General features: G+C 31.6%; 110 protein-coding genes, 4 tRNA genes, 2 pseudogenes, 1 CRISPR repeat array and 1 riboswitch (2 of these 118 only partly in view). Of the genes and pseudogenes, 55 read left to right on the forward strand and 61 right to left on the reverse strand.

Going from position 1 to position 115,343, the window contains the following annotated elements; translation table 11 throughout:
• The 4 genes and pseudogenes from N508_RS05860 to N508_RS05875 all read left to right on the forward strand — a co-directional run.
• Window positions 1-1,171 carry the 3' portion of an SLC13 family permease gene (locus N508_RS05860; RefSeq protein WP_023275472.1) on the forward strand. The gene continues 365 nt to the left of window position 1, outside the view, so 1,171 of the gene's 1,536 nt are visible here — the last part of the coding sequence; its start codon lies off the left edge, out of view; the stop codon is at window positions 1,169-1,171.
• A gap of 165 nt (window positions 1,172-1,336) precedes the next feature.
• Window positions 1,337-2,404 (forward strand): carboxymuconolactone decarboxylase family protein, encoded by a 1,068-nt coding sequence (locus N508_RS05865; RefSeq protein WP_023275473.1) that lies wholly within the window; start codon window positions 1,337-1,339, stop codon window positions 2,402-2,404.
• An 8-nt stretch (window positions 2,405-2,412) separates the two neighbouring features.
• Window positions 2,413-2,952, forward strand: a complete 540-nt coding sequence (locus N508_RS05870) for a flavodoxin family protein (RefSeq protein WP_023275474.1) — start codon at window positions 2,413-2,415, stop codon at window positions 2,950-2,952.
• Between the two features lie 62 nt (window positions 2,953-3,014).
• A pseudogene (locus tag N508_RS05875) lies at window positions 3,015-3,380 on the forward strand (cyclophilin-like fold protein).
• Between the two features lie 255 nt (window positions 3,381-3,635).
• Here the strand turns inward: N508_RS05875 and tsf are convergent.
• Both tsf and rpsB read right to left on the reverse strand, forming a co-directional pair.
• Entirely contained in the window at window positions 3,636-4,517 is an 882-nt protein-coding gene (tsf, locus tag N508_RS05880) for a translation elongation factor Ts (RefSeq protein WP_023275476.1), read from the reverse strand.
• Window positions 4,517-5,320, reverse strand: coding sequence for a 30S ribosomal protein S2 (gene rpsB / locus N508_RS05885; protein ID WP_023275477.1), 804 nt, complete (start codon window positions 5,318-5,320; stop codon window positions 4,517-4,519). Before rpsB ends, tsf begins: the two co-directional genes overlap by 1 nt.
• Before the next feature lie 353 nt (window positions 5,321-5,673).
• Between rpsB and lgt the strand changes: the two genes are divergently transcribed.
• The 6 genes from lgt to N508_RS05915 are packed head-to-tail and all read left to right on the forward strand — an operon-like array spanning window position 5,674 to window position 10,770.
• Window positions 5,674-6,624 (forward strand): prolipoprotein diacylglyceryl transferase, encoded by a 951-nt coding sequence (gene lgt, locus N508_RS05890; protein ID WP_023275478.1) that lies wholly within the window; start codon window positions 5,674-5,676, stop codon window positions 6,622-6,624.
• 51 nt (window positions 6,625-6,675) lie between these two features.
• Window positions 6,676-7,455 carry a type II restriction endonuclease gene (locus tag N508_RS05895; protein WP_023275479.1) on the forward strand — a complete coding sequence of 260 codons (780 nt, stop codon included), beginning with the start codon at window positions 6,676-6,678 and terminating at the stop codon, window positions 7,453-7,455.
• The gene (locus N508_RS05900) at window positions 7,455-8,276 is read left to right on the forward strand and encodes a DNA adenine methylase (RefSeq protein ID WP_023275480.1); all 822 of its coding nucleotides are present in this window, start codon (window positions 7,455-7,457) and stop codon (window positions 8,274-8,276) included. Before N508_RS05895 ends, N508_RS05900 begins: the two co-directional genes overlap by 1 nt.
• Window positions 8,277-8,327: 51 nt before the next feature.
• Window positions 8,328-8,876: a DJ-1 family glyoxalase III gene (locus N508_RS05905; protein WP_023275481.1), complete on the forward strand. Its 549-nt coding sequence runs from the start codon at window positions 8,328-8,330 to the stop codon at window positions 8,874-8,876.
• A 20-nt stretch (window positions 8,877-8,896) separates the two neighbouring features.
• Window positions 8,897-9,880 carry an MBL fold metallo-hydrolase gene (locus N508_RS05910; protein ID WP_023275482.1) on the forward strand — a complete coding sequence of 328 codons (984 nt, stop codon included), beginning with the start codon at window positions 8,897-8,899 and terminating at the stop codon, window positions 9,878-9,880.
• Entirely contained in the window at window positions 9,877-10,770 is an 894-nt protein-coding gene (locus tag N508_RS05915; RefSeq protein ID WP_023275483.1) for a patatin-like phospholipase family protein, read from the forward strand. Before N508_RS05910 ends, N508_RS05915 begins: the two co-directional genes overlap by 4 nt.
• Window positions 10,771-11,043: 273 nt before the next feature.
• Here the strand turns inward: N508_RS05915 and N508_RS05920 are convergent, their stop codons facing one another.
• The 3 genes from N508_RS05920 to rpmB form a co-directional block, all read right to left on the reverse strand.
• The gene (locus N508_RS05920) at window positions 11,044-11,505 is read right to left on the reverse strand and encodes a bacteriohemerythrin (RefSeq protein WP_023275484.1); all 462 of its coding nucleotides are present in this window, start codon (window positions 11,503-11,505) and stop codon (window positions 11,044-11,046) included.
• Complete coding sequence (locus N508_RS05925) at window positions 11,502-13,244, reverse strand: hypothetical protein (protein WP_023275485.1); 1,743 nt, start codon at window positions 13,242-13,244, stop codon at window positions 11,502-11,504. The genes N508_RS05920 and N508_RS05925 overlap by 4 nt, the downstream gene beginning before the upstream one ends.
• Window positions 13,245-13,562: 318 nt before the next feature.
• A complete protein-coding gene (gene rpmB / locus N508_RS05930) occupies window positions 13,563-13,754 on the reverse strand; it encodes a 50S ribosomal protein L28 (RefSeq protein WP_023275486.1) in 192 nt (63 codons plus the stop codon).
• 81 nt (window positions 13,755-13,835) lie between these two features.
• Between rpmB and N508_RS05935 the strand changes: the two genes are divergently transcribed.
• Genes N508_RS05935 through N508_RS05965 form a run of 7 tightly spaced genes read left to right on the forward strand, consistent with a single transcriptional unit; the run spans window position 13,836 to window position 18,081 of the window.
• Window positions 13,836-14,033, forward strand: coding sequence for a DUF1858 domain-containing protein (locus N508_RS05935; RefSeq protein ID WP_023275487.1), 198 nt, complete (start codon window positions 13,836-13,838; stop codon window positions 14,031-14,033).
• A 14-nt stretch (window positions 14,034-14,047) separates the two neighbouring features.
• Window positions 14,048-14,785, forward strand: a complete 738-nt coding sequence (gene trmB, locus N508_RS05940) for a tRNA (guanosine(46)-N7)-methyltransferase TrmB (protein WP_023275488.1) — start codon at window positions 14,048-14,050, stop codon at window positions 14,783-14,785.
• Between the two features lies 1 nt (window position 14,786).
• Window positions 14,787-15,011 carry a Clp protease/crotonase-like domain-containing protein gene (locus N508_RS05945; RefSeq protein WP_251930590.1) on the forward strand — a complete coding sequence of 75 codons (225 nt, stop codon included), beginning with the start codon at window positions 14,787-14,789 and terminating at the stop codon, window positions 15,009-15,011.
• Window positions 15,012-15,034: 23 nt separating this feature from the next.
• Window positions 15,035-16,036 (forward strand): NfeD family protein, encoded by a 1,002-nt coding sequence (locus tag N508_RS05950; protein ID WP_251930591.1) that lies wholly within the window; start codon window positions 15,035-15,037, stop codon window positions 16,034-16,036.
• On the forward strand, window positions 16,037-17,197 hold the full coding sequence (locus N508_RS05955) for a TIGR04013 family B12-binding domain/radical SAM domain-containing protein (protein ID WP_023275490.1): 1,161 nt from the start codon (window positions 16,037-16,039) through the stop codon (window positions 17,195-17,197).
• On the forward strand, window positions 17,185-17,460 hold the full coding sequence (locus N508_RS05960) for a DUF493 domain-containing protein (protein WP_023275491.1): 276 nt from the start codon (window positions 17,185-17,187) through the stop codon (window positions 17,458-17,460). The genes N508_RS05955 and N508_RS05960 overlap by 13 nt, the downstream gene beginning before the upstream one ends.
• A 9-nt stretch (window positions 17,461-17,469) precedes the next feature.
• Complete coding sequence (locus N508_RS05965; RefSeq protein WP_023275492.1) at window positions 17,470-18,081, forward strand: ankyrin repeat domain-containing protein; 612 nt, start codon at window positions 17,470-17,472, stop codon at window positions 18,079-18,081.
• A gap of 125 nt (window positions 18,082-18,206) precedes the next feature.
• Here the strand turns inward: N508_RS05965 and dxr are convergent, their stop codons facing one another.
• The 13 genes from dxr to N508_RS06030 all read right to left on the reverse strand — a co-directional run bounded on the left by dxr (window position 18,207) and on the right by N508_RS06030 (window position 30,785).
• On the reverse strand, window positions 18,207-19,319 hold the full coding sequence (gene dxr, locus N508_RS05970) for a 1-deoxy-D-xylulose-5-phosphate reductoisomerase (protein WP_023275493.1): 1,113 nt from the start codon (window positions 19,317-19,319) through the stop codon (window positions 18,207-18,209).
• Window positions 19,320-19,321: 2 nt separating this feature from the next.
• The gene (locus N508_RS05975; protein WP_023275494.1) at window positions 19,322-20,137 is read right to left on the reverse strand and encodes a phosphatidate cytidylyltransferase; all 816 of its coding nucleotides are present in this window, start codon (window positions 20,135-20,137) and stop codon (window positions 19,322-19,324) included.
• A gap of 8 nt (window positions 20,138-20,145) precedes the next feature.
• A complete protein-coding gene (gene uppS / locus N508_RS05980; RefSeq protein ID WP_023275495.1) occupies window positions 20,146-20,877 on the reverse strand; it encodes an undecaprenyl pyrophosphate synthase in 732 nt (243 codons plus the stop codon).
• 9 nt (window positions 20,878-20,886) lie between these two features.
• Window positions 20,887-21,696 carry a DNA-methyltransferase gene (locus N508_RS05985; RefSeq protein ID WP_023275496.1) on the reverse strand — a complete coding sequence of 270 codons (810 nt, stop codon included), beginning with the start codon at window positions 21,694-21,696 and terminating at the stop codon, window positions 20,887-20,889.
• On the reverse strand, window positions 21,696-22,490 hold the full coding sequence (locus N508_RS05990; RefSeq protein WP_023275497.1) for a type II restriction enzyme: 795 nt from the start codon (window positions 22,488-22,490) through the stop codon (window positions 21,696-21,698). The genes N508_RS05985 and N508_RS05990 overlap by 1 nt, the downstream gene beginning before the upstream one ends.
• Window positions 22,491-22,495: 5 nt before the next feature.
• Window positions 22,496-23,050, reverse strand: a complete 555-nt coding sequence (gene frr / locus N508_RS05995) for a ribosome recycling factor (RefSeq protein WP_023275498.1) — start codon at window positions 23,048-23,050, stop codon at window positions 22,496-22,498.
• 30 nt (window positions 23,051-23,080) lie between these two features.
• Entirely contained in the window at window positions 23,081-23,791 is a 711-nt protein-coding gene (pyrH, locus tag N508_RS06000; RefSeq protein ID WP_023275499.1) for a UMP kinase, read from the reverse strand.
• An 820-nt stretch (window positions 23,792-24,611) separates the two neighbouring features.
• Window positions 24,612-25,199, reverse strand: coding sequence for a signal peptidase I (lepB, locus tag N508_RS06005; protein ID WP_023275501.1), 588 nt, complete (start codon window positions 25,197-25,199; stop codon window positions 24,612-24,614).
• Between the two features lies 1 nt (window position 25,200).
• The gene (gene lepA, locus N508_RS06010; RefSeq protein WP_023275502.1) at window positions 25,201-27,006 is read right to left on the reverse strand and encodes a translation elongation factor 4; all 1,806 of its coding nucleotides are present in this window, start codon (window positions 27,004-27,006) and stop codon (window positions 25,201-25,203) included.
• A 149-nt stretch (window positions 27,007-27,155) separates the two neighbouring features.
• The gene (locus N508_RS06015; RefSeq protein WP_023275503.1) at window positions 27,156-28,007 is read right to left on the reverse strand and encodes a type II restriction endonuclease; all 852 of its coding nucleotides are present in this window, start codon (window positions 28,005-28,007) and stop codon (window positions 27,156-27,158) included.
• Window positions 28,008-28,017: 10 nt separating this feature from the next.
• The gene (locus N508_RS06020; protein WP_023275504.1) at window positions 28,018-28,899 is read right to left on the reverse strand and encodes a DNA adenine methylase; all 882 of its coding nucleotides are present in this window, start codon (window positions 28,897-28,899) and stop codon (window positions 28,018-28,020) included.
• Window positions 28,900-29,008: 109 nt separating this feature from the next.
• The gene (gene ybgF, locus N508_RS06025; RefSeq protein WP_023275505.1) at window positions 29,009-29,830 is read right to left on the reverse strand and encodes a tol-pal system protein YbgF; all 822 of its coding nucleotides are present in this window, start codon (window positions 29,828-29,830) and stop codon (window positions 29,009-29,011) included.
• 16 nt (window positions 29,831-29,846) lie between these two features.
• Window positions 29,847-30,785, reverse strand: a complete 939-nt coding sequence (locus N508_RS06030) for a chemotaxis protein CheV (RefSeq protein ID WP_023275506.1) — start codon at window positions 30,783-30,785, stop codon at window positions 29,847-29,849.
• Window positions 30,786-31,062: 277 nt separating this feature from the next.
• On the opposite strand from N508_RS06030, the pseudogene N508_RS10975 reads away from it, so the two are divergent.
• From N508_RS10975 to N508_RS06050, 5 genes and pseudogenes are all read left to right on the forward strand, one after another.
• A pseudogene (locus N508_RS10975) lies at window positions 31,063-31,170 on the forward strand (hypothetical protein); the annotation flags it as partial.
• Between the two features lie 12 nt (window positions 31,171-31,182).
• Complete coding sequence (locus N508_RS06035; protein WP_231380091.1) at window positions 31,183-31,416, forward strand: hypothetical protein; 234 nt, start codon at window positions 31,183-31,185, stop codon at window positions 31,414-31,416.
• A gap of 98 nt (window positions 31,417-31,514) precedes the next feature.
• A complete protein-coding gene (locus tag N508_RS06040; RefSeq protein ID WP_143815561.1) occupies window positions 31,515-31,871 on the forward strand; it encodes an IS30 family transposase in 357 nt (118 codons plus the stop codon).
• Between the two features lie 290 nt (window positions 31,872-32,161).
• Complete coding sequence (locus N508_RS06045) at window positions 32,162-32,935, forward strand: tRNA (adenine-N1)-methyltransferase (RefSeq protein WP_023275509.1); 774 nt, start codon at window positions 32,162-32,164, stop codon at window positions 32,933-32,935.
• Between the two features lie 20 nt (window positions 32,936-32,955).
• Complete coding sequence (locus N508_RS06050; protein WP_023275510.1) at window positions 32,956-34,461, forward strand: methyl-accepting chemotaxis protein; 1,506 nt, start codon at window positions 32,956-32,958, stop codon at window positions 34,459-34,461.
• 591 nt (window positions 34,462-35,052) lie between these two features.
• Here N508_RS06050 and coaE read toward each other — a convergent pair.
• The 4 genes from coaE to N508_RS06070 are packed head-to-tail and all read right to left on the reverse strand — an operon-like array spanning window position 35,053 to window position 37,768.
• Window positions 35,053-35,676 carry a dephospho-CoA kinase gene (gene coaE / locus N508_RS06055; protein WP_051350761.1) on the reverse strand — a complete coding sequence of 208 codons (624 nt, stop codon included), beginning with the start codon at window positions 35,674-35,676 and terminating at the stop codon, window positions 35,053-35,055.
• Window positions 35,666-35,905: a YkgJ family cysteine cluster protein gene (locus N508_RS06060; RefSeq protein WP_023275512.1), complete on the reverse strand. Its 240-nt coding sequence runs from the start codon at window positions 35,903-35,905 to the stop codon at window positions 35,666-35,668. Before N508_RS06060 ends, coaE begins: the two co-directional genes overlap by 11 nt.
• Window positions 35,902-36,645, reverse strand: a complete 744-nt coding sequence (locus N508_RS06065; RefSeq protein WP_023275513.1) for a fumarylacetoacetate hydrolase family protein — start codon at window positions 36,643-36,645, stop codon at window positions 35,902-35,904. The genes N508_RS06060 and N508_RS06065 overlap by 4 nt, the downstream gene beginning before the upstream one ends.
• Window position 36,646: 1 nt before the next feature.
• The gene (locus N508_RS06070; RefSeq protein ID WP_023275514.1) at window positions 36,647-37,768 is read right to left on the reverse strand and encodes a tRNA nucleotidyltransferase/poly(A) polymerase-related protein; all 1,122 of its coding nucleotides are present in this window, start codon (window positions 37,766-37,768) and stop codon (window positions 36,647-36,649) included.
• A gap of 29 nt (window positions 37,769-37,797) precedes the next feature.
• On the opposite strand from N508_RS06070, the gene N508_RS06075 reads away from it, so the two are divergent.
• From N508_RS06075 to N508_RS06160, 17 genes are all read left to right on the forward strand, one after another.
• Window positions 37,798-38,280, forward strand: a complete 483-nt coding sequence (locus N508_RS06075) for a metallophosphoesterase family protein (protein WP_023275515.1) — start codon at window positions 37,798-37,800, stop codon at window positions 38,278-38,280.
• A gap of 36 nt (window positions 38,281-38,316) precedes the next feature.
• Window positions 38,317-39,243, forward strand: a complete 927-nt coding sequence (locus N508_RS10935) for a septal ring lytic transglycosylase RlpA family protein (protein WP_023275516.1) — start codon at window positions 38,317-38,319, stop codon at window positions 39,241-39,243.
• A 27-nt stretch (window positions 39,244-39,270) separates the two neighbouring features.
• Window positions 39,271-40,146 carry an acetylglutamate kinase gene (argB, locus tag N508_RS06090; protein ID WP_023275517.1) on the forward strand — a complete coding sequence of 292 codons (876 nt, stop codon included), beginning with the start codon at window positions 39,271-39,273 and terminating at the stop codon, window positions 40,144-40,146.
• Window positions 40,143-40,754, forward strand: coding sequence for a protein-L-isoaspartate(D-aspartate) O-methyltransferase (locus N508_RS06095; protein WP_023275518.1), 612 nt, complete (start codon window positions 40,143-40,145; stop codon window positions 40,752-40,754). Before argB ends, N508_RS06095 begins: the two co-directional genes overlap by 4 nt.
• Before the next feature lie 307 nt (window positions 40,755-41,061).
• Window positions 41,062-42,153 (forward strand): flagellar basal body P-ring protein FlgI, encoded by a 1,092-nt coding sequence (locus N508_RS06100; protein ID WP_023275519.1) that lies wholly within the window; start codon window positions 41,062-41,064, stop codon window positions 42,151-42,153.
• Window positions 42,153-42,551, forward strand: a complete 399-nt coding sequence (locus N508_RS06105) for a rod-binding protein (RefSeq protein ID WP_023275520.1) — start codon at window positions 42,153-42,155, stop codon at window positions 42,549-42,551. The genes N508_RS06100 and N508_RS06105 overlap by 1 nt, the downstream gene beginning before the upstream one ends.
• A gap of 268 nt (window positions 42,552-42,819) precedes the next feature.
• The gene (flgM, locus tag N508_RS06110) at window positions 42,820-43,125 is read left to right on the forward strand and encodes a flagellar biosynthesis anti-sigma factor FlgM (protein ID WP_023275521.1); all 306 of its coding nucleotides are present in this window, start codon (window positions 42,820-42,822) and stop codon (window positions 43,123-43,125) included.
• 73 nt (window positions 43,126-43,198) lie between these two features.
• The gene (gene flgN, locus N508_RS06115; protein ID WP_023275522.1) at window positions 43,199-43,687 is read left to right on the forward strand and encodes a flagellar export chaperone FlgN; all 489 of its coding nucleotides are present in this window, start codon (window positions 43,199-43,201) and stop codon (window positions 43,685-43,687) included.
• Window positions 43,688-43,700: 13 nt separating this feature from the next.
• Entirely contained in the window at window positions 43,701-45,470 is a 1,770-nt protein-coding gene (gene flgK, locus N508_RS06120) for a flagellar hook-associated protein FlgK (protein WP_023275523.1), read from the forward strand.
• A 363-nt stretch (window positions 45,471-45,833) separates the two neighbouring features.
• The gene (locus N508_RS06125; RefSeq protein ID WP_023275524.1) at window positions 45,834-50,378 is read left to right on the forward strand and encodes a flagellin N-terminal helical domain-containing protein; all 4,545 of its coding nucleotides are present in this window, start codon (window positions 45,834-45,836) and stop codon (window positions 50,376-50,378) included.
• 22 nt (window positions 50,379-50,400) lie between these two features.
• The gene (fliW, locus tag N508_RS06130; protein ID WP_023275525.1) at window positions 50,401-50,880 is read left to right on the forward strand and encodes a flagellar assembly protein FliW; all 480 of its coding nucleotides are present in this window, start codon (window positions 50,401-50,403) and stop codon (window positions 50,878-50,880) included.
• Between the two features lies 1 nt (window position 50,881).
• Window positions 50,882-51,121 carry a carbon storage regulator CsrA gene (gene csrA / locus N508_RS06135; RefSeq protein ID WP_023275526.1) on the forward strand — a complete coding sequence of 80 codons (240 nt, stop codon included), beginning with the start codon at window positions 50,882-50,884 and terminating at the stop codon, window positions 51,119-51,121.
• A gap of 82 nt (window positions 51,122-51,203) precedes the next feature.
• Window positions 51,204-51,818, forward strand: coding sequence for a 3'-5' exonuclease (locus N508_RS06140; protein WP_023275527.1), 615 nt, complete (start codon window positions 51,204-51,206; stop codon window positions 51,816-51,818).
• 291 nt (window positions 51,819-52,109) lie between these two features.
• Window positions 52,110-55,244, forward strand: a complete 3,135-nt coding sequence (gene cas9 / locus N508_RS06145; RefSeq protein ID WP_023275528.1) for a type II CRISPR RNA-guided endonuclease Cas9 — start codon at window positions 52,110-52,112, stop codon at window positions 55,242-55,244.
• Window positions 55,241-56,149, forward strand: a complete 909-nt coding sequence (cas1, locus tag N508_RS06150) for a type II CRISPR-associated endonuclease Cas1 (RefSeq protein ID WP_023275529.1) — start codon at window positions 55,241-55,243, stop codon at window positions 56,147-56,149. Before cas9 ends, cas1 begins: the two co-directional genes overlap by 4 nt.
• Before the next feature lie 12 nt (window positions 56,150-56,161).
• Window positions 56,162-56,533, forward strand: coding sequence for a CRISPR-associated endonuclease Cas2 (gene cas2 / locus N508_RS06155; RefSeq protein ID WP_023275530.1), 372 nt, complete (start codon window positions 56,162-56,164; stop codon window positions 56,531-56,533).
• A 72-nt stretch (window positions 56,534-56,605) separates the two neighbouring features.
• A CRISPR array of direct repeats spans window positions 56,606-57,300; the repeat unit is 36 nt; unit sequence ATTATAACATATTAAATATTGTGGTCAATACAGAAC.
• A gap of 235 nt (window positions 57,301-57,535) precedes the next feature.
• The gene (locus N508_RS06160; RefSeq protein ID WP_023275531.1) at window positions 57,536-58,108 is read left to right on the forward strand and encodes a hypothetical protein; all 573 of its coding nucleotides are present in this window, start codon (window positions 57,536-57,538) and stop codon (window positions 58,106-58,108) included.
• Between the two features lie 24 nt (window positions 58,109-58,132).
• Here the strand turns inward: N508_RS06160 and N508_RS06165 are convergent, their stop codons facing one another.
• Window positions 58,133-60,262, reverse strand: coding sequence for a coiled-coil domain-containing protein (locus tag N508_RS06165; protein ID WP_023275532.1), 2,130 nt, complete (start codon window positions 60,260-60,262; stop codon window positions 58,133-58,135).
• Window positions 60,263-60,417: 155 nt separating this feature from the next.
• A riboswitch (cobalamin riboswitch) is annotated at window positions 60,418-60,590 on the forward strand.
• A 565-nt stretch (window positions 60,591-61,155) separates the two neighbouring features.
• Here N508_RS06165 and N508_RS06170 point away from each other — a divergent pair.
• Window positions 61,156-62,811, forward strand: a complete 1,656-nt coding sequence (locus tag N508_RS06170) for a phospholipase D-like domain-containing protein (protein ID WP_023275533.1) — start codon at window positions 61,156-61,158, stop codon at window positions 62,809-62,811.
• Window positions 62,812-62,825: 14 nt separating this feature from the next.
• Window positions 62,826-63,320 (forward strand): DUF4136 domain-containing protein, encoded by a 495-nt coding sequence (locus N508_RS06175; protein ID WP_023275534.1) that lies wholly within the window; start codon window positions 62,826-62,828, stop codon window positions 63,318-63,320.
• Between the two features lie 8 nt (window positions 63,321-63,328).
• Here the strand turns inward: N508_RS06175 and N508_RS06180 are convergent, their stop codons facing one another.
• The 17 genes from N508_RS06180 to N508_RS06260 all read right to left on the reverse strand — a co-directional run bounded on the left by N508_RS06180 (window position 63,329) and on the right by N508_RS06260 (window position 80,339).
• Window positions 63,329-64,057, reverse strand: a complete 729-nt coding sequence (locus N508_RS06180; RefSeq protein ID WP_370737620.1) for a Fic family protein — start codon at window positions 64,055-64,057, stop codon at window positions 63,329-63,331.
• A gap of 21 nt (window positions 64,058-64,078) precedes the next feature.
• Entirely contained in the window at window positions 64,079-64,621 is a 543-nt protein-coding gene (locus N508_RS06185; RefSeq protein WP_023275536.1) for a L,D-transpeptidase family protein, read from the reverse strand.
• Between the two features lie 79 nt (window positions 64,622-64,700).
• Window positions 64,701-64,964 carry a YraN family protein gene (locus tag N508_RS06190; RefSeq protein ID WP_251930592.1) on the reverse strand — a complete coding sequence of 88 codons (264 nt, stop codon included), beginning with the start codon at window positions 64,962-64,964 and terminating at the stop codon, window positions 64,701-64,703.
• 2 nt (window positions 64,965-64,966) lie between these two features.
• A complete protein-coding gene (gene rnhB / locus N508_RS06195) occupies window positions 64,967-65,524 on the reverse strand; it encodes a ribonuclease HII (RefSeq protein WP_023275538.1) in 558 nt (185 codons plus the stop codon).
• Window positions 65,515-66,180 carry a hydrogenase nickel incorporation protein HypB gene (hypB, locus tag N508_RS06200; protein WP_023275539.1) on the reverse strand — a complete coding sequence of 222 codons (666 nt, stop codon included), beginning with the start codon at window positions 66,178-66,180 and terminating at the stop codon, window positions 65,515-65,517. The genes rnhB and hypB overlap by 10 nt, the downstream gene beginning before the upstream one ends.
• A 14-nt stretch (window positions 66,181-66,194) precedes the next feature.
• Entirely contained in the window at window positions 66,195-66,536 is a 342-nt protein-coding gene (hypA, locus tag N508_RS06205; protein WP_023275540.1) for a hydrogenase maturation nickel metallochaperone HypA, read from the reverse strand.
• A 38-nt stretch (window positions 66,537-66,574) separates the two neighbouring features.
• Complete coding sequence (locus tag N508_RS06210; protein WP_023275541.1) at window positions 66,575-68,578, reverse strand: ATP-dependent helicase; 2,004 nt, start codon at window positions 68,576-68,578, stop codon at window positions 66,575-66,577.
• A gap of 86 nt (window positions 68,579-68,664) precedes the next feature.
• Complete coding sequence (locus N508_RS06215) at window positions 68,665-71,586, reverse strand: type III restriction-modification system endonuclease (protein WP_023275542.1); 2,922 nt, start codon at window positions 71,584-71,586, stop codon at window positions 68,665-68,667.
• A gap of 9 nt (window positions 71,587-71,595) precedes the next feature.
• Window positions 71,596-73,602 carry a site-specific DNA-methyltransferase gene (locus N508_RS06220; protein WP_023275543.1) on the reverse strand — a complete coding sequence of 669 codons (2,007 nt, stop codon included), beginning with the start codon at window positions 73,600-73,602 and terminating at the stop codon, window positions 71,596-71,598.
• A 185-nt stretch (window positions 73,603-73,787) separates the two neighbouring features.
• Window positions 73,788-74,006 (reverse strand): 30S ribosomal protein S21, encoded by a 219-nt coding sequence (gene rpsU / locus N508_RS06225; protein ID WP_023275544.1) that lies wholly within the window; start codon window positions 74,004-74,006, stop codon window positions 73,788-73,790.
• Between the two features lie 22 nt (window positions 74,007-74,028).
• On the reverse strand, window positions 74,029-76,338 hold the full coding sequence (lon, locus tag N508_RS06230; RefSeq protein ID WP_023275545.1) for an endopeptidase La: 2,310 nt from the start codon (window positions 76,336-76,338) through the stop codon (window positions 74,029-74,031).
• A 22-nt stretch (window positions 76,339-76,360) separates the two neighbouring features.
• Window positions 76,361-77,704 (reverse strand): ATP-dependent Clp protease ATP-binding subunit ClpX, encoded by a 1,344-nt coding sequence (gene clpX / locus N508_RS06235; protein ID WP_023275546.1) that lies wholly within the window; start codon window positions 77,702-77,704, stop codon window positions 76,361-76,363.
• A gap of 235 nt (window positions 77,705-77,939) precedes the next feature.
• The gene (gene clpP, locus N508_RS06240; protein ID WP_023275547.1) at window positions 77,940-78,530 is read right to left on the reverse strand and encodes an ATP-dependent Clp endopeptidase proteolytic subunit ClpP; all 591 of its coding nucleotides are present in this window, start codon (window positions 78,528-78,530) and stop codon (window positions 77,940-77,942) included.
• Between the two features lie 20 nt (window positions 78,531-78,550).
• Window positions 78,551-80,011, reverse strand: coding sequence for a trigger factor (tig, locus tag N508_RS06245; protein WP_023275548.1), 1,461 nt, complete (start codon window positions 80,009-80,011; stop codon window positions 78,551-78,553).
• 58 nt (window positions 80,012-80,069) lie between these two features.
• Window positions 80,070-80,142, reverse strand: a tRNA-Gly gene (locus tag N508_RS06250).
• Between the two features lie 29 nt (window positions 80,143-80,171).
• Window positions 80,172-80,252 (reverse strand) — tRNA-Leu (locus tag N508_RS06255).
• A 14-nt stretch (window positions 80,253-80,266) separates the two neighbouring features.
• A tRNA-His gene (locus N508_RS06260) sits at window positions 80,267-80,339 on the reverse strand.
• A gap of 227 nt (window positions 80,340-80,566) precedes the next feature.
• Here N508_RS06260 and N508_RS06265 point away from each other — a divergent pair.
• The 6 genes from N508_RS06265 to truA all read left to right on the forward strand — a co-directional run bounded on the left by N508_RS06265 (window position 80,567) and on the right by truA (window position 85,170).
• The gene (locus tag N508_RS06265; protein WP_023275549.1) at window positions 80,567-81,418 is read left to right on the forward strand and encodes a hypothetical protein; all 852 of its coding nucleotides are present in this window, start codon (window positions 80,567-80,569) and stop codon (window positions 81,416-81,418) included.
• Between the two features lie 147 nt (window positions 81,419-81,565).
• Window positions 81,566-83,074, forward strand: coding sequence for an apolipoprotein N-acyltransferase (gene lnt / locus N508_RS06270; RefSeq protein ID WP_023275550.1), 1,509 nt, complete (start codon window positions 81,566-81,568; stop codon window positions 83,072-83,074).
• Window positions 83,075-83,287, forward strand: coding sequence for a hypothetical protein (locus tag N508_RS06275; protein ID WP_023275551.1), 213 nt, complete (start codon window positions 83,075-83,077; stop codon window positions 83,285-83,287).
• Window positions 83,287-83,517: a twin-arginine translocase TatA/TatE family subunit gene (locus tag N508_RS06280; protein ID WP_023275552.1), complete on the forward strand. Its 231-nt coding sequence runs from the start codon at window positions 83,287-83,289 to the stop codon at window positions 83,515-83,517. The genes N508_RS06275 and N508_RS06280 overlap by 1 nt, the downstream gene beginning before the upstream one ends.
• Before the next feature lie 83 nt (window positions 83,518-83,600).
• Window positions 83,601-84,395, forward strand: a complete 795-nt coding sequence (locus tag N508_RS06285) for an energy-coupling factor transporter transmembrane component T family protein (protein WP_040636526.1) — start codon at window positions 83,601-83,603, stop codon at window positions 84,393-84,395.
• Window positions 84,370-85,170 carry a tRNA pseudouridine(38-40) synthase TruA gene (gene truA, locus N508_RS06290; RefSeq protein ID WP_023275554.1) on the forward strand — a complete coding sequence of 267 codons (801 nt, stop codon included), beginning with the start codon at window positions 84,370-84,372 and terminating at the stop codon, window positions 85,168-85,170. The genes N508_RS06285 and truA overlap by 26 nt, the downstream gene beginning before the upstream one ends.
• Here the strand turns inward: truA and N508_RS06295 are convergent.
• Window positions 85,167-86,048, reverse strand: coding sequence for an ROK family protein (locus N508_RS06295; RefSeq protein WP_023275555.1), 882 nt, complete (start codon window positions 86,046-86,048; stop codon window positions 85,167-85,169). The two genes, truA and N508_RS06295, sit on opposite strands and share 4 nt — an antisense overlap.
• A gap of 85 nt (window positions 86,049-86,133) precedes the next feature.
• On the opposite strand from N508_RS06295, the gene N508_RS06300 reads away from it, so the two are divergent.
• Window positions 86,134-86,898 carry a DNA alkylation repair protein gene (locus tag N508_RS06300; protein ID WP_023275556.1) on the forward strand — a complete coding sequence of 255 codons (765 nt, stop codon included), beginning with the start codon at window positions 86,134-86,136 and terminating at the stop codon, window positions 86,896-86,898.
• Window positions 86,899-87,427: 529 nt separating this feature from the next.
• On the opposite strand, the gene N508_RS06305 is transcribed toward N508_RS06300, so the two are convergent.
• Window positions 87,428-88,822, reverse strand: a complete 1,395-nt coding sequence (locus N508_RS06305; RefSeq protein ID WP_023275557.1) for a PAS domain S-box protein — start codon at window positions 88,820-88,822, stop codon at window positions 87,428-87,430.
• A gap of 64 nt (window positions 88,823-88,886) precedes the next feature.
• Window positions 88,887-89,405, reverse strand: a complete 519-nt coding sequence (locus N508_RS06310) for a flagellar basal body-associated FliL family protein (protein WP_023275558.1) — start codon at window positions 89,403-89,405, stop codon at window positions 88,887-88,889.
• A gap of 58 nt (window positions 89,406-89,463) precedes the next feature.
• Here N508_RS06310 and mtaB point away from each other — a divergent pair, with 58 nt between their 5' ends.
• The 4 genes from mtaB to N508_RS06330 all read left to right on the forward strand — a co-directional run bounded on the left by mtaB (window position 89,464) and on the right by N508_RS06330 (window position 93,535).
• Window positions 89,464-90,729: a tRNA (N(6)-L-threonylcarbamoyladenosine(37)-C(2))-methylthiotransferase MtaB gene (gene mtaB / locus N508_RS06315; protein WP_023275559.1), complete on the forward strand. Its 1,266-nt coding sequence runs from the start codon at window positions 89,464-89,466 to the stop codon at window positions 90,727-90,729.
• A 94-nt stretch (window positions 90,730-90,823) separates the two neighbouring features.
• Entirely contained in the window at window positions 90,824-92,206 is a 1,383-nt protein-coding gene (gene leuC / locus N508_RS06320; protein WP_023275560.1) for a 3-isopropylmalate dehydratase large subunit, read from the forward strand.
• A gap of 11 nt (window positions 92,207-92,217) precedes the next feature.
• A complete protein-coding gene (gene leuD / locus N508_RS06325) occupies window positions 92,218-92,823 on the forward strand; it encodes a 3-isopropylmalate dehydratase small subunit (RefSeq protein WP_023275561.1) in 606 nt (201 codons plus the stop codon).
• Between the two features lie 22 nt (window positions 92,824-92,845).
• Entirely contained in the window at window positions 92,846-93,535 is a 690-nt protein-coding gene (locus N508_RS06330; protein ID WP_023275562.1) for a toxin-antitoxin system YwqK family antitoxin, read from the forward strand.
• A 330-nt stretch (window positions 93,536-93,865) separates the two neighbouring features.
• Here the strand turns inward: N508_RS06330 and N508_RS06335 are convergent, their stop codons facing one another.
• From N508_RS06335 to N508_RS06350, 4 genes are all read right to left on the reverse strand, one after another.
• Window positions 93,866-95,029: a hypothetical protein gene (locus N508_RS06335; RefSeq protein ID WP_023275563.1), complete on the reverse strand. Its 1,164-nt coding sequence runs from the start codon at window positions 95,027-95,029 to the stop codon at window positions 93,866-93,868.
• 64 nt (window positions 95,030-95,093) lie between these two features.
• A complete protein-coding gene (locus N508_RS06340; RefSeq protein ID WP_023275564.1) occupies window positions 95,094-95,876 on the reverse strand; it encodes an EFR1 family ferrodoxin in 783 nt (260 codons plus the stop codon).
• A gap of 19 nt (window positions 95,877-95,895) precedes the next feature.
• A complete protein-coding gene (locus N508_RS06345) occupies window positions 95,896-97,173 on the reverse strand; it encodes a cytidylate kinase family protein (RefSeq protein ID WP_023275565.1) in 1,278 nt (425 codons plus the stop codon).
• A gap of 248 nt (window positions 97,174-97,421) precedes the next feature.
• A complete protein-coding gene (locus N508_RS06350; protein ID WP_023275566.1) occupies window positions 97,422-98,300 on the reverse strand; it encodes a carbohydrate kinase family protein in 879 nt (292 codons plus the stop codon).
• A 448-nt stretch (window positions 98,301-98,748) separates the two neighbouring features.
• Between N508_RS06350 and N508_RS06355 the strand changes: the two genes are divergently transcribed.
• Window positions 98,749-99,150: a hypothetical protein gene (locus tag N508_RS06355; RefSeq protein WP_023275567.1), complete on the forward strand. Its 402-nt coding sequence runs from the start codon at window positions 98,749-98,751 to the stop codon at window positions 99,148-99,150.
• Here the strand turns inward: N508_RS06355 and N508_RS06360 are convergent.
• The 3 genes from N508_RS06360 to N508_RS06370 all read right to left on the reverse strand — a co-directional run bounded on the left by N508_RS06360 (window position 99,147) and on the right by N508_RS06370 (window position 102,521).
• Window positions 99,147-99,644 carry a hypothetical protein gene (locus N508_RS06360; protein ID WP_023275568.1) on the reverse strand — a complete coding sequence of 166 codons (498 nt, stop codon included), beginning with the start codon at window positions 99,642-99,644 and terminating at the stop codon, window positions 99,147-99,149. The two genes, N508_RS06355 and N508_RS06360, sit on opposite strands and share 4 nt — an antisense overlap.
• A 268-nt stretch (window positions 99,645-99,912) precedes the next feature.
• A complete protein-coding gene (locus N508_RS06365; RefSeq protein WP_023275569.1) occupies window positions 99,913-100,089 on the reverse strand; it encodes a hypothetical protein in 177 nt (58 codons plus the stop codon).
• Window positions 100,090-100,160: 71 nt separating this feature from the next.
• Entirely contained in the window at window positions 100,161-102,521 is a 2,361-nt protein-coding gene (locus N508_RS06370) for a flagellin N-terminal helical domain-containing protein (RefSeq protein WP_023275570.1), read from the reverse strand.
• A 222-nt stretch (window positions 102,522-102,743) separates the two neighbouring features.
• On the opposite strand from N508_RS06370, the gene N508_RS06375 reads away from it, so the two are divergent.
• The gene (locus tag N508_RS06375; protein ID WP_023275571.1) at window positions 102,744-104,396 is read left to right on the forward strand and encodes a hypothetical protein; all 1,653 of its coding nucleotides are present in this window, start codon (window positions 102,744-102,746) and stop codon (window positions 104,394-104,396) included.
• Between the two features lie 68 nt (window positions 104,397-104,464).
• Here the strand turns inward: N508_RS06375 and N508_RS06380 are convergent, their stop codons facing one another.
• The 6 genes from N508_RS06380 to N508_RS06405 form a co-directional block, all read right to left on the reverse strand.
• Window positions 104,465-105,661, reverse strand: a complete 1,197-nt coding sequence (locus N508_RS06380; RefSeq protein WP_023275572.1) for an ATP-binding protein — start codon at window positions 105,659-105,661, stop codon at window positions 104,465-104,467.
• A gap of 244 nt (window positions 105,662-105,905) precedes the next feature.
• Window positions 105,906-107,261 carry a glycerol-3-phosphate transporter gene (gene glpT / locus N508_RS06385; RefSeq protein ID WP_023275573.1) on the reverse strand — a complete coding sequence of 452 codons (1,356 nt, stop codon included), beginning with the start codon at window positions 107,259-107,261 and terminating at the stop codon, window positions 105,906-105,908.
• A gap of 154 nt (window positions 107,262-107,415) precedes the next feature.
• On the reverse strand, window positions 107,416-108,942 hold the full coding sequence (locus N508_RS06390) for a YifB family Mg chelatase-like AAA ATPase (protein WP_023275574.1): 1,527 nt from the start codon (window positions 108,940-108,942) through the stop codon (window positions 107,416-107,418).
• Window positions 108,942-109,799: a signal peptide peptidase SppA gene (gene sppA / locus N508_RS06395; RefSeq protein ID WP_023275575.1), complete on the reverse strand. Its 858-nt coding sequence runs from the start codon at window positions 109,797-109,799 to the stop codon at window positions 108,942-108,944. Before sppA ends, N508_RS06390 begins: the two co-directional genes overlap by 1 nt.
• A 13-nt stretch (window positions 109,800-109,812) precedes the next feature.
• Window positions 109,813-110,067 carry an EscU/YscU/HrcU family type III secretion system export apparatus switch protein gene (locus N508_RS06400; RefSeq protein WP_023275576.1) on the reverse strand — a complete coding sequence of 85 codons (255 nt, stop codon included), beginning with the start codon at window positions 110,065-110,067 and terminating at the stop codon, window positions 109,813-109,815.
• Window positions 110,067-110,846, reverse strand: coding sequence for a DUF72 domain-containing protein (locus N508_RS06405; protein ID WP_023275577.1), 780 nt, complete (start codon window positions 110,844-110,846; stop codon window positions 110,067-110,069). Before N508_RS06405 ends, N508_RS06400 begins: the two co-directional genes overlap by 1 nt.
• Window positions 110,847-111,029: 183 nt before the next feature.
• Here N508_RS06405 and N508_RS06410 point away from each other — a divergent pair.
• Window positions 111,030-111,103 (forward strand) — tRNA-Arg (locus N508_RS06410).
• Window positions 111,104-111,456: 353 nt separating this feature from the next.
• On the opposite strand, the gene dnaB is transcribed toward N508_RS06410, so the two are convergent.
• The 5 genes from dnaB to N508_RS06435 all read right to left on the reverse strand — a co-directional run.
• Window positions 111,457-112,902: a replicative DNA helicase gene (dnaB, locus tag N508_RS06415; RefSeq protein WP_023275578.1), complete on the reverse strand. Its 1,446-nt coding sequence runs from the start codon at window positions 112,900-112,902 to the stop codon at window positions 111,457-111,459.
• Window positions 112,903-112,952: 50 nt separating this feature from the next.
• The gene (gene rplI / locus N508_RS06420; protein WP_023275579.1) at window positions 112,953-113,399 is read right to left on the reverse strand and encodes a 50S ribosomal protein L9; all 447 of its coding nucleotides are present in this window, start codon (window positions 113,397-113,399) and stop codon (window positions 112,953-112,955) included.
• A complete protein-coding gene (locus N508_RS06425) occupies window positions 113,399-113,848 on the reverse strand; it encodes a regulatory protein RecX (RefSeq protein ID WP_023275580.1) in 450 nt (149 codons plus the stop codon). The genes rplI and N508_RS06425 overlap by 1 nt, the downstream gene beginning before the upstream one ends.
• Window positions 113,848-114,903, reverse strand: a complete 1,056-nt coding sequence (gene recA / locus N508_RS06430; RefSeq protein ID WP_023275581.1) for a recombinase RecA — start codon at window positions 114,901-114,903, stop codon at window positions 113,848-113,850. The genes N508_RS06425 and recA overlap by 1 nt, the downstream gene beginning before the upstream one ends.
• A gap of 74 nt (window positions 114,904-114,977) precedes the next feature.
• Window positions 114,978-115,343, reverse strand: partial view of a 2-isopropylmalate synthase gene (locus tag N508_RS06435; protein ID WP_023275582.1) — the end only. It continues 1,158 nt past the right edge of the window; 366 of the gene's 1,524 nt are visible here — the last part of the coding sequence; the start codon falls outside the window, past its right edge; the stop codon is at window positions 114,978-114,980.

Below are 115,343 nucleotides of genomic sequence, written 5' to 3' on the forward strand. Positions count from 1 at the left end.
TAAAATGACTCTTGGTTTTATGATAGCTACTGGTTTTATATCTATGTGGGTTTCTAATACTGCTACTGCTATGATGATGGTGCCTATTGGTTTAGCGGTTATTGCGCAGGTTACAGGTATTTCTTCTAAACAGCTTTTAGATGGCTCTGTTGGTATTAAAGAGCAGAATTTTGGCAAAGGTTTAATGCTTGCTATTGCTTATTCTGCTTCTATTGGCGGTGTTGCAACCATTATAGGAACTCCACCAAATACAATTATGGTAGGTATGCTTAATACTACTTATGGTCAAACTATTTCTTTTTCTCAATGGATGATGTTTGGCTTGCCGCTTGTTATTATAGTTATGGCAGGCACATGGCTGCTTCTTGTTAAAATTCTATTTCCAACAGGTGATTTAAAACTTGCAAAAGGAAAAGATGTTATAGAATATGAAATTAAAAAAATGGGTCCTATCAGTAAACAAGAACTTGTTGTTTTAATAGTATTTTTACTTGTGGGTTTTTTATGGGTATTTTCTCCAAAGCTGAAATCAATATTTCCTAGTTTAAAAAATGTAAATGATACTGTTATTGCTATGCTTGGCACAATCCTTCTTTTTACCATTCCTGCTGATTGGAAAAAAGGTATATTTATCCTTGACTGGAAAACAGCTGTCAAAATTCCATGGGACATAGTGCTCCTTTTTGGAGGTGGTTTTGCCGTTGCTGCAGGTTTCCAGAAAACAGGTTTGGCATCTTTTATAGCTAAACAGCTTGAAAGCCTGAATGGTATGCATATGCTGATTTTTATTGCTCTTGTTACTCTTTTAGTAGTATTTTTAACAGAGATTACATCAAATACTGCAACAGCTACTCTGCTTGTTCCTATTATGGGTGCTTCTGCTGTTGCTCTTGGTATACACCCTTATGCAACTATTGTTCCAGCCTGTGTTGCTGCATCATTTGCATTTATGCTGCCAGTTGCTACACCACCTAATGCGGTTGTCTTTGGAAGTGGAGCCATACGCATAAAAGATATGGCAAAAGCAGGATTGGGTTTAAATATATTTGGCACAATTGTTGTTGTTTTATTTGTTATGTATTTAATGCCAGTGCTTTGGGGTATAGACTTAAATGTAACACCTGAATGGGCTTTACAAGCTGCTGAGGCATCTGCAGGGGCAGCAAAATAATTATAATTTAAATGTGTTAATTATAATAAATATATCATTAAAGGCTGTGTATAAAAACACAGCCTTTTTTTATGTTCAAATGATAGTATTATGCAAAAAATAGAATGTATCATATATTGTAAAAAGAGATATTTAATGTATTATATCTAAAACGAGGTGGTATGTATGAAAAAAACTGTTTTATTTATAATATGTTTTATAATGATTTATATGGAGACTAATGCTATGCAGCCAACACTATCAGAAAAAGAAGAACGGATAGTAGAAATATCATCTTTTACATCTGCTGGAAATCAGGAACAGCTTGCAGTATCATTAAATAAAGCTCTTAATAATAAAATGACTATTAATGAGATTAATGAAATTTTAATCCAGAGTTATGCTTACTGCGGTTTTCCAAAAAGTTTAAATGCAATTACAACCTTTATTAATGTTATAAAAGAAAGAAAGTCTAAGGGTATCAAAGATATACAAGGGGAAATGCCAAAAGAGCTTACTTCAAAAGATGACAGAGATAAAATAGGCGAGAAAACAAGAGAAAAACTATCAGGCAGAAAAACTGTGGCAGAATGGCAGACATTTGCTCCGGGTATTGAGCAGTATTTAAAAGAGCATTTATTTGCAGATATTTTTGCAAGAGGAATACTTAATCATCAGGAAAGAGAGCTTGCAACAGTTTCATTTCTAGCAGTATCAGCTGGTGCAGAGCCGCAGCTTAAAGCTCATATTAATATGGCAAAAAATACTGGGTTAAGTGATGAAAAATTAAATTATGCTGTCCGTTATGCTCAATTTATAACAAGTTATAATATGGGAGTATTTAATCGTGGTGCAGAAAATACAGTTTATGCAAAATATTTTACAGGCAAAAGCTATCTTGAACCTTTAGCTAAAAGCTGGTATGGGGTATCTGCAAGTAATGTGGTATTTGAGCCGAGCTGCAGGAACAACTGGCATATTCACCATAAAGGCGGTCAGATTTTGCTTGTTACTGGTGGTAATGGCTGGTATCAGGAATGGAATAAGCCTGCAAGAAAATTAAAGGCTGGTGATGTTGTAGAGATACCTGCAGGTATAAAACACTGGCATGGGGCATCAAAAGACAGTTTTTTTGCTCATATTGCAATAGCTGTTCCACCAAAAATGGTATCAAAATTTGATGCAGCTCCTGTTAAAAATACTACTGAATGGCTTGAACCTGTAAGCGACAGTGAATATAGTAAATTGAAATAGGTGGAGTTATGGGAAAAAGAGTGCTTATAATATCCAGCAGCCCAAGAAAAAACGGCAATTCTGATACTTTGTGCCACAGCTTTGCAAAAGGTGCAAAAGAAAATGGCAGTGAAGTAACAGAGATTTTTATAAATGATAAAAAAATAAACTACTGTAAAGCATGTGGATACTGCGAAACACATAATGGCGCTTGTTCGCAAAAGGATGATATGGATGAAATAATAGATGAAGTTCTTAAAAGCGATGTAATAGTTTTTTCAAGCCCTGTATATTTTTATTCAATAAGCGGTCAATTAAAAACACTCATAGACAGGCTTGTAGCAGTTTATACTAAAATTACTGGTAAAGAAATATATTATTTATTAACTGCAGCAGAAAATGGAAAATCTACTTTTGACAGGGCTGATGCATGTCTTGATGGACTTTGCGACTGTTTATCAGATATAAAAATAAAAGGCATGATTTATGCTGGTGGAGTATGGAAAAAAGGGGAGATAAACTCTACTAGATATATTCAGCAGGCTTATGATATGGGAGCGGCTGTATGAAAAAGTTTTGCATTTTATTATATATCACATTTGTTTTTGTTTATTATGCAGGAGCGGAAGAAATGAAAAGTAATGATGTAATAGTTGAAATACTCATAGGCAGTGAAAAAGCAGAAGGCATCATATATGATAATAATGCAGGTAGAAGTTTTTTATCACTTCTGCCACTTACACTAAAAATGTCAGATTATAATAATACAGAGAAAATTGGTAAAATTTGAAAAAGAATTGATACAAATGGACTTCCATTATCTTATGACCCAAATGTTTCAGATATTGCATATTATGAACCTTTTGGTAACTTGTGCTTCTTTTACAGAGATTTTGGGCTTTCAAATTCTCTTTATTCTATTGGCAGGCTTACAAAAGGCATAGATATATTTGCAGACCAAAAGCAGGATTTTGAAATAACGATTAAAAGAAAATAAGTTATAGTAGAGAGTTAAAGCAAAATGGGTCATACTGAGAGTAATAAGGCGAAGTATCTACAAAACTGGATAGTTTTGAATATATTATGCACTGCTGTAAATATATATTTTTTAGATTTTTAGCCTTTAAAATCAGGCTCAAAATGATTTATATGATAAAATTTTTGGATAAGTCCACATCTTTATCTATTAATCCTAAACTTAAAAAGGGGAGCATAAGCTCCCCCCCCCCTGAAATTTTATATGAGAAATTTCTTATAAACCTGCCTGTTTTCTAACTTCTTCAGCAAAGTCTTCTTTTTTCTTTTCAATACCTTCGCCAAGCTGATATCTAGTAAAGCGAATAACTTTTTTATCGCCTAAAAGTTTAGCTATGCTTTCATCAGGATTTTTAACAAATTTTTGACTAATAAGGCATGATTCCTGTTTAAATTTATTTACCTGACCTTCAACTATTTTTTCAATAATATTGTCAGGTTTACCGCTTTCTTTTGCTTTTTGGATATAGATAGCTTTTTCATGCTCAATAACAGCAGGGTCTAAATCTTTATCACTTATGCAAAGTGGGTTAGCAGCACAGATATGCAGAGCAACATCTCTGATAACTTCTTTATCAGTATCACATACATTATCAAACTCAACTAATACGCCTATTTTACCACCTGCATGAATATATGCTTCTAATCTGCCAGCAGCATCATATTGAGCAAAACGGCGGATTTTTATATTTTCACCAATTTTTGCAACTTTTTCTGCAATAGTTTTTTCAACTGATAAGCCTTCATAGTCAAGAGCCATTAAAGCATCCATATCAGCTGGTTTTTTATCAGCAATAAGTTTGCATATATCATTAGAAAATTTTATAAAATCATCAGTTTTTGCAACAAAATCTGTTTCGCAGTTTATTTCAACGATAGCACCATTTTTTAAATCATCAGACATATAAGTTACAACTAAACCTTCAGCAGCAACTCTGCTTGATTTTTTAGCAGCATCAGCTAAACCTTTAGTGCGGAGAAAGTCAACAGCTTTTTCTAAATCGCCGCCTGTTTCTGCCAATGCTTTTTTGCAGTCCATCATACCTGCGCCAGTTTTTTCACGAAGTTCTTTTACAAGTGATGCAGTAATTTCAGCCATTATTTCACCTCATCTTCTGGTATATCATTAAGTTCAGCTTCAGCCATAGAAACTATTTCATTTTCTTCCACATCTTCTTCTTTAGATGCATCTCTAACTTCGCCAACAAGTTCATCTTCTCTAGATTGTCTGCCCTCATTAATAGCATCAGCAAGTCTGCCTGCAATAAGCTGGCATGCTCTGATAGCATCGTCGTTCCCGGGAATAGGGAAGTCAACCATTTCCGGGTCGCAGTTAGTGTCAACTATTGCAACTATTGGTATACCTAATTTATGAGCTTCTAAAACTGCATTCTGCTCCATATTAATATCAACTATAAACATAACATCAGGGATATTTTTCATATCCTTGATACCGCCTAAGTTTTTCTCTAATTTATCATATTCTTTTTTAAGAAGAGAAGCTTCTTTTTTAGTAAAGCGTTTGATAAAATCAGTAGCAAACATTTCTTCTAATTCTTTAAGTCTTGCAACTCTGCCTTTAATAGTATTAAAGTTAGTAAGAGTGCCGCCTAACCAGCGGTTATTAATATAGTATGCACCGCACTGCTCAGCAGCTGCTTTAATAGCATCTTGAGCTTGTTTTTTAGTGCCTACAAATAAGAAATTACAGCCTTGTTTAGCCATATCTCTTGTAAATTCAAATGCATTATTAAAGCATTGAACAGTTTTTTGAAGGTCAAGAATGTAGATACCATTTCTTGCACCAAACACATATTTTGACATTTTAGGGTTCCAGCGATTAGTTCTGTGACCAAAATGAACACCTGCTTCTAACAGGCTTTTCATAGAAATATACGACATATTAATCTCCTTTAGTTTTTTTCTTCCACTGATAAGATTAAGCACCTTATATTATTATATAAGGAACACGCCGAGCTCTTATTTTGCCAGTGTGATAAGTCGTAGGCTATATTTTTAATGAAATACCTTGAAATTGTCAAGTATTTTTTTGTAAAATCTAAAAACGATTGCAGCAATTTTAAATGTTATATTATGGGTCAGAGTTTGGCAATCTAGATACTTCGCTATTCAGGCTCTGTATAATATAATATATATATAATTACATACTTAAATATGGTATACTGCTATCTAAATTATTGACATCTTCATTTTTTATATTAATATGATACAATTAAATTTTGGAGTTTTTTATAATGATGCCATATCTTTTTAAAATAGGTAATTTTGAGCTGCGTATATACAGCCTTATGATAATTACAGGTCTTCTTATCTGCATATTTATGGCAGGCAGGAAGATGGTAAAAATGGGTTATAAAAAAGAATATCTTGAAAATATGATAATAGTAGTATTTATTGCAGCATTAATTGGTGCAAGGATATATTATGTTATTTTTCAGTGGGAATTTTATAAAGATACTCCGCTTGAAATATTTGCAGTATGGCATGGGGGGCTTGCAATTCATGGAGGTATTATAATGGGTTTTATTGCAGCCCTTATATATTCTCACTATTTGAAAATAAAAGTTATGTTTTTTGGTGACTTAATTGCACCATGGCTTATATTAGGGCAGGGGCTTGGAAGATTAGGCAACTTTGCAAACGGGGAAGCTCATGGGGTGCCTGTAATTACTCCACCAGAAATAATATTCAGATTAAAGCCAGTGTTTACAGATTTCTGGACATCTGTATTATATACATTTAATTTAAACAGCATGCCAGAAAATGTATCAAAATTAAATGAAATAGCTAAAAACGGGGCAGAAGTAACATTTCAAGGCAAAGTATATGAATTAAAAGAATATGTGCCGTGGGGTATCAGCTTTACAGATAAACATATGCCTGCAGCATACAGAGATTTTGGCACACTGGCAGTGCACCCTACATTTTTTTATGAAATGATTTTAAATTTTACAGCTGCTGCAATTATGTATTATTTTTGGCGTAACAGTAAAAATATTTCAACAGGTTTAATTTTTGGTATATACTTAATATCATATGGATTAATTCGTGGTTTTGTTACAATGTTTAGGGCTGATGATTTAATGCTTGGTTTTATCCGTGCCCCACATGCAGCAAGCCTTGCTTTTATATGTATTGGTATATTTTTAGTAGTTAGAGCAATGAAATTGAAGGATAATATTTAATAAAATGTAATGTCTAACATTATTTTTTTTGTATGACTTTGTGGAGTTTATATGGATAAAAAGAAGTTTGAAACAGAATTCTCTGCTTTTTTAAGTATATTAAATCAGTATGTTTCTGATGAATCAAAAAACTGGACAATTAAGGGTTTTATAGATGTATATAAGAATATTTTTACAATATCTACCGATACAAAGATTATTTCTAAAATACTTGAAATACATATATTTCCAATTATTAGTCGTTTTGCATTTGAAAAAGGATTCAATTTGGTTTTAGCTGATCATCAAAATTATTATCCTGATATGTCTTTTGTATTTATAGAAAATCCCTCTATTAAGTATGCTGTTGATATTAAAACAACTTATAGAAAAAGTGATAACAAATGCAATGGGTTTACATTGGGTTCACACGGTGAATATTTTATTAATAGAGCATCAAGTAAAAATATTCAGTATCCATATAATGAATATAAAGCCCACTATTGTTTAGGCATAATTTATTCTCGTAATTATATTGTTGACGAAATAAATATGTTTAATATAAATGAATTGTATACAATAGAATCAGTAATTAAAAATATAGAATTCTTCTTTATTGAAAAATGGAAAATAGCAAGTGATAAAAGCGGTAGTGGTAATACCGCTAATATAGGAAGTATTACTAAAATACAAGATATAATTAATGGTAATGGAGTATTTAAAGATTATGGGGAAGAAATGTTTGATGCCTATTGGATGAACTATAATAAAATAACTATTACTACAAATGATGGACGAACAAAGAAAATATCAACATTAAAAGAATATTTGAAGTATATAGGAAGAGAGTAATGATAATTCCACCAATTAAATGTCAAGGAATAAAAACAAAATTAACAGAATGGATAAAGAATAAATTACCTGAAAATTATAATATTTGGTATGAGCCTTTTATGGGTTCAGGCGTAGTTGGATTTAATATTAAGCCAAATAAAGCTATTTTTTGCGATACTAATCCTTATATAATCAACTTTTATAATGATATAAAAACAGGGGTAATAACATCTGATAAGATGAAACTATTTTTATTAAGTGAAAGTATCAAACTCAATAAATATTCTAATGATTATTACATGGAAGTTAGAGAGAGATTTAATAAAAATCCTAATTCTTATGATTTTATATTTCTTAATCGTAGCTGTTTTAATGGTATGATGCGATTTAATAGTAAAGGTAACTTTAATGTTCCATTTTGTAAAAAGAATAATAGATTTTCAAGAAGTTATATTACAAAGATTGTGAATCAAATAAAAAATATTGAAATGTTACTGGAAACTTATGATTATCAATTTACAACTCAATCATTTAATAATACAATTAATTATGCAACCAAAAATGATATTATTTATTGTGATCCACCGTATATTGATAGGTATTCAGATTATTTTAATGCTTGGAGGCATGATGATGAGGTATCGTTATTTAATATGTTGTTAAACACAAAATCAAAATTTATACTATCAACATGGCATCATAATAAATATCGTAAGAATTCTTACATAGATATATATTGGAATAGTTTTAATATAGATTTAAAAGAGCATTTTTATTATATTGGAGGAAAAGAGCATAATAGAAATACAGTGATTGAAGCTCTTGTAACAAATTTTTAATATTTTAATAAGTCTATTATGAGATTCATTAAATAATAATTGGAGGAAAATATGAAAAAAGCGGTTGTATTTTTAGCAGACGGGTTTGAAGATATAGAAGCTCTTGCACCTGTGGATATTTTACGCAGAGGTGGAGTTGATTTAACTATTGCTGGCGTGACTGGCATGCAGGTGGTAAGCTCCCATAATGTAAAAATAATGGCTGATAAAGATGTAAAAGACATTAAAACAGATGACTATGATGCTTTTATATGTCCCGGTGGTATGCCCGGTGCATCTAATTTAAGAGACAGCAGTATAGTTATAGATATAATAAAAGAAGCTTATGGCAAAGGCAAAATAGTTTCTGCAATATGTGCAGCACCTATGGTTCTTGATAAGGCTGGAATATTAGCTGATAAAGATTTTACAATGTATCCTGGCATGGAAAATAATGCACCAAGTGGCAGCTATAAAAATGATAAATTTGTTGTAAAAGATGGCAAAGTTATTACTGGAGCAGGTCCTGCAGCTGCATTTGAATATGCTTTTGAACTGCTTGCAGAGCTGCAGGGTAAAGAAATTGCATCGCAGGTTGCAAAAGGAATGCTTTTTAAATAGCATTTGATGACAGGTTAAGTATGTCAAACCATATCAAATATGAATTAAATAATAATCTGCCTTTATTAAAGGCAGATTATTCAGGCAATATTTTAGTTAATGGCAGGTTTTCAAAAGATTTAGTCAAAAAGAAAACTCATTTATTTAAAACTATCAGATGGCTTGTTAAAAGAAACCCACAGAAAGAAGAGCTTGCAAAAGAAAAATCTATTATAAAAGTTAATAAAATCAATAGTTTTGAAGATAATAAAATATACTGGCTTGGTCATTCCTGTTTTTATATAAACATTGCAGGTATATCATTTATAACAGACCCTGTTTTTTTTGATTTAATTACAAATAAAAGAGATACAGCACTTCCATTTAATATTAAAGATTTGAAAAATATTTCATATATTCTTATAAGCCATGACCATTATGACCATTTAAGTATAAAAAGTATATCATCTCTTTTAGAAAATAATCCAGATATGGAAGCACTGCTTCCGCTTAAAACATCAGAGCTTTTTAACAGCTGCCCGTTAAAATGGATAAGCAGACAGGAAGCTGGCTGGTATCAGTCATATATTTATTTAAAAGATAATGTTCGTGTTACATTTCTGCCTTCTGACCACTGGTGCAGACGGGGTTTATTTGACCAGAATAAAAGGCTCTGGGGCAGTTTCATGATAGAGCATAAAGGTCATAAAATATTTTTTGCAGGTGATACTGCATATAATGAAGAAATGTATAAGGATATAAAAAACACCATGGGAAGCCCTGATATATGCCTTATGCCGATAGGCAGCTACAGCCCTTATTATATGATGCGAGACCATCATATAAACCCTGAAGAAGCAGCGGCTCTTTTTGAAATATTAGGCGGCAAAAAGTTTATCCCTATGCATTACGGCACTTATACAATGAGCAGTGAGCCAGCAGGAGAGCCAGTTCGCAGGATAAAAAAAGTAATAGATAAAGATAAATTAGTTCTTTTAGAAATAGGTGGAGAATATAATTTATGAGTATAATAAAAGATATAATTTATAATAAAAAAATATCACTTGCACTGGACAGCGGCTCTGCAAAGGGTATGGCACATATTGGAGTAATAGAAACACTTGAAAAAGAAGGTTATCAGATTACAGCAGTGGCAGGCACATCTATGGGTGCAATAGTTGCAGCTTACTACTGTTTGGGAAAGCTTGATATATTAAAATCATGGCTTACTGGGTTAAACAAAAAATCTACATTTATGACATTTGATGTTTCATTTTCTGGCGGCTTTATTGGCGGCAAAAAATTAATGCAGGCTTTTGAAGAACATTTGGGATACGCAAAGTTTTCAGATGCTAAAATACCTTTATATATTACAGCTACTAATCTTGATACTGGTAAAGAATGTATTTTTTCAGAAGGTCCTATAATACATGCAATAAGGGCAAGTATTTCTGTGCCCGGAGTTATGAGGCCTTATCTATATGAAGGCAGCTATTATGTAGATGGGGCAGTTACTAACCCGCTGCCTGTTGATGTGCTGCATAATAATAAACACAAAAATATTGTGGCAGTTCATCTTCATGAATATATAGAAGAAAGAGATAATTCATCAGCCCCCGGTCTGCTTGAAACTATGAGCAGGTCTATGGGGATAGTTTCCCGCTGTCTTGCAAAAGCAAAAATGCAGGAAGCAGTGGCAGTTATTGAGCCAAAGTTATCAGGTATTGATATGTTTCACTTTTATCAGGCTCAGGAAGTAATTAACTGCGGTGCAAATGCTGCAAAAATAGCAGTAGAGCAGGGAGCATTAGACAGCATAACACTTAAAATATTAAACAATTTTAAAGAAAAAATAAGTAACAGGATAATACATATTATGAAAAAAAAGCTGGGAAAGGAACAGTCAGGTGAATAGATTTTAAATTTAACTAACGAAAAAAGTTTAAATTATACCTTGCTTTAATATGTATAATATAGATTTTTCGCCTTTAAAATCATGCTCAAAATGACTTATATTGCGAAGGGTGCAGGTCATACTGAGCCTGAAAGGCGAAGTATCTAAAAGATAAGATAATTCAAAAGATGTATTTATAACACTATATAGTGTAAATGGTGCTGTATTGTTATAAAAATATGAAAAAAATAATTTATGAATAAAAAAGGGGCAAATTTTGCCCCACACATTTTATCATTCTTTATATTCGTAGTTATAATAATCAGAAAGTCTTTTATCAGCACCAAGCATATGGCTGTGATACCAGTCTGTAATAAAATCGGCAATATCCGTTAGAACGCCGTCAACTCCCCTTTCGTCATATTCATCAGCAGGCACATTTGCTCTTTTAAGCAGTAATCTTTTTTTCAGAAGTTTTGCCACACCTAAATTAAATTTTTTATGGTCTGTTTTATGCTCATCAAGTGATGGATACTTAATACGCTCCATTAAATCTTCCTGAGGTGGAAAATGCTTGTGCGAATATTCTGTAAGGTGATTTAATACATTATCAAGCTGTTCTTCGCCGTTGCCAACATTTTTTGCATCTATAAATACATTTGCAAACCGTAAAAATTCTTTTGTGTGGTTATCAAGAGAATAATCACCTAATCTTAAATCATCTACCCATTCTAATGGTTGTATAGTTTTACTCAAGGCAGCACCTCTTTTCTAGTATTTTTATCAGGCACTAAGGCTGATGAAATATATAAAACTGCAAAAAGCAGTAATAATGGATATATATAAACTATAAAATGAACTGCAGAAGCAGTTAAAGAAATATCAGGCATATTAAAGCTGTGCTGAATAAGCATACTTTGAGAATATGTAACAACAGGCAGCATAAAATAAGAAATCACTGAAAAAATAGTAATAGTTTTTCCTATAAAACGAAATGCTGGAAATATCATTATAACAGCACCAAATCCCAGTGAATACTGTAAAAGATAGCCATTATTCATAAGGATTTCAACACCTTTTAATGAACCGTAAAATGCTATTGCACTGCTTTTCATCATAGCAATAGACATTTCAGCAATATCACTTACTGCTTGACCGTCAGGCATATCAATTTTATAATTTTGTATCATATTAACAGCATTATTAGCTTCTTTTAAAAATACATCACTTAAAGGCTGCGGCAAAAGTGAGAAAACGAACTGATAGCCGCCATAAATTGCAATAATAGCAGTGAGCCAGTATATTACAAAAGGAGGAAGAAACCTGCCCACAATTTTATTTAATATATATGCTGGTAGAAAAAAGATTATACCAATAATATTTGCAGCTATTTTTCCGGGAATATCAAGCCATGGTTTATTTCTATTTTCATAAGTATATTTTTCGGCTTCTTTTGCTCGTTTTTTAGCAAGTTTTGCCTGTCGTTTTTCTTCTTTATTTTTTAATTTTGCATTTTTTTTATCATTAGAAGAAGTATTATTAGATTTGCCGCTTTCATCAGAAGCCATATCTTTTATTTCTTCTTCACTTATAATACCCGCAGGTATTTCATCAAATGTTTTTTCAACAGGTCCGCTTGTAGAAACTTCAATTTTATCTGTCTGTTCATTTAAAAGCTTTCCATATAAAAGCTCAGCTTCTACCTCATCTTTTGGAGTGTCATCTTCCTGCACAGGTTTTAAAAGGTCTGATAAATCAATACTATCTAACAGCTCATCTTCTGCGGTATATTCTGAACTTTCTTCTGCATTTTCTGTGCTGTTACTTTCAACCTTAGCAGATTTTGTTTCTGTATCATTTTCAGGTTTTGGCTCAACAAGTGGTGTTTCAGCATCAAAATTACTATTCTTTGGGGCAGATAAATCAATATCTTCTATACTGCTGTCTTCTTTTGGAGCAAAAACTGGAGCAATATCATCTTCTTCTAAAATATTATTTGTATCATTACTATATTTTTTATAAAGTTCTGCTAAATTATCTTCCATTCCTTTATCAAAAAATATAACTAAAAACTCTCCCTTTAAAGGCACAGTTTGGAATTTATATGAATTACTGTTTAAATATTCTTTAATTTCAGCACTGTTTTCTTCGCTGATTATAAGTGCAGATTTGCACTCAAAGGCAGATATATCATCATCAGCAAGTTCAAACTTGTTATTATTTGCACTTATATCCTGACCTATTTTATATAAAGCATTTGCATTATTTTCTGAAAGTGAATTGTCCGCAGCGAGTTTGGAAACAGATTGTGCAGTATCGTTATTTATAGTTTGAATATCTGTTTCTGCAAAATAATATGATTTGCGTTTTGTATCTAGCAAAAGATAGGCAGGAAATGTAATTTTATCATCATATCCTTCACCTTTTTTTATAAGGCGGACACCTGCTTTTTCAAAAAATTTAGATATAGATTTTTCAAACTCCTGCTGCTGCATTTACTGCTCCATATATATAATTATAAATTACTTATACATTATACTACTAAAAGAATAATACTTCAACAAAAGATTTGCATAAATTTCTTAAATATTTTTGAAAGTAATAGATATGATTTGATATGCAGCAAAAAAACAATACAAAAACACTGTTATGAAAATAGTGTATTTTCATTGGTAAGGCTGTGCCGCTGGGTAGTATAACCGAAGCGGCAGTAATATGTAAAAAAATAAAGCTGTCATCCTGCCTAAAAACTATCTGATTATATATAATCAGCAGCATTCAGGCGGGAATAATTGTATATAAAAGCTTTTTTCTTATGCTTTTTTAACTTTGCCGGCTTTAAGGCATTTTGCACAAACTTTTTTTCTTACAACAGTTCCATCTGCCTCAACAGTTTTTACACTGTGAAGGTTAGGGTAGAACTTTCTTCTTGAAACATTGTGTGCATGGCTTATTAAGTTTCCACTTAAAGGACCTTTGCCACAAACATCGCAGCGTCTTGCCATATCATTCCTCCTTGCTTTTTAGGGAGTAAAATGATAACCTATTTTTTATGAAAATAGCAAGTGTTTTTTTAAGGAGGAGCTATGATTATTACAAAAGATACTTTGACAGCTGATATTTTAAAAAATATTAATGGAGCAAAAGAGTTTTTTGAAAGCCTTAATATGGGCTGTCTTAGCTGCATGGGTATACAAAATGAAACATTAGAAAAAAGCTGCCTTATGCATGGATTAAATCTTGAAGAAATTATGGAGAAGTTAAATAATTTATCAAATCAGTAGTAAATGAGAATAGAATGGAAGAAAATAATTTAAGTAAAAATGAAAGGCAGCTTCCAGCATTTTTTTCATGGTGGCAGGGAGGTATCCGTTATGCAGAAAATATTGATAAAAATGGTGAAACATTGAAACTGCCTTTTGAAAACAATGCTCTTTATGGTGATGCAGTCTGGAGCCAGCTTTATCCTGATATTAAGCTAAGACCTTTAACATGTATGGAAATATTTGGCAATAATAAGCCTTTGAATTTAGAAATAGGTATAGGAAATGGAGAGTTTATTGCAAAATATGCAGCTGACAGGACAGAAGAAAACTGGCTTGGAGTGGAAGTATTTAAAAAAATATTTAAACTGGCAGAAAAAAGGGTAAATAAAATAGATGCTGATAATATACGCATTATCCAGTTTGATGCAGCTCTTATTTTGAGGCTTATGGAAGATGAAGCTTTAAGTAATATTTATGTAAACTTTCCAGACCCATGGCCTAAAAAAAAGCATAAAAGAAGAAGGCTTTTAAAGCCTGAATTTATGCAGCTTATGGTTTCAAAGTTGAAAAAAGGCGGGCTTATGCAGATAGCAACAGACCATGATGATTATGCGGAAGAAATAAATGAAAATTTAAAAGAAGTAAAAGGAATAAAATCTATATATGAAACAAGTTTTGTCCGCCATGTAGATAATTATTTTCCTACAAAATATTTTAGAAAATTTGTAAGCAGTGATGGTGCTTATTTTTTTAGATATGAGAGAATATAATATGAAAAAAATAATTTTATTAGTAATGATTACACTATGCTTTTCACAAATATCCTATGGTGAAAATAGTTATGATAAAATATACTCTTTTACTATTGATGGAGTGATTACAGATGCAGCGGCATCATTTATTGAGGCTAATATATCAAAAGCTGAAAAAGATAATGTGCCAGTATTGATGTATATTGATACACCGGGGGTGTTCTTGAATCTACAAGAAAAATAGTTCAGATACTGCTTTCTGCAAAAGTGCCTGTTATATCTTATGTTTATCCAAATGGTGCAAGGGCAGCTTCAGCTGGTATTTTTATTACCATGGCTGCAGAATTTTCTGCAATGAGTGAAAGCTCAAATATAGGGGCAGCCCATCCTGTTTCATCAAATGGAGAAGATATAAAAGGTGATATGGCAGAAAAAGTTTTAAATGACACTACTGCATTAATTAAAACTATTGCAGAAAAGCGTGGTAAAAATATTGAAGTGGCTGTTGGTATGGTTACACAATCTAAAAGCTATACATCATCAGAGGCATTGAAGCTGAATATTGTTGATGCAGTTGTAAACCACGATGAGCTTATAAAAATAATTTCTGAAAAATATAATATATCAGAAAATGCAGATATAATCAATTTATACCCTGATTTTAAGCAGGAAATATATAATATTATAGCTAACCCTGATTTTTTAGCAGCTGTTCTTTTCCTTGGCATTATCCTTATTATGCTTGAAATTAAAATGCCCGGCACATTTGTTTTTGCAGGGCTTGGCATTGTATGCTTAATAGTATTTGCTTTTGGTGCAAATATTATACCTATAAACTTTTTAGGAATAATGCTTATACTTTTAGGCTTTGGGCTTTTTATTGCAGAAATATTTATTACAAGTTTTGGGGCATTAACAGTGGCAGGTCTTGTGAGCCTTATTTTTGGACTTCGTATGCTTTTTGACAGCGAGCATTCTGCGGGAATATCTGTATCTTTATGGGTTATAATATTAATTACAGGCACAACTTTATTGATAGCTTTATTAATAGGCAGGCTTATAATAAAAGATTTTACAAAAAGACCATCATCAGGTCCAGAAACTATGCTTGATAAGGAAGCTCGTGTAATAGATTGGGAAAACGGCATTGGAAGAGTTAAAATATATGAAGAAATATGGAATGCTTACAGTGACGAAAGTTTATTAGTAAATGATATAGTTATTATTACAAATATAGAAGGTTTAAAACTTAAGGTTAAGAAAAAATAAATGAAAAGAGTAGTATTTGTAAGGGATAAGACTAATAAACACTCTATAAGAGCACTTTTAGCAGCTTATGAAAAATGGTTTCCTGAAAAGGATTATTATGTATTAACACCACAGGATGCTTTTGAATTTTTAAAAGAAGATGATTTAGCTTTATTTTCATTTTTAACAGGCACAAGCAGTGCATATATTGATTATGTTACAAAACTTAAAGAAAAACTGCCTAAAATAAATACTGTATGCGGTGGAGCTCATCCCAGTGCAAGAAGTGAAGATATGCTTGAATATTTTGACGGAGTATGTGCAGGCGAAGGCGAAGAAAGTATTAAAGATATTATAGAAATGGCACATTCTGGCAGAGTGGAAGGAATAATTACTGGCAAAAAAGTATTAAACCTTGATGAATACAGAGTATTTCCAAGAAAAATGGTTTCACTTGGACCAATAGAGATAGTCAGGGGCTGCCCAAGTGGATGTGCTTACTGCCAGACACCCCAGCTTTTCCGTGGCAGACTAAGGCACAGAAGTATAGATTTTATTGTGGAAGAAATAAAATTTGCTTTAAGCAGAAAAGGTTTTGCAGATGTGCGGTTTATTGCACCTGATGCTTCATCATACCAGTATAACAAGGGAATAAATTTAGAAGCAATAGAAGGTCTTTTATATAATGTCCGCAGCACAATAGGGACAAAAGGCAAACTTTTTTATGGCACATTTCCATCAGAATTAGACCCGTCAGGTGTTTCAAAAGAGCTTGTAGATTTGCTTGTTAAATACTGTGATAATAAGCAGATAGTTTTAGGACTGCAGTCTGCATCTTATTATATGCAGAAGATTATGCACAGGCGTTCAGGGCTTGCAGAAACAGAAAAAGCTATTGAACTTTTATTAAATAAAAATTTTGAAATAGTTGTAGATTTGATATTTGGACTGCCCTATGAAACAGAAGAAACTTATGAAGAAACATATAAGTTTATAGAAAAATGGAAAGGCAGAGTAACTATACATTCCCATCCATTTGACCCGCTTCCCGGAAGCCGCTGGCAGTATGAGAAATCTACCGAAGTGCCTGCAAAGTTAGTAAAAGCTGTAAAAAGTCTGGAAGGCATAGGAAGAGTTTTTGGCAGAGTAATAAAAGATAAGGAGAAAGTATGCAGAATATAGAAAATAACGGCAAAACATTAAAAGACTTGCAAAAATTTCCAGATGTTTTTACATTTAAAATTATGGGAGAAAACACAAACAATTTTTTAGCTGATGCAAGAAAGGTTTTTGATGGAAGAAGTGATGTTAATTTTGCAGAAAATATAAGCAGGACAGGAAAATATATAAGCATATCAGCAACAACAGAAGTATGGACATATGAAGAACTAGAAAGCCTTTATACAGCTATCAGTAAACTTGAAGGCTTAAAATTTTATGTATAGGAGCAGTCTATGAACCAGCTGGAAACAAAACTTTATGATGCAGTAACTGAAAATAATACGGCTTTATTATCAGAGCTTTTAAAAGAGCAGGGTGTTAATATTAATTTTAAAACACAAAATGGCGGCACTTTACTTCACTATGTAAAATCACCTGAAACTGTAGAAATATTAATGAATGCTGGCATAGACTGGACTGTGCAGGATAATGATGGTATGACGGCTTTTGCTAAAAATTTTGAGAGAGTATATATAAAAAGTTATGAATTAGTTCTGCTTGCTATGCTTAAAAAAGGTGTTAATATTAATGCACCTGCTTATTTTGATGAAGCACCTGTCATAAAAATATCAAACCATGCAGCAACTTTAAGTGCAAATATAGAGCAGCTGCAGTTTTTAGAAAAAAACGGAGCTGATTTAAATATAAAAAACAGTCAGGGTTATACTCCACTAATGCTTGCAGTAATAAAAAATAATATAGATATGGTGCATGCTTTGTTAAATGCAGGGGCAGATACTGCAATAACAGATAGTAAAGGAAGAACAGCAAAAGAGATTGGTCTATCATTAATTGATTCAGGATATTTTATTCCTGCATTAAAAACTATTATTAATGATATGTAGCATAATCTTACTACTGCAAATATCTTATAAAGCAACCTTTTGTTATCTGCTTTAAGCAGAACATTATTAAAACAAATAAGCCTGAATTTATGCTGTTACACATAAACTCAGATTTTGAAAATATATTATAATCTTCCTGTGATTTCTTCGGCAGCTTTTTGGTATTTTATAATATTTGCTTCTGCTTCATCAATAGTTTCAGCATCCTGTATCTCTACTTTCCCTAAAACTTCTTCTATAACATCAGGAATATCTTTAAATACTATCTTTTCTTTCAAAAATGCATAAACTGCCTGTTCATTTGCTGCATTCATTGCAGTCATTAAAGCATTAGAATCTGTTTTTAATACATCCACAGCAATTTTTAAGCATTTAAATTTCTGTAAATCAGGTTTAAAAAATGTAAGTGATTTCTGTTCCCACATATTTAAAGGCTGGACTGTTGAGTTAATTCTATCAGGATAGCCTAATGCAACTGCAATAGGTGTTTTCATATCAGGCATTCCAAGCTGAGCTATTGTAGAGCCATCTGTAAAAGTAATATATGAGTGAATAATACTTTCTGGATGGATTATAACATCAAGTTTTTCTGATTTCATATCAAATAAAAATCTTGCTTCTATTAATTCCAGCCCTTTATTCATCATAGTTGCAGAGTCAACTGTAATTTTTGAGCCCATAGACCAGTTAGGGTGTTTCAATGCTTCTTTCTTATTAATATAGTTAAATGCTTCTTTTGGTCTGTGTCTAAATGGACCGCCGCTTGCTGTCAGTGTAATTTTTGAAACATATTGTTTTTGCTGTCCTAAAAGGCACTGAAATATTGCAGAATGTTCACTATCAACAGGCAGTATCTTTGCACCGCTGTTTTTTGCTTCATTCATTATAAGGCTTCCTGCTGTAACGATAGATTCTTTATTAGCAAGGGCAATATGTGTGCCATTTTTTACAATATCATATACAAGTCGGACAACAGATACACCAGCTGCTGCAAAAAGAACAATATCTACCATTTCGTTATTAATAATGTCTAATATCTGTCTGCTGCTTTCAGGGCTGCTTGTAAGGACCGCATATTTTGCATTAAGCAGATTTTTTGCTTTTTCAAGCCCCTGCATATTCTGGTGAGCTGTAACAAATACTGTATCAAATAAATCACTATTTGCAGCAACTACTTCCACACTTGATGAGCCAACTGAGCCAGTAACACCTATAATACCTATTTTCTTTTTATTCATAACTATTTGCCTGCAATATATATAAGATAAAAGTAAAGAACAGGACCTGCAATCATTAAAGAATCAAACCTGTCTAAAATACCGCCATGCCCCGGAAGCAGTGTGCCGCTGTCTTTTACATTTGCACTGCGTTTTATCATAGACTCAATTAAATCTCCAATTACACCAGCCACTATTACATCTACAATAATAATCGCCATAATTATCCAGTTTTCATTTAAAAGATAATAGTTAAAAAGAGCACCAATTATTAATGCACCAATTGTGCCGCCAATTAGACCTTCTATAGATTTGCCGGGACTTACTTTTGGAATAAGTTTGTGCTTGCCGCAGGTAACACCTGTAAAATATGCAAAAGAATCACTTGCCCATACAATAAAACATAAAAATAATACCCATTCATAGCCTATATTTTTTAAAAGAGCAAGGAAAGTAAACATAAATGGCACAAACATTACAGCAAAAAAGTTATATGATACTTCTTCCATAACTTTTTCTGTTGGGGTTGCAGAAAACATTTTTAAAAGGAATAATATAAAAATAATAACGAATGAGTAGGCAGTAAAAGCAGCAAACCCTAAAAAGTATATTAAAAATGGCACAGCAGCTGATGACACCCACATTAATGGAGTATATAAGCGGATATTATCATTTTTCATAATTTTTATAAATTCATGTGTTCCTAATATAGATAGCAAAGCAACAATAGTCAAAAATATATGGGAATGTGCTTTTATAATTAATAATAGTGCAAGTGGTATAAGTATTAATGCCACAACTATCCGCATAAACATTTCTTTTGATTTTTTGCTGTCCATAAATTCCCTCAATTATTGTTTAACTGTTCATCAGTTTTACCAAACCTGCGAACTCTTTTATTAAATTCATCTATTGCTTTGTCAAAATCTTTTTCATTAAAATCAGGCCACAGTTTATCTGTAAAATAAAGCTCTGCATAAGATATTCGCCATAACATAAAGTTACTTATACGCTGCTCACCGCTTGTGCGTATAAGTAAATCCACATCTGGAAGTTCGCTGTTATAAAGATTATCTCTAATAGTATCTTTTGATATATCATCAATATTTATACTGCCTTTCTGCACTTTTTTTGCAATCTGTTTCATACAGTCTACAAGTTCATCCTGCGCACTGTAACTTAATGCCATATTTAAAAGCAGACCAGTATTATTTTTTGTTTCTTCTTTAAGCTTTAAAAGAGACTGCCTTGTTTTTTCTGGTATAAGCTCTGCTTTGCCAGACATTACAAAACGAATATTATTTTTAGTAATAGTATCCCATTCTGAAACAACATACTCATCAAGCAGGTTCATTAAAAAAGAAACTTCTTCTTTTGGACGGAGCCAGTTTTCAGCAGAAAATGCAAATATGCTTAATGCTTTTAAATGGTTTTTAGCAGTATGAGTGATAATTTTTTTAACAGTCTTAACACCCTCTTTATGACCTAAAAAGCGGGGAAGTCCCCTTTTTTTAGCCCATCTGCCGTTGCCGTCCATAATTACAGCAATATGAAGATTTTCTAAACCTTTATTATTCATAATAACACATTATTGATTGATATAGTCTAAACTTGTATATTTATTTCTTTTATTCTGCAATTTATATTCTATTTTTATATCTCCATTATTTTCTAGTCTATCTAAAATCATTTGATAGTATTCCTGATTAAGTTCACAGCTAATCCATTTTCTTGATAATTGTTCGCACTGTATAATTTCTCCGCCGCTGCCCCCAAACAATATAAATACAGTATCATTTTTTTGAGTACAAGATAAAATAAGCATCTCTACTAATTTTTGTGGTATTTGGCAGGCATGGAATGTTTTATCTTTACTAACATTTTTTACTAGGTCATAATAAAACCATGAATATGGCATTCGCCCAGTGGATCCATTTTGAATTCTCTGCATAATCCTTTTATCTGTTGGATTCTGATATGGAACGGCAATATTTTCTTTATAAAAGTTATTATTTTTTGTTTTTGTTGCATGTAAAATTGATCTATGTGCTGTAGTTAAATGGCTTGGGCTATGACCTACATTGGAATTATATATCCACACATAATCATATACCTTATAACATATATTATCAAGACATTTAACTCGTAAATATGCATTTTGCTTTGGATAATTTATTAAAAAAAGATTACCCGTTGGTTTTAATACTCTTATAGATTCACTTGCAAGTTCACAATACCATTCAATATATTTATCCCAGCTTTTTGTGTATTTATTGCCATTGTAATTTATTCCAACATTATAATCAGGATCCCCATATACCATATCAAGAGAGTTGTCTGGAATTTGTTTAAGTATTTTTAAAGTGTCTTCTAAATATAATGTATTAAAGTTTATCATTATGCACCTTGTAATGTATTTAGAATATATCTTTTTGATTTAATATATTTTATAGAGTCTAACTTTTTGTCTTCAAATTCATATTCCCAAAGTGTGATTTCTGATGTATTATTTTGTTTTGTTCTTACTAAATAAACACATTTAATTTGTTTATACTCTAAATCTGATAGTGCATAATATAAGTATGGATAAAAAAGCTGATATATATTAAAATTAGTGGGTTTACCATTCTTTGCTTCAAATAATCCAATAATACCATTATATTCTATAGTTAGATCAATTTCTATTTGCTGATTTTTTGCTTTAATTTGTGTATTATTAAAGGAATATTCCAATGTTTTTTTTGTCCTATGTGGAAAATAAGTTTTAGGGCATTTTTCTATTGATAAAGAATAGTATTCATTATCACTGCCAAATAAAAAGTCATGTAGTATTCTTTGATTATTTGCAACAGATAAAATATTACTTTCACTATCATTATATTGATTCAAAAGGCTTTTTTTATAATCCCACTTAATAATATCATCCTGTTTTATGTCTTCAAATTCATGATAAACTGTATTAACACCTTTTATAAACTTATGTTTCCCTTCTCCTAAATGAATAATACAATAATCTTTTTCTAAAAGTGACATTGGCAATTTTTCTTTAATGTCTATTTTTGTAACATCAAATGGATTGCCAAAGCCAATTTTTTTAGATATTTCTTTCACTAAATTGTTGTTAAATATATAGTTATTTCTTTTACTGCATTCTTTAAAAAGTTCTTCAATGACTAGTTTTTTATTATCCATTAAAATTATATTTCCATAACTTCTTTTTCTTTTAATGCTGTAATCTCATCTATTTTTTTAACAGCATTATCAGTTCCTTTTTGAACATCATCTTGAAGTTTTTTTGCATCATCTTCACTTATTTCTTTATCTTTTTCCTGTTTTTTTATTTTATCATTAGCATCTCTTCTTTCATTACGGATTGCAACTTTTGCATCTTCACCCATTTTTTTAACTATTTTAACAAGCTCTTTTCTTCTTTCTTCTGTAAGCTGTGGGAAAGGAACGCGGATAATTTTGCCATCATTTGATGGATTAAAGCCCATCTGGCTGTTTTGTATAGCTTTTTCAATGGCTGGTATCTGGCTTGCATCCCATGGTGAAATAGTAACAAGTCTAGGCTCTGGTGCAGAAAGAGAAGCAACTCCAGTTAATGGAGTAGGTGTGCCGTAATAGTCAACTTTAATATTTTCAAACATAGCTACACTTGCTCTGCCTGTTCTAACACCTTTTAATTCTTCTTTATAAAAGCTGATAGATTTTTCAACTGAATTTTTAAATTCCTTAACAACTTCGCTCATAAGTTCTCCTAACAATATTTCATTTATCTTTTATTTTACAAGAGTGCCTATAGGCTCTCCTTTAACTATTTTCATTAAATTGTCTTTGCCAAACATATCAAATACTATTAAAGGTATCTGGTTATCCATACACATGCTTATTGCTGTGGCATCCATTACTTTTAAACCTTTTGTAAGCACATCAATATAGTTTATTTCAGTATATTTTGATGCAGAAGCATCTTTTTTAGGGTCAGCAGTGTATACGCCGTCCACTTTTGTAGCTTTCAGCACTACATCTGCATTGATTTCTGAAGCTCTGAGTGTTGCAGTAGTGTCAGTAGTAAAGTAAGGGTTGCCTGTGCCGCCTGCAAAAATAACTACTCTGCCTTTTTCTAAATGACGCATAGCACGGCGTCTAATATAAGGCTCTGCAATTTGTCTCATTTCAATAGCAGACTGCACTCTTGTTTCTATGCCATTCATTTCAAGTGCATTCTGCACAGAAAGGCAGTTAATTACTGTTGCAAGCATACCCATGTGGTCTGCTGTAACTCTATCCATCCCTTTTGCAGCAGGGGATACTCCGCGGAAAATATTACCGCCTCCAATAACAATGCCTATTTTCACACCTAAGTCATAAATAGGTTTGATTTCTGATGCAATAAATTTAACTGTTTCAGCATCAATTCCATACTGAGCATTGCCCATTAAGGCTTCACCGCTTAATTTTAATAATATTCTGTTATATTTTAAGTCCATATATTCCTCCGCTGCATTTAAACATTTTAGAATACTATAATAATTGAATATAATCAAGGGGAATAATTTTCTACTTTACCCCCATTTTTTAAACTATGATTAAAAAAGCTGTTATTAATAAAATATATGTAATTATTATTTTACTAATTAATATGTATATGCAAAATATCTTAAACTATCCTGCCGCCGCCCATCTCAAAAATCAAAGTTTTCGTTATTTCATTTCTTATACTCCAATTCCTTAAACATTCGCTGGTTTTTCTCCATAGCTGCAGCAACTCGCTATTGCTCAAAACTTTCTAACAGCTAAACATTCCAAAAAAACAGCTCATAAGAAATTAAGTCGCAAAGAGAATGAAATAACATGGAAGCATCCTTTAAAAGAGGATATTAAGACATATTAATTTTAAAAGTCTATTTTTAAAATCAGTATATATTTTATCTTTATTATGATGTAGTTAGAAATATTCTTTCAAAAAAATGAGGGTAAAGCAGGAATAATTTTTATACAGGTATTGTTTATTCCTAAAATTTTTCTTGACATAATGTATCAGGGGGGAGGTATGATAATACATGAAATATATTTCAAATAAAAACAATATGGAGATTTTTTATGAGCAAAAGTAGCGGTAGTAATCCAAATTATCCAAGCACAACTGGCAAGCCATCTGGCGGTGGCAGAGGTAACACACCAAAAGAATAATTTAAAATTATTATTCTTTCTCTTGCTGACAGTGGAAATCACTGTTTTTATAAACACACTATATATAGTATAAATTACATTCTTATCTCAAGCGGGTTTTACACCCGCTTCTATATATTAATGTATCAAATTTAACAGTCTTGAAAATCTAGGACCATTTTCTCCCCATGACCAATATATAATAAATGCTTTGCCTACGATTGCATCTTCTTTTACATATCCCCAAAATCGGCTGTCTGCACTGTTATCTCTATTATCACCCATCATAAAATAAAAGCCTTCTGGCACAGTAAACTTTTCCACATTATCAGATATTGCAAGGTGGTATCCTTCTTCAAAGCGGACATAATCAGGCTCTAATTTTTCGCCATTTCTATATACTGTTTTATCTTTTATCTCAATAACATCACCCGGCACCCCAATAACCCTTTTTATGTAATCTACTTTTGGATTAAGCGGATATTCAAATACAACTATGTCATCATGCTCTGGTTTAGAGAATTTATAAGAAAGTTTATTCACAAGTATAAAATCACCTATTTGCAGAGTATCAAGCATTGAGCCTGTTGGTATAGTATATACTCCTAAAAAGAAAGTTCTTATAAATACAGCGATAACAAAAGCAACTACAATGCTGTCTATAATCTCTTTTGAAGAATTTTTAGGTTTTTCTCCAGTCTGTTTATCTTTTTCTTTTTTACTCATACTATTTATCTTCTCCTATACGCAGCACTGCTAAAAATGCTTCCTGCGGCAGTTCAACAGAGCCTATTTGTTTCATTCGCTTTTTACCTTCTTTCTGCTTTTCTAACAGTTTTCTTTTTCGTGTTATATCGCCGCCGTAACATTTTGCAATAACATCTTTTCTAAATGCTTTTACAGTGCTTCTAGCTATTACTTTATTACCTATTGCAGCTTGAATTGCTACTTCAAACATCTGCCTAGGGATAACTTCTTTCATTTTTTCAACTAATTCTCTTCCCTTATAATCTGCCTGATCTTTATGCACTATAATAGATAAAGCGTCAACAGGCTCTTTATTTATAAGAATATCAAGTTTAACCAGCTTGCTTTCCCTGTATTCTGCAAATTCATAATCAAAAGATGCATAACCCCTTGAGCATGATTTTAATTTATCATAGAAATCCATTACCACTTCCATTAATGGCAGCATATATTCTAATATAACACGGCTTTGTGACAAAAATTTCATATTAGTCTGCCAGCCCCGTCTTTGCTGTAGAAGCTGTATTACTGCACCAACATATTCTGAAGGCAGAATTAATGTTGCAGAAATATACGGCTCTTCTATTTTTATATAGTTATTTGGGTCTGGCAAATCGGCAGGATTATCCACTTCTATACATGTGCCGTCAGTTTTATATATCTTATAAATAACAGTAGGGGCTGTTGATATAAGGTTTAAATTAAACTCTCTTTCAAGTCTTTCCTGAACTATTTCCATGTGTAACAGCCCTAAAAAGCCGCATCTGAAACCAAATCCTAATGCACATGAGCTTTCTGGCTCAAATGTTATTGCGCTGTCATTTAATATAAGTTTTTCTATTGCATCTCTCAAATCTTGATACTGGTTAGGGTCAATTGGGTATAATCCGCAGAAAACAACGGGTTTAACATTTTTAAAGCCGGGAAAAGGGTCTTGTGTAGGATTTTTAGCGTGTGTTACAGTATCGCCTATTTTTACTTCATGCACATCTTTAATGCTGGCAGAAATAAAACCAACTTCTCCAGGTCCTAATTCTTCCATTTGAGCAGCCTGTGGCAGAAACTTACCTATTTCTATAACTTCATATTCCCTGCCTGTAGCCATAAACTGCACTTTATCACCTTTTCTGATAATGCCATCCATAACACGGATAAGAATAATGATACCACGGTAAGAATCGTACCATGAGTCAAAAATCATAGCTTTTAAATTTTTATTTACACTGCCTTTTGGTGCTGGCACTTGTTTAACAATAGCTTCAAGTATTTCTTTTGTGCCGATATTTTCTTTTGCACTGGCAGGTATCGCCCCACTGGCATCTATTCCAATAGAGTCTTCTATTTCTGCCTTAACTCTTTCCACATCAGCCGAAGGCAGGTCTATTTTATTAATAACTGGGATAAGCTCTAAATTTTGGTCAACTGCCATAAATGTATTTGCAATAGTTTGAGCTTCTACTCCTTGAGAAGCATCTACAACAACTAATGCACCTTCGCATGCAGCAAGACTTCTTGAAACTTCATAAGTAAAGTCTACATGTCCGGGAGTATCAATTAAGTTAATTGTATAATTATTTCCGTCATCAGCTTTATAGTTTAAACATACTGTCTGAGCCTTAATAGTAATTCCTCTTTCTCTTTCTATATCCATAGAGTCAAGTATTTGTGCTTTCATCTGCCTTTTTTCAAGAGCACCTGTATATTCTATAAGCCTGTCTGCAATAGTAGATTTACCATGGTCAATGTGGGCAATAATACTAAAATTGCGGATAAATTTAGTTTTCATTAAATATTCCTGTCCTTAAAGTCTTTATAACTTTATTTATTCTTAAAATATGTAGCAGAAAATAGAAAATATAGCAATAAAAAAAGCCCATGCAGTGATGGGCAGTGATATTTACTAAAATAATTTTTATATAATTGCACACTTAACTATTACAATTTTTTAAACAGCCCATTTTCAACATCTTTTAAATTATATAGATGATTTATACTATTAAATGTATCTTGAAGATTATTTTTAGAAGATAACCAGCCTTTACCGTCTGTAATCCAAATAAATGAAAAATTTTTCATATCCTTTGTTTCAATTGCAATTTCTTTATAACTTCTTGCTGTTTCATTAAGTTTTGAACCTTGACTATTATAAAAATTGACTTCTATTGCAAAGATTTTATCATCTTTTTTTATTACAAAATCAAACTTTTTATTTGCAGCTGCTTTTGTATATAATGATAAATTGATACCAAATTCAGCATTAAAATCAGTAGTATTTATCTGTGTAAAATATGTATCATTTTTTTTATAACCTGCACTTTGTATATAGTTTTCAATTATATTTTCCATGACTGTTCCAGTTCTATTTTTACGGGCATTAGAATCCAATCCTACTTCAATACCTGTTACATAGTCTTGCAGAGACTTAATTTTAGATTTTGATAATAAATCAAAAAGTCCAGTTTCCTGCATAAATTTAATATATAATTTAATATCTGTATTTTTAGATATTGTAAAATTAATTAAATGTCTATCTGTATTATCATTTACTATTATTTCCTTCTGTCTTATGGCAAGTAAGATAGGAATACATTTTGTAGTTTCTGGATATTTTTTTATAATATTTTGAAAATCTTTTTCAATGTCTTGGCTGCCTATTAAAGAATTTAATATATTTAACTCAACTTTAATATTACTTAGATTTTTATATATTTTTTTAAAATCTGTAAAATAAGAATATGTGTAAATACTGTCAGTGAAAGTGCTAAACCAATTATTAAAATCTCTCATAAAATATACCTTAATAGTTACTAATAAGCAGCTCGCTTATATAATCTCTGTTATTTCCTTTGCTATTAATCATTCGTGGGGCATAAATTCTATTTATTTTCTTTTTACAATATAGGTTATCAAAAAACATATCGCTGTTGTCAATATTATGTGGGTCAGAATTGCTTAATAAAATATATGTTCCTTTTTTCTCTATTTTTTCAATAAATTCTGCCAGAGAAATTTGCTCTTTATCACCAAAATTATTATCTGTATAGGCTGTAAAAGACGAAGTATTAGTTAATGGTCTGTATGGCGGGTCAAAATATATAAATGTTTTTTCATCTGCAAATTCATATACATTTGTATAGCTTTCAGCAATAATATCAATATATTTAAGTGCTTCTGATATTGCTGATATATTTTCTATGCTGTATATTTTAGGGTTTTTATATTTACCCGCAGGAACATTAAACATATTATTTTTATTGACCCTGTATAACCCATTAAAACAAGTTTTGTTTAAAAAAATAAGTAAAGCAGCTTTTTGTATATTACATGTATTATACATATTGTTATATTCATCTCTTTTGAGATAGTAGAATTTCTTTTGCATATCAGCATTAAGAGATAAATACTGGGTTTCAATATATGAAAGTATCTCTATTAATTCTTTATGATTATTTTTAACTGTATTGTATGTATTTATAAGGTTTTTATTAATATCACTTATATATATCTGCTCTAAACGATATGTAGATATAATATCAAATAAAACAGCACCTCCTCCGACAAATGGCTCTGCATATTTGGTTATTGTTTTACCAAGTCCCTGCGGATACATTTGGCGAATTTGTGGGAGCAGTTTCCCCTTACCACCAGCCCATTTTATAAAAGGTTTAAGTTTTACCATAAGCTCTCATAATTTTTTTTGTAATTACTTTATAATATATTATTTTATTTAGCAATAAAAAAAGCCCATACAGTGTATGTATGGGCTTTAAAAATATATAATAAATATTTTATGCACCTAATGTTTGCAGTTTCTGCCTTGCAAGAGTTGCAGGTTTAGATTTTGGATATTTTTTTAATAAATCTTGAAATGTGGCAACAGCATCCTGTTTTTTGCCCTGTTTTTCCTGCACATAGCCAATTTTCAGCATAGCATCAGGAATTTTATTAGATTTAGGAAATTTACTTATAACATCTTGAAATGCTTTTAAAGCATTATTCATATCATTAACAGAGTAATAAGTTTCCCCTATCCAGTATTGAGCATTGCCAGCAAGCTGGTCTTTAGGATATTTTTTTATAAATTCTTGAAATTTAGCTCGTGCTTCATTATATTTTTTCTGCCTGTTTAATTCTATAGCATAAGAATAAAGGCTGTTTTTTGCAGCACCAGAATCTTCTATTACTACTATCTGTGGAGTTTCTTCTTTTGGTGCAGCAGGTGCTTTTTCATCAAGAATAATAATGTTATTTAATGGTGCAGAGCTGCCTTTTGATGTAGTTGTTGAGCTTACATTTTTGCTGTTTGTATCCTGCATTGGAGCTGCTGTTGCACCTTTATTGCCTTTTAAAACTAATATTTCATTATTAAGATATGCTATTTCTGAACGAAGTTCTGCAATAGCATCAGCATTTGTAGTAACATCTGTTTGCAGGTTGCCGCTTGCAGACTGCACATCTTCCATATTCATTTGAGTATCTGTTAAAGATTTTTGGATAACAACAAGTTCTTCATTAATGTTAGTTAAGCTTTTTTTAACAGCATCATTGCCAGTAGAAGCACAAGATACTGCAAGCAAAGCAGTTAATGTAGAAAATAATACTTTTTTCATTAATATACCTCATATATTATTGCACTATTTCTTTATGTATAATAATACCTTTCTTGTCAAGAACAAACTCATCAACAGCCTTTATTAAGTCACTTAAATCTGGCTTGCCAATAAATCTTGATGCTCCAATGTTTAAAAGTTTTCTTTCATTTTCTACACTTACCATAGATGAAAAAACTAATATAGGCACATCATTAAATATTTCTTTTTCTCTAGTTTTTCTAACAACATAGTCACCACTGCCGCCAGGCATTTCAAGGTCTGTAATTATAAGAGCAGGTTTTTCTCTTCTAAGCCTTGTAAGCAAATCAATACCGTTTTCAAATGACATAGTATTATAGCCTGCACGAGTAAAACTGCTTTGTAAAAGTTTTCTAATAGTAGGAGAGTCTTCTGCTAAAAAGATTGTTTTGCCGTTTCTGTCATAGTAGCGAGACATATCTATTTCAGTTGTTTCTCTAACCATAGTTATAGGGTTAATTTCAGCAACTATTTTTTCAAAGTCAAGCATTTGGATAAGTCTGTCGTCAATAGTAACAACACCTAAAACAGAATCTACTATCTTTAAATCACTTATAGCAGAATAATCTTTAATATCGCTCCATGTGATACGGTGAATGCGAATAACTTCATCAACTAAAAAGCCATTATATGCACCATTAAAATAAGTAACGATTACTTTAGATTTGCTGAAATCAGGATCCTGCTGACGAACACCTATCCATTGACCAAGATTAATAATAGGGACAAGGTTTTGACGAATATTTGCTGTGCCTATAATTGAAGGGTGTGCATCTGGAACTTGAACAGTAGTTTCTGGAAATATTATTACTTCACGCACTTTTGCAACATTTATGCAAAAATGGTATGGCATATTTCCATTATTAATAATAAACTCCACGATTTCAAATTCATTTGTTCCTGTTTCTAATAATATACCATGATTTAGAGCCATAAATTATCTCCGATTGTGAATACTATTATTTTTATCACATGTTTAAATCTTTTGCAATAAGGAAAATTAAAATATTATACCATATATGATAAAAATCAATATTTTTATGTATAAAAATATAAAAAGGTAAAATCTAAAAACGATTGCAAAACAATTGAGTCAAAAAAAGTGGTTGTTAAAACTCTTTAAATAAAATATTATTTTTCAGCCAAAAAAATAGAAAGGAGTTAAGAACCACTAATGTATACTACACTAAAACGACAAAAAAAATAAACACTTAAGTTCATTAGAATGCTGCAAACTAGAAATATTATTAAAATCAAAAATGAATGTAAGTGAGATATCGGAGTTATTAGAAAGAGACAAAAGCACAATATACCGAGAAATCAAACGGGGCATGGTAGAGTTTCGCAACAGTGACTGGAGTGTAAGAAAAGAATACAGTGCCTATTATTCATTAAACATAAGGGGACAGTTAATGAGTAAAACAGGGCGAAAGTTGTTCTATGAAAAAGACAGTTTGTTATTAAGTTATATACAAAGTAAGTTAGACGAGAAGTATTCCCCCGATGCCATATCTGGTGAATTAAGGCATCAGGGTATATCAACAATAAGCACTCAAACGATATAATATCATTAGGACTATTAGAAAGTATAGAATATAGAAAATATACTAAGCAGTGTAAAAGTAAGGTAAGAACAGCCTGTAATAATATATGAGGCAGAAGCATAGAAGAACGCCCATTTAAATTAAAAGAGCGCATATATGGCAATTGGGAGATGGATACAGCAGCAGGCAAACAGGGCAGTAAATCAGCATTACTTGTGCTTACAGAACGAGTATCCCGTTTTGAAATAATAATCAAATTAAGAGATAAAACCCAGAAAAGTATAACAGCAGCATTAGATAAATTAGAAAGAGAGTATAAAGATAAATTCAGCTTAATATTTAAAAGTATAACAGTAGATAATGGTGTAGAATTTTTAGATATGGAAAGTTTAGAAAAATCAGTGTATAATAAACTATCTAAGAGAACTATAATATATTATGCTCACCCTTATTGTTCCCCAAGAAAGTGGAAGTAATGAGAATAATAATAAACTTATAGATGAGTTTATTAAAAAGAAAACTGATATTAAACATTTTTCAGCTGCTTATATTAAAAAAATTCGGGGACTGGATGAATAATTATCCTAGAAAATTATTTAACTATAAATCGGCTAATGATATTTTTTATGAGAACTTGAAACAATGCTTAAACTCTTGCAATCGTTTTTAGATTTTACAATATTAAATTCATATTATATAAACTATTGCAATATGATTTATTAATTGCTATGATGTTATAAGTTATATTTTTGGAGTTTTTAAATCAATGTTTGAATTTAATTCCATTGTTGTGCTTTCTGATAAAAAAGATAAGCAGTATATGATAACATTAAAAGAAGGGGCAAGGTTTTCAACCCAGTATGGCTATATTGAGCATAATGATATTGCAGCTCTTGATGAAGGCGATATTATTAAAAGCACATTAGGTCATCCTTATCTTGTATATAAGCCAACATATATGGATTTTGTAATGAATATAAAAAGGCAGGCACAGATTATCTATCCAAAAGATGCTGCAGCTATGCTTATGTGGTGTGATGTGGCACCTAACCAAAAGATTTTAGAATCAGGTATAGGTCAAGGTGCATTATCTCTTGCGATATTAAGAGCTCTTGCAGGTACAGGAAGCCTTACAAGTTATGAAATCAGGGCAGATTTTGCAGAGCAGTCAGCAAAATTTATCAAACAGTTTATGGGGGAGACACCTGCAAATCATGTAATAGAAGTTAGAAGTATATATGATGGTATAGACGGCACTTATGACAGAGTGCTGCTTGATTTACCAGAACCATGGCATGTGGTGCCGCATTTAAAAACTGGTTTAAAAAACGGCGGGCTTATAGTTGCATATCTGCCAACTATTCTGCAGGTAAAAACCTATGTAGATGCATTAAAAGAATGCGGGTATTTTTCTGATATAGAAACTGCAGAGTTTACACGCCGTCCTTGGAAAGTGGATGGTATGTCTGTGAGACCTGAAATGTGGATATATAACCATAGTGCTTTTTTAATAAGTGCAAGAAAACTTAAAAATATTTAATATACATGAGGTAAAATAACATGAACAAAATAAGTTTCAAATGGGCATTTTTCTTTATCCTTTTTTATCTTTTAGTTATCATAATTTTATCGGAATTAAATATTCTGCCTACATGGCTTTCTCTTGTATGCTATGGTTTATTTTTCCCTGCCATATTCTTTGCTGTAAGGAAGATTTTAAATAACATTTTAAACATCGCCAAAGTTATGGCGACTGAATATGATGAAATAGTTGATTTAAGAAAGCGTTTAGATACAAATGTAAAATGTGAACATTGCAGAAACATTGCTAAATCACTTAATCATATGATGATAAATACAGATAAAGCAATACTTGAATTTTATAAATATACAGTCAGTGCAGAGGGCAGGTCATTAAGAGTTTCTTCATCTATTGCAACAGTTGATGAAAGTATTACTAAAAATGCACAAAGTGCAAAAAATATATATCAATCTATCACTGAACTTGTTAAATATATCAGCAGAATAACACAGACTTCATCAGAAATTAATTCTGATATAAATAAATCGCTTGATTTAACAAAAAACGGCTCAGATGCTATGGAGCAGGCAAAAATATTGATGGAAAATATTTCAAATGCTGCTTCTAGTCTGGAAGAAAAAATATCAGAATTAAATACAGGGGCAGAAAAAATTGGTGTAATTGTTTCTGTTATTGATGATATTTCTGAGCAGACTGCACTGCTTTCATTAAATGCTGCTATTGAAGCGGCAAGGGCTGGCGAAGCAGGCAGAGGGTTTGCTGTTGTTGCTGATGAAGTTAGAAAACTTGCAGATAAAACAACTAAATCTACTAATGAAATTAAAGATATGGTGTCAGATATTCAAAGCCATATTGGTGATGTTTCTAACCAGACAAGCAGTATATTTCAGCAAATTATGATGCAGAAAGAGCAGACAGAAGTTGTATATAAAAACTTTAATGAAATTCTTAATTTTTCAGAAAGGGTAAGTGTTACAAGTGATGAAATTACAAAAACTATAGCACTGCATTCAGGTGTTAATGAACAGATAGCAAATGATTCTCAAAACATTATAGATGTTTCAGAATCAACAGATAAATTAATGCAGGAACTTGTTGCAAACTATAATAGAATGATAGAAACAATAAGTGAGCTGTCTGTCAAATTTTCCACTATTAAATATTCTAACTATGCCGTCCATTTTCTTAGAGCAAAAAGTGCTCATATAAAATTTATGCATAATGTATATACCCATTATACAAGCAATAAATCAACAACATTAGCCACTCATAAAACATGTGCATTTGGTCAGTTTTATTATAGTCTGGGGCAGGAAATATTCCAGCATGATAAACTTTTTAAAGATATAGAGCCACTTCACATAAAAGTTCACGAACTGGGTAATAAAGTTATGGAAGAAATACAGGCAGAAAATAGAATTAAAGCAAATGAATATTTGCAGGAGCTGCAAAATACTGTTGACGAAATGATTGCTATGCTGGACCAGCTTATTAAACAGTATTTTGAAGGCGAATGGAAATAATAAAAACAGTTTAGTTTTAAATATATAAAAAGCGGTAAATTTTTACCGCTTTTAAAAAAACTCTGAAATTTAATTTTTATACAGCTTTAATTATATTATAACGATATTATTGCCTAACTACATATTTATTCTCTACCGCATTCAATTTTTACTGTTTCTATAAATATATTCTTTCTCAGCAATGAGAGAAAAAAAACATAAATAATAAAGAAATACTTAATAACAATAATGTTTTTTTCATAATTTAGTGTATCATTATGAAGTAAAAATTTGCACTTATCAAAAAATTTTATACAGTAGTCATTTTGAGCCTGATTTTACAGGCGAAAAATCTAAATGATATATATTACAGCAGTGTATAATATGTTTAAATTATCCAGCTTTTTAGATGCTTCGCTTAAAAGCTCAGTATGACCTTTACTGCATTATCATCATTATTTAAATTATATAAAAATTGGAGACACAGAAGTTTTAGTATTAATGATATATCTAATATTTTATATAACTTCAAGTTTTTATAAACAGTAAAAATTTATAAAAAACATAATAGAGATTATGCACAGCTAAGTTACTTTATTCTACAATGCAATATTAATTATGCTTTTCTCCATAATTTATCTGAGTGATTAAGTTATGAATTCTTTTTACTTCTTTATATAAATCATCAAGATTTGATGAATTATCTATTATAAAATCAGCATATTTAAGCCTTTCCACATTTGGCATTTGGTGTGATATTATATTTTTTGCTTTTTCTTCTGAAATATTATCCCGCTGCATAACCCTTGCAATCTGTATATCATAGCTGCATGTTACAACAATTAATGCATCATATTGGTTACAGCTTCCATTTTCAATGATTAATGCTGCATGTGTAACTACCACAGCTTTATCATTTTTACCATAGATTTTTGAGCGTTCTTTTTTTTCATATTGCATTATGGCAGGATGCACTATACTTTCTAATTTTTTTAGTTTTTCTTTATTACTAAAAACTATTTCTCCCAGCTTTTTTCTTAATATACTGCCATTTTCATCTAATATATCTTTTCCAAAAAAAGAGACTATTTTTTCATAAGCAGGCTCCCCTTTTTCCATAACTTTTCTACATGAAACATCAGAATCTATTGTATAAAACCCAAGCTGATTAAATATTTCTGCCACTTGATTTTTGCCGCTGCTTATGCCGCCAGTCATACCAATATTACGCATCATAAAGCTCTTTAATAATTTCTATTTGCTCTTGCTTTGATAATGAAGATAAAAAGTAACAGAAAAAATCAGCTTGAAAATCTCTGCAAACCTGCGGCCTGTTTTGATAATCTCCACATCTGCCATCAGCAAGCAAATGCTTACATGGTTCGCCTGCTTTTTTATTAAGTGAAGATATACTGTAAGCTGTGCAGCATGTGCCGCACATATCACATTCTATTTTGTTATTCATAACTTCCCGCTTATACATTGATTAGTAAGTGTGCCTATATTATCAATAGTAATGTCTATTTTATCATTATGATGCACTTCTACTGCTGCACTTGGTGTGCCTGTTAAAATAATATCTCCCGGAAGCAATGTCATTATACTAGAAAGATAAGATATTTGATACGCAATATCAAAAATCATATCTTTTGTAGAGCCAGACTGCACAAGTTCACCATTTTTATATGTATTAATCATTACATCAGATACATCTATATCTGTAACTATGCAGGGACCAAGTGGAGCAAAAGTATCAAAAAATTTACCAATTGTAACTGTTAAGTCCTGCTCTTTTTGTGGTGCTGTAATATCATTTGCAATAGTATATCCTAAAATATGCTGCATTGCATGGCATTCAGCAACATTTTTTGCTTTTTTTCCAATAATAACTGCCAGCTCACCTTCTATTTTTACAGTTTGATTTTCTGGAAGTATAATATTTTCACCATGGGCAATAATAGAGCTTTGCGGTTTCATAAATATTTTTGGCATGCCAATATCTTCTCTTTTGCCATTATAATTTTTACGAAACCCTACTATTTTTGATGGCAGCACTGGTGGAAGAATTACTACATCGTTTATATTTTCAGTTTCAGCAGAAAGAGAGTAATCATGAAAAATTGTGCCGTTAATTCGCTTAATAATAGAGCCGTCTAATATTCCACGGTATTGAGCCTGACCTTTTGCATATCTTATAAATTTCATATCAGCACCACCTGTTTTTTATGTATTCTTCTATATTATCTTGATTTAATTCATTTATTGCAAGTAAAAAAGCAGTTTCGTTTATTATTTCTGAAAATAAAGGCGATGGCTTAAAGCCAAGTGATAAAAGCATGCTTCCATTTACTGCTTTTGCTTTATTAAAATCCATTGAGCTGTATAAACTATTTAATTTTTCAGCTAAATTTTCATCCTGAAAGTTGATTTTAATATATATTATAATGTTTTTTATTAAAGTAATATTCTTGAATATAAAATATTTGAGAGCTTTATCATCACTTTGCTTTAAATCTTCATAACCTATATTAAAATAAGCAGATATATTTTTCTGCTCTTTTAAAGTTAATCCAAGATATTCTATAAATTTTTTATCTTTGCACCATATACTCAATAATAAATCAAAATTATCAGTTAAATTTACAGCACGAAATAATTTTTCATTATCTAATTTTGATTTATCTACTAATGGCGATAAAATATTATATTCAGTAATAATATTTACTGCTTTATTTAAAAACCTGCCTTGAAACATTTTTCTAAACTCTTCTAAAACTCTTTCTTTGGCAGTATTTTTTAAAAGGTTTTTTTTAGATAAAGCAAGCTGTAAAGTATCTTTTTCTATATTAAAGCCAAGCATGGCAGTAAAACGGACTGCTCTTATAATCCTTAAAGGGTCATCATCAAAAGCATTATTATATACTGCTTTAATAATACCATTTTTAATATCATCTAACCTGCCAATAATTTCTCCATTAGTTGAGCAGGCAAGGTTATTAATAGTAAAATCCCGCATTAAAACATCTTCATAAATTGTGCTGCTTCTTAGCTTTGAAACATCTATTATAATATTATTTTTCATAATCCGCATATTGTCCTTAAAAGCAACAGCATAAGATTTTAAATATTTTCCTAAAATTTTAGCTAGCTTTGTATATTCAATATTTTCTGCGGTAATATCAATATCATGCACAGGAATATTAAGGCATATATCTCTTAAACAGCCACCTACAATATATATTTTTGCATTATATTCTTTTTCAATATTTTTAAGAGTATCAAAAAATGGAATATTTTTCTTTAAAATTTCTACTGAAATCATTGACATTTTTATCTTCCCCGTTATATATTAATTCAATGAAGCGTATAATTATTATATCAGACACACATATTGGCACAATAGAAAAACTTCCACCAAAGGTATTAAATGCTTTAAAAGAAGCAGATATTGTTATACATGCAGGTGATGCTGATACACTTAACTTTATAGATGAGTTAGAAGATATCTGCAAGTGTTTATATGCAGTAAAAGGAAATTGTGATTTAGGCTCAAAGCTGCCTGTAAAACTTGTTGAAGAAATAGAAGGTGTTAAAATAGGAGTTAGTCACGGCACTGGCAACTATAATAATGTGGTGGATAGAATGTATTATATGTTTAGTGAAGATGACCCGCAGATAATTATTTTTGGTCATATTCATGAACCTTTAAATGAGGAAATAGAAGGAGTATGGTTTATAAATCCGGGCTCCACATCATTAAATAGAACATTAAGTAATGGCACTTATGCAGAGCTGACTATTGATAATGGCAGCTTTCAAGTAAAAATAGAATGTGCATAATAATCAATTTCTTAGTAATTAAAAGGTAAAATTTATATGAAATTATTTAAATTAACTATTATTTTTATGCTTATTTTTTTAGGTTTAAGCTGTGCTGCACAGAATGAAGTGCAGATAAAAAGTTATGAAGATTATTTCCCATCAAATACTGGTTATTCAGAACGAGAAAAGGACGGATATGATACATATATTTATGATGAACCAGCAGGCAGTGCACAGGCAGCAGAAGATGGCAAAGCCTATTCTGATGATGGATATTTTCAAGAAGCACCAGTAGAGATAGATATGGCTGCTAAATCAACAGGCAAATGCAGGGCAGTAGCAGCTCCCGGTCCTAAAAAAATAGGCAAACCGTATAAAATCAATGGTGTTACATATTATCCAATGGAAAGTGCAGATGGTTACAGCGAAGTAGGTATGGCTTCATGGTATGGTCCTGGCTTTCATGGGAAATTAACTGCTAATGGAGAAACATATAACCAGAAAGCAATGACAGCAGCTCATAAAACTCTGCCACTTCCTACACTTGTAAAAGTGGAAAATCTAGAAAACGGTAAAAGTATAGTCGTCAGAGTAAATGACAGAGGACCATACTCTAAAGGTAGAATAATAGATTTAACAGAGGTGGCTGCAAAAAGACTGGGAATGATAGATAAAGGCACTGCAAGGGTAAGAGTATCAGTATTATCAGAAGACCCAGACTGTTATGTTACAAAAGGGCATGAAGTAAATATTGATAAAGGCAATTTTGCTGTGCAGATAGGTGCATTTACTGATGCAGATAATGCAAAAAAACTTGCAGGTAAATTTGGCAGCCGTGCAGTAATATCAAAAGGCTATGCAAAAGGCACAGAATGGAGCAGGGTGTGGATTACTGGCTACCCTGCAAAAGAGCAGGCATTACAGGCAGCAGCTGGCGAGCTGGCAGAATACAGTGGTGCATTTGTTGTCAGGTATAAATAAAATTTATAATATGAAAGAGATAATAAAATGAAAGATGTTATTGAAAAAGCTTCTATTTTAATTGAATCACTACCTTATATTAAAAAATTTTCAGGCAAAACTTTTGTTATTAAATATGGCGGTCATGCTATGGAAAATGATGAGCTGAAATACAGTTTTGCAGAAGATATTACACTTTTGAAATATGTAGGCATTAACCCTGTAATAGTCCATGGCGGTGGTCCGCAGATAGGTGCATTTTTAAAAAAGCTTGATATAAGCAGCCAGTTCGTAGGCGGTATGCGTGTAACAGATGCTGCTTCTATGGAAGTTGTGGAAATGACTTTATGCGGCAAAATAAATAAAGAGATAGTCAGCCTTATCAATAAAGCAGGTGGTGCTGCAATAGGTTTTTCCGGCAGGGACGGCAACTTAATAAAAGCTAAAAAACTATATGTAGATGCACCAGATGAAAAAGGTGTGCTGCAGCATTTAGATATAGGTCTGGTTGGAGAAGTGGAAGAAATAAATACCAGTTTGATAGAAAATGTATCTAATAGATTTATTCCAGTAATTGCACCTGTTGGAATAGGTGAAAATTATGAGCCGTATAATATTAATGCAGATTTAGTTGCAGGCAGTGTGGCTGCTGCTTTAAACGCAGAAAAACTTATGCTTTTAACTGATGTAGATGGGGTAAAAGATAAGGATGGTAAAAGGATTTCTACTATCCACCCAGAATATGCAGACGGTATGAAAAAAGACGGCACACTAACAGGCGGTATGATACCAAAAATAGACTGTGCAGTGCAGGCTGTAAAAAACGGTGTAAGTAAAGCCCATATAATAGATGGCAGAATAAAACATTCTATATTATTAGAGATTTTTACAGATTCAGGTATAGGAACACAGATAATCCAATGATATTAAAAGCACCAAGATACTTTTTAGAAGAAATAGTAGCTCCTGCCTGCAATAATGATAAAAATATTATTCAGGCTTTTGCTGATATTCCAAGAGCATTATTTGTAGATGAAGGTATGAAAGTAAAAGCCTATGAAGATAAAGCTCTTCCTATTGGTATGGGACAGACTATATCGCAGGTTACAACAGTTGCTAATATGCTTTATATGCTGGAACTTGAAAAAAATAATAATGTATTAGAAATAGGCTCAGGCAGCGGCTTTGTAACAGCACTTCTTTCCCGCCTTGTAACCCATGTGTATGCAGTGGAACTTCTGCCACAGTTAATGGAAAAAGCAAGAACTGCTATTAAATCTCTGCGGATAATAAATGTAAGTATGAAATCAGATGACGGCGGTAAAGGCTGGAAAGAGTATGCACCTTATGATAAAATCATTGCATCAGCTGGAGCAACAAGACTGCCTCAAAGTTTAGCAGAGCAGTTAAAAGAAGGTGGTATATTAGTGCTGCCGCTGAATAATAATTTGATGAAATATAAAAAAGTGAATGGCAGTTTGATAGAAGAAAAAGGAATGGCATGCTCATTTGTAGATTTTGTAGGCAGTTAGAATATTATAATTACTAAGATATTTATCATAACATAAATATATTTTTATTTCCTAAACTTCCAATTACTGTCTAACAATATATCCCCTGTTAACCTTTCTTTATATGTAAAATTATCAGAAATTATACTATCATTATCTATATATTTATGGTGGTTAAGTATGGAAATATCTAAAATAATATGTATTACTCTTATAACCCCAAAGATTTTTTAACATTTTACACTAATAATAGCAGTTTGCAATATTATTTTTTGGCATAAATCTTGCTTATATCAGGTTGTGAATAATAATTGTGGAGCGTAAAGCTATGAAAAAATTAATTTTAACTATTATTTTAGTTACTGTTTTAACAATTCCAAGTTTTGCAGCTGTTAAAATTCGTGATTTAGTAAATGTTCAAGGCATAAGAGATAACCAGCTTTTTGGTTATGGATTAGTTGTTGGTCTTAATGGCTCAGGCGATAAACAGCAGACAGAGTTTACTGTCCAGTCCCTTGTAAATATGCTTGATAGAATGGGGATAACTGTTCCGCAGGGTGATGTAAAAGTTAAAAATGTGGCAGCAGTAATGGTTACAGCAAAACTTCCAGCCTTTGCAAAAGCAGGCAATAAAATAGATGTAACAGTATCTTCTGTAGGTGATGCTAAAAGTTTAGAGGGCGGCACACTTTTATTAACCCCATTAACAGGTGCTAATGGTCAGGTTTATGCAGTTGCACAGGGTCCTTTATCAGTTGGTGGCATGAATGTTTCAGCAGGTGGTGCTCAGGTTACAAAAAACCATCCAACAGTTGGCATGATACCAAACGGAGCAATAGTTGAAAAAGAAATACCTTTTCATTTAGAATCAGATTATTTTGATTTATCTTTTGGCTCATTAGGAGTTGCAGATATAGTGCAGGCAAAATCAGCAATAAATAGTTTTCTTGGCACACCAATTGCTACTATAACTTCACCTACTAGTATTAGAGTAGATATTCCCGGTGAATTTAAAAATAATTATTATGATTTTTTAAGCAGTCTTTTAAATATTGAAATTCAGCCGGAAACATTTGCAAGAGTAATAGTAGATGAAAGAACTGGAACAATAGTTATGGGCTCAGATGTAAGAATAAGCACAGTAGCAGTTGCACATGGCAATTTAACTATAACTATTACAAATCAGGTAGATGTTAGCCAGCCAACTCCATTTAGTGATGGTGAAACAGTTGTAACAAACAATCCTGAAATCACAGTGGCAGAAGAACAGACTAACTTAATGGTAGTGCCTGAAGGTGTTACAATTTCAGATTTAGTGAAAGCATTAAATGCAATAGGTGTAACTCCAAGAGATTTAATATCTATCTTACAGGCAATTAAAGCAGCAGGTGCACTGCATGCAGAACTGGAGTTAATGTAATGGTTGAAGCAGCAAAACTTAACACAAATGTAGAGCTTACAAAAGAACAGGCTCGTGAAAAAAGAGATAAAGAATTAAGACAGGCTTGTGCAGCATTTGAAGGTATGTTTATGGATATGATGATGAAAACAATGCGTAAAGCTACTATGGAGTCATCACTGATTAAAAAAAGTAATGGCGAAAAAATATTTACAGAAATGCTTGACCAGCAGTATGTAGATATTTTAGCAAAAACACCAGATTCTGGTTTGGGAGTGTCACTTTATCAGCATTTAAAACAGACTATGCCACAGTATAGAGATGAAGGAAAAATTTTCCACAAAGAATTAAACCCTTATGCAGTGCAGCAGAAAAGACAGGAAGCATTTTCTCAAGAGGGTTTAGATTTAGTTCAATAATATCTATCACTTCACAATAAATTCACACACTTATAGGAAAGGGAAGCGAAAGTTTCCCTTTTCTATTTATCAAAATGGCACAATAATTGCTAAAATATTTATGAAAAATTTGTTTATGGATAGCTTAGGCAAAATTTACCGTATTTGCAGGAATTATCAGCAATGGATATGTAAAAAACAGGCACAAAAAAATATTTAAAAATTTTAAAAAAAGTGCTAAAGTTTTTTAAGCAGCATCCGATAGGGAAGAAGAGCATTGGAGGATATTATGAGAATTGATAACAATATGATGTCTGGAATGGACACACTTGAACAAACTTCCCGCAAAAAAAATGTAGAAAAAGTTTCTGCAAATGACAAACAAAATTCTTCTGTAGTAGAAAGTGATGAAGTATCTATTTCTGAAAAAGGCAAAGATGTTTCAGAAATGACACGCACTTTAAAAGAGATGCCTGATGTTCGTGCTGATAAAGTAGCTGACTTAAAAGAAAGAATAGCTAACGGCACATACAATATATCTGGTAAAGATATAGCATCTAAAATAATCAATACTGCATTAGAGGATGTTTTTTAATTATTTTCAATAGGTAAATTTTTCCATAAGTTATCCTTAAAGTATGGTGATAAGCCTTTTAAGGAGGGCATATATGGAGCATAATTCTATTAAAAACTTAGTGGAGATATTAAAATCACAGGTTAGTCATTACAGCCTTATCCGTGATACTCTGCAGGAAGAAAAAACAGCCGTTACAAGCTGGGACAATGATAAAATAAAAGAGCTTAGTAAAATAAAGGAACAGCTTTCTAAAAAAGAAAAGCTGTTAGAAGAAGCCCGCAAAACAATATCTTTGCGTATAAAAGAAGAATATAATCTTGATGATGATACTGTGCTTGCTATTATTGATGGTATTGATGATAGTGAATGCAGAAATACACTTACTCAGTTAAGAGATGAGCTTTTAGTATTAGTATCAGAAATATCTCAGCTTACAGTTTCCTTAAAAGTCATATATAATACTAATCTGAAAATAATCAGCGATGTAAAATTAAAAATGGGTTTTGTACCTGCTGCAAATAAATATGGTATGGATAAATCTACTGTATCTATGCCTTCAGCTTTACAGATAACAGGTTAAAGGGAGGTGTGATATGAGTAATTTATTTGGTATGATATGGACTGGTGTTTCAGGTGTTAATGCTGCTCAGATTGGTATTTCTGTTACTGGTAATAATATGTCAAATATGAAAACAGAAAACTATTCCAGACAGACTGTTGAGCTTGTTACAAAAAAACCGCAGTATACATATAATGGTGCTATAGGTAAAGGTGTAGATGTAGCAGCTGTCAGGCGGGAATATGATGACCTGCTTGCAGCAAATGTTCGCAACTCTAACTCTAATTATTTATATTATAATTCTATGAGTACAACTTTAAAGAGTGCTATGCTTTATTTTAATGAGCTGGAATCAGGTTCAGGGTTAGGCGATGCTTTAAAAAATTATTTTAATGCATGGCAGGATTTAAGCAACTCAGCACCAGATGACACATCAGAATCTCTTACAAAAAGAACAGTGCTTGTGAAAGCAGCAGATACACTTGCAATGAAAATTAGAGATGGATATAAATATTTAGAAGATACAAGAACTCAGTGTGATATAACTATACAAAATGAAGTTAATGCAATTAATGAAATCACAACTCAGATTGCAAAATTAAATAAAGAAATAGTTTCTGCTGAAGCTATGGGACAGCCTGCTAATGAATTACGAGATATGCGGGATGGTCTGCTTGATGATTTAGCAGAAAAAACTCAAATATCTACTTATTTAAGGGAAGATGGCTCAGTATCTGTATATATGAATGGTCAGACTCTTGTTGATAACGGCACAGCACACAAGTTATTAACAGAAAAAGACCCAAATAATGATAACCACTTAAAAGTAATGTGGAAAACAGACAACCCAAACTCTAAGCCAATAGATATGACATCTCTTATGAAAGGCGGCACAATAGCTGCACAGCTGCAGGTAAGAGATAATGAGCTGAAACAGTATCAGTCAGATTTAGATGCACTGGCTAAAAAAATGATAGAAGAAACAAATAGAATTCATGCAACAGGTATGGGGCTTGATAAAGCTTCTGAATATACTGGCAAAACTCAGGTGATAAACCCAGAATATCCTTTAAATTCACCAGAAGGCATGCTGCCTTATCCTGTAAAAAATGGTTCTTTTGAAATAAATATTTCAACACCTACTGGTAAAACTGATGATGAAGGCAATGATATATATGATACAAGAAAAATAACTATTCAGGTAAGTGAAAGTGACACTTTAAAAACAGTTTTAGAAAAAATTAACCAGCAGGGTGGAAACTATGTAAGTGCATCTTTAAATATAGACAATACAGTTACAATAAAAGCTGCAGCAGGCAGTTATATCGCTTTTGGAGAAGATACAACAGATTTCTTAATGGCAACTGGCATGAATTCATTCTTTTCAGGCAGCAGTGCAAAAGATATAAACCTTGATGCATCTATAAAAGAAAATCCAAGATTAATTGCAGCATCAGAGTTTGGTGCAGAAGGCGATAATACTAATGCATTAAAAATATCAAAGCTGCAGACAACATCTTTTTCAACAGTGAAAGGTAATGTAACATTCAGTGCATTTTATGGATACTTTATAGGTGAGATGAGTAGTGCAAAATCTCAGTCTGATACATTTAAGGCTACAACAGAGATGGCATATAAAGAGTTAAATACTCAGCTTATGTCTATCCGTGGTGTATCAGAAGGAGATGAACAGGTAAACTTATCACTTTATCAAAAAATGTTTGAAATTAATTCAAGATATATAAATGTAGTTGATGAAATGCTTAATACATTAATCAATGGTTTAGGCTCTGCAGGCAGGTAACAGCTGCCTGCAATAAATGCAGCAATAGAATTTTAAAGTAAATGTTTCCGTCGCTTTCAGCCTGTGCGATTTCTTATTTTTCGCTATTCACTCAGGAAATCGGCAGCCCTTACAAAAACAATTCACACTAAGCGACGGGACTTCCCTGTCCCTGTATTATCATAATGAGCCTGCTTTCTTTGCTCGCTGATAATCACTCAAAAAGACATATTTTAGTATTTCAAAAATATATGCAGTATAAAAATATTACTTCATTTAATAAAATCATTTAAGGAAAATATATACATTTTAAAACTTGTTTATTTGGCATAAAATTTGCTAAAAAGCTATATACAGTAGTGATTATATAAACGGAGCATAATTATGAGAGTAACATTTAATATGCAGGGTATGCAGATGAAAGATATGCTTTCAACAAGTCTTTCAAATTATACAGAGGCTGTTAAAAAAGCAAATGCAAAGCAAAGCCTGCTTAATCCATGGGAAGATTCAAGCAAGTATGTGGGAGCTTACAATGTTCAAAACATGATTGATGAGCTTACTCAGTTTAGTGAAAATGCAGGCAGTGCATCTAACTGGCTTAATAATACTAATGCAGAACTTCAAGAATTAGTAGAAGCATTAAAGCAGGCAAGAGATGATTATGCAATTGCAGGTGCATCTGATTCTTATGATGAAGAAAGCAGAAAGGCTTTAGCTCAAGATGTGTTAAGTTTATATAATCAAATTATGGATATAGCAAATGCCAGCTATAATGGAAGATATATTTTTGGCGGCTATCAAACAGGAACTCCACCTTTTACAGGCGGCACAAATTCAGTTACAAATGTAATCACTAAAAATGTAAATGGTGAACATTTAGCAGGAGATGCTGTAACAAAAGATGTTTTCAGTGATATGACAGAGCTGAAATCAGGAAAATATACTGCAAAAGTAACTGTTAAAGATGGTATTGCAAAATTACAGCTTTATGATGAAAAAGGTAATGTTGTAATATTAGATTCAAACGGTTCAGATGAATCAGGCGGTTTAGGTAATAAATCAGCAGTTTCTATGTCTTTTGAATATGAGGCAGGTAAAGTTATAAATACAGGCAGGGGTATATCATTTAAAATGCCTGAAGACTTAAATAACCCAACATCTATTGTGATGGAATTTGATTATAAATCAGGCTCAGAAATCACATATCAGGGTGATAACGGCTATATTTATACTCAAATTGGATACAGTCAGGATATTGCAGTGAATATGCCCGGAAGTAATATTTTTACTCAGTCAGGTATGGTATTGCAGGGCTCAGCATTTAATACTGTAAATGGTATGTCAGCCACATTAAATACTCTGTTTTCTAATTTAGATAATACAAATATCAGCATAGGCGATTCTATAAAAATATCAGGGACAGACCATAATGGCAATAAAGTAGGTATTGCAAGCCTTGTGTCTAACACTAACCCAAGTTTAGATTTAGCTGATGCTTCAGAAAAAGAAAGGACAATAACTGTTACTTATGGCGATAAACTTTATAAAATAGTAGTGCCGCAAAAAGCATATTCTTCCACAAAAGAACTTGCAAGTGCTGTTGATAACGAGCTGAAAAATGCAGAATATATAGGCTCAATAAGTGGTTTATCCGGAGTTAATGCAGATATTGAAGATTATGAATCACTAATAAATAGTCAGGTAAATTCAGGTAAATATCAGGGCGAAATAAGTGCTGCTGGTAAAAATAAATATAAAGTAGATTTATCAAGTGAGTTAAGAATAGCTGCAGATGGTGACAGGCTTAACTTTATGAGCCAGAAAGCAGGAGATAATGTGCGTATCGCAGTTACTGGAACAGACCAAAGTTTATTAGGTTTTAAAGGTTCAACAGTAGCAGCAGAAGGCAAAGATACTACTTTTGAGATAGGATATGATTTTCATACTAATACAATAGACCCTGTTGAAACAACTCATAAAAATTTTGACCTTACAGGAACTGCCTATACATTTTTTGTAAATGGTAAAGAGATTACTGTAAATAAACCTGCTACTCAAATAACGAATACACCAACAGCAGGTATTCCTTTTGGCGTGCAGAATGTGGAGCTTAATATTAATGGTAAAACAGTTACTATACCTGCATCAGACTTTAATAATGCACCTGCAAAAGCGGTTTATTTAAATGAAAAACTGCGTGAAGCAGGGCTTGGTGGTGAAGCAGTTATTCAAAATCTTACTTTTAACGGCAATACATACGACTTTGACTTAACAACTACAACTCCGTCAAAAAAAGAATTGGAATTTGCTTTTGATGAAGCATTAAGAAAAGCAGGTTTTGATTTTGAAGTGGGAGTAAGCCTTGATTTAAATCCAAATGACCCTGCAAATTTTGGCAATTATGATGTAACATTTTATCTGCAAAACTATAATATGGATAGAGACACTACTCTTACTACAACAGCTTATGACAGAACGACAATTCCACCAACTTCTGATATGCAGACAGCAAAAATTGACAGAAGCCGTTTAAATAGTGCAGTAGAAAAAACTCTTGGCGATTATGTTAAATTTATTAAAGAATTATATGGACAGTCTGTTGATGTATCAATAGTAGATGGCAAGCTTACTATTGCAGATTTAAGAAGCGGTAACAGTAAACTTACATTCAGGACTAATGCACAAAATCAAGGCATAAGTCATGCAAATGATCAGGTGACTATTGCAGGCGGTGCATATACTGGCAAAAAAGATGACACTTGGAATGTTTCTGTTACTACACAGCTTGGGCAGAATGACCAAAGAAATATAACCATTACAGTTATGGATAAAAATGGCAATATGCTATACAATAAAGTTACTAATGATTATAAAGGTGGTCCGATAGCACTGCCAAATGGTGTAACTATAACTCCAGATGATATGCAGATACCAAACCCATTAAATCCAGCAAAAAGAACATCTACCACAACATTTCAGCTTGATTTAAAAGCAAAGCCGGGTTTGAATTTTGGTGATGTAAATATTAAAGAAACAGGTAAAAATGTAAATGTATTCAGAGCATTAGAAAACTTAATGCATGCACTTGAACATAATATTACTAAAAATGGTTTTGGGGAGCCTTCTGCTTGGAAAGCAACAGATTTAAGCTCTACTGCAAAACCTTTTCTAGATGGAGTATTTCAAGGCAATTTTAATGATAATTGGAAATATGAAATATTATCAGATAAGCAGAAAACTGATTTTTATCTACAGAATGAATATAAAACTACATCAGGGCAAATCCAGTATGATAATGATGCTTATACAAATAATTCAGTTTTAAATTTCAGTGTAGATATATTTGATAATAAAACAGGCAGACAACAGCGTGTGCCAGTAAGTATTGATTTAACAAAAGCAAACCCTGCAATAACAAATGCAGAATCAGCAAGAGATTATATTTTAGAACAGTTAAATAACAACCCTGATTTTGTAAGTGCTGGCATAAGGTTTGCAGATAAAGACGGCTCAATAGAAATACAATCTGGAAGTGGAACAAAAATAGCAAACTTTGCAAATTCATCTACTAACCCAGCAGACAGGGCATTTGCAAGTTTTGTAATGGGCTTTGAAACAGTGGCAAATGGTGCTGTATCAGATGTTTTCACGGCAGCTTTTACATTTAATGTGGCAGACCCACTTGACCCGGCAGGAGCAGGTTTTAAAACAATCAATATTAATCCTGTTATTAATGCAGTAAATAATAATGTTGTTGTAACTGCAGGAGCAACTTTTGCACTTAACATTGGGGGCAAAACTATAGATATTCCGTCAGATGAATTTAATAATGCTGCAAACAAAAACACTTTTATCAATAATAAGCTTAAAGAAGCAGGGATTAGTGTAGATGAAGGAGTTACAACAGTTACAGCAAACCCAGATGGCTCATATAGTTTTCAAATAACTGCATTTACTAATAAAGATGATTTATTAACAGAAATTAATAACCAGCTTGCAGTAAATACAAGCAGTAGAATTAAAGCAAATTTAGCTGCAGACGGCTCTATTCAGTTTGTAACAGCTGCAACAGATTTGCCTGTGGAAGCATCGGTGCTGTCAGGAGCTGATAATCCCCTTAATTTAGGTCTTGTAAATGATGCAGCAGGCAATCTGGCAGAATTAACAGTATCAGGTGTTCAGACACCTAAAACTGACCTTAGTGAGATGGCAGAAGATGCAAGAACATTAACAATTACATATATGGAAAATGGACAGCAGAAACAAGCAAAAGTTATCCTTGAAAAAAAGGAATATAAATCAGCTGCTGAAATGGCAGAGCATATTAATGAACAGCTTACATCACTTGGGATACCTGCTAGTAATTTAAGTGCTGTTGTAAATAATAAAGGTGAAATATCATTTGCAAAAGCAAGTAATAATTTTAGCTCAATAGTTGTAGAGGGTGATTATGCAGGCACACTTGGCTTTCCAAAAGCGGGAAGTAGTGTTTCCATAAAAGTAACAAATGCAGATGGTGGATTAGTGCAGAATGTATCACTTGATACTGCAAATAAAAGTGTATTTGTATCAGATGGGCTCTATTTAGGCTTTGATGCAGGCTCTCTTAGTGCAACAGACAGCTTTACTGCAGCAGTAGGCAGTGGAGTTGAAAATGAAATAGATTCATTAGATGCCGCTGTAAATCAAGTTTTACAGGCTGGCACATTGATAGGAACAAGAGGTCAAAGAGTAGAATCAGTTATGAAATTTCAAGAAACAGTCATTAAAAATAATGAAGAAATAAAAGCTGGTTATCTAGGTGCTACATCTACAGATATTATTAAACTTACCACTGATTTAGAGCTTTCAAAAACAGCTTATCAGTCAGCTATGAGTATAGTAAGCACTATGATGAGCATTTCTATACTAGATTTTCTTGGATAATTAGTGTATAATAGGTTTATATATGACAAATATTGTATCAAAACAGGACATTAAAAAGGACGGCAGTAGTAGAATGAAGATTAATTCAGCTAAGCTTGGGGAGATTGAATATTCAGAAGATGATGTTATAACTTTAAGTTCTCCCCTTTTAGGTTTCCCTGATTTGCAGGATTTTTTAATAATCTCTGATGATAATTCATACCCATTTTTATGGTTTCAGTCAGTAGAGGATGCAGATATTTGTTTTATCCTTATTGAAACAAATACTTTTTTTAAGGATTATAACCCAGATATTCCAAAAAGGGAGTTGAAAGTTATTGCAATAAGTGATAAAAAAGAAATGAAACTATTTTCTATTGTTGTAGTTCCTACTGACCCAAAGTTATCTACAGCCAATCTCCGAGCACCGCTTGTAGTTAATTTTGAAAAAAAACTGGCAAAGCAGATTATTCTTGATGATGATGCTTATAAAATAAAAATGCCTTTATTTGAGAGTGAGTGATATGTTAGTTCTCTCTAGAAAAAGCAATGAAAGCATCATGATAGGCGATGACATTGAAGTCAGGGTAGTGGAGATTACTGGCAAAGCTGTCAAGCTGGGTATAGAAGCACCTAAAAATATAGTAGTTCATAGAAAAGAAGTCTATGAAGCTATTAAAAATGAAAATCTGCAGGCTGTGCCTAAGGAAACACCAAAAGAAAATATTATTTCATTAGCAGAGTATTTTAAAAAACATAAATAATATATATACAGGTGCTACCATAGTAGACATTAATCATCTTCCTATTAAAGATTTAAAAATCTCTGTAGAAGATATCAATACAATGGAGCCTATATCTTTTAAAGGCTCTATTGCAGTAGTAGATAATTTATCAAAAGCAGAGGCAGCATTAGACAAACTTTTTGCAGCAAAATATATAGGGTTTGATACGGAATCTCGTCCAGCATTTTTTAAGGGGCAAAAATTTCCTGTTTCAATTATTCAGCTTGCAACTAATGAAGAAGCATTTATTTTTCAGTTAAAATATGTGCATTTTTCAGGCAGGCTTGTAGAGCTTTTATCAGATGAAAATATAATAAAAGTTGGCGTTGGAGTGCAGGATGATATAAGACGCTTAAACGAGCTTTGCAAATTTAAGCAGGGCGGTTTTTATGACCTTTCTAGTGCAGCGAAAAAGAAAGGGCTTGTGCAGTCTGGAGCAAGAGCCTTAACTGCAAGATATTTAGGCAGAAAACTTGTTAAAAGCTCACAAAAAACTAACTGGGCTTTAAGTAAACTCAGCCCTAGGCAGCTTGAATATGCAGCAACAGACGCATGGATTTGCCTGCAGCTTTTAGAACATGTTAAGCATGACACAACAGATTATCGTAAACTTGCAGCTTTAGAAAGAGAAGCAGGAAACCTTAGCGATAATGAAGAATATCATATAGATGAATAGCATATAAATTTATATTTTCATCTTTTCACATATCATTGTATAATTTATTCTTATTAATTTGTATTATATTTATCTTCTTATAAAATTGATTATAAAGAAATAAAAAAGCCTTCCATATAGAAAGGCTAAATTTGGTGTGAGTGAATACTCACTTATTACTGTATTCACCACAATATTTAATATGTTATATGCTAAATATATTTTATTTTAATATTCTTGTCAAGATAATTCATATTGCTTATTTAAAAAATATCAAGTAACATAAATCATATAAATAATATGGAGCGAATTATGGCGGAAAAGAAATTTAAATACCGTTTAGGTCTTGATTTAGGAACAAACTCTATAGGCTGGTGTATGCTTAGGTTAAATAAGGATAACGAACCAGCTGCAGTTATTAAATCAGGTGTTAGAATATTCCATGATGGAAGAAATGAAAAAACAAAAGAGCCTTTGGCAGTTGTCCGCAGAAATGCCCGCAGTATTAGAAGAAATCTTGATAGAAAAATATCCCGCAGAAATCATCTGTTAAATACATTAGTAAAATATTTCCTATTGCCATCAAATGAAATTGAGAGAAAAGCATTAGCAGTTTTAAACCCTTATGAACTAAGAAGCAGGGCAGTAAATGAAAGATTAGAATTATTTGAGCTTGGAAGATTATTAATGCACCTTTCAAAACGCAGAGGATTTAAAAGCAACAGGAAAGTAGATAAAGAAGACAGCAGTGGTAAAATTAAGCCAGCTATAGAAAGATTAAAAAATAAAATGCAGGAAACTAATAAAAAAACAGCTGGTGAGTATTTATATTCTCTAATGCAGAATGGTAAACCAGTCAGAGCCCGCCTTGGAAGAATAGACGGAAGTAATGGATATGAGATATATTTAGACAGGGCTTTAATAGAAGAAGAATATAATCTTATAATGAATGAACAGAAAAAACATCATAAAGAATTAACTGATGATATTATTAATGAGATATTTAATATAATTTTTTATCAGCGACCATTAAAAAAGCAAATAATAGGGAAATGCAGTTTAACTGGTGAAGATACTAAACTGAAAAAAGCACATGTATTGGCACAAGATTTTATTTTGCTGCAAAAAGTGCAGGATTTACGAGTATTTGATGATAATCAGTTAGAATTTAGACCATTAAGCAATGATGAAAAAGACATTATTAAAAGAGAATTGCGAAAGAAAAAAGAAGTATCTTATGAAAATATACGGAAATTGTTAAAGAAATATTATGAAAATGTTAAATATGGTATGTTCTCACATGAAACATTATATAAAAAATTACAAGGTAATAAAACAAATGCTTTAATGTCAGATAAAGAGATTATAGGTGACAGCTGGTATAGTTTATCGCCAGAAGTTCAGTATGACATAATAGAAGAATTATATTCTGATAAAGATAATGATGAATTAAGTAAATTATATTCTGAAAAATTTAACTTAAATGAAAGCCAGATAAATGGCTTATTAAATAAAGCCATTTATAGACTTGACAGTGGATATATCAGGTATGGAAAAACAGCAGTTACAAACTTAAACAGCATAATGGATAAAGATAATTTAAATTTACACGATGCTAGAGAAGAAGCAGGCTATGAAAAGGAAAATAAACAAGATGCATCTGAATATCTGGAATATTATGGTAAAGTGCTTCCAGACAGTGTAGTAGACCCACAAATTGAAAATCCTAAAAATGATGAAGAAAGATATGGTAAAATTGCAAACCCAACAGTGCATGCAGCTTTAAATCAATTAAGAAAGTTAGTTAATGAATTAATCAAGTTATATGGCAAACCAGAGCAGATAGTTATAGAGCTTGCCAGAGATTTAAAAAACAGTAGAAAGGCAAAAGATGTTATTAATAAAAAAATAGCAGAAAATAGAAAACTTAATGAAGAAGTTGATAAAACACTGCAGGAGTATTCAGAAAAATATAACACACATATTGTAAAAAATAAATTAAACAGAGATAAAGTTAAATTATGGCGGGAATTAGGGAAAGACCCATTAGAAAGGAAATGTATATATACTGGAGAGCAAATAAATATAGCAAAATTATTCAGCGACGAAGTGCAGATTGAGCATATTGTGCCATATTCTAAAACATTAGATGATAGTTTTAATAATAAAACTCTTTCAATGAAACAAGCAAATTATTATAAAGGCAATAAAACACCTTATGAAGCATTTAAAGACAGTAAAGACGGATATAATTATGACGACATAATTGCAAGGGCAAAGCTGCTTAATAATGACAATAAATTTAAAAGATTTACAAAAGATGCAATGGATATATATAATAGAGATGGTAAAGATTTTATTGCAAGGCAGCTTTCAGATACTCAGTATTTATCTACACGGGCACTTATCTATTTACAGTCATTATATGAAAAAGCACATCACAGCTCTATTTGGACTATACCGGGTCAGTTGACTGCACTTATTCGCAACTATTTAGGCTTAAACACATTAATTTCTAATGATAAAAATAAAAACAGAAATGACCACAGGCACCATGCAGTAGATGCATTTGTTGTGGCAGTAACAAGCCGTTCTTTACTGCAGAAAATATCTTATGCAGCTTCATTACAGGAAGATTTAGATAATAGAAATGTATCATCATATAGAAATAAATTACTTGAAAAAATGCCAGAGCCTTTTCCAAATTATAGAAAAAGTCTGGAGCTTGCTATTGATAATATAAAAACTTCCCATAAAGCAGATAGAAGTATATCTGGTAAATTACATGAAGATACTGCTTACGGGATAGTTGAAAATGATGACAAATATAATGTTGTTACAAGATGGACAGTAGATAAATTTAAAGAGCAAAAACATTTTGAAACCATAAGGGATAATGAATTAAAGGAAATTGCATGTAGTGATAAAGAATTATTTGCTAAGATAGTAGAAACAAGAAAAATAAAAAGCATTAGAAAGCTGGCAAAAGAAAACCCTGTAATTAAAATAAAAGATAAATCAGGCAGGGACTATAAAGCCTTTGCAGGTGGTAATAATATTTGTGTAGAGATATATGAAGTAGATGGTGTAAGAAAATCAGAAGTTATACAGTTATTTGATGCAGCACAAAAAGGATTTATGCCAGAATGGATGAAAAAATATCCTAATGGAAAATTACTTATGCGGTTATTTAAAGGCGATGTAATAGGATTTATAGAGAATAGAAAATATAATTATTATACAATTAAAGGTATTAGTATTGCAGACCAAAATCTTAAATTACTTGCAATTAATAAAGCTGAAGGTATATTTAAAAAAGGCTTAAATATATTGTTTGATAGTAATAATAAAAACTCTTTAAATGCTAAACAGTTTAATATAAGTGTAACGGGCATTGTCACTAAAAAGAAAACAGCAGATGTTAATTTTTGGAAAAATAGAAAGTGAATCAGCGGATTATAGAAATAACAGATATGCAGGCTCATTTAAGCCTGCATAGAGGTTTTTTAAAAGTAAGTATAAAAGATAGTAAAAACTATGAAATACCATTATATGATATTGGCGGCATAATTAGCAATTCATACAGTATAACATACAGCAGCAGTCTGCTTGTTAAGTTAGCAGAGTTAAATATTCCCTTTATTATATGCGGAGTAAATCATTCTCCTGCTGCTTTTTTATGGCCAGTGGAAACTCACTCTTTAATGTCTGCAAAAATAGATAATCAAATAAATACCCGCAAAAGTTTTTATGAAAAGATATGGCAGGATATTATACAAATTAAAATTTATAATCAGTCTATATGTTTAAACAGTTTAGAAAAAGATGATAGAGCATTAAAAGCACTTGTTAAAAAAGTAACTACTGGTGATAGAGAAAATATAGAAGCACAGGCAGCAAAAATATACTGGAATAAATTATTTGGTGATAATTTTATAAGAGATAAAAATGCAGAAGGAATTAATACTTTGCTAAATTATGGCTATACCATTTTACGCTCTGGCACAGCAAGGTCTATCATGGGGGCAGGACTTCACCCTGCAATTGGCATATTTCATAAAAATAAATATAATTCTATGCGTCTAGCAGATGACTTAATGGAGCCATTTAGACCAATAGTAGATTATTTTGTATATAAATTCAGTGAAAAAGAAAAGTATGAACTAACCCCTGATGTAAAAGAAAATCTTGTAAATATTTTATATTTAGATTTAGACGGACCCCGTGGCAGAAGTCCTGTAATAAACAGAATGCAGTCATTAGCATATACTTATGCATATTCATTAGAAACATTAAAGAAAAATTTAGATTTACCGATACTTAAAATAAGCGATTTATGTGAAACAAATTAACAGGTTATTTATATGACTTATTTAAGTGGGTATAGGCTTATGTGGATAATGGTTTTATTTGATTTGCCAGTTATTACTGAAAAAGAGCGTAAAAAAGCAACAAAATTCAGAAATTTTTTAATGGATAATAGTTTTGAAATGGTGCAGTTTTCAGTATATATGCGACCATGTCCAAGTAAAGAGCATGTGGAAAGGCTTGTAAAGTTAATAGAAAAAAATGTGCCTGAAGATGGAAAAGTAGATATTCTTCCTATTACAGATAAGCAGTATGAAAATATTGTAACTATTCGTGGCAGAAATAAGGTGCAAAGAAATAATCCAAACCAATATATTTTATTCCAGCCAGATATTGAGCATTTTTTACCAGAAAGTGCAAATCTATAAACAAAATTAAAAAATTATTTTCTTAAAATAATGTAATAAACCCCTTATGATAAAGGGGTTTATTTTTGACTTATTATAACATATTAAATATTGTGGTCAATACAGAACCGTAAAATGGCTTGCCATACACGGAGCCAATTATAACATATTAAATATTGTGGTCAATACAGAACATATCCAATACCATTAGTCTTAATAGTTTAATTATAACATATTAAATATTGTGGTCAATACAGAACAAGCAATTTCAAGAAGCAAGACTTATAGATATTATAACATATTAAATATTGTGGTCAATACAGAACTTATCTCTTCAAGACCAAATAAGTATTATTATTATAACATATTAAATATTGTGGTCAATACAGAACAGGACTACTTCACATCTGCATTACCATTTCATTATAACATATTAAATATTGTGGTCAATACAGAACAGCTGAAACTGCATTTATCAAGACTAAAGAATTATAACATATTAAATATTGTGGTCAATACAGAACTTCGTCTTTGTTCTGAATTAGGTGAATCGCATTATAACATATTAAATATTGTGGTCAATACAGAACTATCCTGTTCTTTGTAAATTTACTATGCCAATTATAACATATTAAATATTGTGGTCAATACAGAACCTGTGATTAACTTGCGGATAAAGTCAGCTTATTATAACATATTAAATATTGTGGTCAATACAGAACTAATGCGTATATATAGTCCTGCACCAAAGCATTATAACATATTAAATATTATAATCAATACAGACTATTATTTATAATCTCATCAGCCTAAATTTATATAAACATATTATTAATTAAATCAGATGATTTTATAAGTTAAAAGAGTTATTAAAAAATAATAAGGAAAATTTTAATAGATATTAGCTGAATAAGATGGCTAACCATTTTTATAATATATTGTTTTATCTCTATCCATTTTTTGGCACTATATTTGCTTCTGGACTGATAAGGATAAAAATGTTTTATTAATCGGGAGGCAGATATGGCAGCATTTATATCAATTTTTCTTGCATTTGTTGCAGCACTGGTTAGTGCATTTGCTCTGTATACCGTTAAAAAATCCAGTGAAACTGGAGATAATCATTTAGATGAGATTATGCGGTTAAAACAGCAGATAAATGAAACTAACAACAGATTTGCTCAGCTTAAACACGACCATCATATATTACGGGAACAGTTTAAAAAACTGCAGGAAGTTTCTATTAATAATGATATGCAGGTGCTTTTAAACACTGCTATTAAAGACTATAATGATATTGCAAGTGTTACACCTGAAGAAGGCAGCATAGGCAAACATGAACGAGCCAGAAAACAGGCGGCAGAAAAAGTGCTGCAGGCATGTAATGAAGTATGCCAAAGATTTATTGCAGAAGATTTAAGCCACAATACTTTTGCTTCTGTTTATAAATCACAGTTGCAGGATATACTAAACAGCGATGATTTAAAGGAAATATATTCAAATCTTAAAGGTAAGTACCCGTATATTGAACGGGTACTACTTGCTCCAATTGATGAAAATCTCATTTCAAACTTTAACCAGTATTCTGCAAACTAATCTTTTATTAAACCAAAAACTTTATTAAAAATATATACCTGCACCAAAATATGGTGATGAACCGCTTATTGTATCAGTAACTATACCTTCTATAAATATATTCAGTCTCATACCTGTATGTTTCATATCTTTATTTTGCAAAGCAAGTCCGCCACGAAATATACCACCAAAACTGTTTTTGCCATTATCTTCAATGAAATATGCAGCATTTATCTCACCAAAAAGCAGTATATTATTTGTTAAATAAAAATCAAGCCCTAAACCAAGAGCTATACCTGTATCAATTGTGCTGATACTTTTTTCGTATGAACGGTAGTAGTAATCATAATAGTCATCATAATCGTCATAGTCATCGTCACTGCTAAAAGATGATTTTAATCCGTTAATACCAACTAGAACACTGCCGTTTGTATATATACCAAACCATTTGTTAAACCGCCAGTGAGACTGTATAGAAAATTCTATATTCATTATATCAAGATTAAATCCGCCTGCACCTTGTATGCCATACAGCCAGTAATTTGTTTTATAACTGTTTACTGTTTTGATAGTATCAGAAGTATGCTTTTTATAAGAATTTGAGCTGTAATCACTACTTACTGACATTTCTATTTTTTCAGGTTCCTGCTGCTTTGGTTTAGGGCTAAGTTCCTGTGCCATTTGCTCATACTGCAAAATCTCTGGAAAAATCTCATAATCTGCATTGATTGAAAAAAACTGCTCTTTATTATTTCCAAGATGCACCACTCTAAATCCAGTTAAATATGGCTTAGCTCCTTTTGTGCTGTTTGGTTCAAGTGCATATACAGGCACTGCTTTAAAACTTGCCCTTGTATCATACATTGCTCTAAATTCCTGCAATGATGCAAACTTATATTTGAAATTATATTTTTTCATTTTATATTTTACTATAATAGGAAGCTCAATATTATCTAAATCTCGCTCTCCAAAATCTATTACTGCTTTTGATGTATCGCTTGCAACATACATTCCTGTATTATATTTTTTCAGTCTTTCATAAAGCGGTTTTAATGCTTTTAAAAGAGATGTTTTTGTATCTTTTTCACTATTTGCTTTTCTTTCTGCATATTCTGCTTTTAAGTCTGCAATATCCTGCTTTTTCTTGTTTTCAAAATCTTCTTTTCTTTTATTATATGCAGCTTTTTTCTCATTATAAGCAGCAGTATTATCCCACTCCCCTTTTTTAGGCATTTCTTCTGTAAATTTCTGTTTTTCAAGTATATCAAGCTGAGATTTATGATATATTTCCAACTTCCTGCTGTTTGCATTCATTGCTGCTTTATATTCATTAACAAGGCTGCTGAAATTTGTGCACACTTGAGCTGCATCCATTGCAATGATTTCAACAGTATCATTTACTGCTATATCCATTGTTTTATCATTAACAAGTGCATTTTTTGCAAGTTCTGCCAAAAGTGCCTGATGTTCCATTTCTGCCTTTGCCTGTGCATCTTTTTCTGCAGCAATTCTTGTCTGCAATTTTGCATCTTGAGCCATATATTCCTTTTGTATCTGCTCTAATTCTTTAGCTGCCTGAAGCTCTTCTGCATTCTGTCTGCGTTGAGCTTCCATTAACTGCTGTTTAGCATTTGATATTTCTTTTTCAAGCTGTTTCTGCCTTGCAGCTTGGGCTTTTGTAATATTTTCTGCCTGCACACTTAATGTTTTATCATATTCTTCTTTAGATGCATTTTTCAGTTTCTTTTCAAGAGCAAGTTTTTCCTTTCTTTCCTTTTCTAATTCCTGCTTTAATGCTTCATTCTGCATAAGCTGTCTTAAAAATGCATCAAGCTCTCCAGCATCAACAGTTGCTTTCACCTGCACAGTTATATATGTCTGACCATTTTCTATTTCCTGTTTTAATATGCTGACATCTTTTTGAGCAATAGCACTTGTCTGCATTTTGATTTCATCTTTAGATACTTTGCCGTCAACTAATACTATGCTGCTGGATACTGCAACCCCTGCTTCTTCTGCTGCTTCTCTAAATAAACGCTCGCTTGTATACTGCTTAACCTGTTCAACTGACTGGTTTTCAGGAACTACTGCTTTTGCTGTTTTTGTGATAGTCTTAGTTTCTGCATAAGAAAATATTGGTAGAAGAAGTAAAAAAATAATAAACAAATTTCGCATAACTTAACCTTTTTAGTAATCTTTTTAATCTATCACACTGTAGTTAAAAAGCAATATTTTTATTTTATATGCCTGTATTTTATAATAGTAAATACAATTTAAATTTTTTTATATTAATATATCAATAGTTTAATAGCTGTAAAAAAAATTCTGCTTGAACAAAAAATATTTTTCTGCTAAAAAATAATTAGAGATAAGCGGAAGCAGGTGAGATACCTGCACTGCCCCCGCAACTGTATGCTGGACAAAGCCCATTATGCCACTGATATTCGGGAAGGCGGGTAGAGGTTGAAAGCAAGTCAGGATATGCTTACTCAATTTATTCTTCGGAGGGAAGCCTGTGAGATACAATTCTATTTAATATCCTTTTTATACCACAACATACTCTTAACTAACCAGACAGCAAGTATTTCTGTGTGCATTGACCTCGCCCATATATTTATATTTATCAGTCTGTCTGGTTAGTTTTTATTCTTATTTATATTTTATTAAAAAATATTGTTCAGCTGCGGACTTTTGATTCCACCGCTGCTCGCTTGGAAAGTCCTTGCATCGCACAATACGCTCCCCCATGAATTTTTTAAATCACGCTCTGCCGAAACAAGTTCGCCTATCGCTTACTAAAGGCGGCTCGTCCTGAGCCTGAAAGGCGAAGTATCTAAAAGAAAATATAAGTTGAATATATTACAAACTAATATATTTAATTTAGATTTTTCGCCTTTAAAAAATCAGGCTCAAAATGACTGTAGTATAATTTTTTTGGGTAAATTCACACTGCTTTTAAATAGATATTTTCTAGTGATTTGTCTAAATCTAAAATACTTTATAATTATTTTATTGTGTGTATAAATATTATATGTTAGCTTTATATATTATATCAGCAGGTAATGTTTATGGTAGAAATTATTACATTTATTATAGATTTACTTATAATTGCAGGTGTTGTTTTTGCAGTATTATTTATTAGAAAAAGGTTAAGCCAGCACCCAGGGAGAAAATATATGCTTATAGCTTTTTTTATTCTTTTTGGTATTATTATTGTTGCCAGCAGTGCAACTGTTATATACTCTACAAAAAATCTGCCAAAAGATTATAAGACACACATATCTTCAAAAATACTTATTCAACCTTATGATATATTAAAAACACCTGTAAGCCTAGTTTATGCAGATGAACTGCAAAATAATCCATCAAAAAGTGGTGCAATGCTTATTAAAAGCGGCAAAGTTTCATTTTTACACAGGATAGCATTAGTTAGAATGGCATGCCATTCTATAGAACTGCAAACATATATATACGAGAATGATGTTACTTCAAGAATATTAATGCATGAAATGAAATTAGCAGCAGACAGGGGCGTAAAAGTCCGCATTTTAGTAGATGATAATGGACTTTCATCAGATACAAGCGATATTATGACATTAAATTATCATCCAAATATACAGGTAAAAGTTTTTAACCCATATAAATACCGCTCAAAAATATTAAAATATCCGCAGTTTCTTTTTAACATCAGCAGGCTTAATTACAGGATGCATAATAAACTTTTCATTGTTGACAGCTCTGCTGTAATAATAGGCGGTAGAAATATAGCCAGCAACTATTTTGATGACAGCTCAAGATTAAATTTTTCAGATACAGATGTGCTTTTTATTGGAAAACTTGCTCAAGATGCTCTTGCTTCTTTTAATGAATACTGGACCTACCACAAATCTATACCAGTAGATGTTTTCCCTAACCATAATAACCCCGATGAGCTGCATATTCTAGATAAAGAAATTACTGAAAAATCTATCTACTATCAACAGGAACAAGAAATACTTGATAAAGCATTAGAATTATTTATCAAAAGCTTTAATGAGAAAAAATTCCCTGTTTACTGGGGCAGCTCTAAATTAATAGCAGACAGCCCTGCAAAAGCAGAAGGCGGCAATTTTACAAGCCCTATTATTGATGCTGTTGACGGGTTACTATTGGAAGCAAAAAAATCTATATATATCTCTTCTGCATATCTTGTTCCAGGTAAAAAAGGAACAAATGATTTAATAAATGCTGAAAAAAGGGGAGTTAATATAAATATACTGACAAATTCTCTTTCATCAACTGATGCAAAAGTTGTATATTCAGGCTGGGACAGATACAGAGATGATTTAGTCGCAAATGGCATAAATGTATATGAATTTCGTAATGAAGGGTATAAAATATATAATAGAAGAAATTCTGGAGCATCACTGCACAGCAAAACAATAGTTGTAGATGATAAAATAAGCTGGATAGGCAGTTTTAATTTAGACGGCAGGTCTGCTATTTATAATACAGAAGTAATCACAGCATTTTTTAATGAAGATTTTGCAAAACTGTTAAAAGAAGCTATGGAAAAAGATATGTCAGAATATATTTCATGGCATCTTTATACAAAAGATGGCAAAACATACTGGAAAACATACAGAAATGGCAAAGAAATCACAAAAAGCCATATCCCAGATACATCACTTTTAATGCGGATTATGGCTTTTGTATTAAAAATAGTGCCAGAAAAGTTAATATAATATGGGGTATAAAAATGTATAAAATTCCTGCTTACTTGTTACCATTGATTTTAATAATTAATTTTTTATCTGCTGGTTGTGCATTAAAGCCAGTGGAAATTATTAAAAATGCTGATTATACAAAATATAAATATGCATATGTTCTTCCGACAAATACAATAACTTCCACCAGTGGATATGTTAATACCAGTTACAGCAGATATACTTATGGTTCATCATATACACAGCAGACAAACCCAAGCGATATTATTATTGGTTTTTTTATGAAAAAAAATTTTATTGTTGTAAATGAAATTCGCAGCCCAGAAAATACTATTATAATAAATTACGGTCAAAGTGGAAAGCGAGATATAGCAGGTGGGATTGCATATACTCTTGAAGCAACAATACAATTACTTGATGCAAAAACTCATCAACTTATTTTTCAATGTTCTGCTGAAGGTATAGGCTCTACAGAAGCAGATGATATTAGAATAGCAGTAAACAGATGTTTAGAAAGTTTAAAATAGCACATATATTATGCAGTTTTATATACTTTAACTATTTCCTTAAGTCTTGCAAGCTCATATTCTGCTGTTAGTTTATAAAATAAGCTGTAATCACTTTTACAGTGAGCAGTATCTAATGCTTCATAATATCCCAGTTTTTTATCGTTTCTAATATTTACTGCCTGATATCCGCTTTTTAAAAGCTCTAAATTCATTATAAGCCTTGATACTCGTCCATTGCCATCTATAAAAGGATGTATTCCCACAAAATCAACATGGACTTTCGCAGTATTTAATACAGGATGCATATTTTCACATTTTTGATACCAGCTAATAAACTCTTCCATTTTTTCTTTCACTAATATATGGTTTGGTGGAATATATTCTGCACCGCTTATGATTACATTTTGGGTTCTATATCTTCCTGCATTATCATTATCTATATTTTTAAGGATTAAATTATTAATGGATTTGATTGTATATTCGCTTAATGCTTCCTTATTTTTTACCATATTTTCTATATATAAAACAGCTTCTGCATGGTTAATCACTTCAAAATGCTCCCTTAAAGTTTTACCGCCAATAGTAATACCTTCAAGCACAACTTTTGTTTCTTTAAGTGTGAGAGTATTGCCTTCTATTGCATTAGAATTATATATATACTTAATTTGAAAATCTTCATCTATATTTTTAATACTTTTTTTCTGCTCTTTTAATTCTGCAAGCTCTTTTTTTAAAATATCAATTTTATTAAGCAGTTTATCCATAATATTTTCCTTTTACGGCTTTATTTCTATTTTTGTGTCAATATCTATTATTTCATACAGTTCTGCCATATCGTTATTTGATACTGCAATACAGCCTTCTGTCCAGTCCCCATATATATCAAATAAAGGCTCTGCCATACTAAACCCATTTGGAAGTCCGTGTATTTTTATATCACCACCTGCACTTTTATTATGACGGGCTGCATTTTCTTTATCTTTTTCATTAGGATAGCTTATACCAAGGTTTAAAAAATATTTACTTTTTGGGTTTTTACTATCAATATGATATATCCCTTCTGGAGTTTTGCTGTCCCCTTCAAACTGCTTATGTCCCGCTGGATTTTTGCCAAGTGATATTTTATATGTTTTTAAAAGCTCATTATTATGATATAAAGCCAACTGCCTTTTACTTTTTTCAACTACTATTAAATTAACCTTTCCTTTTAAGTTTTCATCAATTTTATATTCTTTTTTCTGCTCCATAATATACCCTGCAGTTACCAGTATTAATATTAAAATAGTCAATAAAGCTGCTGTTTTTGCAAACATTTTCATTACTATACACCAAAAGCATTTTCAATATGGGTTATCTCATTATCATCTATTGATATTACATCAAACCTGACTGGCATTTTTACATTTTTTCATTTATATAGTATTGGAGAGTTTTTATTATTTTCTGCTGTTTTGTATAATTTACGGCTTCATACCCTTTGCCAAATTTTGCAGATTTCCTGTATTTTACTTCTATAATAACAAGTGTATTATTATATTTTGCAATAATATCTATTTCGCCGTATAAGCACCTGTAATTTTTTTCTAATATTTTATATTTTTTAGATTTTAGGTAATTACAGGCTTTTTCTTCTCCATCTTTTCCTGACAATATTTTATCCATTACTAACCTTGATATAAATTTTTTATAAATGATTTCCTGTGCACTGGTGTTATACCCAGCTCTTTTAAAGCTTTAATATGCTCTTTTGTGCCATAGCCTGCATTTTTTTCCCACAAGTAACCTTTATACACTTTTGCAAGCTCTGCCATTAAGTTATCTCTATATACTTTTGCTATAATTGACGCTGCTGATACCTGTATATATGTATCATCTGCCTTGTTTGGATGGATATATTCTTTATCAATATGGTTAAGTGCTACTGCATCAATAATCAATTTATCATAATCACAGGTAAGGCGGGATAAACTTAAATGCATTGCCTGTTTTACTGCATTTAGTATATTTATCTTATCTATTATGATTGGGCATACTATCCCTATCCCGTAAGAGACAGCATGTTCTAATATAAAAGGATAAAGCTCTTCCCGCTTTTTTTTAGAAAGTTTTTTAGAATCTTTTATACGGATGTCATAAAATCCACTTTCAAAGACTGCTGCACATGTTACAACAGGCCCTGCAAGGCAGCCTCTTCCAACTTCATCTATACCTGCTATGAGCATTGTTTTTTTGCCAGAATACCACGCTCAAACCAGTCTATTACTTTTTCAAGCCCGACACCTGTTTTGCATGATATAATAAAATCTTCTAGTGTGCTTTTTATTTTTTTAGCATTTGATACAGCTTTTTCTATATTAAAATCTACATAAGGGGCTAAATCTACTTTATTAATAATAAAAATATCACCAGCAAAAAACATTGAAGGATATTTAAGCGGTTTATCATCCCCCTCTGTAACAGAAAGCAGTATAATATTTGCGTCCTGCCCTAAGTCATATTCTGATGGACAAACTAAATTGCCAACATTTTCAATGATAAGTAAATCTAAATTATCCCCATCAATAAGCGGCAGTTTTCTTTCTATCTCTGCAGCTTCCAAATGGCATGCTCCGCCTGTTTGTATCTGCACAGCTTTTACACCTACTTTTTCTACACGCTCTTTATCATTTTCTGTCTGTAAATCACCTTCTATCACTGCCACATTATATTTAGCAGATAACACACCTAATATTTTTTCTAAAAGGCTTGTTTTGCCGCTGCCAGGAGATGACATTATATTTACAGTAAATGTGCCGTTCTTTTTAAATCTGCTGCGAAGCTCTGCAGCGTCCATATCATTTTTTGAAAGGACTTTCTTATTTATTTCTATTTTTTCCATATTTTTGCCCCTTATTAATCAACATCAATATAAGCTACTTCTAATTCACTGCCTGTTAATATTTTTACTCTGCCAGAGCTGCATTTTGGACAAAGCACAAAATATCCATCAAGCTCTGATTCATTGCCGCATTCTTCGCATCTGCCGGTTAAAGCCACTTCCATATATTCAAACTCTGAATTTTCTGCTATTGTGCCTGCCTTTAAAGCATCAAAAGCAAACCTAAGAGATGCTTCATCTACAGCACTCATTTTTCCTATGCGGACACCCACATTATTTATCTTTTTTGCACCATTTTCTTCTGCTGTTTTTAATGCAATGTCTAATATACTTTGTGCAATACCTGTTTCATGCATATATCACCTGAATATGTTTTTATATCATAGCCTAGTTGTTAAAATAAATCAATATCTACTGATATTTTGCTGCCCTTATATACTGCGTTTTCCATGTCTTTTTGTGATATGCTACCGTTAAGCTCATATAATTCTTCTGGCAGTTCATTAAAAAAGTAATGTGACTGCCCTGCAAAATCTGCCATACCTGAGCCGATATTAGTAAAATATCTGCCGTATAGTATAAGTTCATTTTTTGCTCTTGTTAAAGCAACATAAAGGCACCGCCTTTCCTCTTCTATGCTGTTTTCCCCGTCTTTTACTGCCCTTTTTGATGGATATGAATACGGAGTAACATTTAATAAATGACACACATCAGCTTCTAACCCTTTTGCTGAATGTATTGTAGAAAGTTTTACGCATTCCTTTGGCTTATCTGCATCTAAAAATGATGATTCTAATGCTGGGTCTAAAATATATTCTGTGATAAATTCAGTTACAGAAGTTGTGCTTGATGCAATCTCTTCTAAAACTGCAAAATCCTGCTTTCGCCAGTTAAGCCATTCTTCCTTATAAATTTCTGCAAATCTTAAATCCATAAGAGTAATTATAATATTTATCATCTCACTTGGTGAGCTTGTATATGGAAAAGCAGCTTCTAAAACTTCCCATATTCTTTTGTCTAGTTTTTTTGTTTTTAAAATCTCTAATGACTCTTCTAAACTTTCCCCATTAATCATAAGCTCTGAAAGGCTTGCAGCAGTTGCAGGGCCTATTTTATTCCAAAGTTGTAAATATCTGTGCCATGCAAGTGAGTCTTTATAGTTTGCAATAATTCTCATAGCAGCTACCACATCTCTTATATGGCGGGATTTCATTAAGCTGCTGCCACCATATATTTTATATGGTATCTTTTTCATAACACATGCACCTTCTACCTGCCTGAGCCCGAAAAGTGTTCTGCTTAATACTATATGACCTGAATAGTCTATTTTTTTATCCATAAAATAAAGCAGTATTTTATCAGTAACAGAATTTGCTTCTGAATATTCATCATACACATACTCTATGACTGGTTTTATGCCGCTGCCCCTGTATGCTTTTAAGTGTTTACCATATTTAATTGGCGACTGCTGTAAAAGCCAGTTTGAAATATCTAGTATTTCCTGTGTAGAGCGGTAGTTAGTGTTAAGATATAGTTTTGCAGAGTCTGGAACAATATCAGTAAAATTATGCATTGCTTTAAAATCTGCACCACGAAAAGCATATATTGACTGAGCATCATCTCCTACACAAAATAAATGGCAGTTATCATAAAATGCTTCTAAAAGCTGATACTGTAACGGGTTAGTATCTTGAAATTCATCTACTAATATATGCTCATATTTTAATGATATAAACTTTCCTGCTTCTTTATTCTGCTGTAATCCATTTGCAGTAATATATAATAAGTCATCATAATCAAATAATTTATTTTTCTTTTTATATGCAATGTAATCACGCATTATTTCTTTAAAGACAGGCTCATTATGCTTAATATATTCTGATGCTTCATCTTCACTCATATTTCTGCATTCCTGTATTTTCACTGCTTCTATAAGTGGTTTTCTAGTATTTATCATATATGAATAAACTAACTGTATTTTAGAATAAAGTTTCTGGTCTATTGTTTTATTATTTTTGTATTTTTGTGTAAAAAGCAGTTTAAAAAGGCTGTCAACATCTTCACTGTCAAGCAAAGTATAATCATGCTGCTCAAATACCTGCGGATTATTTTTTATAATATGAGAACACCATGAATGAAATGTCTGCCCAGATAAATTTAGCACAGAGCCTGTATCTTGAAGCTGCTTTATTCTTTCTACAATTTCATTGGCAGATTTTCTTGTAAATGAAAGGATAAGTATTTTATCAGGTCTTACACCCTGCGAAAGCAGATGAACTGCCCTGTGAATAATAGTCCTTGTTTTACCAGTGCCAGCACCTGCTATCACAAGTGCATGCTTGCCACTGAATGTAACTGCCCTTTGCTGCTCCTCATTTAATGATGATAAATAATCCATTATTGTAAACCTATTTATGTGTTATGATATGTATAAAATAGTATAAAAGTTTAACATTTTATTTTGATTATTTTTAAACTTTTTAATTAATTTCTTTGTGTCATTTCTTCTATAATATTATAAATTTTTTCTTCTTTCATTTGTTTTGTAAAGTGTATTTTTATATTATTTTGGGCTAATTCTTTAAAAAATTTATCAGCACTCCTTATTTTCATTTTTTCTATATCTCTTAATTCTGACTCATATTTCACATCTTTTGTTTCAATAATAAGATTTATTGTATATTTACCACTAGAATGTTTTACTATATATAAAAAATCTGGACTATACGAGCCACCAATAAATATAGGTATAGATATACTGTTTTTTGGTATTTTCCCATATACAACTATCTTATCATCTCCAGTTAATATATTCTCTTTTTCCAGTTCTGAATCATAAATTACAGTGTCATATAAATATTTCTCTGGTGCATCTTGTGTTAATATGTATTTTCCCAACATACTTTGTAGAATTTCTTCTTTTATTTCTCCATTTTTATTTGTTAATGCAGTATTTTCTGAAATTTTACCATATTTTTTATATTTAAAATAACCTTCTAACTTTTTACATTCCCAATCATGAAATTTTGAAACAATATTGGATATTGTTACTTCATTAAAGAACTTATTATCTATTTTATTAATTTCTTTATCATATTTACACAATGCTTTATGTATTACTTGAATAGGAATATTAGATAAACTACATATTTTTTTTAAAAACATATTGTAATCAAGTTTTTGATTTATGATAGATATTTTTTTAGTTAATCTTTTTATATTATTATTTTTTACATCTATATCTTCCTGTATAGCCTCTATATATGGCTCATGAAAAACAGTATCTTTTAATATATTAAAAACAGCATCATCTATTATATTATCTACCGCTTTATCATATAAAATAATGCATTTTTGATTTATTATACTCCATAAATCTTTTATTTGTTCAAATTCATCTGCTCTTATTTTTCCTGATATTCTTTCACCTTTATTTCTATCTCTTACTTTACCTTTATTAAGTCCTTTATTTAATATTGGATATTTTGCAAATAATTCATCTCTTTTATTATTTTTTATTTCTCCATGACGATTAATATACTTGCTTGATAGTAATTCTTCAAATAAATCATCTGCACTTTTATTTTCTTCTTTTGCTATTTTCTCAAGTGTATCATCTGAAATGATATTAATATCTGGTATATCTGCATTGATTTCATTAATCAATTTTTCAGCAAAATCTTTTTCTGTAAAATCTATGATATAATTTAATCTAAACTCTTGGTTATCTATTCTATTTCCTTTTTCATCAACAGGTAATCGTAACCCTCTTCCTACTTCTTGCAATTTACTTATTTCACTGCCACTGGAACGAAGTTTTGCTATTGTAAATACATTAGGGTTATCCCAGCCCTCTTTTAGTGTCCATTTTGAAAACAAAAATCTTGTTAGATTATATTCTCCATTTTCATTTTTTATTTTTAGTAACTCTTTTTTACCTTTCAATATTAATTCTATTTCACTTGCAATTTCTTCTTCGCTGCTACTGTTATCTTTAGAAAAATATCCCGCATGGCACTTACTAATATTACTTAAACTTGCTTCTAAATATTTCTTATATTCTTCATTCTCTTTCCCATACCGCTCAATTTGATTATTTAGCATTTTTTTAAGCAATTCTTCAAATTTATTTAATAAATATGCCTGACTTTTATCTGTATTTCTATATGATGATATATCATCAATAAAAAACAATGCTAATGTTTTTATTTTATTTTCATAGTTACAAAAATTTTTATATTCTGTTTCAAAGTGTCTTTCTAATGCCAACTGTATCATTGCTGATTGGTAATCAGACATATATATATCAACAGCAACTTCTTCACCTACTTTTTTCTCTATACCATTTGAAAAAACAACCGTTTTTTTTGTAACACCTTCTATATAAATATTTTTTATAGAATTATCAACTATTGATAAACTATCTTTAGAAGATAAAATACATTGTTTGTTTAAATTATTGTTTATATGGGTTATTATAACTTGATTATTTTCAATCTTATTTATCTTAATTTTTCCATTTGATATGCCATCTATTTGTGCATGCTCTTTTGATATTCCTTTTACAAGATTATTATTAAATGCTTTTGCAGCATTTAAATTATATAATAAATTTTCATAGTCTTTTACTATATTATTATTTTGTTTAATATCTGGGAAAGTAGCACCATATCTAATAATTAATTGTGGCTTTATGGATTCAATTACTCTAGTAAATGTTTTATTTTCTTTAGAAAATCTATGTGGTTCATCAATAATTAGAACAGTCTTTATATCTTTTAAAGCATCAAGTGGGCAAGTATATCCAGAAATATTATTTTCATAATCATTTCTTGTCATTAAAGCACTTAAAAAAAGATGAGAATTAACCAATAAAACACTAATTGACTTATTATATTTAGTTACACTTACAAAATTTCTTATTTCTTTAGGAAACATATTGTTTTTTTTCTTTTTATTCTTTTTTACTGCATTTAATACTTCAAGGTCAATTGTTGTTCCATAACTGCATGTTGTTTTAAAAAACTCTTTTGCATATTCATCTTCAATAAATTGTTTTGTGCCAGATTTGATTGCAAGGGATGGAACAAGGATAATAAATTTATTTAGTTTATATCGTTTATGTAATTCATATATAGTTTTTGTATATACATAAGTTTTGCCTGTTCCTGTCTCCATTTTAACATCTAGTATTAATATATCATGTTTTTTATCTAATTGCTTTTCAGTTATTTCATTTTCTTTTTGTATTTTCTGTATATTTACCTGTATTTTATTATTCATTTCAATTATTGGATTTGAATATATATTATCATTGTCATAAATATCTACATTCTCAAAAACACTTACTACTGCATTTACTGCTTGAATTTGGTGTTCTAAATTTTTATTTAATAATATATTCATATTTTACCCTTAATATCTCTTATCTATTGCAATATTTAAATTTAAGCCACTATTTTTTAACTGTGATATATTTTTTTCAATCATCTGCATTTCTGAATAAGTAAAATTATACCCGAATATCACAATTAATTTTATATTAAATTTTTCATTATTTTTTATTTTATCTATTAATTTTTCAATAAAAGTTTCATCTATATCTTTATTGATTAAATATAGATTACCACCCAAACTTTCATTGTGCACATAATATGCTTCATATTCTCCAAAATTAATTTTAGAATAATTAGCTGTTAATCCATATCCATCTTGATTTATCCATGTTGTTAATATTGTTTCTATACCAAACTCTTCTTCTATATTATTTTCAACATTTATATTATTATTATTGATGTTAAATTCTTTTATTTTATCTAACATATCATCATTAATTGTTTTTAATGTAAAATGCTTAAAACCCTTATCTATATACTCATTAGTGATATTGCGAGCAACCCTTATTATTCTTTCTATTCCTATTTGGTCAAGAGTATGTGGTCTTTTCACACTCTCGCTATCTAAAAAATTTATAATATCATCTAATTGTTTTTGCTTGGTTTGACTTTTTAATTTTTTCTTATCATCTATGTTTTCTGGCAACTGAACTATGATATATTGTAAACAACCATTATCTATATTATTTAAATACATAACTGCATGGGCTGTTGTAGCAGTTCCACCAAAAAAATCTAAAACTATATCATTTTTATCTATATTCGCTAATAATAATAAATCCTTAATTAAATATTTTGATTTTGTGTAATTAAATAACTTTATTCCATTAAATATTTGTTTTATTTCTTGTGTACTTGTTCCTGTTGAATAATGTGGTTTATAAAATATTGTTTTTCCTTTAACTGATAAAATTTCTTTCAATGATGGTCGCTGTTTTTTATATAATGTATATCCATTCTGATTTTTTTTCACAATTACATCGTAATAATTTTCTCTAAAGTTTTCTTTACTCCATGTCCATCTCATTTCTTTATTATCTGTCATAGGATATAATTCATACGTATAACCTTCTTTTTTATCTATAGAAATTGTTAGATTTTTTTCATTTATGTATATAGGAAAAAACATAGTTTCTCTATTCTCTTTTGCACTTTCTTCTCCTGTGGCTTTTAATCCCCTTCCTTCTTTCCAATATCCAATATCATCAACATTCCATTTATTCATGTTGTCATCATCTTCTGATAATTCTCCCATTTTTATTAATGCTTTATTTTTTGCATAAAAAATACAATATTCATGAGTTTCCATCATACCTGAAGAGTTATCATTACCATTTAGACTATTAACCACTGTTAATTGATATAACATATTCTCTTCACCAAATATGCTATCACACAGTAATTTCAAATTAGCCTGTTCGTTATCATCTATACTGATAAAAATTACACCATCATCTGTTAGTAAATCTCTTGAAAGTAGAAGTCTTGGATACATAAAAGTTAGCCATGCAGAGTGAGATGATGATTTTCTTGATAAAAAAGACATTAATTTCTCTGCTTTTTCTTCACTTATATCAAGTTTATTCATTAATTCTTCTTTTGAAAAATTAAATGAATCATTATATACAAAATCATCATTATTTGTGTTATATGGCGGGTCAATGTAAATACATTTAATTTTTTTACTGTATGAATTTAATAAATGTTTTATTGCATCTAAATTATCACCGCTTATATAAATATTATTACTGTTTTTATTTTCTTTTTTCTGATTATGTTTTATATCTGGCTCTATTACTGTTGTTGTTTCTTGCGATGCAATAAGGTTTGCATAGTTTTTACCTAAAAAATTAAGTTCGTATCCATAGTCAACTTTATTAACATCACTTGCTATTTTATTTTTAAATCTTTCTATATCAAACTCTTCATCTTTTGTAAAACAGTCTGGAAAATACTCTTTTAGAATATTTAAAGTTCTTGTATTGCTTTTTATATGCTCATTATTTTCCAATATCTTTTTTAGCATGTTTTTCCTCTTTATTTTAAAATATTAGTTTGTATTCTATATTATTTAAATTATCTGCGCAACTATTTATTATGAATAGTATATCATAGATTTATTATATAATTATTTATATTATAATATGTCAGTGATTAATAATTTACTTTTGATACAAAAAAAGACCCTTCTCATAAAGGGCCTTTTTTGTGCTACGCGTTTTTGTAGCTTTTTTGAAGTTTTCTTTGTAACTTCTGTTGTTTGCGACGAGCTTTTAAAAGTTTTTTGCGTCTTACTTCTGTTGGTTTTTCATAGTAAGCATGCTTTTTAATCTCACGGATTAAACCTTCGCGTTCAATTTTCTTTTTTAAAAGTTTTAATGCCTGGTCAACATTGTCGCCATCAACTCGGACGATTGCATTAACTGCCACTCGGTCCACCTTCTTTCATAGTTTATTTTAGAACAAGTGCTCTTACTTCATCAAAAGTAGAAACAAGCTTAAATTCCATATCATTTCTAACATCTTCTGGAATATCCGTCAAGTCTTTTTCGTTTTCAATAGGGCAGATTACTGTTCTTATGCCTGCACGGTGTGCTGCAAGCACTTTTTCTTTTAAGCCGCCTATTTGCAAGACTTTACCTCTCAATGTGATTTCTCCAGTCATAGCTATTTTGCAGTTTGCTTTTTTTTCTGATACTGCTGATAATATAGCTGTAGCCATTGTTATACCTGCTGATGGGCCGTCTTTTGGCACGGCACCTTCTGGCACATGCAAATGTATATCAAAATCTTTAAATTTATATGCCGGCACTCCTGCATCACTTGCTGTGCTTTTCACCACAGAATATGCAATATTTGCAGATTCTTTCATTACATCACCAAGATGACCTGTTACAATAAGTTTGCCGCTGCCTTCAAAAAGTGCCACTTCTATTTGCAGTAAATCACCGCCATACTGTGTCCATGCAAGCCCTGTTGCAACACCCATCTCTTCATCTTCATATACTCCGCCGATTCTAAATTTCCTTGGTCCCAAATACTGCCTTGTTATTTTATCATCAACTTCTATATGCTCTATGCTTTCATCAGTTACAAGTTTTTTAACACTTTTTCTAATTAGTGATGCAATATTTCTTTCAAGTGAACGAACACCTGCTTCTTTTGTGTAGTATGTTATAAGCTCCATTACAGCATTATCTGTTACTGTGATTTTACCTTCTTCTACATTATGCTCTTTTAATTCCTTAGGTATTAAAAAGCCGCGGGCAATATGCAGTTTTTCCTGCTCAGTATATCCTGAAAGGCGGATAACTTCCATTCTGTCTAAAAGTGGTGCTGGTATTGTTTCCAGTGAGTTTGCTGTTGTAATGAAAAACACTTTTGATAAATCCAGCTCTGTTTCAAGATAATGGTCAGTAAATGTATTATTCTGCTCAGGGTCTAATGCTTCAAGCAGTGCTGAGGCTGGGTCTCCCCTGTAATCTGAGCCTATTTTATCTATTTCATCAAGTAAAAATACAGGGTTCATACTACCTGCTTTTTTCATAGACTGCACAATTTTACCCGGAAGAGCACCAATATATGTTCTTCTATGACCTCTGATTTCTGCTTCATCTCTCACACCGCCCATACTCATACGGACAAATTTTCTACCCATTGCATCTGCAATAGAACGGGCAAGCGATGTTTTACCAACTCCCGGAGGACCAACAAAACAAATAATAGAGCCTTTCATATTATCAGAATATTTTCTTACTGATAAAAACTCTAATATTCTTTCTTTTGGTTTTTCCAAACCGTAATGGTCTTTATTAAGCACTTCTTCAGCATGCTTTATATCTATTATATCTTCAGTTTTAATATTCCATGGCAGGCTGATAATCCAGTCAAGATAGTTACGCACAACTGTAGTTTCAGCACTCATTGGCGGCATAAAACGAAGTTTTTTCAGCTCTTTTTCTGCCCTGTCTTTTACCATTTCAGGCATATCTATTTCTTTTATCTTCTGCTCTATTTCATCAATATCTGCCTTATAGTCATCTTCTTTACCCATCTCTTTTTGGATAGCTTTCATCTGCTCATTTAAGTAATATTCCTTTTGAGACTGACTCATGCGTGCTTTAACTCTGTTTTTTATGCGGTCATCTATTTTTAAAAGCTCTAATTCTGTCTGGATAAGCTCCATAACCTTTTCTGCACGCTCAACAGGGTTATTAATATCTAATACACTTTGAAAATCTTGTGCTTTTACTTTTAAATTAGATGCTATCATAAAAGTAAGCCGTGTTAAATTTTCTGACTGTATTATATTATTAAATAATTCCTGATTAACTCGTTTAGTCTGACCTGCATAAGTTTCAAAGTTTTTAACAAGCATAAATCTAGCAGTATCCATATCTTTACTATCTGCCTGTTCATCTTCTATCAGCTCTACATCAGCAAAAAAACAGTCATCATCAAGATTAAGATTTGTCATTTTTGCTCTTTTTATGCCTTCTATTAATACTTTAACATTGCCATCTGGCAGCGGAAGATTTTGCAGAACTCTTGCAACAACACCTGTTTCATTTAAATCAGCCTGTGCAGGGTTATCTGTTGCTGCATCTTTTTGCAGGGAGAGAAAAAGCCTTTTATCAGTTGTATTTGCAATATGCAGTGCTTTTACTGAACGAGGTCTGCCTACAAAAATAGGCGTAATCATATGAGGAAATACTACAACATCTCGTAAAGGGATAACTGTAAACCGTTCTTTTTGACTCATAAATTTATAACCTTAATTATTTTTATGCAGTTTCCTGCCCATTTTCAGCAGGTTTTGGGATTTCAAAAAAATCTTCATCAAGTTTTTTTTGTTCTGCAATATTTATATTATCTTTACTGTTATCATCAATTCTAACTAATATAGGCTCTGCTTTATCAGTAATAACTTCTTCATTAATGATACATTCTCTTATACTGCCTGCTTCTGATGGTATTTTATACATAACATCAAGCATAGCATCTTCTAATATAGAGCGAAGTCCCCTTGCTCCAGTTTTGCGTTTAATTGCAAGTTTTGCAACAGCATGCAGTGCATTTTCTGTAAAAGTAAGTTTTACATCATCAAAGCCGAGCATAGCTTCATACTGTTTAATAAGTGAGTTGTGCGGCTCAACTAATATACGGACAAGTGCATCTTCATCAAGTTCATCAAGTGCCGCAGTAATAGGCAGCCTGCCTACAAACTCAGGAATAAGACCATATTTAACAAAATCATCTGGCTCAAGCTGTTTTAAAAGCTCCATACGCTTCATATTTTTAGCATTATGAGTATTTTCACCATCAACTGCACCAAAACCAAGAGTTTTTTTGCCGACACGCCTTTTAATAATTTCTTCCATTCCGTCAAATGCTCCACCGCATATAAAAAGAATATTTGTCGTATCAACCTGTATATATTCCTGCTGTGGATGTTTTCTGCCACCCTGTGGTGGAACATTTGCAACTGTGCCTTCTATAATTTTTAAAAGTGCCTGCTGCACACCTTCACCAGATACATCTCTTGTAATAGACGGACTGTCGCCTTTTTTAGATATTTTATCTATTTCATCAATAAATATAATGCCCCGTTCTGCCATTTCTACATTATGGTCAGCATTCTGCAAAAGTTTAAGCACAACATTTTCCACATCTTCCCCTACATACCCTGCTTCTGTTAATGTAGTAGCATCTGCTATTGCAAAAGGCACATTTAAAAGCCTTGCCAGTGTTCTTGCAAGCAGTGTTTTACCTGTTCCTGTTGAGCCTATAAGCAAAATATTGCTTTTTTCAAGCTCCACATTACTTTTTGATGCATACTGTATACGCTTATAATGGTTATAAACAGCAACACTTAATATGCGTTTTGCTTCTTCCTGTCCAATTACATACTCATTTAATTTTTTATGTATTTCTTCAGGTGTTGGAAGCTCGCTGTATTCCTGTGACTGCTTATTATATTTTATATCATCTTGAATAACTTCCAGACATAACTGCACACAGTTATCACAAATATATGTTCCATCCTGCTGCCCTGCTATTAGTTTTTTTGCTTCATCTCTGCCTTTGTTGCAAAAAGAACAGTGGATATCATCATCAAATTTAGACATTATTTCCTCCGGAATATATATAAAAACTAAAAAACTATATCGGTATTTTTTTATAATATATTATCTATTTTCTTATACGGCACTGCTTATGCGCATATTAATATAATAAATACTGTAAATTTTGCAATAAAAGATTACATTTATATACACATTAATATACAGAATATACTGTATTTTAGCAAAAAAGCCACCTATATATGCAGGTGGCTTTATATGTTATATATCACTGTTATTATTAAGCGCGTTTTTCAAATACATTATCAATTAAGCCATATTCTTTTGCTTCTGCACTGCTCATAAAATAATCACGCTCAGTATCAGCAGCAACTTTTTCATAAGGCTGAGAAGTATTATTAGATAAAATTCTATTTAAATGCTCTTTTGTTTTGATAATCTCATTTGTTTGGATAAGAATATCTGTTGCCTGACCTCTGAAACCGCCTGACGGCTGATGTATCATTATGCGGGCATTAGGAACTGCAGAGCGTTTGCCTTTTGCACCTGCTGCAAGTAAAAAGGCACCCATGCTGGCAGCCTGACCTAAGCACATTGTAGCAACATCAGGTTTAATATAATTCATAGTGTCATATATTGCCATACCTGATGTAATAACTCCACCCGGAGAGTTAATGTATAAATATATATCTTTATCAGGGTCATCAGCTTCTAAAAATAAAAGCTGAGCACATATTATATTTGCCACATGGTCGTCAACTTCTGTGCCAAGGAAAATTATTCTGTCTTTTAAAAGGCGGGAATAAATATCATAAGAACGCTCGCCGCCTCTGCCTGTCTGCTCTATAACATAAGGTACATAATAGCTCATCTTAAAAGCTCCCTTGTATATTAATCTGCTGTTTCTTCTTTCTTTTTAGAAGTTCTAGTTTTTTTAGGTTTTTCTTCAGCTTCTGTTTCTGCTTTTTTAGCAGATGTTTTTTTCTTAGTTTTTTCTTCTTTTTTATCGCTTTCAGAATTTTCTGTTGCAGCAGTTTTTGATTTTTCGTATTCTTTTTTAGTCATTTTAGTTTCTTCAGCTTTATTAACACCAGCTAAAAATTTATAAACTTTATCGCCTAAAACATCATTGCGGACAGATTCCATTTGCATTTGTGTTTCAAGCTCTTTTCTGATTTCTTCTACTGTTCTGCCTTGAAGTTCTGAATGGAAAGAAAGAAAATTATTAATATCTTCTTCTTCCACTGCAATATTTTCAAGTTTAGCTACTTCATTAATAACAATAGCCTGTTTTACCTGTTCTTCTGCCTGAGAAATGTATCTTTGAGCCATCATTTCAAAAGAAATACCAACTTGTTCAGGGTTTAAGCCCATTTGATAAAACTGGTTCATTGCATTAAAAGCAAGGCGGTCTGACTGCTCTTTTACAAATGAATATGGCACTTCAAATGGGTTTTCTTTCACAATCTGCTCTAAAATCTGACCAAAAGCTTCTAACTGTGTAGCTTTATCTGCTTCTGTCTGCAAGCCTTTTTTTAGTTTGCTTTTTAAATCATCAAGACCTTTGCTGTTAGGGTCTATATCACGAGCAAAATCATCATTGATTTCTGGCTTAATTTTTTCTTTTATTTCATGAACTGTAACAGTAAAAACAACATCTTGTCCTGCTAATTCTGCATTGTTATATTCTTTAGGGAAAGTAAGGTTTAAATCTTTTGTTTCACCTTTTTTCATACCTATAACACTGTCTTCAAAACCGGGAATAAACTGACCACTGCCAATATTTAAAGAGAAATCTTTTGCAGTGCCGCCTTCAAAAGCAACACCATCTTTTTTTCCTTCAAAATCAATAACTGTTACATCGCCTTTTTGAACTGTATCTCTGTTTTCTACTGGTTCATAAGTCATATCTCTTTCCTGCAAAGAGATAAGAGCATCTTCAATATCAGCATCACTGATTTCTACAGTAACTTTTTTAAAGTTAAAATCTTTATATTTGTTAAGCTCAACTTTTGGGAAAACATCAACTTTTGCAGTAAAAGTAATAGGCTTGTTTTCTTCAAACACTACATCAGATATATGAGCCTGAGATATTGGCATTATATTATTAGATGTTAATGCATCCTGCACTGCTTCATTTATAACTTTTTCAATAGCCTGTGATTTAATTTGATGGGAAAACTGTTTTCTAGCAATTTCTCTAGGTGCTTTACCTGGGCGGAAACCGTGTATTTTTGCTTTTGGAAGCAGTGTGTCCAGCTCTTTATCTGCTGCTGTTTCAAAAACTTCATAAGGTATTTCTACCAAAAGCTCTTTTTGGGAACGCTCTGCATCATTAACTTGAACTTTCATAAGGACTCCTTAAAATAAATATAAAGTAATATATGTATTATTGAATGTTAGAAACAAAAGCGGGTGACGGGACTCGAACCCGCGACCTCAACCTTGGCAAGGTCACGCTCTACCAGCTGAGCTACACCCGCTTATATGCAAGAAATGACTAAATTGTGTATGCGGATGAAGGGACTCGAACCCCCACGCCGAAGACACTAGATCCTAAGTCTAGCGCGTCTACCAATTCCGCCACATCCGCGTAATTTTAATAAGGGTGGATGACGGGGCTTGAACCCGCGACAACAGGAGCCACAATCCTGGACTCTACCAACTGAGCTACATCCACCATATTATTCTCATTAGAGTTAAGGTTTATAATACTTTTTTTTATCATTGTCAAGTAAAAATTTTTTAAATTATGTAATAAAATATATTTATGGCTTTCAATCTGTTTTATCAAACAATATTTTTAATTTTTATAAATTTAAAAATAATACTTGACATTCCCCCCCCCATGATAAAATGAGCCTGTCGACAAAAAGAAGCTTCTTGATAAAATTAATGGAGTTTATCATGAAAAAACTGTTTTTTTTAATACTGCCCCTTATTTTGCTGGGCTGCGGTGAAGATAATTCAAATGATAAAGTTTTATCACCTTTAACACCAGCTTCTGTTATTAATGTTTACCCTGCTTCTTATGATTTTGTCACAGTAAAAGCTGGTGAAACTAAAAAAACTACATCTTTTACTGTTAATACTGACGGTTTTGTAACAAGCCGCTGTAATGTTGAGAGTGATATATTAGGTCTTAATATTGATGATGCAAAAAATACGCTAGAAACAATGTATCAAAATCAGATAACATCAGGTCAGTTTTCCCTTTCTTTTACTCCAATGTGTAAAGGAAATATAAGTGGTGAGCTTTTTATAGTTACAGATACTTTTGGTGGTGCAGATGTGAGAATACCAATTAATGCTGTTGTAACAGATGATGCAAATATATTACCTAAATGCAGCAGTGAAAACCCTGTTATTACTGTTACTTCATCACCTGAAAATATCATAAAAACTGGTGAAATTAAAGAATTAGGCACTCAAAAATATATTGATTTTGATACAGCTGGAACTAATAACATAACAATTACTGCAGTATCAGACACTTATTTATCAGGTGGTTATTCAAGCACATCAACAGGCGGCACTTTTAATTCAACAGTTACACGGTGGGAATTAAAAGATAACAAGGTATCTGCAAAAGCTGAAATTATATTTAACCCTGTTTTATGTTCAGGTCCTGCATCTGATAGAATTATTGTAAATGGACTTGATGGAACAAGCAAATATACATACCTGTATATTACAGGAACAGGAACAGCAGCTGATGGCACAGCATGCAGCAATAGATATCCGCTTCAAACAAATTAAGTTATCAATTTTATTAGATTATGATATGCGGCAGTTTTATTCTGCCGCATTTTTTACATATTAAAATAACTCTTTTAAAAATTACAGTTTTATTATATAACCTAAAAATATTATATTTTTAAAATACTATATCTTTAAGGTTATTTTATGAATAAAGAATTAATGTATAATTTTATAAATAAATGGTATGGGCAGGTTTTGCTTACTCTTTTATCTGCTTTGCTTTTAATAATTTCCACAGCAGGTTTTGGATTTTCTTTTACCGTATTTTTTGCTTTTATTCCACTTTTATTTGCATTGGATGCAGAAAAAAGCCACTCTGTAATTTGCGGCTGGCTGGCTGGATTTTTATACTGGTCTATATGTCTTTCATGGATGATGATAACTTTTGGATATTTTGGCGGTGCACCACTGCCTGCTTCATTTGGTTTATTAATGTTTATAGCAGTATCTGGCGGCTTTTTATTTTTTGTTCCATTTACTTATACAGCTGCTAAAATCAGTAAAAATCCAATTATATTATCTCTTATTTTTGTTATGCTTGAAGCGGTTAAAGGCAAAGTTTTTTTTGGCGGCGTGCCTTGGCTTAATCTTGCTCAGTCTCAGTATAAAAATACATTAATAGTGCAGAGTGTTTCAGTATTTGGGGAATATGGGCTTTCTTTTATTATTATGCTTATTAATTTCTTTTTATACTACATTATAAAAGATTATAAAAATAAAAAAAATTATTATATGCTTGCAGCAGCGGTTATTATTATGTATCTTCCCGGGATATACAGGACCATAAACCCTATACCTTATACAGAAACTAAAAAGATTGCTGTTGTGCAGCCAGCATACCAGCAGGAAATTAAATGGGATAATAATTACAGAATACAAATAATCAGCGAAGTCAACAGCCTTGTATTACATGCTTATAATGCTGGCGTAGATTTGATAGTGCTGCCAGAAAGCTCATACCCTGCAAAAGTGCTTACTACTGAGATGATAATGTCTGTGCTTAATAAAGTATCTGAAAAAACACCAGTTATTTTTGGAGCAGATAGAAGAATAGATATAGATAATAAAAGCAGACTTTTTAATACTATGGTGCTGATTGATAATAAATCACTTTCTTACTATGATAAACGCCACCTGACACCTTTTGGAGAATATTTTCCATTTGAAAAACTTCTTGCACCAGTAAAAGAATTTTTCTTTGGTCCGGGCGATATGTTCAGCCCCGGAGAAAAAGCCGCAGTGCTTGCTTCATCTGATAATGGAATTTATGCTGCACCTGTTATATGTTTTGAAAGTGCATTTTCATCTCTTACAGGCGAGCCTGTCCGAATGGGAGCTAATGTGCTTGTAATCATATCCAATGATACATGGTTTGGCAAAAATCAAGGCAGGATACAGCATTTAGCAGTGGATACTATCCGTGCAGTAGAATATGGCAGAAGTGTTGCAAGAGCAACACAGGACGGAATAAGTGCTTTTATTATGCCTGATGGAAAAATACCATTAAAAGAAGACAGACAGATACCTGCAATATTGATATATGATGTGCCTGTAACTAATTTTATGACATTTTACAGCCTAGCGGGCAATATTTGGATTGCAATTCTTATAACATTGCTTTATTATCAAATAAAAAGAAAAAGGGAAATTTAGATGGATAATAAATATATTCTGATAAGCCTGAATTACTTTGAAATATCAATTGTAACATTAGTTTTATTATACACTTTTTTAAATACTGAAAAAAAGTATTTTACTAAAATAATAGTTTCTGCTATTAATAAGTTAATACTATGGCTTAGAAGTATTGTTAAAAATAAAAAATATAATCAAGACAATAAGTCTGATGATATGGAGGAAAAATAATGGGAAGCATAGGACCATGGCAGGTTATTATAATACTATTAGTAGTAGTATTACTTTTCGGAGCTAAAAAACTCCCACAAATTGGCAAAGGTATGGGTGAAGCTCTTAGAAATTTTAAAAAATCTGTTAATGATATTGACGATGCAACAGATATTACTCCTATTGCATCAAAAAGAAATGAAGATATTTCTAAAACTGCAAACAGCTCTGAAGAAAAAAAAGACGCTTAGTCTTATATAAACACAACATACTTTTTGTATAATAAAGGCTTAAAAGTTTAATACTCAAAGCCTTTATGTGTTTTTTTATCATTATGAATAAAATTTATTTTGGAAAATATATTGAGCTTGAAAAGCCTTCCCTTATCCATTTACTTAATCCATTAAACAAGCTGATTATTATATCTATTTCAGCAGCACTTATTTTTTATTTTGGCAGGAATATTTATTCTTATGCTTTTATGTCGTTTATGTGGTTTATATTGATATTCTTATCAGGCAGGATTTTTAGACAGGCTTTTTCTGCAATTAAATCATTTAAGATGTTATATATATTTATTTTTGTTACAATGCTTTTTTTTGGTGAAAATGGCAGCTTTTCTATATATTTCACAAAAGAAGCAATGTATAATGCCCTATTATCCACTTATCAGTTTGTGCTGATAGTTGCTTATTCCTGCATGCTGACACTTACTACTTCCCCATCAGAAATAGCTAAAACTTTATATATTTTTATTAAACCTTTTAAAATATTTAAAGTAAATGTGGAAAATACGGGGCTTTCTATGCTTATAGCCGTCAGGTTTATTCCACTGATTTTTGAAGAAGCATCTAAAATTATTACTGCTCAAAAATTAAGAGGGCTTTGGATAGATAATAAATCATTTAAATATAAGATTAAGTTTATTTTTAATATGGATTCATTTATTATTCCACTTTTTGTGCGTGTTTTTCACTATGCAGAGCAGCTTTCCATTACTGCACTATATAGAAATAATATAGATAATGTTTTAAAATTTGATAAAATGAATACCAGAGATGTATGCTTTCTTGCATGCTTTATTATTTTTACAGGTGCTTTTTATGCAGCAGCAGAATATTTATTATAAAGCATGCCTTTGTTCCTACTGCGGTGATAACTATAACGGCTGGCAGCGACAGAAAAATGCAACAGGCGTGCAGAATATTATAGAAAATATACTCTCTCAACTTTATGGCATCAAAATACTTATAGCAGGAAGTGGAAGAACGGATACAGGTGTCCATGCTTATGGGCAGGTATTTAATTTTGCAGCAGCAAAATATTTTGATAATAATACATTAATGCGGGCTTTAAACAGCCTGCTGCCAAAAGATATTGCAGTGCTTGAAATTACAGATGTTACAAAAGATTTTCATGCAGGCAAGTCTATAAAATCTAAAACTTATGAATATAAGATAATAAATATGCCTGTCCATAACCCATTTATGATAAACCGTGCTTTATGGATAAGAAACCATATTGACAGAAAATATTTAGAAGATACACTTGCTTTTTTTAAAGGCACCTGCGATTTTCAGTCATTTTGTGTGAAAAAGACAAAAAAAGCAAATACTATCCGCACAATTAATTATATAAAACTGATAACTGATAATGAGAATATATCCATACTTATTAATGCAGATGGTTTTCTACATAATATGGTGCGGATTATTACAGGGACAGCCTTAAAAATAGTAAAAGATAACCTAAATCCTGAAAATATACTTACAATTATGGAGCAGAAAGATAGAAGAATGGCAGGTCCTACTGCTCCAGCTTATGCTCTTTATCAAAAAGAAGCATTTTATAATAATGATAATATAGCAGGTCTTAAAGGTATCCCTGCAAAGTATTTAATTTAAAGCCCAAAAAATAAGGCTGCACCACCTGCCATACCTGCCTGATTTTTTAACACAGAACTCTCTATTTTTACCCTGCCTTTATATGCTGGAAAAATAATTTTATTAAATTCTTCTTCCATAGCTGATGTATAATATACTGCAAGCTCAGAAAGTCCGCCGCCAAACTTTATTTTTTCAGGACAGAAAAGAGCAGCAATATTTGCAAATGCCCCTGCAAGCAGTCTGCCATACTGGTCAAATGCTTTTAATGCATTAGTATCACCAGTAGATGCCAGCTCACCTAACTGCACGGGAGTAATATCATTTCCTGTAATATTTTTATATATCTCTTTTAAGCCGCCTGTAGAGCAGTATTCATCTAAACAGCCACATCTGCCGCATCCACACTGCCTGCCATGCAAATCAATAGAAATATGACCTATTTCAAACAACGAAATATGTGACTGTAAAAGTTTTCCGTTTAATATTAAACCACCACCAAAGCCTGAGCCTAATGTGCAAAACACCATATTTTTTACTGATTTTTTATCACCAAAAACATATTCGCCATAAGCTGCTAAATTTGCATCATTTTCTGCCATTACTTTTATATTAAATATATCTTCTAAATCTTTTTTTATGTGTTTTCCATTTAATATATTCAGATTAGGTGCAAATATTTCATCATTTTCTATATCATAGCCACCCGGAAGTGCTGCCACAATACCTGCTGGCTTTTCAGATAAGTCTACCATAATGCTTTTTACTGCATCTATAAAGCCAGAGTATGATTCTTCTTTTATAATTGTCCGTTTTTCTTCACTTATAATGCCTGTAATATCTACAAGCCCACTTTTTATTGATGATGCACCTATATCTAGTGATAATATTTTTGCCATAATGTTAACCTGCCTTATATAAAAACTATCATAATAATATTTTTTATGATATTATATCATAAAAGTAAACAAAAAAAGGATTTTTATGAAAAAATCAGTTGAGCAGTATTATAAAAAAATAGATGAATTTATTTTAAATAATGCTGATGCTAAAAAGATAGAGAATATTAAAATATATCTTAAAAATCAGGCACAGACTATATATGGAATCCCAATGAAAAGATTAAAATCCTTATTTTTAAAGCACTTATCCGAATTTGATAAACTTGAATCTGAATATACTTACAGCCTTATAAATCAGCTTTTTATGTCAAAAGCATTTGAAAAGCAGATTATAGCCTGTATGCTTTTAAAAAGATATTATTATAAATTTGAAGAAAAAAATATTGTATACATTATAAAAGATTATATATTAAATAATATTATCATTAACTGGGCAGTTGCAGACCAGATAGCAACTAATACTTTTAGCAAGTTTAATGATAAATCATTTCTGCATGAATTTTCCACAAGTTTTCATTATCTTTTAAGGCGGTGCAGTGTAGCTGTATTTGCAGAAATGCACCTTACAGATAAAGATATGGATATGCTTATCATTAATATTAAAGAACTTTTGCAGGAAAAAGATGAATATGTTATGCGTGCAGCAGGCTGGGCATGCAGAAATATTTTTAATTATAATGAAAGTAAATACTTTGAATTTATAAATGAAAACTGCCACCTTATGCCTAGAATAATGCTTAGAAATGCGATAGAATTTTTAGATGAAGATATAAGAGTAAATATTTTAGTTTCATCAAAAGAAAAAAGGCACAGAATGATACTGAGTCTGAAAGGCGAAGTATCTTAATAAATTTATATTAAAAAATACATCCCTGTATTTTTTAAATTACACTCTGCCGAAACAAGTTCGGCTATCGCTCACTAAAGACGGCTCATCCTGAGCCTGCTACCATTGCTTACTGAGTCTGAAAGGCGAAGTATCTTAATAAATTTATATTAAAAAATACATCCCTGTATTTTTTAAATTACACTCTGCCGAAACAAGTTCGGCTATCGCTCACTAAAGACGGCTCATCCTGAGCCTGCTACCGTGTCTTACTGATCTTGATTTTTTAAGCGAAGTATCTAAAAAGCTGGATAGTTTTAAATATATTATGCACTTCTGTAATATACATAATTTAGATTTTTCAACTTTTAAGACTTTAAAATGACACATATGACAAAATCTTTGGATAAGTCCAAAATTTTATAAGTAAGCAGCAGGAAATAAATATTGGCAGATATAATATCAGATAAAACAAACTAATACAAACTGCCAGCTTATTAAGATATTATCATATAATTATACTATTTAAAATTTATGAATAATTCTAATATTAAGAAAGAGGTGCTTTAAACTCAAAAGTAAACCTTAATCCGTTTTCTATACGCTCTACTTTTGATTTGCCATGATGTCTTTCAACTATTGTGCCGGCTATTACTATGCCCCAGTAGTCAAAACTTTGAGAAAGCATAGTATGTTTCCATGGGCTGAACATACTCTCTATGATATAATCAGGAGCTTCTACACCTTCTAAATCTATAAACAGAGTGAAAAAATCATTGTTTGCTGAAAGTTTTATTTTAAAATGGAGTGGCTGGCAGTTAGAAAAATAACGGATATTGTCTTTTAAAATATAGCATACTGCTAATTTTAAAAACATCTTGTTACCTAATATATGAAATGGTCTGCTTTCTGATAAATCATATTCTAATTCATAACTGTCAGTAATTTTATAAAGATAAACTGTAAAATTCCTGTCAACATTCTTCTCAGCCAAAGATATAACAAGCTGGCTCATAAATTCGTTTATATCAACATTTTCTGTCAGTTTAAATGATATTGCATGAGTATAATCATTATATCCTGAAATTATTTCTTCAATTAAAAGCAGTTTATTATCTACAATCTTCCATAAGTTATGTATATGAGCATCAGACTCAGTTTTTGCTTTTATCTGCCTGATAAAGCCGCCTGCAGCTGTTAAAGCATTCATTACATTATGGGACAAATGGCGAGAAAAACCAGCAACGATAGACTGCTCTTCTATTTTACGCATTTGCAGTATTTTTGTTATTTTAGTAGTTATATCATCAAAAATAATTTCAAAATTATAGCTGTCATCACTTAGTGCAATAACATGACCTGCAATACTTATGCTTTCCCCTTTTTTATTTATCAGTTTGCCTGAAAAATTAGAATCAGAGCCCTGCAATGCAGCTCCCATACACCGTTTAACTTCTATTGCTGTATTTTCATCAAATATTTTAAATATATTTTCTTCTATTAAAAACTCACCATCTTGATATACTTTTGCAAACTTTCTATTGTAAAAGAAAATGTTACCAGTTAAATCTATCTCTACAATGCTCTCAGGTGACGCATTTAATATATGTTCCATTTTATTCATGAAATAGCCAATACGCTGCAAGCCACCTTCTTTTTCTATATATTGAGAATATTTACCAGCTACTTTTGTCATAAAAAAAGTATCAAGGCTTGCATGAACTGCTGTTTTTATAAAATTTATATCATTTGAGCTGTCTATAAAATAGCTGCCGTTGTGTGGATTTTTATCTTTTACAATAATGACAAAGCAAGATGGAGAATATTCATCAGGAAATTCTGTAACAATAGCATGTGCTTCATTTTTACTGCACAGCTTAAAATTATCGTTTAATTCTTTAGCAACACCTTCATAATGTGGAAGGTTTACATAAACATGTCTCACTATATTCTCCCCAAAAGTCTTTTATGCTAGCATTATAATGCTTTATTGTCAAGCAGCTTATAAACTAGCCACAAAGAAAACTCTCAAAATATATTGTAACAACAGCATCCGTTTTTAAAACATTATTCATCTTTGCTTTCAAATCACGCTTTATGTATGCCATAATAGATGGTCTGTCAATATCTGTAACAGGATAATTTTTCATAATATTTCTGATTTCATTAACAGTTTGTGCTGTAATATTTTCTATAGCTTTTGCATCTTTTTTATTATGGGCTTCAAATACAATATCTATTTTAAAATATCGGGGAGTATCTGTTTCACGAATTTTATAAGCATCACAGTATATATTTTTTATGCGGACATAATAAAGCTTATTATTTTTTTTCTCACTTCTAACCCTATACATATCATAAATAGCAGGTTCCTGTTTTTTTACAACAGCTTTTGAAAAATTTGTCCGTTTAAGGTCTACCCTGCCATAAAGTTTCCAAATAATTAAAGCAGCGGCAGTCAACACTAAAAGCCATATAACTAATTTTACTAATTTTTTGTATGTTGTGTCTTTTCTTTCTTTACTCATATAAAATAATATCATATTATTTTACTTTATTAAAGAGATAATTATCAGGGAGCATAAATTGAATATATATTTTATCACATTTGGCTGTAAAGTAAATGCAGGAGAAAACCAGTATTATTTATCACAGCTTATAGAACAGGGATTTACAGAAGCCTTATCTATACAGGATGCAGATATAGCAGTTATAAACACATGTGCAGTAACAGAAACTGCTGCTAAAAAATCAGCCCGTTATATAGAAAAATTAAAAAAAGAGCATAAAGATTTAAAAATAATAGTTACAGGCTGCTTAACTGAAGAAAAAGGTGCAGCACTTAAAGAATATGGTGCAGATATTATTGTAACTAACGGCTCAAAAAGTGAGCTTGTAAATCATATTATAAATTTAACTGATGGTTATGTTAAAGCAGCTCGTGGCAGTTTTGCAGGGGGAGCACTGCTTTCTCATACCAGTTCTAAAACAAGAGCATTTTTTAAGATACAGGACGGCTGTGATGCCTGCTGCACATACTGCATTATACCAGAGCTTAGGGGCAGCCCAAAAAGTATGCCAAAAGATGAAGTTATAAGCGGATTTAAAAAACTTTTATCACTTGGATATAAAGAAATAGTGCTTGTAGGTATCCATATAGGTCTTTACGGCAAAGATTTAGGACTAAATATCACTGATATATTAGAAGAACTTGTAAAAATAGAAGGCGATTTCCGCATAAGGCTTACAAGTATTGAAATTAATGAAATAGATGACAAGCTGCTATACTTAATAAAGGATAACAGGAAAATATGCCCGCATCTGCATATACCATTACAAAGCGGATGTGATAAAATATTATCTCTGATGGGTAGAAAATATAAGAAAGATGACTATATAAAAATTATAAAAAAATCAAAAGATATTATACCTAATGTAACAATAGGCTCAGATATTATTGCAGGATTTCCTGAAGAATTAGATGATGATTTTAATGATACACTTATAACTCTTAAAACTACAGGCACAGAATTTTATCATGCCTTTCCATATTCTGAAAGAAAGGGAACTGTGGCAGAAAGTATGCAAAATAAAGTAGATGTTAAAACAAGAGAAGAAAGAGCCGCAGTTTTAAGAAAACATGGACAGATAAGCCTTATGAATTTATATAATAAGTCTATAGGTAAAATATACAGAGTGTTATCAGAAAAGGGAAATAAAGGCCATACAGAAAACTATATGCTTATCCACTATGATAAAAATATAGGGCCAAATCAGTTTATAAATGTGCTGGTTAAAAAGGTAGAAAATGGTAAACTTTATGGTGAAGTTGTGGAAAACAGCATTATATAGAAATTTAAGCAAAATAGTATCCACTCTTTACTTTTTTAATTTTTAGTATTAATATGCAGTTTAAATTTATTTTTAAGCTAACGAGGATAAAATAATGGGAAAAAATCTTTTTCAAAAAGTATGGGAAAAGCATGTTGCAGGCACTCTTGCAAGTGGTCAGTCTCAGCTGTTTATAGACCTGCACTTACTTCACGAAGTAACAAGTCCGCAGGCTTTTGCTATGATTAGAGAACTTGGCTTAACTGTAGCACATCCAGAAAGAACTTTTGCTACACATGATCATATTATACCAACAGATGATACTGCCCGCCCTTTTAAAGACAGCTTAGCTGAAGAAATGATGGCAGCTATTGAAAAAAATACTTCTGATTTTGGAATACAGCTTTTTGGTGTAAAAAATAACAGATATGGTGTTATACATATTGTAGGACCAGAAGAAGGGCTTACTCAGCCCGGCATGACTGTTGCATGTGGTGACAGCCATACTGCCACTCATGGTGCTTTTGGTGCTGTTGCTTTTGGTGTAGGCACATCGCAGGTAAGGGATATTTTAGCTACTCAAACTATGAGTATTGCTCCATTTAAAGTCCGCAGAGTAGAATTAAATGGTGAAATAAATAAAGGTGTATATTCAAAAGATTTGATTTTAACAGTTATTGCCAAACTTGGTGTAAATGGCGGCTTAGGCTATGCTTATGAATTTGCAGGCACCGCTGTTGATAAAATGAGTATGGAAGCCCGCATGACTATCTGCAATATGGCTATTGAAGGTGGTGCAAGGGTTGGCTATATGAACCCAGATGAAACTACTTTTGCATACTTAAAAGGCAGGCCTTATGCTCCACAGGGGGCAGCATGGGATAAAGCTGTAAATTACTGGAAAAGCACTGCAAGCGATAAAGATGCTCATTATGATGATATTATAAAATTTGATGTTAATACAATAACACCTATGGTTACATGGGGTATTACTCCAGAAATGGCGATAGGTATAGATGAAAAAATACCAGAGCCAGCTACAGATATAATGAAAGAAGCTCTTGAATATATGAAATTTAAAGCAGGCACACCTATTAAAGGCACAAAAATAGATGTTGCATTTATAGGCAGCTGCACAAATGGAAGAATAGAAGATTTTAGAATAGCTGCTGAAATATTAAAAGGTAAAAAAGTTGCTAAATCTGTTAAAGCACTTGCTGTTCCGGGCTCTGTTATTGTAAAAGAACAGGCAGAAAAAGAAGGTATTGATATTATATTTAAAGAAGCAGGTTTTGAGTGGCGAGAGCCGGGCTGTTCTATGTGCCTTGCTATGAACCCAGATAAACTTGTAGGCGACCAAATATCTGCATCTACTTCTAATAGAAACTTTAAAGGCAGACAAGGCTCATCAACAGGCAGAACTTTGCTTTTAAGCCCTGCAATGGTGGCTGCTGCTGCAATTGAAGGTGCTGTAACTGATGTTAGAGATATGATATAAGGGGTATAAAAATGACTGGAAATATTAAAGAAATAAAAGGCAAAGCAATGCCTATGATAGGCGATGATATAGATACAGACAGGATTATTCCTGCAAGATTTTTACGCTGTGTTACTTTTGATGGACTTGGGGAGCAGGCTTTTAGAGATGAAAGATTTGATGCACATGGCAGCCCTGTTGTTGACCACCCTATGAATAAAGCAGAATATAAAGGTGCGAAAATCATATTAAGCGGCAATAATTTTGGCTGCGGCTCATCAAGAGAACATGCTCCACAGGCTATTAAAAGAGCAGGTTATGAAGCAGTGATTGCTGAAAGTTTTGCAGAAATCTTTTATGGAAATTCATCAGTATTAGGGCTTGTATGTATTACTATGCCAAAAGCAGAAATTAGTGAATTTGCTTCTTATATTGAGAAAAATCCTGATACAGAAGTTATTATAGATATTGAAAAAGCAGAAATTAAAGCAGGTGATAAAATATATAAAGCAGGTATTAAACCAGCACTGCAAAAAAGTCTGCTTGACGGAACTTATGATACAATCTATGAACTTATGAAAAATAAAGATAAAATAGAAGAAATGGATAAAAATCTGCCGCCAAAATGCTTTAATTAGTCTGTGATATATGGAGAAATATATGAAACAATTATTTATGGTTTTAACAGTGTTATTGTTACTTGCCCTGCCTTCTTATGCAACTGCTGAAAAATGTGATTATACATTGACTGATAAAGAAATTGAAAAAGAATTAAATAATTTACTAGAAGGTGGAATATATAAAGATACAACAGCATCTGGTGTCTTTTGTGTTGCACTAGAAGATTTAATTAAATTACAATTTAAACTAAAAGATGGCAAAATAAATGGTGGAATGAAAATTGCACTTTATTATGAAAAAGATAAACCAATGATTGAAACATATATCAGCGATTACAGTTTATTTAGTGAAGATTTTTATGAAATGTTTAATGATGGTTTACCTGATTTTGAAGTTTTAAAAAATAAAAAATTAGATATAACAAATAAAGTATATTATGAAAATGGTAATATTAATATGAATTGTGCTGTAAAAAATGGTATTGGTGATTGCACTTCATATAAAGAAAATGGAGCAATGGATATATACAGACCTATTAAAAATTACCAATTCAATGGAACTGCTGAAGTTTATAGCGAAAATGGAAGGCTCTGGGCTACATTACATTACAATAACGGTCATTTAATATCTGCTGAATGTATAAACGATAGAAAAAATGGCAAAAAATGGACAAAAGCCGAAATATCAAACTGGGAAAATGGGCTGGAAGTTAGTTGCAACTATTTTTAATAAAATAAACAGGGTTGTTTTAACAGCCCTTTTTTTATGCTTACACATACTAATTTCTAAATAATTTTTATATTTTATTATACAGGATTTTTTGGATTTATCCAAAAATTTTGTGCAGCCAGTCATTTTGAGCCTGATTTTAAAGGCGAAAAATCTAAATGATATATATTAAAGTATTGTATAAGATATTAAATTATCATATGTAGATACCCCGCCTTATCACTCTCAGGATGACAAGGAAAGGGACAGGAAGTCCCATCTGAAAGTAAGCAACGGGAGCATTTACTGCAACCATGCAATGACATATTTGAAAATAACGGATATAAATTATTAATCTGAAAACCTTTCTTTTAATGTTTTACACATTATATTATCATTATTATAAAACTTACATCCAAAATCATTTTTTGATGCACAGAGTGTATCATTTACCATAACATAATCTGCAATATTCTCATCTTCTAAATATGAAAATGCATCATCTTTTTCTGCATTTTTTATAAAATCAATACATTTATTTAATGTATTTTCAAGCAGATATTCAGGATTAGTGCAGCCGCTTACAAAAAGAGTACTTTCTTCATAAAATTCTTCTGGATATTCCTGCTCCATTGCTGCCAGATTTGATAAATTTTCTGCATATTTATCATCAAGCATTATAAACTGCATATAAATTTTTACTAAATATACATTTTTCAATGCTTTAATTGATTTATATTTATAAAGATTATTTAAATATGTCTGCTGATAGTCATCAAGTATATATTTATCTTTATATATTTCCCACTGAGCAAACTGCTCTATATTTTCATAAAGTCCTGAATTTATGCTGTATAAAACATAGCTTTTATATGATTTATCAATAAGATTATATCTGATTTTATTATCTTCTTCTGAAAGATTTAATGTATCTATTATTTTTTGAATATTATTTAAAAATGATAACTGCCTTTTATATTCCTGCATACCCTGCTGGTGATTATAGTATGGCTCTTTATATTCCTTTAAGTAATTATTTACATCTATATTTTCATTATAAAGGCTTTTAAGCGGGATAGAATATAGTTTTATATATTCAAGAAAAGATTTTGCAAAAGCAGCACTTGTCATATTATCCTGTTTTTCATAAAGACTTGCTGTAGAAAGTGATGAAAGCAAATCCATTTTGGCACTAAAACGAAAGGCATTGTAATCTTCAATATTATATTTTTCAAATGCCTTAATATCTGTAATATTATCCATAATCTGCTCTGATAACATATCTATCATCATAAGATGATTTTTATAATTATTATACACTGCTTCATCATTTTGGAAATGTTTTAAAGATACTTCATCAACAAGTGGCTTTAATTTGCTGACTAATTCTGCAATATCTGATGTTTTTTCTGTTTTTGATACTGCACTGTTTTTGTCTTCACTTTGCTTTTGGATTAAAATAACAGCAAGTATTACTGCAAAAGCACTTATTAAAGCTAAAATATATTTCATCATTTATACCTTATATTTTAAATGTCTTATATAATATAAATGTATTTTATAAAATATGTCAAAACATTTATATAAATATATCCGGCTCTTTTCTGGCTCCATGTTTTTTCTTAAATGGTATTTCAGAAAGGAAATGCAGTATTTTATTTAAATGTCTTGCATTCTGCGGACATATTGCAGCACAGCCCATACATGTAATACATTTTGTTTTATCTGTCACTTTTGGATTTTCTGCCATAATTGCATTTACTGGGCAGTTTTGTACACATGCTCCACATGCAGTGCATTTGCTGTCCCCTTTTGGTTTTAATGGTATGCCGTTATATTCTCTATATGGAAAGCTGCCGTAAAGATTAAGTTTCTTTTCATTTGATATATTATTAATATTCTTTATTTTATTTTTCACTTTATCAGCAAAATCTTTTATTTTTTCATTATCTTTTTCATCTGGTCTATTTACTGCTACTTTTGTCATAATAGAGTGGTTTGCAATAAAAGCAGCTGCTGCAATTACAATAAACCCTTTTTCTGATAAGATATTCTGCATTTCTAAAAGTGCATCTTCATAAGCTCTATTGCCATAAACTGCTATTATAACAGCAGGTGTATTATCTGCTTTTATCTTTTTAAGTTGTTCTGACATAATATAAGGCACTCTGCCCCCATATACAGGGTATGCAAAAACAGCTATTTCATTTGATGAAAATTCTACTGATATATCTCGCTTTTTATAGCTTGTAATATTATATTTTTCTGCATCATAGCCAAGACTTGATACAAAAAGTGAAAGAATATTACCTGTTTTTCTTGCAGGGCTGAAAAATATTGATTTTGATTTTTGAATATCCATTTTTTATCCCTATGCTGCCTTATTTATTTTGTTTCACAGCATTATATACAGCATCTACAGCTCTGTCTACACCTAAACTTGAACTTTTTATATACATATCATATCTTGAAGGCTCTCCCCATGTTCTGCCTGTATAGTAATTATAGTGGTTGCTGCGAAGATGGTTTATTTTATCAATATATTTTACTGCTTCATCTTCTGTTAATTTAAACTCTTCTGCTACTCGTTTTTTTGCAAATTCTTTATCAGCTGAAATAAATATATTAAAGCAGCTGTCACAGTCATAAAGCACCACATCAGCACATCGTCCCACAATAACACATCTGCCTTTTAATGCTGCATCTTTTATTATTTTGCTTTGAGCAATAAAAAGTTTGTCATTATCTGATAAGTTTTCATCATTAAATATATTATCCATTGATATATATCTAAGTAATTTTTCAGCTGATGTCATCTGCTGGTCATTACGCTCTACAAAATCACCAGAAAGCCCGCTTTTTATAACTGCATCTCTTATAAACTCCCTGTCAATAAATTTCCAGCCTAATTTTTTTGCAAGTTTCTGCCCTATTTCTCTGCCACCGCTGCCAAGCTCTCTGCCTATTGTAATAATATTATATCCCTGCACTTTATCTTTATGTTTTTCACGCCTTTCCAAAAACCTTAATATAAATGGACTTATTACAGGATTAAGTTTTGCTATGATAATGCCAACTAAAACTGCAGAAATTATAGTTCCTTCTCTCACACCTATTATGTGATTAAGCAGCAGTAAACCTGCCATTATACTAAATGATACAAGAGTTATATCAAATACTACTTTTATTTGACCAAAAGGTCTGTTTAGCACTCTTGCAACTGTTATCATTAAACCATCACCTGCTAAATATAAGAGCTTTGGTGTTACTTCAAATATAATACCTATTGATACAAGCAGTGAGCCTAAAAGCACATATAAAATCTGCACCAGATAATTTGGTGCTGTTATTGACTGAGTAAGCCACATAGAGCCATCTATTAAAAAGCCAAATAAAAAACTTACAAGTGTTTGAGAATATTGAGATTTTGGGAAATCTTTTCTTAAAATAATAACTTGAGCAATAATCATTGTAATATGCATGCCAACAGTTAACTGCCCTAATGTGTAGTTTGTGAAATAGTGGCTTAACACATAAGGCGGGCAGGATATAGGTGTAATTCCAAGATTACTGCGAACTGCAAAAGATATACCTAACGACATTAAAAATAAGCCAAAAATAGACACAATTAATCTTTCAATAAATAAAGATTTACTCATATAAACTCCTAAAAATGTGGCAAAAGAGAATAGGCTCGTTTTGTCAGAAAAAAATAAAATAAATTAAGAAATTTGTTGGATAAAAATATTTATCAAAAAAAATTATTTTTTGCAATATATAATTATAAAATTTAATAAAGGTCATTTTAATACATAAGATATATTTTAAAGCAGCTGTATAATTCATATTTATTTATGACAGTATTTAATTATAAATTGATTATATATTTTGTTATAATTTAGCTGACTTATATAAATTTCTGCATAGTTTCTGGATATTTTGACCATGCTCCGCTTTGTGTGCATACAAATGAAGCAGTATTTACTGCCATAAGGTGCGTCTCTTCTAAAGAAAGACCTGATAAAATATAATAAATAAATGCTCCAGAAAATGCATCACCTGCCCCAATAGTATCACTTACTTTAACAGCTGGTGTTTTTAATGTGGATATCCTGTCAGCAGTATATATGTTTGAGCTTAAACTGCCATTTGTATATATTAAATATTTTAAATCATACTTTTCTAAAATCATTCTGCATAAATCATCATCAGATATATTTATATCAAGCATATTTTTTAATATAATCGCCTCATCACTATTCATTTTAAAAATATCAGCATAAGTCATAAGCTCTGTAATAAGCTGTTTAGAATAATATGCTGCTCGTAAATTAATATCAAAAAGCCTTAATGATGATGGATTTGTATGCTTTAATAAAGTCATAATTGTATTGTGAGATATATCATTTCTGCTTGCCAGCGTGCCATAGCATACTGCATCTGCTTTTTTAACAAGAGTAAGTGCATTATCTGTTAATGGTATATAGTCCCATGCAGCATTTTCTACAATATTATATTCAGGCATACCATTATTTAAAGTAACATGAACTAAGCCTGTTGGATAATCAACTCTTTCAATAGTTGTATGCATATTTGTTTTAGAAATTGCTTCTAAAAGTTCATCACCAAGTTTATCTTTACCAACAGCACTGACAGCATAGCTTTCTGCTCCAAGGCATGATGCATGATATACAGCATTGGCAGGTGCTCCACCAATTTGTTTTCCACTAGGCAGCTTATCCCATAAAAGCTCGCCTATTCCTACTATTAAAGGATGCTGTTTCATTATATACTCCACATATATTACTGATATATAATCACATAAAAAATAGATATGTCAATAGATTTACCTGATATATGTGTTTTTGGGCTACAGTAATTTTGAGCAAGGCAAAAAATCTAAATTATATATATATTACAGCAGTGCATAATATATTAAATTATCATATTTTTAGATACTTCGCTTATAAAACAAGCTCAGTAAGACAATGCAGGGACAGGACGAGCTGTCTGAAAGCAAGCGGCGGGGGAGCATTTCCTGCGACCAAGCATGTTTTTTCAAATACAAAGATAAATTTGGAAATAAAGGATAAATTAACTTTAAATTCTCTTGCAGTATTTGTTACAAGGAAAAGTATAAGTTAAACTTGATTTACCTTTTTACTGTGCTGATTAGTAAAAAGGTAGATTTTCGTGTATAATTATACTATAATATCTTATAAAATGGAGATGGTATGACAGCTGATATTATTACTCTTTATATTCAAATATTTTGTATTATAACATTTACTTTATATGTAGTATATGTGCTTGCAGTTATACCTCTTTATAAATCACTGCCATTAAAAATTGTTAAAATATATAATTCTGTAATGTTTGATTTTGCAATATTTATGGCAATATTAATGGTATTTTATGTATTAAACTTTTTAATATTCCATATAAAACATTCACTTTTTATAAGCATAGAATTAATGATAACATTATCTTCTGGTGTGCTGCTTTCAACTGTAATATCCTATTTTGCAGTAAACAGTTTTAATATATCAAAGCCAGCCGCTTATATTTTGTATCTTTTTTTATTTATATTTTTATTTGTGCTTTATATTGCTGTGATATTTAAACCTTTTTACTAAAAGCAGATATTTTTAAAGGCTTCTGCATTTTCAGCCATAGCAGCTTTTATAATTTCTTCCTTTTCTTTATCTTTTGCCATAGCAATATCCTGCTGATAACTTATATGTTCCATAATATATTCTGCTTTTTCTTTATTTTCTGCTTTATCTATACATATCTGATTAAGTGATGAAAGCAGAGAAAGCTCAGTATCAAACTTACTGTTATTATAAAAAAGATATGTTATAAGTTTCATTACATATATATAAATATGACTGTATGGCAGAATTCCGTATATATCTTCTTTTGAGCATTTATCATTTACAAGCATATCAAATGATGTATCATATTCATTTGGAATATGCAGATTTTTCCAAGATATTTCAAGTTCATCCAGTGCATTTAAAATTTCTAAATCTGATTCATACTCTTTTGATAAAAGTTTTTCTAAATCTGGAATAATAGTTTCTTTAATTATATTTTCTATTTTTTCATCTTTAATATTTTGTGCCATAAAATTATCCTCTTTAAAATATTAATAAATTTAACTATAATGTCAATAAATATTTATCTGTCTTACAATTAAATTCAAGAACTTTTTAGGATAAAATCATTTATGATATGCTTTAAATGCAGTATAATATTTATTATATAATTTGATAAATAAAAAACGCAGGACAAAATGTCCTGCATTTTTGTTTTGAGCATTGTATTTCTATTAATGAGTTTAATAGTCTTAATTAATAATATCCATTTCCGCCATTTATAAATATCTATCTATACTATATTTTGATAGATTCAGTTTTTTTAATGATAGTAACTTTACCTGCTTCAAATTTTACTTCAACAGAGCCATAAAAGCCTTGTTCCATAGTTTCTCTCATTATTTCATAAAGTTTAGTAAGTTGTGATTTTCCGCCAATTTGTTGTTCGTTTTTGTTAATACTTAATGCTGCCATAATGCTCCTCCTCAAATGTTTTGTTCGTTGCATTTATTTTTTAATTTTATTTTATATTCTCTTTTATGCTCTTATGCTTGTAAAAGCGATAAAGCAATTGCAGGTATTTGGTTAGCCTGTGCAAGTATTGCAATATTTGCCTGATATGCAACTTGTGCAGTAGTCATTGCTGTTGTTTCTCTTGCTATATCAGTATCTCTTATTCTAGATTCGCTTGATGTAGTATTTTCTTCTGCTGTTGCAAGAGTATTTATTGTGCTGTTTAATCTGTTTATATATGCACCAATTTTTGCTCTTGTTGATACAACTTTAGTTAATGCGTTATCTATTTCAGTAATAGCTCTTTGAGCATCATCCTGAGTATTAATGTTTGTATTGCCTATACCTAAAGCTGCAGTATTTAATGCTGGAAGAGATACATCTAATTTTTCGCCTTTTTCTGTGCCTATTTGTATTTCTGTTCTTGCATCAACTATATGCAGATTTAAGTTTTGGTTTTCAAGTCTGCTGCTTGGCTTAAAATCAATTTTGCCTGTGCCTGTATTATAATAAGCATCAACACCAGTTCTTGTATCAACTATTAAATCAACTCCGGGAATAACATCTGTTACTCTTGAATTGCTTGTTACTCTTTCCCCTGATATTACACCAGTTAAGTTGTCTTTTGCAGTAATAGTTTGTATATTCTGGCTTGATTCCTGCACAACTTCAAGACCGAGTGCGTCCATTAATTTTTGGCTTCCAATAAATGAAAGCTCGCCATCTTTGCCAGTTAAAGCTGATTGAAGTATCATAGTTCCTGGAACTACACCAAACCCTGTGCTTTCTGTCTGGTTAAAAGATATGAGTTTTTTATCAACTTCTGTTAAACCGCTGCCCATATCTAAGTCTTGAGTAATTGCTTTTGTTATTTTATCTACTACATCTTGAATAGTATCATCACCTTCTAAATAGATTGTAGTATTTTTATTGTTTCCATATATTTTTAATTCCTGAGTTACAGCAAAAAGCTCAACACCATTTTCATCTACAAAGTTTGCAAGCTCTGAAAGTTTTGTTGTAGATGTAGCAGCTTTACCGCCTTTGCGGACTTCTATTGTTGCTGTTCCTGATAAAGTCTGACCATTTGCAGCAGCACCAGTATTTTCTTTAAATCCTAATGTAATTTCTCCAGCATTAAATGTTCCAGTTTTGCTGTCTAATGTTACTGTATGCACTGTTACATTGTTATAGTCAACTATGCCGTCTTTATCATCTGGTTTAGTTAATGAATCAGGCTGATTATAAACTATTACAGGACCTTGAACTCCATTATGGCTGATTTGTAAAGCACCGCCGCCATTTGCAATTAAATTATCATCATTTGCAACGCCTTTTGAATCAGTTACAGAAAAAAGGAATTTATCGCCATCATTTACTGTATCTGCTCCCGCAAGCATAGGTATTTCAAAGTTTAAGTTAAAGCCATTAGAGTTATATGAGCCTTGTAATTTACCATTTACTGATGTAAAATCTAACCACTGACCTTCTTCACCATTTTCTGCAGAAATAAATTTTACTCTGTAACCTGCACCAGCTGCTGCATTAGTGCTGTTTTCTGTAAATTCTATCATAAAGTAACCACTTTCATTTGTAGTAACTGCAGTAACTGAGCCAAAAGCCATATTTGAGCCATTTTTTTGGTAGCTGTTAATAAAAGTCATAGATGATGACATCTGTGCACCAGCTGCACCACCATCTGTTGGGTTTTGAATTGTTACAGAATAGCTGCCTTCTTCTGTATCTTGAATATTATAAGGATTGCTTACCTGACCTATATTTGTAGTGCCTTGGCTTCCTACATAAGCACCAAGTTTACCTTCTCTTAATGTAAAAATTTGAGTAGACTGCACTTGGTTTTGACCCGGTTTTACATTAAAATTAATATCATAGTTGCCATCAGCTACTGTGCCATTAATAACTGCACTGATTTTATCTGTGCCGCTGTTCCAAGCACCGCTTGATTCACCATTAATAAGTTTTTTAGTGTTAAATTGAGTAGTTTCAGAAATCCTGTCAATTTCTTCTTTTAACTGGTCTATTTCTTTTTGAATTTCTAGTCTGTCATTAGCAGAATAAACACCATTTGCACCTTCAACTGCTAGTTCTCTCATTCTTTGAAGCATATTAGATACTTCATTTGCAGCACCTTCTGCTGTTTGAAGATATGAAATACCATCTTGTGCATTTTGTGATGAAGTTTGCAGACCTAAAATAAAGCCCCTCATTTTTTCAGATATTGCCATACGAGATGGGTCATCCATAAAAGTATTTATGCGTAATCCTGAAGAAAGTCTATTTATTGACTGGCTTAAATCGCTCTGATTTCTACCAGCAGCAACTAAGCTTGATAAAGAAAACAAATTTGAGTTAGTAATCATACCTGTTGACATCTTGTCCTCCCTGACTTATTCAATAGAGTCCCAACCTTGTATGGTATATGTATCGTAAAAACTTAAAAATACTTTAATAAAATTTTAGTTTTTTTAATCTTTTTTCTCGGCTTCCCTGCCGTTTTATTCTTTATCGGAATAGTAAAACAAAACTTTAGAAAATATTTTACTTATATTAAAAAAAAATTTATACTTTTATAAACTATGACTTGAGGAGCTTATATGTGCAGATTTTTATTGCTTTTTATTCTTTTGTTTCCATTCAGCATATATGCTGAAAATATCTCCCTTGATAACAGCATTTATGAAGTAATGCGTATAGGCTTTATTCTGCCGCCTGCTGATTTAAGATGGGAAAATACTTCTACTAAATCAAACTATACTGATATTAAAGCAAAAATTAGGAAGCAGCTTCAGGATGCTTTAGAGCTTAATAAAAAATATCCAAATATTACTAAAAATCAAAAAAATAATATTATATTCCGCTATCATCATTTACAGGCAGAGCTGCAAGACAGCATAAAAAATAAAAAAGTAAAATCTGTGGAAATCCCACTTTATAAACTTTATTTAGATTTATCTTTAATGTGTATAAATGAATATAAAGATGATATTTCAAACTTTGCGTCTTTTGATGAAAGTTACTTTTATATAGCTTTAAGAAGCCGTATTTTAATAAGCTATATTTTATTTAATATTAACTATATGCCGGAAGAACAGAAAATTATACTTGAATATACTGCTATGTATATAGAAAGATATAAGGAATATATGCAGAATGACTTTAAAACAAAAGTTACTAAGTATGATTATTATAAAGCATATAAAAAAGCTGCAGATGAACTTATAAATGCAGTAAATGAAAGATATAACCTGAATAAAAAAATAAATCTTGCAGATATTAAAGATAAAAATGGAAATTCATTAAAAGGGTTATGGTTTAGTATTGATTTTGATAAAGCAGGCAGTCCGCTTTTTACTGCTTATTACAGTCTTTTCTTTGGCGGATATACTGGATACCATTATTACAATTTTTCTTCATATTATAATTTTGTTGAAACATTTTATACAAATGCTGAAAGCAGAACAACCTTATTATTATACCCTAAAACAGTATACGAAAAAAATAATATTATATATGTTACCCTTGAAAATGACCCTGTAAATAACCAGTCTGGCTATGCAAAACCGCTGTATATTCAAGCAAGATTTAAAGATTCTAAACTATTAGAGCTGACTGATTCTTACTATGACGGTATTTCTTTATTTGTAGATAATATGGATAAATATATCAAACCATATAAGCTGAACCTTTCTTTAAACCAAAAAGTCAGTAAAGATAATATTGAAAAAAACATAACTGCCTTTGTTAAAAAGTCAGATAAACATGCTGATATTTATAATGCTGGAACTTATGCTGTTAATAACAAAACATTTTACATATTTATATCATACCATAACTATGCTTATGGCTATGATGGCATTAACAGCAGATGGAAAAATACTGTTATTACTTTCTGGGAAGATATGGGGCAGTATGCAGTATTAAAGGATTACTCATATCTTGATAATGGTGGAACTCTTCAAAAATGCAGTGCTCAAAATAATCTGCTTTTATGCAGTATGATATATAGTGACGAAAGAACAGCTTATGGAAATAATTTTTATACTTATATATTAGATAATGACAGCTTTTATCTATATTCTTATAAAAATATTACAGGTATAGCTGATAAGAAAGCAGCATGCACATATTATACTTATAGTGCTGAAAATAAAAAATCTATCCATGATGTTACATTAGACTATCTTAAAAATTTAAGAGATAAATCATACAGCAGTAAAAAATGTGCTAAATTAGTGGGTGTAGAATAGGCGAATTATCTAACAAAATATTTTTCATCTCTAAAAATCAGGCTTAAAATGTCAGCAGTGCATATTTGCTATATCTCCCATATTGATAATGCCACAGCTTCACTATTTAACTCTTTATACATATCAGTTAAACATATTACAGCACCATATCCAAGCTGTTTATGAAGCACTGCTTTTTTAAATGATGAAATATATTTATTTTCAGGCTCAGATATATTTTTAATATTTACTGGATAAAAATATTCTTCATCTTCTATTAATAAGTCAATAGATACTTTTGAGTTATCTCTGTAATGGTAAAACAATGCTTTTCTGCCGTTATGTCTGTAACTTTTTAAAATCTCCATAATAACAAAAGTTTCAAAAAAACTGCTGCTTAGATTACTTTTTTCAAGTTCTTCTGCACTGTTTATTGACAAAAGCCATGCTGCAAGCCCTGTGTCAGTCATATATATTTTTGGTGCTTTTATATACCGCTTTGTATTTTCTGTATAATATGGCTTTAATAAATAAACAATACCTGCCTGCTCTAATATATACACCCAGCTTTTTATTGTATTTGGCACAGCATTCACTTTCTCTGCTATCTCTGTAATATTTAATTCCTTTCCTGTGTAGAAAGCCATGATTGTTAAAAAATTTAGAAAAACTGCTTTATTAGTTACACTTATTTTATCATTTATATCTTTCTGTAATATATTTTCTATTTTACTGCTGTAAAAATTATCCCATATATCAAAATCATCTGTTTCTTCATAGTCTGGGAAAAATCCACGCCATATCAGTTTATAAGTATGGTGAATACTTTTTTTGCTTATAATACATGGTGGACGCTTTGACGGCACAAACGGTTTCTGTATATGCCCCATATTTGCCATTTCATAAATAGAAAGCCCCATTAATTCTAAATATATACATTTATTCTGCATATATTCTTTATACTCATTCGTGAAGTCTAGCTGCTGATTTGCAATAAAGATTATTTTTTTATTTTCAATTTCTGTAATATGCTGGAGCAGATTTAATGAATACTGAATATCATTGATTATTAAAGGCGGTTTATGTCTGCTGAAAAATTGACTGGTGGAATTATTTGCAAGCAGCATTTCTTTAATATTGCTTAAAGGAACACATGGAATATTATCGTAATATGAGCAGGCAGCAGAAAGTTTACCTGCTCCACGCATACCTGTTATAATTACAGGTTTATCTATATTTCCAAGTTTTCTAATATATTCAACTATACTTCGCCTTACAAATCTCAAAACAACTCCAATATGCAGTCATATTTCATATTTACATTATATTTAATATTTAGTATATTTTTCTTTAATTTATATAATAATTAATTATTAATCAAGAGCTTTCTTATTTGCAGTTAAAATGAATATATGTCAATAATGTGTATTTCTAATGGAATTATCTTTTTATATGGCTTATGACACAGTCAAAAAAAGAAGCAGAAAGTTTTATTCCTGCTTCTTAATTTATATATTACAAAATATGTTACTAACTCATTTTTGCATTTATGGCTTTTTGTTTGTTTTCATTGAGTTTTGTCATGAAAAGAAGAATAATTGCTAAAATACAGCCGCCAATCATAACTATAAAACCACCATTCCAGCCAAAAAAGTCTACAGTATAGCCAACTATAGCACTTGCTGCAACTGAACCGCCAAGATAACCAAAAAGTCCAGTAAAGCCTGCCGCTGTTCCTGCTGCTTTTTTAGGAGCAAGCTCTAATGCATATAACCCTATCAGCATAACAGGACCATATATTAAGAAACCAATAGCTATCATACATGCCATATCAACTGTTGGATTGCCAGCTGGGTTTAACCAGAATATTGTAACAGCTATTGTTACAAGTATCATAAAGAAAAGACCTGTAATACTTCTTGAGCCTTTAAAAACTTTATCACTCATCCAGCCACAAAGAAGAGTGCCGGGAATACCTGCATATTCATATAAAAAATAACCTATTGAGCTCATCTGCATTTCAAAGCCTTTTACTTCTCTTAAATATGTAGGCGACCAGTCTAATATGCCATAACGAATGAGATAAACAAATACATTAGCGATAGCTATAAACCATAATAATTTATTAGGGAATACATACTGCATAAATATTTCTTTTGCAGTTAATTCTTTTTCTGATGTGTCTTTATTATAATCAGGTGGATAATCGTTTTTATATTCTTCAATAGATGGTAAACCACATGACTGTGGAGTATCTCTCATTAAAAAGAAAGCTAATACAGCAACAGTAATAGCTGCAAGAGAAGGCATATAAAAAGCAGCACGCCAGTCATGAAACCAAGCCATACCCCATAAAAAGAATATTGGTGGAAGCCCCCCTCCAACATTATGAGCAACATTCCATAAGGAAACTATAGTTCCACGCTCTTTATGAGACCACCAGTGAACCATTGTTCTCCCACATGGAGGCCAGCCCATACCTTGAAACCATCCACAAAGAAAGAGAAGGACAAACATTATAGTAACAGAAGAAGTCGCCCATTCAAATCTACCCATAATAAGCATCATAGAAGCTGCCAGAATTAAGCCGACTGGTAAAAATACCCGTGGATTTGCCCTGTCAGAGAATGAACCCATAATGAATTTTGAAAAACCGTAGGCTATAGATACACCAGAAAGAGCAATACCAAGCTCGCCTTTTGTATATCCATATTCTTCAATAAGGTAAGGCATTGCCAAACCAAAATTTTTGCGGACAAAATAATATGCTGCATAGCCTATAAATATACCCACAAAAATTTGAACACGCAGACGCTTATAAAGAAGGTCTACCTGTTCTTCAGGCACTCTCTCAATGTGAGGAGCAGGTTTAAAAATATTTATCATACTTATACCTCCCTAATATGATATAAAATAAAACTATCTTTTAAAAAGGAAGAAAAACAGGCAAATATAATCAGACTGTTAGTATGATGTATTTTTACATCGATACTATATTTATGTCAATCAATATTTTATTATAGAATAGATTTAGTTGTATTTATATATTGTTATCAGGCAGTTTCATTTGAAATGCTTCTAATATATGAGTGCATTCTATTTTAGAACAGCTGTTTAAATCTGCTATGGTTCTTGAGGTTTTTAAGATTTTAGAGTAGGAACGGGCTGAAATATTATGTTTTGACATGATTTGTTCCATTATTTTTAAGGCATTGTCATCTAGATTGCAGTATTTCCTTACCATGCTTTCACTCATTTCAGAATTATAAAGTATCCCCTCATCTTTAAATCTCTCAGCCTGTATTTTATGCGCATTAATTACCCGACAGCGAATATCAGCAGAAGATTCTCCCTCCTGCAAGTCCATTAAATCTTTATAATCAACAGCTTCTACATGAGATATTAAATCAATCCTGTCAAGCATAGGACCTGAAAGTTTTGCACGGTATCTGTCTATTGCATTCTGCGAACATGTGCAGTCTTTACGGCTGTCCCCTAAATAACCACACGGACATGGGTTCATTGCTGCTACAAGCATAAATTTAGCAGGATATGTTACAGTTCTGCCTGCTCTTGCAATAGTTACAAATCTATCTTCCAAAGGCTGTCTTAAAACTTCTAAAACACTTCTTGAAAATTCAAGCATCTCATCAAGAAATAGAATACCGCTGTTAGCAATGCTTACATTACCGGGCTTAGCTTTTGTTCCACCACCAATAACTGCAATATTACTTGATGTATGGTGGGGGCTGACAAATGGTCTTTTATTTATAAGCCTGCCGCTGTCTTTAATTAGACCTGCAACTGAATGGATTTTTGTTGTTTCAAGAGCTTCCTTTAATGTCATTGGCGGAAGAATAGATGGCATACGCCTTGCAATCATTGTTTTGCCACTGCCGGGGCTTCCTATCATTATAAAATTATGCATACCGCTTGCTGCCACTTCTGCTGCACGGCGGGCTGCAAACTGACCCTTTACATCTTTAAAATCTATACCGTAATCTATAAATGATATTTCATCTAAAACTTTACTGTTTATTACAGGCTGTTTCTCAATATCACCCCTTAAAAATCCTATTACATCTGATAAGCTTTCAAAGCCGTAAACTTCCACATCTGGTATTAAAGATGCTTCCATAACATTTTCTACAGGCAGTATTATTTTTTTTATACCTGTTTCCATTGCATATTCTGTCATAGATAATATACCAGTTACTGCACGCAGCCTGCCGTCAAGAGAAAGCTCGCCAAGTATTAAATATTCATCAAGATTTTTATCTATAATACCCACTGCTTTCAATATAGAGACAGCAACAGGCAAATCAAAATGACTTCCGTCTTTTTTCATATCAGCAGGGGCAAGGTTTATTGTTACAGGATGATTAAAAAAATGATAGTCTAAATTTTTAAGAGATGCTTTTACTCGCTCTTTACTTTCTTTGATAGCATTATCACCAAGACCTACAATAGAAAAAGAGGGCAGACCATATGAGGAAACATCACATTCCACATCTACCCCCACTCCAGATATACCATTAAGGTATGATGATTTTATTTTGGCAAACATTAATATATTTCCGCCAGATAGAAAAAACCTGTTTTTGTGGAAAGTATCCTGCCAAGCTCAGATTTGGAGCTGGTTTCTGTAAGTTTTTCAAGCATTGTTTTAGGTGCAGGCACTTCATATATTTCAAGGGCTGGTTTATTCAGTTTATCTTTCATATCTTCTGCAGCCTTTCTCCATGAGCCTATATGATTAACAAGACTTTCTTTTTGAGCCATTCTGCCTGTATATATTCTGCCGTCTGCTAAAGCCATAACTTTATCTTTTGGCATACCACGCCTTTGGATAACAATATCAGTAAACTGATAATACATATCCATAAGCACATCATTTAGCACTTGTTTATCCTGTTCAGTCATCTGCCTTGCAGGACTGCCTGCATCTTTATATGCACCGCTTTTTAAAACAACACTTTTTACACCTATTTTATCCATAAGCTCTTGAGTATTTACTAAATTCATAATAACTCCAATGCTGCCTGTTATGGTAGATGGCTCTGCATATATTGCATCTGCACCAAGGCTTATTAAATAACCACCGGAAGCAGCAACTGAACCCATAGCAGCATAAACTGGCTTGCCAAGGTTTAGCACATAGTCATATATTTCCATGCTTGGTGTAACTGCTCCACCGGGAGAATCCACCCTGATAATAACACCTTCAACTAATGGATTGTTTTTTAATTTTTTAAGTGTTTCTATTACTGTATGGCTGTCAAATATTTGACCGCTTATATCCATTACAGCAATAGACGGCTCTGTAAGCCCATCAGATGTTTCCAAACCAGAAAGAACTAATAAAGCTCTTGCAAATACAATAAAAATCACAACTGCTATTATTACTTTTATCCATTTTTTCATAACTTATCCTTACCTATGGAAGATTTTTATTAATTTTATATAATTCCTGCAAAATTTCTGCTACAGCATCATATATATCATCAGGAATATTATCATACACATCAAGAGCAGCAAGCACTTCTGCTAAATCCTTATCCTGCTTTATGGCAATATTATATTCCTTTGCAATACGCACTATTTCACTGGCTAAATCACCACTGCCGCTTGCGATAACCTTTGCTTTATTATTTTCCAAGTCACCTTTTACTGCAGCAGCCTTTTTTATCATTAGGCCTGCTCTATCATATTTTTAAGAGTAACTGCATTTTTTGGAGCAAACCCTTTTTCTACATTGCAGAAAGAAAAGAAAATATTTTTTGCCATAACTGATACATCTCTTGCATCTTTAATAAATCGTTTTAATTCATTATCAGAATAATCATAATTTAAAAACTTTTCTGTGCCGCTGAGCCATAATGGGTCTTTACCATAAAGTCTGAAATATACACCACTATTTGAGCATACTGGTCTATATGGAGCAAAGCCGCGGAAAGATGGACCATCTATTATACATATACCTATCTGGTTTGCCTTAAATTCATCATAATACTTTTCTTTATGCCATGTAGAGTTTGTAAGTTCCACAAATAAAGGCAGGTCTTTAAAATTTTCCTTTAATTCAAGTAAAATATCAAAATTTTCCCTGCTTGCAGAAAAAAGATGGTGAAAATCTGCCAGTAGAGCAACAGCTGTGCCACGCTCTATGGCTGGAGTTATTCCTTCTATAAAAGATTCTATTTCTAATTTGTCTGGTTTTTTACGCATTAATGACTTATTAAGCCTGATAGAAAGTTTTATATCGCCAAGCCTGTCGCATATCCCTGCTATTTTTTCAGCTATAGGCATACGGTAAAATGTATATGTTAATTCTAGAAAATTAAGGTTAGATGCTTTATAGTGAGTAAGCAGGTCATAGTTATCTGTATCTTTTGGTGCAAATGTGCCTTTCCAATCCTCATAATTATAACCACTTGTGCCTGCATATACTTGTGTATTATTGATTTCCATTATTCCTCATCACTTATTATATTTATTATTTAAAGATTATTTTTATCATAAATAACCTATATTCTGCAAGGAAAATTTTTATAAACTAAAGTTAAATGCAAGATAAAGCATAAAATCTGCATTTTTTTGAAAATATTTGCTTGACAAAGCAACTTGTTTTTGGTTATAAATACAGTCTAATATGTGCTCATAGCTCAGCTGGATAGAGCAACGGCCTTCTAAGCCGTGGGTCTGAGGTTCAAATCCTCATGGGCACGCTTTTTAAACCTGCTTAACTAAGCAGGTTTTTTATACTAAAAGCTGTATTCTCAAGTAAATTGAAAATTTGAATAAATATTGATAAAATTCTTTTTGGCTATTAATTATTATATTTTTTACATAAAAAAATATTTTCTAAAAATTAATAAAAAGTTATATTTTCTATAATTAATCTAATGGACTTACACCTTTACAAGAAAAAGAAATTTATCTAGTGGCTTAGTTCACAAACTATTACAATTAAGTCATTCTGAGCCTGATTTTAAGGGCAAAAATCTAAATTATATATATTACAAGAGTGCATAATATATTTAAATCATTTGTATTTTTAGCCACTAATTACGAGCCAGCATTATTCTAATACTTCCCCATCATAAGAGATTTTACTGCCTGCTTTTTTAGAAGTGCTTGTTTTTGCTTTTTTAATAGTTGAGCGTGCTAATGCTTCCATTTCTTTCTGGTTTACTGGTATATCCTTATCAAAATGAGTATATGCTGCATTAAATTCCACATAGGCTGTGCCCTGCTCACCATTTCTGTGTTTTTCAATGATTATTTCTGCTACATTCTTATATGCTGTATCAGGGTTATATACTTTATCCCTGTATAAAAACATAATAATATCTGCATCCTGCTCTATGGCACCAGACTCCCTTAAATCAGAAAGTCTTGGTCTTTTATTATCTGATTTTTCTACATTCCTGTTAACCTGTGCAAGAGCAACAACAGGCACATTAAATTCCTTTGCCATACCTTTTAAAGAACGAGAGATTTCTGATATTTGCTGCTCCCTGTTCTGTAGATTTTTTGCATACCCCATAATTTGAAGATAATCTACAAATATAATATCAAGCATGCTTTCATTATAAAGCTTTCTGCATTTTGCTTTAATCTGATTTACTGTTATTGCTGGTGTATCATCAAGGTATATAGGCAGTTTTTCAAGCACATTATTAGCTTCTAAATATCTTTCTATCTCATCGCTTGTAAAATTACCTGTTCTTAATGTTTTCTGCCCTATATGTGCTATTGCAGAAATAAGCCTTTTAACAAGCGATTCTGAACTCATTTCAAGAGAGAAAAAAGCACATGTTTTGCCAGCCTGTGCTGCATTTAAAAGCACACTTAAACCAAAAGCTGTTTTTCCCATACCGGGTCTGCCTGCTGTAACGATAAGGTCTGATTTTTGGAACCCGTTTGTCAGCTTATCAAGAGCTTCAAAGCCGGAAGGCACACCAGTAATATCTTTATTACCAAACTGGTTTTCCTGTTGTATTTTATTTAACTGTTCCTGATGTCTTTCAAGTATGCTGCTTATAGGCTCTACAAACCGTCTGATATTTGCTGTATCCCCTAAGCTTGATGTAATATTCTGAGCTTTGTCTATTAATGTTTCCACATCTTCTGCTACTTCATAGCCAAGGCTTGAAATAGAGCTTCCTGCACTTATTAAGCTGCGGAGTATTGCTTTTTCTTTTAATATTTCTATATACTTATCAGCATTTGCTGCATTTGGCACATTATTTACAAGTTCAGAAATATATTCTATGCCGCCTGCTTTTTCTATATTATTTTCATCTGTTAACTGGCTGAAAAGAGTAACTAAATCAAGTGCCTGCCCTTTTTTGTTTAGATTATGCAAGGCAGAAAGTATTACTTTATTAGCAGGCTGATAAAAATCATCTGCACTTAAATGGCTTATAATTTCTTCTGCAACAGCATTATCAATAAGTATAGAAGCAATAACAGCTTGTTCTGCTTCAAGACTATTAGGCATAACTTTATTATTAGCATTCATAATTTTACCCCATAATATAAATTACAAAATTATATTACAATAAGGCTGTATCAGTTAATGGCATTGATTACAACAGTTAATTGACTTTTTACTTCTTTATAGATATTTACCTTTACTGTGTGAGTGCCTGCTTCTTTGATAGGCTCTTTTATATCAAATAGCTTTTTATCAATATGAATACCTATTTTTGCAAGTGCATCAGATATTTCCTGACTGGTAACTGCACCATAAAGCCTGCCAGTATCCCCTGCTTTTTGATTAAACTCTATTTTTGCAGCTTTTAATTTTTCTGCTAATGCTTTTGCTTCTGCTATTTTTAATTTTTCCTGTTCTTTTAGTGATTCAAGTTTTTCTTCATGAGCTTTCATATTTGCAGGTGTTGCTTCAAGAGCTAATTTTTGTTTAAAAAGGAAGTTTTTTGCATATCCTTCTTTTACATCTTTAACATCACCTTCGTTTGCTACACCTTTGACATTTTTTAAAAAAATTACTTTCATTATTCAAAATCCTCTTGTTTAATTATCTTCATTACTTCACTTGGTGCATAACCTTTATTTTTTAAAAAATTTATGCACTTAATGTAGTCTTTATATGGATTATCACTTTCTTTTTTTATATACCGTCTGCTGTATTTTAATATGTATTCTTCCATATTAATCTTTTCTTTTTCTGCAACTTCTTCTATATATGAAATATCTTTGTAGCAGCATTTTAAATACAGCTTATTAGAAATATAGTATGGTCCGTAACCTGATTTAAGTTTTGCTCTGATATAATTATATGCAGTTCTTTCATCATCAATGCAGCCTGCCTGTTCCATTTCTGCAACTGCCTTTTCTGCTTCTAAACTGCCGCACTTTTTTTCTATTTTTTCATAAAGCTCATTTTTAAAATAATCTCTCATGCTGAGCAGTTTATAAGCATAGCTAAGCCCAATTGATGCCATTATTTTTCAGCTTCTTCCTTTTTAGATGGTTTTTCTACCTGCTGTTCCTGTGTTTCACCACTAGATATTTCTATATTATATTTTGCTCTTAACTGTTTTTCTATTGCTTTTGTTACATCAGGGTTTTGCTCTAAATATATTCTTGCATTGACTTCGCCTTGACCCAGTTTTGTATCATTCATAGAAAACCATGCCCCCGATTTCTGAATAATACCCCCATCAACAGCCATACCTAAAACAATGCTTTCATTTGATATACCTTTACCAAAAAGCACATCAAACTCTGCTTTTTTAAATGGCGGCGACATTTTGTTTTTTACTACTTTTACAGTGATTTTATTTGCAACAACCTCTTCTTTTTCTTTTACCTGATTGCCTTTTTTAACTTCCATTCTAACTGAGGCGTAAAACTTTAATGCATTACCACCGGTAGTAGTTTCTGGGTTGCCAAACATAACACCAAGTTTCATACGAGTTTGATTTATAAATACAAGACATGTTTTTGATTTATTAACAATAGCAGTTAATTTTCTTAAAGCCTGACTCATAAGTCTTGCCTGCAAGCCCATATGAGAATCACCCATATCACCTTCTATCTCTGCTTTTGGAGTAAGAGCAGCAACAGAGTCTACAACTATAACATCAATAGCACCACTTCTAACAAGTGTTTCAGTTATTTCAAGAGCAGATTCTCCGTTATCTGGCTGTGATACAAGCAGGTTATCAGTATCAACACCAATTGCACCAGCATAGGCTGGGTCAAGAGCATGTTCTGCATCAATAAATGCTGCTACACCACCCATTTTTTGTGCTTCTGCAATAATATGAAGTGCTATTGTTGTTTTACCACTTGATTCTGCACCATATATTTCTATTATCCTGCCTCTTGGAACTCCACCTATCCCCAAAGCAATATCAAGGGATAATGCACCTGTTGGTATAACAGGTATTTTTTCATCTGGTTTATCACCTAAACGCATAAGAGAGCCTTTGCCAAAATCTTTTTCTATTTTGCCAAGAGCAAGTTCTAATGCTTTCTTTTTATCGCTGTCCATTGTGCCTCCAAAGTCTTTTTACTAATTTAATAATCTGTATAAGCGATATGTTGTATCACATAAATTAAGATACTTTATTTTTCTATTCTGCTGATATAGTTATTAAGTGCATTAATATATGCTTCCACAGATGCTATCAATACATCAGTAGAATATCCTTTGCCAAGCACTTCTATACCGCTTGATGCAAACTCTGCTATAACAGTTACTTCACCTTGAGCATCTTTTCCTTGAGTTACTGCATTAATTTTATAATTTTTAAGCCTGCCGTCACAGCCGGATATTCTTTCAACAGCTTTAAAGGCAGCATCAACTGGACCTTCACCAGTAGAAGAGTCAGTTAATATTGTGCCGTCATCTTTTTTAAGCCTGAGTGTTGCTGTTGCTATAAGACTTGAGCCACTGTTAAATCCAACATAGTCAAGTTCATAATATTTTTT

The organism is Mucispirillum schaedleri ASF457, from assembly GCF_000487995.2.
Classification (GTDB): domain Bacteria; phylum Chrysiogenota; class Deferribacteres; order Deferribacterales; family Mucispirillaceae; genus Mucispirillum; species Mucispirillum schaedleri.

What these genes read in the sequence shown, in the direction of transcription:
- N508_RS06265 (WP_023275549.1), top strand. Translation starts at nt 80,567, where the DNA reads ATGAAAAAACTGTTTTTTTTAATACTGCCCCTTATTTTGCTGGGCTGC.
- N508_RS06300 (WP_023275556.1), top strand. Translation starts at nt 86,134, where the DNA reads ATGAAAAAATCAGTTGAGCAGTATTATAAAAAAATAGATGAATTTATT.
- N508_RS06185 (WP_023275536.1), bottom strand. Translation starts at nt 64,621, where the DNA reads ATGAAAATGTTTGCAAAAACAGCAGCTTTATTGACTATTTTAATATTA.
- flgM (WP_023275521.1), top strand. Translation starts at nt 42,820, where the DNA reads ATGAGAATTGATAACAATATGATGTCTGGAATGGACACACTTGAACAA.
- N508_RS10935 (WP_023275516.1), top strand. Translation starts at nt 38,317, where the DNA reads ATGAAATTATTTAAATTAACTATTATTTTTATGCTTATTTTTTTAGGT.
- frr (WP_023275498.1), bottom strand. Translation starts at nt 23,050, where the DNA reads ATGAGCGAAGTTGTTAAGGAATTTAAAAATTCAGTTGAAAAATCTATC.
- N508_RS06050 (WP_023275510.1), top strand. Translation starts at nt 32,956, where the DNA reads ATGAACAAAATAAGTTTCAAATGGGCATTTTTCTTTATCCTTTTTTAT.
- N508_RS06075 (WP_023275515.1), top strand. Translation starts at nt 37,798, where the DNA reads ATGAAGCGTATAATTATTATATCAGACACACATATTGGCACAATAGAA.
- N508_RS05905 (WP_023275481.1), top strand. Translation starts at nt 8,328, where the DNA reads ATGAAAAAAGCGGTTGTATTTTTAGCAGACGGGTTTGAAGATATAGAA.
- N508_RS06375 (WP_023275571.1), top strand. Translation starts at nt 102,744, where the DNA reads ATGTGCAGATTTTTATTGCTTTTTATTCTTTTGTTTCCATTCAGCATA.
- N508_RS06095 (WP_023275518.1), top strand. Translation starts at nt 40,143, where the DNA reads ATGATATTAAAAGCACCAAGATACTTTTTAGAAGAAATAGTAGCTCCT.
- rplI (WP_023275579.1), bottom strand. Translation starts at nt 113,399, where the DNA reads ATGAAAGTAATTTTTTTAAAAAATGTCAAAGGTGTAGCAAACGAAGGT.
- N508_RS05900 (WP_023275480.1), top strand. Translation starts at nt 7,455, where the DNA reads ATGATAATTCCACCAATTAAATGTCAAGGAATAAAAACAAAATTAACA.
- N508_RS06100 (WP_023275519.1), top strand. Translation starts at nt 41,062, where the DNA reads ATGAAAAAATTAATTTTAACTATTATTTTAGTTACTGTTTTAACAATT.
- leuC (WP_023275560.1), top strand. Translation starts at nt 90,824, where the DNA reads ATGGGAAAAAATCTTTTTCAAAAAGTATGGGAAAAGCATGTTGCAGGC.
- N508_RS05925 (WP_023275485.1), bottom strand. Translation starts at nt 13,244, where the DNA reads ATGCAGCAGCAGGAGTTTGAAAAATCTATATCTAAATTTTTTGAAAAA.
- N508_RS05945 (WP_251930590.1), top strand. Translation starts at nt 14,787, where the DNA reads ATGAAAAAAATAATTTTATTAGTAATGATTACACTATGCTTTTCACAA.
- N508_RS06020 (WP_023275504.1), bottom strand. Translation starts at nt 28,899, where the DNA reads ATGGTAAAACTTAAACCTTTTATAAAATGGGCTGGTGGTAAGGGGAAA.
- rpsB (WP_023275477.1), bottom strand. Translation starts at nt 5,320, where the DNA reads ATGTCGTATATTTCTATGAAAAGCCTGTTAGAAGCAGGTGTTCATTTT.
- truA (WP_023275554.1), top strand. Translation starts at nt 84,370, where the DNA reads ATGCAGCAGCAGAATATTTATTATAAAGCATGCCTTTGTTCCTACTGC.
- tsf (WP_023275476.1), bottom strand. Translation starts at nt 4,517, where the DNA reads ATGGCTGAAATTACTGCATCACTTGTAAAAGAACTTCGTGAAAAAACT.
- lepB (WP_023275501.1), bottom strand. Translation starts at nt 25,199, where the DNA reads ATGAGTAAAAAAGAAAAAGATAAACAGACTGGAGAAAAACCTAAAAAT.
- lepA (WP_023275502.1), bottom strand. Translation starts at nt 27,006, where the DNA reads ATGAAAACTAAATTTATCCGCAATTTTAGTATTATTGCCCACATTGAC.
- N508_RS06310 (WP_023275558.1), bottom strand. Translation starts at nt 89,405, where the DNA reads ATGAGTAAAGAAAGAAAAGACACAACATACAAAAAATTAGTAAAATTA.
- N508_RS06345 (WP_023275565.1), bottom strand. Translation starts at nt 97,173, where the DNA reads ATGAGTAAATCTTTATTTATTGAAAGATTAATTGTGTCTATTTTTGGC.
- hypA (WP_023275540.1), bottom strand. Translation starts at nt 66,536, where the DNA reads ATGCATGAAACAGGTATTGCACAAAGTATATTAGACATTGCATTAAAA.
- dxr (WP_023275493.1), bottom strand. Translation starts at nt 19,319, where the DNA reads ATGAATAAAAAGAAAATAGGTATTATAGGTGTTACTGGCTCAGTTGGC.
- uppS (WP_023275495.1), bottom strand. Translation starts at nt 20,877, where the DNA reads ATGAATAATAAAGGTTTAGAAAATCTTCATATTGCTGTAATTATGGAC.
- hypB (WP_023275539.1), bottom strand. Translation starts at nt 66,180, where the DNA reads ATGGAAAAAATAGAAATAAATAAGAAAGTCCTTTCAAAAAATGATATG.
- flgK (WP_023275523.1), top strand. Translation starts at nt 43,701, where the DNA reads ATGAGTAATTTATTTGGTATGATATGGACTGGTGTTTCAGGTGTTAAT.
- N508_RS06140 (WP_023275527.1), top strand. Translation starts at nt 51,204, where the DNA reads ATGGAGCCTATATCTTTTAAAGGCTCTATTGCAGTAGTAGATAATTTA.
- N508_RS05865 (WP_023275473.1), top strand. Translation starts at nt 1,337, where the DNA reads ATGAAAAAAACTGTTTTATTTATAATATGTTTTATAATGATTTATATG.
- N508_RS06030 (WP_023275506.1), bottom strand. Translation starts at nt 30,785, where the DNA reads ATGGCTCTAAATCATGGTATATTATTAGAAACAGGAACAAATGAATTT.
- N508_RS05870 (WP_023275474.1), top strand. Translation starts at nt 2,413, where the DNA reads ATGGGAAAAAGAGTGCTTATAATATCCAGCAGCCCAAGAAAAAACGGC.
- N508_RS06335 (WP_023275563.1), bottom strand. Translation starts at nt 95,029, where the DNA reads ATGATGAAATATATTTTAGCTTTAATAAGTGCTTTTGCAGTAATACTT.
- ybgF (WP_023275505.1), bottom strand. Translation starts at nt 29,830, where the DNA reads ATGAAAAAAGTATTATTTTCTACATTAACTGCTTTGCTTGCAGTATCT.
- N508_RS05960 (WP_023275491.1), top strand. Translation starts at nt 17,185, where the DNA reads ATGCAGAATATAGAAAATAACGGCAAAACATTAAAAGACTTGCAAAAA.
- rpmB (WP_023275486.1), bottom strand. Translation starts at nt 13,754, where the DNA reads ATGGCAAGACGCTGCGATGTTTGTGGCAAAGGTCCTTTAAGTGGAAAC.
- N508_RS06125 (WP_023275524.1), top strand. Translation starts at nt 45,834, where the DNA reads ATGAGAGTAACATTTAATATGCAGGGTATGCAGATGAAAGATATGCTT.
- glpT (WP_023275573.1), bottom strand. Translation starts at nt 107,261, where the DNA reads ATGATAAATATTTTTAAACCTGCTCCTCACATTGAGAGAGTGCCTGAA.
- clpP (WP_023275547.1), bottom strand. Translation starts at nt 78,530, where the DNA reads ATGAGCTATTATGTACCTTATGTTATAGAGCAGACAGGCAGAGGCGGC.
- N508_RS06220 (WP_023275543.1), bottom strand. Translation starts at nt 73,602, where the DNA reads ATGCTAAAAAAGATATTGGAAAATAATGAGCATATAAAAAGCAATACA.
- pyrH (WP_023275499.1), bottom strand. Translation starts at nt 23,791, where the DNA reads ATGGACTTAAAATATAACAGAATATTATTAAAATTAAGCGGTGAAGCC.
- lnt (WP_023275550.1), top strand. Translation starts at nt 81,566, where the DNA reads ATGAATAAAGAATTAATGTATAATTTTATAAATAAATGGTATGGGCAG.
- fliW (WP_023275525.1), top strand. Translation starts at nt 50,401, where the DNA reads ATGACAAATATTGTATCAAAACAGGACATTAAAAAGGACGGCAGTAGT.
- N508_RS06045 (WP_023275509.1), top strand. Translation starts at nt 32,162, where the DNA reads ATGTTTGAATTTAATTCCATTGTTGTGCTTTCTGATAAAAAAGATAAG.
- N508_RS06330 (WP_023275562.1), top strand. Translation starts at nt 92,846, where the DNA reads ATGAAACAATTATTTATGGTTTTAACAGTGTTATTGTTACTTGCCCTG.
- N508_RS06170 (WP_023275533.1), top strand. Translation starts at nt 61,156, where the DNA reads ATGGTAGAAATTATTACATTTATTATAGATTTACTTATAATTGCAGGT.
- N508_RS06390 (WP_023275574.1), bottom strand. Translation starts at nt 108,942, where the DNA reads ATGTTTGCCAAAATAAAATCATCATACCTTAATGGTATATCTGGAGTG.
- N508_RS06370 (WP_023275570.1), bottom strand. Translation starts at nt 102,521, where the DNA reads ATGTCAACAGGTATGATTACTAACTCAAATTTGTTTTCTTTATCAAGC.
- cas9 (WP_023275528.1), top strand. Translation starts at nt 52,110, where the DNA reads ATGGCGGAAAAGAAATTTAAATACCGTTTAGGTCTTGATTTAGGAACA.
- N508_RS06190 (WP_251930592.1), bottom strand. Translation starts at nt 64,964, where the DNA reads ATGGATAAAATATTGTCAGGAAAAGATGGAGAAGAAAAAGCCTGTAAT.
- N508_RS06400 (WP_023275576.1), bottom strand. Translation starts at nt 110,067, where the DNA reads ATGATAAAAAAGGCTGCTGCAGTAAAAGGTGACTTGGAAAATAATAAA.
- N508_RS06015 (WP_023275503.1), bottom strand. Translation starts at nt 28,007, where the DNA reads ATGAGAGATTTTAATAATTGGTTTAGCACTTTCACTGACAGTATTTAC.
- N508_RS06340 (WP_023275564.1), bottom strand. Translation starts at nt 95,876, where the DNA reads ATGGATATTCAAAAATCAAAATCAATATTTTTCAGCCCTGCAAGAAAA.
- sppA (WP_023275575.1), bottom strand. Translation starts at nt 109,799, where the DNA reads ATGAAAAAATGGATAAAAGTAATAATAGCAGTTGTGATTTTTATTGTA.
- N508_RS06365 (WP_023275569.1), bottom strand. Translation starts at nt 100,089, where the DNA reads ATGGCAGCATTAAGTATTAACAAAAACGAACAACAAATTGGCGGAAAA.
- tig (WP_023275548.1), bottom strand. Translation starts at nt 80,011, where the DNA reads ATGAAAGTTCAAGTTAATGATGCAGAGCGTTCCCAAAAAGAGCTTTTG.
- N508_RS06405 (WP_023275577.1), bottom strand. Translation starts at nt 110,846, where the DNA reads ATGGAAATCAATAATACACAAGTATATGCAGGCACAAGTGGTTATAAT.
- rnhB (WP_023275538.1), bottom strand. Translation starts at nt 65,524, where the DNA reads ATGCTCATAGCAGGTATAGATGAAGTTGGAAGAGGCTGCCTTGCAGGG.
- N508_RS05985 (WP_023275496.1), bottom strand. Translation starts at nt 21,696, where the DNA reads ATGATAAACTTTAATACATTATATTTAGAAGACACTTTAAAAATACTT.
- N508_RS06210 (WP_023275541.1), bottom strand. Translation starts at nt 68,578, where the DNA reads ATGGATTATTTATCATCATTAAATGAGGAGCAGCAAAGGGCAGTTACA.
- argB (WP_023275517.1), top strand. Translation starts at nt 39,271, where the DNA reads ATGAAAGATGTTATTGAAAAAGCTTCTATTTTAATTGAATCACTACCT.
- N508_RS06350 (WP_023275566.1), bottom strand. Translation starts at nt 98,300, where the DNA reads ATGAAACAGCATCCTTTAATAGTAGGAATAGGCGAGCTTTTATGGGAT.
- N508_RS06285 (WP_040636526.1), top strand. Translation starts at nt 83,601, where the DNA reads ATGAATAAAATTTATTTTGGAAAATATATTGAGCTTGAAAAGCCTTCC.
- N508_RS05975 (WP_023275494.1), bottom strand. Translation starts at nt 20,137, where the DNA reads ATGGACAGCAAAAAATCAAAAGAAATGTTTATGCGGATAGTTGTGGCA.
- N508_RS06215 (WP_023275542.1), bottom strand. Translation starts at nt 71,586, where the DNA reads ATGAATATATTATTAAATAAAAATTTAGAACACCAAATTCAAGCAGTA.
- N508_RS06035 (WP_231380091.1), top strand. Translation starts at nt 31,183, where the DNA reads ATGGTAGAGTTTCGCAACAGTGACTGGAGTGTAAGAAAAGAATACAGT.
- N508_RS06060 (WP_023275512.1), bottom strand. Translation starts at nt 35,905, where the DNA reads ATGAATAACAAAATAGAATGTGATATGTGCGGCACATGCTGCACAGCT.
- coaE (WP_051350761.1), bottom strand. Translation starts at nt 35,676, where the DNA reads ATGATGCGTAATATTGGTATGACTGGCGGCATAAGCAGCGGCAAAAAT.
- N508_RS06105 (WP_023275520.1), top strand. Translation starts at nt 42,153, where the DNA reads ATGGTTGAAGCAGCAAAACTTAACACAAATGTAGAGCTTACAAAAGAA.
- N508_RS05955 (WP_023275490.1), top strand. Translation starts at nt 16,037, where the DNA reads ATGAAAAGAGTAGTATTTGTAAGGGATAAGACTAATAAACACTCTATA.
- N508_RS06355 (WP_023275567.1), top strand. Translation starts at nt 98,749, where the DNA reads ATGACAGCTGATATTATTACTCTTTATATTCAAATATTTTGTATTATA.
- N508_RS05990 (WP_023275497.1), bottom strand. Translation starts at nt 22,490, where the DNA reads ATGGATAATAAAAAACTAGTCATTGAAGAACTTTTTAAAGAATGCAGT.
- N508_RS06295 (WP_023275555.1), bottom strand. Translation starts at nt 86,048, where the DNA reads ATGGCAAAAATATTATCACTAGATATAGGTGCATCATCAATAAAAAGT.
- N508_RS05895 (WP_023275479.1), top strand. Translation starts at nt 6,676, where the DNA reads ATGGATAAAAAGAAGTTTGAAACAGAATTCTCTGCTTTTTTAAGTATA.
- N508_RS06360 (WP_023275568.1), bottom strand. Translation starts at nt 99,644, where the DNA reads ATGGCACAAAATATTAAAGATGAAAAAATAGAAAATATAATTAAAGAA.
- N508_RS06280 (WP_023275552.1), top strand. Translation starts at nt 83,287, where the DNA reads ATGGGAAGCATAGGACCATGGCAGGTTATTATAATACTATTAGTAGTA.
- N508_RS06160 (WP_023275531.1), top strand. Translation starts at nt 57,536, where the DNA reads ATGGCAGCATTTATATCAATTTTTCTTGCATTTGTTGCAGCACTGGTT.
- N508_RS05935 (WP_023275487.1), top strand. Translation starts at nt 13,836, where the DNA reads ATGATTATTACAAAAGATACTTTGACAGCTGATATTTTAAAAAATATT.
- leuD (WP_023275561.1), top strand. Translation starts at nt 92,218, where the DNA reads ATGACTGGAAATATTAAAGAAATAAAAGGCAAAGCAATGCCTATGATA.
- flgN (WP_023275522.1), top strand. Translation starts at nt 43,199, where the DNA reads ATGGAGCATAATTCTATTAAAAACTTAGTGGAGATATTAAAATCACAG.
- N508_RS06165 (WP_023275532.1), bottom strand. Translation starts at nt 60,262, where the DNA reads ATGCGAAATTTGTTTATTATTTTTTTACTTCTTCTACCAATATTTTCT.
- N508_RS05910 (WP_023275482.1), top strand. Translation starts at nt 8,897, where the DNA reads ATGTCAAACCATATCAAATATGAATTAAATAATAATCTGCCTTTATTA.
- N508_RS05965 (WP_023275492.1), top strand. Translation starts at nt 17,470, where the DNA reads ATGAACCAGCTGGAAACAAAACTTTATGATGCAGTAACTGAAAATAAT.
- clpX (WP_023275546.1), bottom strand. Translation starts at nt 77,704, where the DNA reads ATGTCTAAATTTGATGATGATATCCACTGTTCTTTTTGCAACAAAGGC.
- N508_RS06070 (WP_023275514.1), bottom strand. Translation starts at nt 37,768, where the DNA reads ATGTCAATGATTTCAGTAGAAATTTTAAAGAAAAATATTCCATTTTTT.
- N508_RS06175 (WP_023275534.1), top strand. Translation starts at nt 62,826, where the DNA reads ATGTATAAAATTCCTGCTTACTTGTTACCATTGATTTTAATAATTAAT.
- lon (WP_023275545.1), bottom strand. Translation starts at nt 76,338, where the DNA reads ATGAGTCAAAAAGAACGGTTTACAGTTATCCCTTTACGAGATGTTGTA.
- N508_RS06065 (WP_023275513.1), bottom strand. Translation starts at nt 36,645, where the DNA reads ATGAAATTTATAAGATATGCAAAAGGTCAGGCTCAATACCGTGGAATA.
- recA (WP_023275581.1), bottom strand. Translation starts at nt 114,903, where the DNA reads ATGGACAGCGATAAAAAGAAAGCATTAGAACTTGCTCTTGGCAAAATA.
- lgt (WP_023275478.1), top strand. Translation starts at nt 5,674, where the DNA reads ATGATGCCATATCTTTTTAAAATAGGTAATTTTGAGCTGCGTATATAC.
- N508_RS06275 (WP_023275551.1), top strand. Translation starts at nt 83,075, where the DNA reads ATGGATAATAAATATATTCTGATAAGCCTGAATTACTTTGAAATATCA.
- cas2 (WP_023275530.1), top strand. Translation starts at nt 56,162, where the DNA reads ATGACTTATTTAAGTGGGTATAGGCTTATGTGGATAATGGTTTTATTT.
- N508_RS05915 (WP_023275483.1), top strand. Translation starts at nt 9,877, where the DNA reads ATGAGTATAATAAAAGATATAATTTATAATAAAAAAATATCACTTGCA.
- dnaB (WP_023275578.1), bottom strand. Translation starts at nt 112,902, where the DNA reads ATGAATGCTAATAATAAAGTTATGCCTAATAGTCTTGAAGCAGAACAA.
- csrA (WP_023275526.1), top strand. Translation starts at nt 50,882, where the DNA reads ATGTTAGTTCTCTCTAGAAAAAGCAATGAAAGCATCATGATAGGCGAT.
- N508_RS06425 (WP_023275580.1), bottom strand. Translation starts at nt 113,848, where the DNA reads ATGGCATCAATTGGGCTTAGCTATGCTTATAAACTGCTCAGCATGAGA.
- trmB (WP_023275488.1), top strand. Translation starts at nt 14,048, where the DNA reads ATGGAAGAAAATAATTTAAGTAAAAATGAAAGGCAGCTTCCAGCATTT.